Here is a 112,665-nt window from a genome sequence, read left to right on the forward strand (position 1 = left end):
CGCAAAACGCGGTGTATCAGCAGTTCGCTGATACACCGCGTTTTTTATTTTCCGCGCCGGCCGCCCTTCTCCCGCCTCGTTACAGATTCGTTTCCGGCACCCAGACGATGGTGGCCTGCACCGCTTCGCCCGGCGCCAGCACGCATCCGCCGCGCGCCGCTGCCGGCACATCGAGATTGATCCAGTCGGTCGTATTGCTGACCGGTTCGGCACAGAACACCGGCTCGCCCGGCGGCGAGTACAGCACGAAGCAGTCGAGCGGCGCCTCGGCGCGCATCGTCAGGCGACGACGCTCGTCCGGCCAGTCGATCACGGCCTCGTGTCCCCATCCCGTGAAATTGTTGTCGAGCGCGAGCGCGTCGACGGCCACGCCCTGCGCGAGCGCCCCGACGGCCGGATGCGCGTCGAGCGACACCGGCAGCAGGTCGCCATCGCTTTGCCACATCGCGGCCACCCATGTGCGCAACCGCGTATGTGCGCTGCGCGGGTAATACGGGTGGTGACCGAAGCCGAACGGCATCGGCCGGCTGTCGAGATTGCGCGCGGCGATCCGCAGCGACAGCGCGCCATCCGCGCGCAATTCGATCCGCTGCGTGGCCGCATAACGGAACGGCCAGCCCGGGTTGGCGGCCGTGCCCGCGTCGGCGGCCGGTTCGTAATCAAGCTGCAACTCGACCGACGCCTCGCCGCGTGCCACGACCTGCCACGGCAGGCGCCACGCATGGCCGTGCAGCGCATGGCGCAGCGCGCCCTCGCCCATCGGCAATTGCCAGTCGCGGCCCTCGAAGCGGAACCGCCCGTCGCGAATTCGGTTGCAATACGGCATCAACGGGAAGCTCGCCAGCAGCAGCGGATCGGCGGCATCGAGCGCGTCGCGCCCGGCCGGGCGCAGCCAATGCACCGGCCCGTGCGGCGTGGCATCGTAGAACGCCGCCAGCGATCCGCCCAATTCGGGCGCGATCACCACGCGGCGCACGCCATCGTGCAGCACAACGAGCGCGGGATCGTCGAGGATCGTGCGATCGAGGTCGAACGCCACCGGCTCGGCGGCGTGCTCGGGGCCTGGGGCCTGCGATTGGCGGGAGGAAGGGGGCGTGGCGGGACGGCAGTTCAAGACAATCGCTCCCATGACGATGGCGGCGGGTTCGCGGGTAATTTCCGCCAGCGTCGCATAGCCATTGCATTTTCGTCAATTTATTACTAATAATTCATTCATCGCCGATGCGACCGCCGCATCGCGCACCGTTCCCGGTTTCCGCATTCGAATGAAAAAATCCACGCAGCGCCGTCCTACCATGACGGACATCGCCAAGATCACCGGCGTCTCGCAATCGACCGTCTCGCTCGTGCTGAACGGCGCGGTCGGCGCGAAGTTCTCCGACGACACGCGCCAGCGCGTGCTGAAAACGGCCGAGGAGCTCGGCTACCAGTTGCCGACCCGCGCCAGCGCGCCGGCCGCGCCCGGAGAACGCAACCAGATCGTCTATATCGCCGACGAAATCTCCACCAGCCCGCACCCGGTCGTCAGCATCGACGGCGCGCGCGACGCCGCCTGGAACAACGGCTGCCTGCTGGCCGTGTACTCCACGCACGGCAACGCCGAGATCGAGCAGCGCGTGCTGCAGCAGGCGCTGTCGAGCGAATCGGTGCTCGGCGTGATCTACGCGACCGTCTACACCCGCAAGGTGACGGTGCCGGCCGCGCTGCTGAAGGTGCCCACGGTGCTGCTGAACTGCTATTGCAACGAGCGGCCGCTGTCGTCGGTGGTGCCGTCGGAAGTCACGGGCGGCCACACCGCCACCGAATTCCTGACCGCCTCGGGCCATCGCCGGATCGGCTTCATCAACGGCGAAACCTGGCAGGACGCGGCCAAGGACCGGCTCAAGGGCTATCGCCAGGCGCTCGCCACCGCCGATCTGCCGTTCGACACGAACCTGGTGCGCGACGGCGACTGGAGCTCGGGCAAGGGCTTCGAGCACACGCTCTCGCTGATGCGCGAGCCGAACCCGCCCACCGCGATCTTCTGCGCCAACGACCTGACCGCGATCGGCGCGATCGAGGCGCTCAAGCAGCTTGGCCTGCGCGTGCCGGAGGATGTCTCGGTGATGGGTTACGACGACCAGGAAATCGCCCGGCACACGCATCCGCCACTCACCACGGTGCTGCTGCCGAACCACGAGCTGGGCCGCTGGGCCGTGGAAACGCTGCTGCAGGAACACGAGAACCGCGATGCCGGCGCGCCGTTCCGGCACCGCACGATCAAGCTCGACGGCCCGTTGATCGAGCGCGGTTCGGTATGCCCGCCGGCCGGCGCATCGGCTGAAGCATCGGACGAAAAAAACGGCGATGCAGCCGGTCATGAACCCGTCGCCGTATCCGGGGATACCCGAGGTAATATTTTTAATTCATGACTGTTAATATTAATTGAATCCCCTGCGCTCGGGGTTCGTGCCGGACCGGTTCCGGCCATCAGGCGCGTCAGCAGCAACTCGTCGTGAAACGTGTAGGGTCAACAATAAACGGAGACAAGCATGGCAACAGCATCGCTGCATCGCAACCTCGTCACGATCGCCCTGTGCGTGGCCGGTGCCTGGTCGGGCGTCGCGCTCGCGCAGGACACCGCCGCGCAGAAGGTCGGCAACGCCTCGAACGAAACCTGTACCAATCCGAAGCCGGGCAGCCTCAAGCTCAACGACCTGGTGGTCGGCTTCTCGCAATCGGAAAACGAACAGAACCCGTTCCGGGCGACCGAAACCGCCTCGGTGCGCGCCGCCGCCAAGGCTGCCGGCGTCAAGCGCCTGCTTTACACGAACGCGAACAACAATCCGGCCAAGCAGGTGTCGGACATCGAAAGCATGATCAACCAGGGCGCGCAGGCCCTGATCGTCGCGCCGAACAACTCCACGGGCCTCCAGCCGGCGTTCGCGCAGGCCAAGGCCAAGGGCATCCCGGTGGTCACGATCGACCGCCAGACGGCCGGCACCAATTGCGAGGACTTCATCACGTTCCTCGGCTCCGACTTCTTCGATCAGGGCAAGCGCGCCGCGCAGGCGCTCGCCGCCGCCACCGGCGGCAAGGCCGTGATCGCCGAAATCCAGGGCGGCTACGGCAACACGGTCGAAAGCCAGCGCACCGACGGCTTCGCCGAAGGCCTCAAGGCCTACCCGAACATGAAGATCGCGGCGGCGCAAACCGCCAACTGGTCGACCACCGAGGCGCAGAAGGTCATGGAGCAGATCCTGCTCTCGCACGCCGACGTCAACGCCGTCTACACCCACGCCGACGTGATGACGCTCGGCGCGATCACGGCGCTGCGCCAGGCCGGCAAGCTCAAGGGCGTGACCATCGTGTCGATCGACGGCACCAAGGACGTGGTGCGCGACATCTCGGCCGGCATCGTGACCGCCGACGTCGAGACCAACCCGCGCTTCGGCCCGCTCGCGATGCAGTCGCTCGCCGACTGGTTCGCCGGCAAGCCGGTCGCGCAGAAGCAGATCATGAAGGACGCGCTCTACGACAAGAGCAACGCGAAGAAGTCGCTCGACGCCGGCTCGGTGTACTGAGCCAGCCTTCCGCACCCCGCCCCGGAGCCAGCACGATGAACGATTCGGCAGCACGCGATGCGAACCGCGACGGGCGCGATGCGCCCGGCCGGATCGTGCTCGAGACGCGTCACGCGTCGAAAACCTTCGGCGTGGTGCGCGCGCTGCGCGACGTCTCGCTGACCTTGCGCGCCGGCGAGGTACACGGCCTGATCGGCGAGAACGGCGCCGGCAAATCGACGCTGATCAAGATCCTGACCGGCTTCCATCCGCTCGACGAAGGCGCCGTGCATCTCGACGGCGAGCCGGTTGCGTTCACCTCGCCGCGCGACGCGCAGCGCCTCGGCGTGAGTGCCGTCTATCAGGAGATCAACCTGATTCCCGAGCGCAGCGTGGCCGAGAACATCTTCATCGGTCACGAGCCGCGTCGCTTCGGGTTCCTGATCGACCGGCGCCGCATGAACGCGATGGCCGGCGAGATCCTGCGGCGTTACGGCCTCGCCGTCGATCCGGCGGCGCGGCTCAGTGCGCTCGGCCTCGGCGAGCAGCAGATGGTGTCGATCGCGCGCGGCGTGTCGCTCGGCGCGCGCGTGCTGATTCTCGACGAGCCGACCTCGGCGCTGTCGGGCGCGGAAGTCGAGGTGCTGTTCCGCGTGGTGGATCGCCTGCGCGCCGACGGCATTGCACTGCTGTTCGTGAGCCATCGGCTGTCCGAGTGCTACCGGCTCTGCGATCGCTTCACGGTGATGCGCGACGGCGCCGTCGTGAAGACCGGCACGCCCGACGAGCTGCCGCGCGCGGCGCTGATCGCCGCGATGCTCGGTCGCGACAACAAGGGCCACGGCGGGCGCGTCGAACGCCCCTCGTCGGCCTCCGCCACCGCCGAACCGGCGCTGACGGTCGACAAGCTGCGCTGGCGCACCCGGGTGCGCGACGTGTCGATGCGGATCGCGCCGAAGGAAATCGTCGGGCTGGCCGGCCTGCTCGGCTCGGGCCGCACCGAAACCTTCAAGGCCGTGTTCGGCGCGCAGAAGGCCGAGGGCGGCGACGTGCAGATCGACGGCGGCGCGCTGCGCAACACCGCGCCGGCGCGCTCGATCGAGCGCGGCCTCGCGTTTCTGTCGGAAGACCGCCGCTCGGAAGGCATCTTTCCGCGGCTGTCGGTGCGCGACAACCTGGTGGCCTCGGTGCTGCCGCGCATCTCGCGCTTCGGCTTCATCTCCACCCGCAAGCAGGACGAACTGGTGGCGCGCTACATCGAGGAACTCGGCATCAAGACCGCCGGCCCCGGCGCGCCGATTTCCACGCTGTCGGGCGGCAACCAGCAGAAGGTGCTGATCGCGCGCTGCCTGTCGACCCACCCCACCGTGCTGCTGCTCGACGATCCGACGCGCGGCATCGACGTCGGCGCGAAAGAGGAAGTGCACCGCGTGGTGCGCGGCCTGGCCGACGACGGGCTGGCGGTGGTCGTGACCTCGTCCGAAATGGAAGAACTGCTGGAACTGACCGACCGCCTCGTGGTGCTCAACGAAGGCGTGACCACCGGCACGCTCGCGACGCAGGGCGCCAGCTCCGACGATGTGCTGGCGATCCTCGCCCAGGGCGGCCAGGACCCCGGCGGCGATGCCGCGCCGGACGCCACCGCGACGCCGGCCCCGGCGGCCGACCGATAGATCGCCCGCACAACCGCCAGGCCGCGCGCGCTTCGCGCCGCGCCCGGCCGCTCCACCGAACCGACGAGGACAGCTTGAGCCTTTCCAACCCTTCCGCGCAGCGCCCGCCCCGCGCGCTGCCCGCTCACGCCGCGCTGGTGTGGGCACGCGAGAACAGCGTCTACGTGGCGCTGGCGATCCTGGTGCTGATCAATCTCGCGATCACGCCCGGCTTCTCGAATCCGCTGGCCGCCCGCAGCCTGCTGTTCGAAGCCGCGCCGGTGGTGCTGATCGCGCTCGGCCAGAACCTCGCGATCGCCACGCGCGGCATCGATCTGTCGGTCGGCTCGGTGATGGCGCTGGCCAGCGCGACGGTGGCCGTCTGCCTCGATTTCGGCACCGGCACCGCGATCGCGGCCGGGATCGCGGCCGGCCTGGTGGTGGGCATCTTCAACGGCGCGCTGGTGTCGATCGTGCGCATCGATCCGCTGATCTCGGGCCTCGCGCTGCTGGTCGCCGCGCGCGGCCTCGCGCAAGCGCTGGTCGGCGGCTCGCGCGTGAGCCTGCCGCCCGCCGACGCGTTCGACCTGCTCGGCACCGGCGCGATCGGCCCGCTGCCGGTGGTGATGCTGATCGCGCTGGCGCTCGGCCTGCTGGTCATGCTGCTGGTGCGCCGCACCACCTTCGGCCGCTACACGATCCTGATCGGCGCGAGCCGCGGCGCGGCGTTCCTGGCCGGCATTCCGGTGCGCCGCACGCTGTTCCTCGTGTATGCGGCGAGCGGTGCGCTGGCAGGCCTGGCCGGCGTGTTCGCGTCGGCGCGGCTCGGCGCGTCGGACCCGAACTACGTGGGCGTCAATTTCGAACTCGATGCGATCGCCGCATCGGTGATCGGCGGCACGCCGCTGTCGGGCGGCCGCATCTCGATCGTCGGCACGGTGTTCGGCGTGCTGCTGCTGCAGGTGCTCGATGCGAGCTTCATCATGAACAACGTCAGCTTCACCTATGCGCAGATCCTGAAGGCCGTGTTCATCGTCGTCGCGCTGTATCTGCAGCGGCAAGGGGGCTGATATGAACGCACGTCCGAACCTCGAATCCGGCACGGGCCGCCTCGACGCCGACGCGAACCTGCGCCCCGCGCCCTCGGCCGCCCCGCTGCTCGCCCGCAAGGCGCGCCGCGCCCGCCTGGTCGGGCTGATCCAGTCGCGCGGCGCGATCGGCATCCTGATTCTCGTGTGCGCCGTGGCCGGCGCGGTGTTTCCCGCTTTCCTGCGTCCCGCCAATCTGGCGGACATCGTCTCCGCAGGTTCTTTCCTCGGCCTGATCGCGATCGGCCAGAGCCTCGTGATCATCATGGGCGGCTTCGACCTGTCGGTCGGCTCGATGGTGGGCCTCGGCACCGTGGTGGCCGCCTACGCGGCGCCCTACGGCTGGGGCGCGGCGATGCTCGCGCCGATCGCCGTCGGCCTGCTGGTGGGCCTCGTCAACGGCGTGCTGATCGCGCGCGCGCGGATGGCGCCGTTCATCGTCACGCTGGCCGCGCTGCTCGGCCTCAAGGGGCTGGCGCTGGTGCTGGCCAGCCAGGACTTGCTGATCGAGAACCCGGGCTTCTTCACGCAGATCGCCAACGGCTCGATCTTCGGCGTCAACACGCTGATCTGGCTGCTCGTGATTGCCTATGCGGTGGGCGCGCTGGTGCTGAACACTACGCCGTACGGCGCGGCGATCTTCGCGATCGGCGGCAACGAGGAAGCGGCGCGCATGCTCGGCGTGCGCGTCGAGCGCATCAAGATCCTGACCTACGGCCTGAGCGGCGCGCTGGCGGGGCTGGCGGGCGCGCTGCTGGCGTCGCATCTCGATTCGGGGCTGTCGGGCGCGGGCTCGGGCTACGAGCTGCAATCGATCGCGGCGGCCGTGATCGGCGGGGTACTGCTGACGGGCGGTGTGGGCACCATGACCGGGCCGCTGGCCGGCGTGCTGCTGCTCGGAGTGATCCAGAACGTCATCAACCAGGTCGGCACGCTCAGCCCCTATTACCAGAACCTCGCCAGCGGCGTGTTCCTGTTGCTCGCGGTGATCGTGCAGACGGTGCTGACCAGCTCGCGCAAGAGCTAGACAAACAGGCGCGGCGCGCCCCGCGAGGCCCGGCATGGCGGGTAGAGACAAGCGCGGGGAGATCGGTTAGAATCCGCGCTCGCGCTTTTCGGCGGCCGTCCGATTCCACATTGGCGGCGTGTTCGCGGGACGCTCCAGCCGCTACGCGGCGGTGTTCCCGATCATCGATGTGCGTGAGTGGCGAAATTGGTAGACGCACCAGGTTTAGGTCCTGACGCCCGCAAGGGTGTGCCGGTTCGAGTCCGGCCTCACGCACCATCCCCCTATTGCCCCCCTGTTGCCCCCTTTCCGGTTCCCGAGGTGTCACGGCTGTCAGATCCGCGGGCCCATGCCGCGATCCGGTGCGTCGGTGCTAGAATCGCCGCGCATTTGCCCGGCCCTGCGCGGTATCCCCCTGCGCCCTGTCCGGCCGCCCGCTTACGTCCATCCGTTGCCCCGCCCGTGAATTTCGACGAATACTGCCAGCAGAAGGCCGCACCGGCCGGCTCCAGCGCCTATTACGCGCTCCGTCAGGCGCCGTTCGCCCGACAGGGCGCGCTGACCGCGCTGTTCGCGCTGCGCCGCGAGCTGGACGAAACCACGCGCGAAACCAGCGATCCGACCATCGGCCATACCAAGCTCGCCTGGTGGCGCAACGAACTCGCCGCGCTCGCGCAAGGCCACGCCTCGCACCCGGTCACGCAGGCCATCGCCCATCACGCGCCGACGCTCGCGCCCGACGGCGCGGCGTGGCAGGCGCTCGCCGACGGCTTCGCAATGGATCTCGAACAGGCACGCTATCTGGATTTTGCGAACCTGCGCCGCTATATCGGCGGCGTGGGCGGCGGGTTCGCGGCGCTGGTCGCGCGCGCCAGCGCGGGCGCGGGCGATGGCGCAAGTGCCCGTTCGAGTGCCGGCGATGGCGCCGACGATCGTGCCGGGACAACGCCCGACTGGGCGTTCGCGCTCGGCAACGCGCTGGTGCTCGCGCAAATCGTCGAGGACGTGGGGCACGACGCGCGCCACGGCCGCGTGTATCTGCCGATCGACGAATTGCAGCGCTACGAGGTGACGGCGGCCGACCTCATGCATCGACGCTACAGCCAGGCGTTCAGCGAGCTGATGTTTTTCCAGGCCGAGCGGGCACGCAAGGCGCTGAACGAAGCACTCGACGCGATTCCCGCTGCCGAGCGGCGCACCCAGCGCACGCTGCGCGCGCTCGGTGCGTTAGCGCTGGCGACGCTCGACGAAATCGATCGCGAACAGTATCAGGTGCTGCATCAACGCATCGCGCTGACGCCGATCCGCAAGCTGTGGGTGGCGTGGCGCGCCGCGCGCCGCCGCTGACAAGTCATCCGCTCACGCGCGCAACAACGGCAGCGGCGCGAAACGCCCGCGCAGCACGGCAGACGAATCGATCCCCCACCACGGCCCGAGCACCGTCGCATACAGTTGCCGGAAATCGACCGCCACCGCCAGGTTGCCGTTGCCGTCGAGTCGCGCGAGCGCCGGCGTCTCGCCGTACAGGCCACCGCGCACCCGCCCACCCATCACGAAGTGCGGCGCCGACGTGCCGTGATCGGTACCGCCGCTCTGGTTCTCGCGCACGCGCCGGCCAAACTCGGCATAGGTCATCACGAGCGTGTCGTCCCAGCGCCCCAGCTCGACGAGCGCCGAGCGCATCGCCGCCAGCCCTTCCGACAATTGCTTGAACAGCGCCGCCTGCTGGCCGGCCTGGTTCTGATGCGTGTCAAAGCCGTTCAGCGTGAGCCGCAGCACGGCCACGCCCTGCCCCGCCAGCGGCTGCCGCTGCGGCGATTCGGAGGCGGCCAGCACCTGCATCGCCGTCTTCACCGAGGTGCCGAACGGCCCGGCCGGAAATGCCGTGCCGAACGCGAACGCGCCGTCGCGCGGCCGCAGCCGCGCCGCCGCGTTGACGATGTCGTTCTCCACGTCGATCAGATGCGCGAGCGCCGGGTTCTGCTCGCGCAGCGCCACCGGATGCGCGAGTTTCGCCGCGCCGATGAACTGCGCCGGATTGACGAGCACGATCGCGCGCGCGCCGTTCGCGAGCGGCCCCATCTCGGCGCTGCCGAACACCACGCCGTCGGCCGCGAAACCCGGCGGCACCGGTGCGCGCGCGAACGCGCGAGACAGCCAGCCATCGCCGAGATATTCATCCGAGCGCGAGGCCGTATCCCAGATCTCGATCGAGCGGAAATGCGAGAGATTCGGCTGCGGATAACCGACGCCCTGCACCACCGCCAGCTCGTGCGCCTGCCAGGCCGGCAACAACGGTGCGAGCGACGGATGCAGCGCCGCGCGTTCGTCGAGCGGCAGCAGCGTCTCGCGGCGCAGCGCGAGCGTCGGGCGCAGCGTGCGATAGAGCGGATCGGCATAGGGCACCAGCATGTTCAGCCCGTCGTTGCCGCCCTTCAGTTCGACGAGAATCAGCAGGCGCCGGTAATGCCCGGCTTCGTGCGCTGTGCCCGCCGGGCTCGCAAGGTTCGCGCCGGCCAGCGCCTCGGCCGCCTGCGCGCCCGGCGTCCAGATCGTCACGCCGGCCGCGCCCGCCATGCCGGCCAGCCTCAGGAAATCGCGTCGTTTCATGCTTGCGTCCTCGTCGCCGTTGCCGGCTTCAGCACAGTTGATAGACCGGATCCATCAGCAGCGCACGCAAATACGCCGCGCCGCTCGCACCGGCATCGATCGCCGCGACCGGCGACAGCGGCAGCACCGCGTGCTGCAATTGCAATTCGACCGACACCGACGGTTTGCCCTGCGGCGCCGCCCCGAACCGCGCGAGCCAGTCGTCGAGATCGAAGCGCATCGCCGCGCCACGCGGAGGCTGCGCCATCGCGGCGGTCTGCATTGCGGAGGCTGCCGCGGGCCGCACTGCCTTCGCCGATTTGCCCGACGCGGTGGTCGACCGGAACATGCGCTCGACGAACTGCTTGCGCGCGAGCAGCGTCGCACTATTGATCCACATCGCACCGCCCGGCCAGCCCTTGACGTTCGGCGGCGCGAACAGGTTCTCGCCGAGGCCGCGCACGACCGGCACGAATTGCGCCGCATCGCCGTAATTGATCGCGAACAACCGCACGTTGCCGACCACGAACTCCACCGGCGATTTCACATGCACGCCGCGCACGCGATCGCTCCAGAACGCGTCGCTCGACAGCAGCGCCACGAGCGCCGCGCGGATCTCGTAGCCGCTGTCGCGAAAGCGCGCGGCGATCGCATCCAGTTCGACGGGATCGGGCGTATCGGAAACGAACTCGCGCCACAGCTTCGCGCACACGAAGCGCGCCGTTTCGGGCTGCGCGAGCAGGATGTCGAGCACGCCGTCGGTGTCGAGCCGGCCGCTCTGCCCGAGCACGGTCTTCATGCCGTCGTCGTGAAGGTTCGGATGCCAAACCGTTTCGATCGTATCGGGATCGAGGCCCCAACCGGTCAGCGCGCGCGCCGCCTCGGTCACGTCGTGCTGTGTATAGTGCCCTTCGCCGAGCGTGAACAACTCCATCACCTCGCGCGCGAAATTCTCGTTGGGCCGGCCCTTGCGATTGCTCGCGCCGTCGAGGTATTGCAGCATCGCCGGGTCCTTCGCCACGGCGTGCAGCATCGTGCCGAAATTGCCGAGCGCCTCGCTGCGCAGCAGGCGGTGCTGCATCGCCATGGTGCGCGCATACGGCGACTTGTCCTGCCCCGAGGTGAAATGCCGATGCCAGAACAGCGTCATGCGTTCGGCCAGCGGCGAAGGCGTGCTCAGCATCGCGTCGAGCCACCAGGCGCGCAATGCGTCGTAGCGTTGCGATTGCAGACGTTGGTCGTCGCGCCGCTGATCGGGCGTCCAGGCGTTGCGCACGGCGCGCGGCGGCAGCGGTTCGTCGGTCCAGGTCGGCATCGCCGTGAACGTGTCGTGGCGGGCGCCATCGAGCAACGCATCGACGGCCACCGCGCGGGTCGTGCCGACATGGCGCGCGACCTCGTCGGGCGAGGCAGCAAAACCCGTGCGCGTCAGCAGGAAACGAACATCGTCGGCGTCGAGCAGCGCCTGCATCGAAGGCGGCCAGGTGGCCGCAGCACGGGTGACGCCATGGGCGCCATGCGTACCCGGACGAGACACTTCGGTATCGATTCGACGCATGCGACGCCGCTCCCTGATGGCCTGGATTGCGCGCAGGCCGGCGACCCACGGCAAGCGGGCGCGGCAAGCGCATCACTTCAGATAAACGGACGGCGCGGGTAGGGCGTTGACGTGGCGCAGGCCGATGCACACGCACGCAAACGGTGCGTCGCACGACGTCCTGACATCAGGATCGGGGAGAATGAAACGCAGTGCTTAGCGCTTGTAGAGCTCGCGCACGGCATCTTCGATATGCTGGCGCAGCAGGTGGCGTTCCTCGGGCGTCATGTGCCCGTCGCGGCGGCGCTGGTCGAGATCGGGGGACACGGCGGAACGGCCTGACGACTCGTCGAAACGATCGAATTGATCACGCGCCGGTTGCGGCGCGGCGCGGCCGCGCGACACCTTCTGCAACGGCCCGCCCCGCTCCTGGCGCTGCGCGCAAGCGAAGTTCGATGCAAAGAGACCGGCAAACACGATCGTCAGTGCGCATGCAATCCGGTGAGATCGCATCACTGTGCTCGCTTCTGTGGTCGATTTGTTCCCTTCGTCACGCGGCAACCGTTTAACCTCTGGTACTTGAACAAACCCGGCGAATATCGGGCAAACGAACTACGAAATATCGAGTGGGTGGAGTATCCACTGAATTTCCGCGCCAAGTAAAGGAGTGTCTAACGACTGTCTTTACTCAGCATCGCAGCACGGGTAAATTTTGTAACCGACTGTTACTCGTAAAATCCCGCGCCCGTGCGCACCTCCGTAATCGCGATAAGATGCCGCCCATGGAAACGAAAAACCCCTCGAAAATCCTCGTCGTCGACGACGATCCCCGCTTGCGCGATTTGCTGCGTCGTTATCTCGGCGAACAAGGCTTCAACGTGTATGTCGCCGAAAATGCGACGGCCATGAACAAGCTTTGGGTCCGCGAACGTTTCGATCTGCTCGTGCTCGACCTGATGCTGCCCGGTGAAGACGGCCTGTCGATCTGTCGCCGCCTGCGCGGCAGCAACGACCGCACGCCGATCATCATGCTGACGGCGAAGGGCGAGGACGTCGATCGCATCGTCGGCCTCGAAATGGGTGCCGACGATTACCTGCCGAAGCCGTTCAATCCGCGCGAGCTGGTGGCGCGGATTCACGCGGTATTGCGTCGCCAGGCGCCGGCCGAATTGCCGGGCGCGCCGTCGGAAACCACCGAGGTATTCGAATTCGGCGAGTTCTCGCTGAATCTCGCCACGCGCACGCTGACCAAATCCGGCCAGGAGATTCCGCTGACCACCGGCGAATTCTCGGTGCTGAAAGTGTTCGCGCGTCATCCGCGCCAGCCGCTGTCGCGCGAGAAACTCATGGAACTGGCCCGCGGCCGCGAATATGAAGTATTCGACCGCAGCCTCGACGTGCAGATCTCGCGCCTGCGCAAGCTGATCGAACCCGATCCGGGCAGCCCGCGTTTCATCCAGACCGTCTGGGGCCTCGGCTACGTTTTCATCCCCGACGGCGCGGCCTGATCGCCCGACCTGCTCGGCGCGCGTTCGCGCGCGCCGGCCTTCCACGCCACGCCAGCCTAGACAGTCCGCCCTATGCGTATTGACCGGCGCCTTCTGACGCTCGTTTTCGGCGGGTTGTTCTGGCGCACCTTCCTGCTGATCGCCCTGCTGATCGCGGTCAGCCTCGCCGCGTGGTTTCAGAGCTTTCGCGTGATCGAGCGCGAGCCGCGCGCGCAGCGCGTGGCCTTGCAGCTCGTCGCGGTCGTCAAGCTCACGCGCACCGCCCTGCTCTATTCCGATCCCGACCTGCGCCGCGCGCTGCTGCAGGATCTCGAGAGCAACGAGGGCGTGCGCGTCTACCCGCGCGAAACATCCGACAAATTCAAGCTCCAGCCCGACGAATCGCTGAATCGCCTGATCGAGCACGACATCCGCAGCCGGCTCGGCGACGACACCGTGATCGCGCAATCGGTCAACGAGATTCCCGGCGTGTGGATCAGCTTCAAGATCGACGACGACGATTACTGGGTCGCGCTCGACCGCGACCAGCTCGACACCGTCACGGGCCTGCAATGGGCCGGGTGGGGCCTGTTCGCGCTGGCGCTCTCGCTGCTCGGCTCGGCGTTCATCACGAGCCTCGTGAACCAGCCGTTCTCGCGGCTCGCGCTTGCCGCGCGCAAGGTGGGCGCGGGGCAGATGCCCGAGCCGCTGCCCGAGCGCGGCATGGGCGTGGCCGCCGACACCAACCGCAGCTTCAACCAGATGGTGCGCGACCTCGAACAGCTCGACGCCGATCGCGCGCTGATGCTGGCCGGCATCTCGCACGACCTGCGCACGCCGCTCGCGCGGCTGCGGCTCGAAACCGAGATGAGCCCGTCGGATCAGGCCACCAAGGATGCGATGGTCGACGACATCGAGCAGATGGACCGCATCATCGCGGCCTTCATCGATTACGCGCGGCCCACGCCGCAACGCGCGCTCGAACCGGTGGATCTGTCGATGATCGCGCACGACGTGGCCGCGCGCCTCGCCAACGAGGACGGCGTGCAGATCACCATGAAGCTGGCACCGGCCGCCGTGGTCGAGGCCGACGAAACCGACATGCGGCGCGTGGTCGGCAACCTGGTCGAGAACGCGCGCAAGTACGGCCTGAGCGCCAACGACGGCATCGCGCGGATCGTCGTCGAAACGCGCAGCTCGCCCACTCGCGTCGAGCTGATCGTGCGCGACGAAGGCCCCGGCATCCCCGACGATCAATTGCCGCTCGTGATGCGCCCGTTCTATCGCGTCGACGCGGCGCGCAGCAAGGCGGACGGCACCGGCCTCGGCATGGCGATCGTGCTGCGCATCGTCGGCCGCTATCGCGGCACGCTGAAGCTGCGCAACCGCGCGCCCGAGCCGGGCCTCGAGGTGTCGCTCGACTTCCCGACCGGCAAGGCCGCCCGCACGGCAGCCTGAACCGCGCTCCATTTCCTCCGTTTCCGTCATTTCGCAGGCAGCGGCCATGATTGGCCCGCTGCTCGCATCGCACGCACATCAATAGCCAATTTCTACTGGAACGCACTCGCGATAGACCTATAGTCGATGCGTGACACTCACGCACCGCAAGGAGCCCGTGCATGAAAACCGTCGGCGACACGCTCGAAGCATTCACCGTGATGACCGCCCGCCCCGGCTTCCTGCTGCCCGAGGAAAACGGCCATTCGGCGTACGAAACCATCACGCAGGCCTCGTTCCCCGATCACTGGAAGGTGATCTATTTCTATCCACGCGATTTCGACCCCGCCTGCGCCGACCAGATCGCCGGCTTCGCGCGGCTGCAGCCGGCGTTCGCCGAACGCGGCGCGGTGCTGCTTGGCGGCAGCGCCGACAACGAATGCGTCAAGCTCGCCTGGCGGCGCGAGAATGCCGCACTCGAGCGGCTCAACCATCATGCGTTCGGCGACGTGAAGGGCGAGCTGATCGACCAGCTCGGCGTGCGCGACCGCGACACCGGCGCCGCGCTGCTCGCCACGTTCATCGTCGACGCCGACAACACCATCCAGCACGTCTCGGCCGGCCGGCTCGAAGCCGGCTGCCGGCCGCAGGAGATCCTGCGCGTGCTCACTGCATTGCAGGACGCGGCGCAGGCGGCACGATAGCGGCCGGCGCGCGAAAACGACAACGCCCCGCGCGAGGCGGGGCGTTGTCGACATCGACCGGCTGACGCCGGATACCTAAACTCAGGCGCCTTCGCGCACCAGCAGCGCGGCCGCCTGTGCCTCGATCCCTTCGCCGCGGCCCAGATAGCCGAGCTTCTCGTTGGTCTTCGCCTTGACGTTGACGCGGTCGAGCGGCAGGCCGAGATCGTCGGCGATGTTGGCGCGCATCGCGTCGATGTGCGGCGCGAGCTTCGGCGCCTGCGCGATCACGGTGGTATCGACGTTGCGGATCGTGAAGCCCGCGGCCGTCACGCGCTTCACGCATTCGCGCAGCAGCACGCGGCTGTCGGCGCCCTTGAACTGCGCATCGGTGTCCGAGAAATGACGGCCGATGTCGCCAAGCGCGGCCGCGCCGAACAGCGCGTCGGTCAACGCGTGCAGCAGCACGTCGGCGTCCGAGTGGCCGAGCAGGCCGCGCTCGTAGGGGATCGTCACACCGCCGATGATGAGCGGCCGGCCGGGAACCAGTTGGTGTACGTCGTAGCCTTGTCCGATTCTGAAATCCATGCTGGGTCGGTTCCTGGTTGAGTGGATCAGGAGGCGTTCGACGGCCGGGACAGGAATGCCTCGGCCAGGTCGAAATCCTCGGGGTACGTGACCTTGAAGTTGCGCAGATTGCCCTGCACCACGCGCGGCGCGTGGCCGGCCCATTCGATCGCGCTGGCCTCGTCGGTCAGGTCGTGGCCATCGTGTTGCGCGGCGAGGATCGCGTCGCGCAGCATGCCGATACGGAACATCTGCGGCGTTTGCGCCTGCCAGAGCCCGTCGCGCGATTCGGTGCGGGCGATCTCGTCGCCACCGGCCGGCACGCGCTTGAGCGTATCGGCCACCGGCAGCGCGACGATGCCGCCTACCGGGTCGTCCTTCAGCGTGGTGATCAGCGTGCGAATCAGCGCGGGCGTGATGCCGGGGCGCGCGGCGTCATGCACCAGCACCCAATCGGCATCGGTCGCGCCGAATTCCGCGCAGAGCTGGAGCAGGCCGTTCAGCACCGACGCCTGGCGCGATGCGCCGCCGCAACGGCCGACCGCGAAGCGTAGGCCGGCGAAGCGGCGCGCGTCGAAATGCGTGTCGTCCGGCGAAATCACCACCAGCGTTTGCGAGAATTCGCTGAGCGCGTCGAAGGCGGCCAGCGTGTAGTGCAGCAGCACCCGACCGGCCAGCGTGCGGTACTGCTTGGGCAGCGCCGAGCCGGAACGGCTGCCGGTGCCGGCACAGGGAATCAGGGCAAAAAGTCGGGGAGTCACGTGAGCGAACGCCGGTAATAGGGAAATCGAAGGCAGGATTTTATAATAGGTCTTTCGACTCGACCGTCGTGCCGCTCGCGGCGCCCCGGCGCTCGCCATTCCAGCCTCGTCCATGCCAGAAAACGCCAGCACTCCGTCGTCCCCCGTCGCACTCGTGAAACCGGGCCAGCGCTTCGCCTTCGACGGCGCGCTCGGCTCCGCCGATGGCCTCGTCATCGCCCGCTATCTCGCCGCCCACAAGGCGCAGGTGCCGTTGCTCGCGGTGGTCTGCGCGAACGCGACGGACGCGCAGCGGCTCTCGCTGGAGCTGGCGTACTTCGCGCCCGACGCACGCGTGCGGCTGCTGCCCGACTGGGAAACCCTGCCTTACGATACGTTTTCGCCGCACCAGGATCTGGTCTCGGAACGGCTCGCCACGCTGCACGATCTCGGCGAGGGGCGTTGCGACATCCTGCTGGTGCCGGCCACCACGGCGCTGTACCGCATGCCGCCGGCCTCGTTCCTGGCCGCCTACACGTTCGCGTTCAAGCAGGGCGAGCGGCTCGACGAGGCCAGGCTCAAGGCGCAGCTGACGCTGGCCGGCTACGAGCACGTGAGCCAGGTGGTGCGCCCGGGCGAATACTGCGTGCGCGGCTCGCTGATCGACCTGTTCCCGATGGGCTCGCCGCTGCCCTACCGGCTCGACCTGTTCGACGATCAGGTCGATTCGATCCGCGCGTTCGATCCGGACACGCAGCGCAGCCTGTACCCGGTGCGCGACGTGCGCATGCTGCCGGGCCGCGAATTCCCGTTCGACGACGCCGCGCGCACCGCGTTCCGCAGCCGCTGGCGCGAAACCTTCGAGGGCGATCCGAGCCGCGCCACGATCTACCGCGACATCGGCAACGGCGTGCCGTCGGCCGGCATCGAATACTACCTGCCGCTGTTCTTCGACGAAACGGCCACGCTGTTCCACTATCTGCCGCACAACGCGCATCTGGTGTTCACCGGCGATCTCGACAACGCGATCCGCCGCTTCACGGCCGACACCCGGCAGCGCTACACGTTCCTGTCGCACGATCGCGAGCGGCCGATTCTCGAACCGCTGCGCCTGTTCCTCAGCGACGAGGATTTCTACACGCTCGCCAAGCCGTTCGCGCGCCTCGTGCTGCCCGCGCAGCCGGCCGGCGGCTGGGCCACGGCGCTGCCGCCGCTCGCGCTCGAACGGCAGGCCGACGATCCGGTCGCCACGCTGCGCCGCTACCTCGATACCACGCCGAACCGCGTGCTGTTTACGGTCGACTCGGCCGGCCGCCGCGAAACCATCGCGCAACTGCTGGCCGAGAACGGCCTGCGCCCGGCCGGCAACGACAGCTTCGGCGCCTGGCTCGAAAGCGACGAGCGTTTCGCGCTCGGCGTCGCGCCGCTCTCGAGCGGCTTCGCGGTGCCCGGCGAAGGCTACGCGATCGTCACCGAAACCGAACTGTACGGCGTCACCGGCCGCCGCACCGGGCGCCGCCGCCAGGAGCAGGCCAGCAACGTCGACGCGATGGTGCGCGACCTGTCGGAGCTGAAGGTGGGCGACCCGGTGGTGCACACGCAGCATGGCATCGGCCGCTACATGGGGCTGGTGTCGATGGATCTCGGCGAGGGCGACACCGAATTCCTGCATCTCGAATACGCGGGCGAAAGCAAGCTCTACGTGCCGGTGTCGCAACTGCACGTGATCTCGCGCTACAGCGGCGCCGACCCCGACAGCGCGCCGCTGCACGCGCTCGGCTCGGGCCAGTGGGAGCGCGCCAAGCGCAAGGCGGCGCAACAGATCCGCGACACCGCCGCCGAGCTGCTGAACCTGTACGCACGCCGCGCCGCGCGCGAGGGCCATGCGTTCGCGCTCGATCCGCGCGACTACGTGAAGTTCGCCGAGAGCTTCGGCTTCGAGGAAACGCCCGACCAGGCCGCCGCGATCGCCGCCGTGATCGGCGACATGACGAGCGGCAAGCCGATGGATCGCCTGGTGTGCGGCGATGTGGGCTTCGGCAAGACCGAGGTGGCGCTGCGCGCGGCGTTCATCGCCGTGCTCGGCGGCAAGCAGGTCGCGCTGCTGTCGCCCACCACGCTGCTGGCCGAACAGCATACGCAAACCTTCATCGACCGTTTCGCCGACTGGCCCGTGCGCGTGGCCGAACTGTCGCGTTTCAAGTCGACCAAGGAAATCTCGGCGGCGATCCAGCAGATCAACGAAGGCAGCGTCGATATCGTGATCGGCACGCACAAGCTGCTGTCCTCGGATGTGCAGTTCAAGCGGCTCGGGCTGGTCATCATCGACGAGGAACACCGCTTCGGCGTGCGCCAGAAGGAAGCGCTGAAGGCGCTGCGCGCCGAGGTCGACGTGCTGACGCTGACCGCCACGCCCATTCCACGCACGCTCGGCATGGCGCTCGAAGGCCTGCGCGATTTCTCGGTGATCGCTACCGCGCCGCAGAAGCGGCTCGCGATCAAGACCTTCGTGCGGCGCGAGGACGACAGCGTGATCCGCGAGGCGATGCTGCGCGAACTGAAGCGCGGCGGGCAGGTGTACTTCCTGCACAACGAGGTCGAAACCATCGAGAACCGCCGGGCGATGCTGGAAGCGCTGGTGCCGGAAGCGCGCATCGCGATCGCGCACGGCCAGATGCACGAGCGCGAGCTGGAACGCGTGATGCGCGATTTCGTGGGCCTGCGCAGCAACGTGCTGCTCTGCACGACCATCATCGAAACCGGCATCGACGTGCCGAGCGCGAACACGATCATCATGCATCGCGCCGACAAGTTCGGGCTGGCGCAGTTGCACCAGTTGCGCGGCCGCGTGGGCCGTTCGCACCACCAGGCCTATGCGTACCTGCTGGTGCACGATCCGCAGTCGCTGACCAAGCAGGCGCAGCGGCGGCTCGAAGCGATCCAGCAGATGGAGGAGCTCGGCTCGGGCTTCTATCTGGCGATGCACGACCTGGAGATCCGCGGCACCGGCGAAGTGCTCGGCGACAAGCAATCGGGCGAGATCCACGAGATCGGCTTCCAGCTCTACACGGACATGCTCAACGATGCCGTGAAGGCGCTCAAGAACGGCCGCGAGCCGGACTTGCTCGCACCGCTGGCCGCCACCACCGAGATCAACCTGCACACGCCGGCGATCCTGCCGGCCGATTACTGCGCCGACGTGCAGGAGCGGCTGTCCTTGTACAAGCGCCTCGCCAACTGCGAGGAAGGCGAATCGATCGATGCGATCCACGAGGAACTGGTCGATCGCTTCGGCAAGCTGCCGCCGCAGGCCACCGCGCTGGTCGAGACGCACCGGCTGCGGCTGCTGGCCCGGCCGCTCGGCATCAGCAAGATCGATGCGAGCGAGGTGGCGATCGGCCTGCAGTTCGTGCCCGATCCGCCCATCGATCCGATGCGCATCATCGAGATGGTGCAGAAGCATCGTCACGTGAAGCTCGCCGGCCAGGACAAGCTGCGCATCGAAACGCGCACGCCCGACCCGGCGATCCGCGTGTCGACCGTCAAGGAAACGCTGCGCGCGCTCGGCCAGCCCAGCGGCGGCAAGAAGGTGCCGGCGCGCTGAGCGCGGCTGCCGCAGCGCGGGCATCGCCGCCAACGCTGCGGATTGCGCTGCCCGGGCCGGATCTGCCCCGGCCGAGCGGAAGCCCCATGTTCTTCATGCTGCATTGCAAGGCGGCCCGCGAGCGCGGGCCGCCTTGTTTTTGAGTATGATTTTCGTATTGCCATCCGGAGTTTCACCATGCGTTCCGCCGTCGACGCCACTACCCCGCCCGCTTCCTCCGCCTCTGCTTCCGCCACCTCCCCCGCCAGCCTCGATTGGATCAACCGCCTGGTGGCGATGGACACCACCAGCCGCGTGCCGAACCTCGGCCTGATCGAAACCGTGCGCGACGCGCTGGCCGAACGCGGCATCCGCTCCGAGCTGACGTACGACAAGCGCGAAGGCTGGGCCAATTTATTCGCGACGATCCCCGCGCACGACGGCGCGACCGACGGCGGCGTGGTGCTGTCGGGCCACACCGATGTGGTGCCGGTCGACGGCCAGAACTGGGACAGCGATCCGTTCGCGCCGCAGATCCGCGACGGCCGCCTCTACGGGCGCGGCACCTGCGACATGAAGGGCTTCATCGGCGCGGCGCTCGCGCTGGTGCCCAAGATGCAATCGGCGCGGCTCGTCAAGCCGATCCATTTCGCGCTGTCCTACGACGAGGAAATCGGCTGTGCCGGCGCGCCGCTGCTGCTCGCCGACCTGAAGGAGCGCGGGCTGCATCCGAGCGGCTGCATCGTCGGCGAGCCGACCAGCATGCGCCCGATCATCGCCCACAAGGGCATCAACACCTATCGCTGCTGCGTGCGTGGCCACGCGGCGCATTCCTCGCTGACGCCGAAGGGGCTCAATGCGATCGAATACGCGGCGCGCCTGATCTGCCATATCCGCGACATCGCCGACGAATTCCGCGCCAACGGCCCGTTCGACGAGCTTTACGACGTGCCGTTCACCACCGCGCAAACCAGCCTGATCGAAGGCGGCAACGCGATCAACACGGTGCCGGCCGAGTGCCGCTTCTCGTTCGAATTCCGCAACCTGCCGACGCTCGACCCCGACGCGATCTTCGCGAAGATCGACACCTACGCACGCGACACGCTGCTGCCGAAAATGCGCCGCGAGCATCCCGACGCGGCCATCGAGATTTCGCGGATCGCCGCCGCGCCGGGCCTCGACGCCGACGAGCAAGCCGCCATCACGCAACTGGTGCGCGCGCTGACGGCCGACCGCTCGCAACGCAAGGTCGCCTACGGCACCGAGGCCGGGCTGTTCGCCAATGCGGGCATCCCGAGCATCGTGTGCGGCCCCGGCAACATCGAGCAGGCGCACAAGCCGAACGAATATGTCGAGCTGGCCCAGCTCGATGCCTGCGACCAGTTCCTGCGCAAGTTCATCCACAGCATGACGCTGGCCTGACTCCCGATAACCTGCCGCGGCGCCCGCCGTTCGCGGCGGGGGCCGCGCCCCCCGCCGCCATGTCGACTCTCGCTCCTCCGCCCGCCCCCGCCGCCCAGCCCGCCATCAACGGCAAGCCGGTTCCCACGCTCGACGACATCGCCGCCGAACACTTCGCACTGACGCCGTGGGTGTCGCGCACGCCGGTGTTCGAGCGCGCCGACCTGCCCGATCTCGAAGCCACCCACGTCAACCTGAAGTTCGAGCTGCTGCAGGCCAGCGGCAGCTTCAAGGTGCGCAGCGCGTTCGCCAACCTGCTCTCGCTCGGCGAGCGGCAGCGGCGCCTCGGCGTGACCTGCGTGTCGTCGGGCAATCACGCGGCGGCGGTGGCCTATGCGGCGATGCGGCTGGGCATCGGCGCCAAGGTGGTGATGCTCGACAGCGCCTGCGGCGCGCATCGCGCGCTGTGCCGCCAGTACGGCGCCGAAATCGTCATGGCCGCCGACCGCGCCGATGCGTTCGAGCGCGTGCGGCGCATCGAGACCGAGGAAGGCCGCCATTTCGTGCATGCGTTCAACGGCTATCGCACCATCCTCGGCACGGCCACGCTCGGCTACGAATGGGCCACCCAGGCACCCGACCTCGACGCCGTGATCGTGCCGGTGGGCGGCGGCGGCCTCGCGGCCGGCGTGTCGACCGCGCTGCGGCTCGCCAATCCGCAGGTTCGCGTGTATGGCGTGGAACCGGCCGGCGCCGATGTGATGCGCCGCAGCTTCGCGGCCAACCGGCCCGTGGAGGTCAGCGAGGTCCACACCATCGCCGATGCGCTCGCGCTCACGCACACCGAGGAATACGACTACGAGCTGTGCCGCCGCCATCTCGAGCGGCTCGTGACGGTGGACGACGACGCATTGCGCACCGCCATGCACTATCTGTTCACGCAATTGAAGACGGTGGCCGAGCCGGCCTGCGCGGCGCCGATCGCGGCCTTGCTCGGGCCGTTGCGCGAAACCCTGCAGGGCAAGCGCGTGGGCGTGTTGCTGGCCGGCTCCAACATAGACGCGGCGCGCTTCGCCGCGCACCTGGCCGCACGCCGCGCGTGACCGGCCGCGCCGGCCCCGACATATCCCCAGATTGTGTTGAGTAGCCTGTGGACAAGCGCCTGACAAGCGAGGCAAGTGCTTGATTGGGCGGACATTCGTGGCGCTGACCCGAATCGGTCGCCCGACGGGCGCGCACGCCGCGCTGCCCGTTTTCGCACCCGCGCTGCCCAAAGCGCGGCCGTCGACAAAAAACCGAACGCGCTCAACGGTTTGCGCCGTCTGCCCGACAGTTATCAACAAGGATCTCAACACAAACTGTGGACAACCCGGCGCGGGCCTCAGGCCGAGTCGAGCGACTTGATCAGGTCGACCAGCGCACGCAGCCCCGGCGGCATATGCCGGTTGGCCGGGAAGTACAGAAACAGGCCCGGGACCGGCGGGCACCAGTCCTCCAGCACCGTGCGCAGCCGCCCCGATGCGAGCCCCGGCTCGGCATACATCTCCGGCACATAGGCGATGCCGAGCCCGTCGGCGGCGGCCTCCACCATCAGCGGATTGTGATCGAGCGTCAGCGTGCCGGGCACGTCGATCGCCAGCTCCTGATCGTGCCTACGGAATTCCCAGCGATAGCGCCTGCCGCTCGGCAACCGCTGCCGGATGCAGCGATGCGCGAGCAGATCGTCGGGCGTGCGCAGCGCCGGCGCGCCATCCAGATACGCGGGCGCGGCCACCGCCACGAAGCGCAGGTCCGGCGCGAGCCGCACCGCCACCATGTCCTTCGGCACCGCTTCGCCCAGCCGGATGCCGGCGTCGAAGCCCTGCTCGACGATGTCGACCAATTGCCCCTGCGCCACCAGATCGAGCTCGACTTGCGGATAGCGGTGCTGGAACACCGGCACGACGCGCGCCAACAGCACGCGAATCGCCCCCTCGCTGCCGTTGATGCGCACCGTGCCGCCCGGCCGGCCGCTCGCGGCGGCGGCATCGTCGAGCACGGCCGACAACTCGCCGAGCACCGGCGCGAGCCGCGCGAGCAGGCGCTCGCCCTCCTGCGTGGGCGACACGCTGCGCGTGGTGCGGTTCAGCAGCCGCACGCCGAGTTGACGCTCCAGCGCGCGCATCGCGTGACTGAGCGCTGAGTGCGAGACACCCAGCGCATCGGCCGCGCGCCGGAAGCTGCGATGCGTGGCGACCGCGATGAAGGCGTGCAGATCGGTGATCGATGGCGATTTCATTGGTCGATATTACTCACCGACACATGCAAGATCCAGGGGATTCCCGAACCAATCCGCGCTCTCTAGGATGGGCGTATCTCATCCCCATCCCCTATCGAAGGAGAACGTCATGCAGAAAACCTGGCTCATCACCGGCACCTCGGCCGGGCTCGGCAGGTTGCTGACCGAGAAGGCGCTGCAACGCGGCGATCGCGTCGCGGCCACCGTGCGCCGCGACGGCGCGCTCGACGCCTTGCAGGCGCAGTACGGCGAGCGCCTGCTGACGCTGCGTGCCGACGTGACCGACACGCCCGCGCTGCGCGCCGCCGTCGATCGCGCGTTCGCGGCGTTCGGGCGGATCGACGTGGTGGTCAGCAACGCCGCCTATGGCCTGTTCGGCGCGGCCGAGGAAGCGAGCGACGCGCAGATCGACCGCCAGATCGCCACCAACCTGACCGGCTCGATCCAGCTCGTGCGCGCGGTGCTGCCGCATCTGCGGCGACAGGGCGGCGGCCGGATCGTGCAGGTCTCGTCCGAAGGCGGCCAGATCGCCTACCCCGGCTTCAGCCTCTATCACGCGACCAAGTGGGGCATCGAGGGCTTTCTCGAATCGGTCGCGCAGGAGGTCGAGCCGTTCGGCATCGACGTGCTGATCGTCGAGCCCGGGCCGACGCGCACGCAGTTCGGCGCGAGCCTCGATCGCACCGAGCCGATGCCGTGCTACGACGCCACACCGGCCGGCGAAATCCGCCGCGCGATCGCGAGCGGCGCGTTCAACGAATACGGCGACGCCGAGCGCACCGTCGACGCGATGCTGCCCGTCATCGATGCGCCCGAGCCGCCGCTGCGGCTCGCGCTCGGCAGCTCGACCTACCGCTCGGTGTCGGCTGCGCTGCGGCAGCGGCTGGACCTGCTCGAATCGCAGCGCGAAGTGGCGTTATCGGTCATGCCGGTGGGCTGAAACACTCGCCTCCGAGCCGTAAACGCAAGAACGTCGCGGCCAGCGGCACCGCGACGTTCTTCGTCAGCTCAAGTCGCGCGCCCGCCTTCGAGCGGGCGCGCGGCCGATCAGGGCTTGTCGAACATGTCCATGATCTGCTGCTTCTCCTGCGCCGTGACGGGTGGCGGCGTCAGGCCCGCGGCGCCGGCCGAGCCGAGCGCATCGTTGGCGTTGATGCCGTTGCCGGCCTGGCTGATGTCGACGCTCGGCACGAACCCGTTGCCCGGCGTGTGATCGGCGAAATACAGCTCGCCGTCGATGGTGGTCACGCCGTCGGGCATCGCCATCTGCTGCTCGGGCACGCCGTGCAGCGCCGTGCGCATGTAGCTGATCCAGATCGGCAGCGCCAGTTGTGCGCCGAATTCGCGGCTGCCGAGGCTCTTGGGCTGGTCGTAGCCCATCCAGGCCACCGCCACCAGCGACTGCTGATAGCCGGCGAACCAGCCGTCCTTCGCATCGTTGGTGGTACCCGTCTTGCCTTGCAGGTCGCTGCGGCCCAGCACGTTCGAACCGGAGCCCGTACCGGCCGTCGCGACCGTATGCAGGAGACTGTTCATGATGTAGGCGTTGCGCGAATCGACGGTGTGCTGCGCGTTGCTGCCCGCGAGCGCCGGCTGCGCCTTCTGCAGCGGCTGGCCGTGCGCGTCGTCCACTTCGGCGATCAAGTACGGATCGACGCGATAGCCGCCGTTGGCGAACACCGAATACGCACCGGCCAATTGCAGCGGCGTGACGAGGCCCGCACCGAGCGCCATCGGCAGGTACGGCGGCGTCTTGGCCGGATCGAAACCGAAGCGCTGCGTGACGTAATCCTGCGCGTACTTGGTGCCGATCGACGCGAGAATCCGGATCGACACGAGGTTCTTCGAACGGCGCAGCGCTTCGCGCATCGTCATCGGGCCGTCGGGCTGATCGTCGTCCTTCGGTTCCCAGGCGGCGCCGCCCGGCGTGCTCGACGGGAACGACAGCGGCGCATCGTCGATGATGGTCGCCGGCCCGAGGCCCTTGTCGAGCGAGGCCGAATAGATGAACGGCTTGAAGCTCGAACCCGGCTGGCGCCAGGCCTGCGTGACGTGGTTGAACTTGCTCTTGTTGAAGTCGAAGCCGCCGACCAGCGAGCGGATCGCGCCATCCTGCGGCGCCAGCGCCACCAGCGCGCCTTCCACTTGCGGCAGTTGCGACAGTTGCCACGCGCCCTTCGCGTCCTGGGTCACGCGCACGATCGAGCCGGGCTTGATGCGCAGTGCATCCGAGGCGCGCGGGCTCAGCGCCGCCGCCGCGAAGCGCACCCCGGCCGCACCGATGCTGGCCTTCTCGCCGCCCACGAACTGCACCTGCACGCCCGAGGGCGCCGCCGAGGTGACCACCGCCGATTGCAGATCGCCGTTGTCGGGGTGATCGGCGAGCGCGTCGTCGACCGCCTCGTCGCGCGCGTCGCCTTCGGCCGGCAACGCGACGAAGCCTTCGGGGCCGCGATAGCCGTGACGGCGCTCGTAATCGAGAATGCCGCGACGCACCGCCTGATAGGCTGCTTCCTGATCGCTCGAATTGATCGTGGTGGTGACCGTCAAACCGCGCGTATAGGTTTCGTCCTTGTACTGCGCGTACATCATCTGGCGGACCATCTCCGAGATGTATTCCGCATGCACCGCGTACTGGTTGCCCGGCGTGCGCGTGTGGATCTCTTCCTTCACGGCTTCATCGTATTGCTGCGGCGTGATGTAGCCGAGCTCGCGCATGCGCTGGAGGATGTATTGCTGACGGATCTTGGCGCGCTTCGGATTGACCACCGGGTTGTAGGCCGACGGCGCCTTCGGCAGCCCGGCCAGCATCGCGGCCTCGGCCAGCGTGATGTCCTTCAGGTCCTTGCCGAAATACACGCGCGCGGCGGCGGCGAAGCCGTAGGCGCGCTGGCCCAGGTAGATCTGGTTCATGTACAGCTCGAGGATCTGGTCTTTCGACAGCGTCTTCTCGATCTTGTACGCGAGCAGCATTTCGTAGATCTTGCGCGTGTAGGTCTTCTCGCTCGACAGGAAGAAATTGCGCGCCACCTGCATGGTGATCGTGCTCGCGCCCTGGCGTGCGCCGCCGTGCATCAGATCGGCCACGCCGGCCCGCATGATGCCGAGAAAATCCACGCCGCCGTGTTCGTAGAAGCGGTAATCCTCGATCGCGAGCACCGCCTTCTTCATGACGTCGGGGATGTCCTGGAAGCGCACCAGGCTGCGGCGCTCCTCGCCGAATTCGCCGATCAGCACGTGATCGGCCGTGTACACGCGCAGCGGCACCTTCGGTTGATAGTTGGTCAGCGCATCGAGCGACGGCAGTTGCGGCGCCATCACCACCAGCGCGTAGCCGACGATCAGCGCGCCGATCACCCCGGCGACGACCGCCAGCCCGGCGAACCAGATCGCGATGCGGGCGCCGAACGAGCGGCGGCCCGAACCGCCGTCGTCGCGGTCGCGACGGTCACCGCCGCCGTGGCGGTCGGAGTCGTCCGCGTAGAACGCGCCGGAAGGCGAGCGGCGCAACTTGTAATTGGGTTCGGAATCGGACGGTCGTTTGATGATCGGCATGTCGGAATAGCAGGCGCGGCAGCGGCACCGTAAGCGCGCGCGAGATGCGCGCGGGTGGATCGATACGTCAGGCTAGACGCGATGCGGATGGAGCGTAGCACGTCGACAGACCCAGGCACGTGTGGATCCGTTCCCGCGACGTGACAGCGCATTCTAATGACATCACCCCGGCCCTCTCGCGATTTTTTGTAAAAAATTCCTGCACCCGCCCCATCGCAGGGCGTCGTGCCAGGCGGCGCCGGCGCACCCGTTTGCGGGCCGGCCGACGCGCTTCGCCGGCACGAATCGGCGCCGGCTTCGCGCGCAATTATGCACGTATTGAATTCGCGTTTCCGCCTTTCACGGCTTTCAATGGCGAAAGCATTGTATCCATCTGTATTTTTCACTGGAAATCCACGCGGTTCGCCCGCATTTTCCGTTGGCGGATCAGCATGCCGACGCCGACGCCGAACGCCGTGTTTAAGCGGTGTTTAAGCGATCCGGTGGTGTAATATCCGCCGGCACATCGGGCGCGCAGCGCCGTGCCGCCGACGCGGTCGCCGACCGCGTCGTCATCATCATCACGGAGGGTTTCATGTCGCTTTTCGACTCTATTTCGCGCACGCTCAAAGGCCTGTTGAATGATGCGGCCGATTCGGTGCAGGACCCGTCGCGCGACGCACGCCAGATCGTGCGGGAGCTCGACGACAGCATCGGCCGCGCCGAGAACTCGTTGATCGAGATCGAAGCGCAGGTGGCCACGCAGCGCAGCAAGTGCGATGCGGCCAACGACAAGGTGCGCAAGTACGAAGACGGCGCGAAGCGCGCGCTGCAATCGGGCGACGAATCGCTCGCTCGCGAGGCGCTGACCGCGCAAACCAACGCCGAAGTCGAACGCGATGCGCTCGCGCACGAACTCGACACGCTGGAGCCGTCGGTCGCCAAGCTCAAATCGCAGATCGCCGACATGCGTCAGCGCCGCAACGACCTGAACACGCGCTCGAACATCCTGCAAGCCAAGCAGGAAATCGCGCAGGCCAAGGACGTGGCGGCCACGGCGCTGGGCGGCATCGGCGGCAAGGATCTGTCGGGCGATTTCCAGAAGCTGGAAGACAAGGTCACGCTGTCGAACGCCCGCTCGGACGCCCGCCTGAACTCGGCCGACACCAACAGCGGCAAGGCGCTCGACGACAAGCTCGCGGCGCTCAATCGCGGCCCGTCGGTCGACGATCGTCTCGAAGCGCTGAAGAAGCAACTGAACACGCCGGCGCAGTAACACACGCACCGGCCGCCGCGCGCGAGGCCCGGTTCACCCCGGGCCTCGCGTGGCTCCGCCCGCAAGGAGGCAGGCTCGCCGCCTGGTCAATCATGAAGAAATTCGTCGCCGCCGCAGGCATCGCGCTGCTGGTCGCCTCGGCCAGCGTGTTCGCGGCCGTGCCCTCGCTGTCGCAGGTCACCCAGTCGATCGAGCAGCACAACTGGCAACGCGCCGACAGCCAGCTCTCGCAAGTCATCGCGGCTCACCCCGACAACGCGCGCGCGCATTATCTGTACGGTCAAGTGCTCGACCGCGAAGGCCGCTCGGCCGACGCGCTCGCCGAGATCGAACGCGCGAAGTCGCTCGACCCCACGCTCCATTTCACGAACCCGCAAGCCTTCGCGCAAACCGAATCGAAGGTGCGCGCCGACGTGCAACGCGCCTCGGGCGAACGCCGCTCGGCCACTTCGGGCGGCGCGCTGGTGCCGACCGATTCGCAACTGACGCAGCAGGCGCAACAGGCGCAGTTCGCGCCGGCCAAGCCCGCACATCACGGCCCCTCGGCCGGCATGTGGATCGGCCTGATCCTGCTGGTGGTGGTGATCGCGCTGGTGCTGCGCTGGACGTTGCGCCGTTCGCGCTCGACCGAAAACCAGGCCGCCGACGACGAACGCCGCGCGCAACTGAAGCGCGCCACGGACCTGCTCAACGAAGCGCGCCCGCTCAAGCTCGACGCGCGCATTTCGACCGCACCCGGCGTGTCCGCGCTGACGGGCGAGATCGAAGCCGTGGAAAGCGAGGCGCGCAACCTCGTCGAAACGCTGTCGAACGGCAAGAACCCGGTGCCGCCGTATCAGCTGGAAGATCTCGAACACCGCTTCGCGAGCCTGAAGGCGCGCGTCGAAGGCCGCCCCGATCCGAACGCGGCACCCGCGAATGCACCGGGCGCACCCGGCGGTTCGGGTTCGGTGTTTGCTCAGGAAGCGGATCGCATGACGCAGCAGCAGCCGTATCCGCCCTACCCGCCGCAAGCACCGTATCCGTATCCGCAGCAACCGCCGGTGGTGATCCAGCAGGGCGGCGGCATCGGCAGCGGCGTGGGCGGCTTGCTGACCGGCGTGCTGCTCGGCGAAGCGCTGTCGGGCAACCGCGAGCGCGTGGTCGAGCGCGACGTGATCGTCGACGACCAGCGCCAGCGCGGCTCGGGCTCGGTCGGCAATCCGTTCGACAACGGCAATGGCGGGAACGACGGTAGCTTCGATCTGGGCCAGGGCGACAACTGGGACAGCGGCAACGACAGCGGCGGCGTCGATCTCGGCAGCACCGACGACGACTGGGACAATAGCTGAGCGCGCAACCGTGCTCCGCGCATGGCGCGATGCATCCGACGCACACCTCGACGGGCCGGCAACGGCCCGTTTTTCATGGCACGCCGAACGCGGCGGACTTTGTTAACATTGCTCAGACGAACTTTCGGTGTCCGATCGAGTTCGTTATCATGACCGCGTTCGCGTGCGGGCAGGTCCGGCCGCACATCCCCTTCCCCTTCCCTGGAGAAACCTGCATATGAGCATCGTCAAGGAATTCAAGGAGTTCGCCGTCAAGGGCAACGTGATGGATCTGGCTGTCGGCGTGATCATCGGCGGCGCGTTTTCGAAGATCGTCGATTCCATCGTCAAGGACCTGATCATGCCGGTGATCGGCGTGATTACCGGTGGCCTCGATTTTTCGAACAAGTTCATCCAGCTCGGACAGATTCCCGCGACCTTCAAGGGCAATCCGGATTCCTACAAGGATCTGCAGGCGGCAGGCGTCGCGCTGTTCGGCTATGGCTCGTTCATCACCGTGCTGATCAACTTCATCATCCTCGCGTTCATCATCTTCATGATGGTGCGCTTCATCAACCGCCTGCGCCGCCCGGAAGAAGCGCCGGCCACCCCGGCCGCGCCGCCGCCGACGCCGGAAGACGTGATGCTGCTGCGCGAGATCCGCGATTCGCTGAAGAACCGCTGACCGCCCGCCGCGCCCTGCGCGCGTCACGCCCCGAAAAGCCCGCCGTGCGCGGGCTTTTTTGCGCCGGCTTTGGTGCAGCGCAATTCGTGCGCGCCGCGCGTACGCGGGAAAACACTCAGCGTTTTCTCCGCCAAAAACCGCGCTTTTTTACGAATCGGCCTGCACATGCCGCGCTGGCCGCACTATCATGAAACAGCAATGACATTACACAAGGCGCACAATGCGCCTACATGACGATCACGGGTTGGGACGCATCGGCAATGCTCGGCATCACTGAACATCGTGAAGCCGGCTTTTTCGTATGCTATAAAAGATCGACATGCGGGCGCGCTAGCCGGTTTGGGGGTGGGTCGCATGACAAAGCCACAAATCTTGCAATCGTTTTTGACGCGAGTGTTTATGTCCTTTCCGAAAAAACGCCGACGCGTGCAGGAAGACGGCCAGGAATCGTTTCTGGCCGTCCTGCATCATGCGAAGCCGTTCGCCCAGCTCGATACGAAGATCTCCCGCGCCCGCGCCCAGGACGAACCGGTGCTGTACGCCCACGTGCTGCCCGGCCTCGACGTGCTGCTGTGCACCGTGCGCGGCGCGCAGCCGCCGTATCCGGCCATCGCCGACCTGCGCAAGCGCTGCATCGAATCGATCAGCAATGCGCTCGAACAGCCGATCGAAGGGCTGGAAAACGGCGGTTACTGGTACGAGGCGAGCGGCTTCGGCTTTCTCGTGTTCGCGAGCCGCGCGCGCGCCCGCATCCTGCCGGAGTTCGCGGCGGGGGCGAGTGTCGGCGAACGCAGCACGGGCCGGCAGAATGCCGGCGACACGACACCCCGGTCGCTCTGACCGGATTCAATCGAACGGGCCGCGACATTGCGGCCCGATTCGTTTGGGCACACCGCCGCGCGCATGCCGTGGCGGCGGTTCGTCCGATACGGCAGCGAATGCGTCAGCCGCGCGCGTGCGGACGGACGATATCGATGAACGCCGAAAAATCCGCGCCGGCCAATCCCATCGCCGAACCCAGACGCAGCACTTGCTGCACCGCGCCCGCCACCGGCATCGCCGCGCCCACTTCGCGCGCGGCATCGGCAACCGCTTCGGCATCCTTCTTGAACGTGCTCAACGCGCCGAGCGGTGCGTGGCCGCTGGCCGTCATGCGCGGCACGAAGGTTTGCAGCAGCACCGAATCGGCCCAGCCACCCGCGAGCGCTTCGGCCAGGCGTGCCGCATCGATGCCGCTGGCTTGCGCGAGCCCCACCGCTTCGGCGATCGCCGCCACCGTGGCCGTCACGATCGCCTGATTGCAAAGCTTGGCCGTCTGCCCCGCGCCGGCGTCGCCAAGATGCGTGAGCCGCGACGCATAGGCGCCGATCAAGTCGCGCACGGCTTCGATGTCCTCGCGCGGGCCGCCGGCCATCACCGCGAGCGTGCCGGCCTCGGCGCCGGGCACGCCGCCCGACACGGGCGCATCGATCCACGCCACCTGCTGCGCCGCCGCGCGCGCCGCATAGTCGCGGGTGGCCGCCGGCGGAATCGACGAATGGTCGACGATGCGGCGCAAGCGCCGCGTGCCCGGCTCGCCCGACAGCAGGCCACCCGGGCCGAACACCACATCGCCCACCGCGGCCGCGTCGAGTACGCACAGCATCACGGTGTCGACGCGCTCCGCCATCTCGCGCGGCGTATCGACCACCTGCGCGCCCTCGCCCGCCAGCGCCTCGGCTTTGGCCCGCGAGCGGTTCCAGACCTGCACGGCATGCCCCGCGCGCAGCCAGTGCCGAATCATCGGCGCCCCCATCAGGCCCGGTCCGCAAAATCCTGCTTCCACGTGGTTTCTCGCAATCGGATTGAACTCGGTGCCCATCATACCGATCACTCAAGAATGCGCGGCCGGGTGCATCGCCGCACGGCACGCATGAACCCAACTTTTCAGGAGGCACCATGACCGACCACGTTTACAAGACGATCGAACTGACCGGCTCGTCGCAGAAGTCGAGCGACGACGCAATCCGCAACGCCATCGCCAAGGCCGCCAAGACGCTGCACGGCCTGAACTGGTTCGAGGTGGTCGAGACGCGCGGCCACATCGACGGCGACCAGGTCCAGCACTGGCAGGTCACGCTGAAGGTGGGCGTGCGTCTCGACGATTGACCGAAACCGACCGGCCCCGTTAGTCAAGCCCGTCATCGCGGCACGCTTCAATATGCCGCGATGGCGGTTTACGCCGTCTTGACGCTCTTTTCTATCCATATTAAAAATCGTATGCCACAACGATCCATCGATCTGCCCGGACATATATAACTTGGAGAGAAAATGAGCCAACAACGCGAGGCGATCGACACCTACCTGCTGCGCGTCATGCATACGCTGCTGATGGAACGCAGCGTCACACGCACGGCGGTCAAGCTGAACCAGTCACAGCCCGCGATCAGCGCCGCACTGCGCCGCCTGCGCGACATCACCGGCGACCCGCTGCTGGTGCGCGGCAAGTCGGGGATGGTCCCGACCGAATACGGCCTGCGCCTGCTCGAACCGGTACAGAACGCGCTGCGCGAAATCGACCGCATCAAGTTCCAGCAACACAACTTCGATCCCGCCACCTCGATCCGCTGCTACCGGATCGGCTGCCCCGATTACCTGAACGTGCTGTTCGTGCCGACCGTGGTCGAGCGCTTCCGGCAGGCCGCGCCGCACGCGACGCTCGAATTCCATTCGCTCGGCCCCGCGTTCGACTACGAGCTGGCGCTGGAAGACGGCAAGCTCGACATCGTGGTCGGCAACTGGCCCGAGCCGCCCGAGCAACTGCACCTGTCGAACCTGTTCGTCGACCAGATCGTCTGCCTGACGAGCAATGCGCACCCGTTCGCCAAGCGCGGCGGGCTGACGCTCGATCAGTACCTCAATGCGCCGCACCTCGCACCAACGCCCTACTCGGTTGGCCAGCGCGGTGCGATCGACGTGCACCTGGCGCGCGAGCGGCTCAAGCGCCATGTGGTCGTGACGTTGCCGTACTTCAATCTCGCGCCGTACGTGCTCGTGAAATCGGATCTGATCTTCACCACCACACGCCTGTTCGCCGATCACTACGCGAAATTCCTGCCGCTGTCGGTGATACCCGCGCCGCTCGATTTCCCGCCGATGCAGTATTACCAGCTCTGGCACGAACGCTGCCATTACTCGGACGAAGTGCGCTGGCTGCGTGGCCTCGTGGCCGAGGCAACCCGCACGCTGATCGGCGCCTGACCGGCCGCGCGGGCGCCAAGGCGACGTTGCGCTCGAGCTTCAGTGCGCCGCTTCCATCAAGTTGCGCGCGAGCGCGTTGTGGCGCTCGATCACCGGCCCGAGATCGAGCGTCGCCAGCCGCCCTTCGCGCACCACCACCCGCCCGTTGACCACGCTCCACGCCACCTGCGACGGCGCGCAGAACACCAGCGCCGCAACCGGGTCGTGGAGCGCACCGGCGAACGACGGCTGATTCAGGTCGAACGCGACGAAGTCGGCCGCCATGCCCGGCGCGAGCGCGCCGATGTCGTCGCGGCCGAGCACCTTGGCGCCACCCAGCGTGGCGATTTCGAGTGCCTCGCGCGCCGTCATCGCATCGGGGCCGAAGCCGACGCGCTGCAACAGCAACGCCTGGCGCGCCTCGGCCACCATCTGCGCGCCATCGTTCGACGCCGAGCCGTCCACGCCCAAGCCCACCGGCACGCCCGCGAGCCGCATGCGCCGCACCGGCGCGATGCCCGACGCGAGCCGCATGTTCGAGCACGGGCAATGCGCGACGCCCGTGCCCGTGCGCCCGAACAGCGCGATGCCGGCCTCGTCGAGCTGCACGCAGTGCGCATGCCAGACATCGGGGCCGACCCAGCCGAGATCCTCGGCGTATTCGGCCGGCGTCATGCCGAACTTCTCGCGGCTGTAGGCGACATCGTTGAGGTTTTCCGCGAGGTGCGTATGCAGCGACACGCCGTGCGCGCGCGCCAGCTTCGCCGATTCGCGCATCAGGTCGCGGCTCACCGAGAACGGCGAGCACGGCGCCACCACCACGCGCAGCATCGCGTAGCGGCCCGCGTCGTGATAGGTCTCGATCAGGCGTTGCGTGTCGGCGAGGATCGCGTCCTCGCGCTCCACCACCGAATCGGGCGGCAGGCCGCCGTCGCGCTGCCCGACGCTCATGCTGCCGCGGCTCGCGTGAAAGCGCAGGCCGATGCGCTGCGCGGCCGCAATGCTGTCGTCGAGCCGCGCGCCGTTCGGGTAGAGATACAAATGGTCGCTCGACGTGGTGCAGCCCGACAGCAGCAACTCGGCCATCGCCGTCAGCGTCGAGATTTCGATCATCTCGGGCGTCAGATGCGCCCAGATCCGGTAAAGATTCGTGAGCCAGCCGAACAGCTCGGCATTCTGCGCGGCCGGTACGGCGCGCGTCAGGCTCTGATACATGTGGTGATGCGTATTGACGAGGCCCGGCATCAGCAGATGGCCGCGCAGGTCGAGCACCTCGTCGGCCGTGTCAGGCAAGGTGTCGGTCGGGCCGGCCATGACAATGCGGTTGCCTTCGATATAGAGCCCGCCGTCGCGGATCTCGCGGCGCTGGTCGTCCATCGTCACCAGCACGTCGGCGTGGCGCACCAGCAACGTGCGGCCGCGCGGGGTGGCACCGGCCGGTGCGGAGGGGTCGGTTCGGGATGAGGTCATGGAGGATCTCCGTTCGGTTGCGCCGCCCGTGCCGCGCTGCAATGCGTCGCATGAGGCTGGCGTGTGGCTGAACGGCGCCCGGACGGATGCGGCGGCACCGACCGTGCCGCTGCGTCCTGTCGAACGCCCGTGGCCCGGTTACCCGGCGTGCTCGCCGTCTTCGGGGTGCGCGCGGCCGGAGGATTCCTGGGATCGAGCCCATGCGGCCACGCGCGAACCGGCCGAGCATCGCCTGCCACGACACGCGACGCAAGCCGCCACCTCAAATACTTCACTTCACGCCAGCAATATGATCGGCTAAGTTGGATCTCGGACAACCGGCTGCGTGCCTGCCTGCACCGGCAATCCGGACAAACCCGGCGCGTGACGCGGCCGCTCATGCACCCTGGCTTATCTTCTATATCGCGCGGCGAATCGTGACGCGAGCATTCTTAAAATGGCCACTCGGCGCGCGCTTCGATCCGCCGACGGGTATGTAGCCACGAACGTGGAGCCTCGATCCGCCATCCCTTGGATCGACGCCGCGTTTACTCATCGCATTCACACAAGGACACTGGCGAATGGGCAAGCTCACCACCCACGTACTCGATACCGCGCACGGCCGCCCCGGCGCCGGCATCCGGATCGAACTGCATGCGATCGACGGCGCCGCGCGCCGCGCACTCGTCACCGCCACCACCAATGACGACGGCCGCTGCGACAGTCCGCTGCTCGAAGGCGCGGCGCTCGTCGCCGGCGAATACGAACTGACCTTCCATGCCGGCGATTACTTCGCCGCGATCGGCGTCAAGGTGCCCGAGCCGCGCTTCGTCGATCGCGTCGTGCTGCGCTTCGGCGTGGCCGATGCCGGCGCGCACTACCACGTGCCGCTGCTCGTCTCGCCGTGGTCGTACAGCACCTATCGCGGCAGTTGACACCCCGGCGCACGATCCCCACCCGATCACACCGATAACAAGAACTTGAGTCTGTCCGGAGGAGTTTCATGGAAGGTTTCATCACCGACTGGCTGAACCTCGCACTGCGCTGGTTGCACGTCATCGTCGCAATTGCCTGGATCGGCGAATCGTTTTATTTCGTTGCCCTCGACAACAGCCTGAAGCCGCCCAAGGATCCGAACCAGCGCCAGCGCGGCGTGTTCGGCGAGCTGTGGCACGTGCACGGCGGCGGCTTCTACAACATGCAGAAGTACACCGTTGCACCGCCCGAAATGCCGGAAGACCTGCACTGGTCGAAATGGCCGTCGTACACCACGTGGATGTCCGGCTTCGGCCTGTTCTTCGTGCTCTACCTGCTTGCGCCGAACACCTACCTGATCGACCGCAACGTGCTCGACATGGGGCCGGTGGTGGCCGTGGCCTCGGCGCTCGGCTTCCTGATGGCGGGCTGGATCGTCTACGACTGCGCGTGCCGCCTGCTCGGCAACCGCGACCGCCTGCTCGGCGTGTTCGTCGGGCTGTACGTGGTGGCGGCCGCCTGGCTCGCGTGCCACATCTTCTCGGGGCGCGCGGCGTATCTGATCGTGGGCGCGATGCTGGCAACGATCATGACGGCCAACGTGTTCTTCGTGATCATCCCTGGCCAGCGCAAGATGGTCGACAAGATGCTCAAGGGCGAAACGCCGAACCCGATCTACGGCAAGCGCGGCAAGCAGCGCTCGGTGCACAACACGTATTTCACGCTGCCGGTGGTGTTCGCGATGCTGTCGAACCACTACGCGATGACCTACACGAACCGCTACAACTGGATCGTGCTGGTGCTGATCATGCTGGCGGGCGCGCTGATCCGGCAGTTCTTCGTGATGCGCCATCGCGGCCAGCAGCTCTGGTATCTGCCGCTCGGCGGCTTGACACTGATGTTCGTCGCACTGATCTGGACCATGCCGCGCCCGGTCGCGCCGCAAGCCGAAGCGGCCAACCTGCCGAAGCTGACGGTGAAGGACATCGAGCCGGTCATGCAGCAGCGCTGCGTGGCATGCCACTCGGCCAAGCCGACGATGATGGGCAGCGCCCCGGCCGGCGTGATGTTCGATACGCCCGACGAAATCGCGCAGAATGGGCAGCGTATTTATCAGCAGGCCGTGCAGTTGAAGGCGATGCCGATCGGGAACGTCACGCACATGACCGACGACGAGCGGACCAAGATCGCGGCCTGGTTCGAGGGAGGTGCGGCGAAATAAGCGCCGCGTGGGTCTGCAACCGGAACGGGTTCGCCGATGGCGAACCCGTTTTGCTTTCGGGGTGGGCCGATCGTCCCAGGCAGAAATCTTCAGGTCCGTTGCGGGCCCGCGACGACGATCGGCATCGATGCCGGCTCGCGTCTCGCTTCAGTGGAACGGACATCGACCGGAGGAGATACACCGCCCACACCGAATTCGGGCAGCGTTACGCTTGCCGCTTACTCGAATCCCGTAATCGCATGCGGCACGTAGGCGGCTTCGAGCACCTCGATCTCCTCGGCACTCAGTTTGACGCCGAGCGCGGCGACCGCATCATCGAGATGACGCGTCTTGGACGCGCCCACGATCGGCGCCGACACTCCGGCCTTGGCGAGCACCCAGGCAAGCGCCACCTGGGCCATCGGCACACCGCGCACCAGTGCGATTTTCTCGACCTCGCGAATCACCACGTTGTTCAGAAGTTGGATGACGCTGCAAAACGGCGTCCGAAAGCAGGAAGGCCCTGCGAACCGAGGTTCGCAGGGCCTTCCTGGCCATTACCATATGCCGCTCAGGCGAGCCGGCAACTCACGCTCAAGCCGCCACTCGATGCATCGCCTCATCCGTCAACCAAAGCGACTCTCCAAGCACCTGCTCATTGAGATTGAGCCCCTCTCCGCCGCGATCGACCACGACGAAATCGCTGACTTCCTCCAGCGCGATCAGCGGGTGATGCCAAACCCCTTTCGCGTAATTGACGCCCTGCCAGCCGCTCGACACGAACGCACGGATCTTCGTGGCATCGAGCTCGCCGGCGGGCGCCACGACGACGAGATAAGGCTGCGTCGACAGCGGCAGAAACGCCTGGCTGCCAAGAGGATGCCGTTCGAGCATCGTGACCTCAAACGGCAGCGCGCGCGGCTGCCCGCGAAACAGGTTGACGAGCGTACGGCCGCCCTCATCGTTCACGTCGACGTGGGCGAGATCGTGAAAGCGGATCGTCGTGCCGAGATTGATCGGGATCTGCTTCGCGCCCTCGGTCTCGATCACGTCGCCGAACGGCGCGAATGCCTCACGCGTCAGCGCCTCGATGGTCAGCGTCTTCATTGGCCGAGCGTGCCCCACAAACGCAGACGCGATACGCCGCCGTCCGGAATGATGTTCAGGCGCACGTGCGTGACCGGGCCGAGCGCGGCCAGCTCCGATTCGAAGATGTGCTGCTTGTCCATCTGCAACTTCTGCTCGCCGAGCAGCACCGGCCAGAACATCGCCTGCGTGACGAGCGAGCTGTCGGTGCCGCCCGTCACCTGAGCGGCCTGGATCGAGCAGCGATCGGGATAGTTGCCCTTGAAGTGCGCGGTATCGACTTCGATCTTGCGGATCACGCCCGGCCGCGCCAGCGCGATGATCGCCCAGTCGTTGCCCGGCTCGCGGCGGCGACGCGTTTCCCAACCATCGCCCATGTTCACGCCACGGCCCGGCAGCAGGATGGTCGACGCCGGCCCGAAGTGCTGGTTGTTCGCGGCAACCACATAGCCGCCGTTCTCCATCGCGGCCAGATCGAACAACTCGCTGCGGCTCGCGCCTTCCCAATCGAGCTGCGGTTGGCCGTAGACGCGCAATCGCGCGATGCCGCCATCGGGATAGATGTTGACGCGCAAGTGCGTGTACGGCGCGGCGTCGTTCACGTCGACGTAATGGTGGTGGTTGCCCTGCAACGTGGTGGACGGCACGATCTCGACCCAGCGAGTCGACTGGTTCGGTGCGCCGTCCGCACGGCAGGCTTCGACCGACGCAGCCGGCGGGAAGTTGCCGGTGAAGTGGCTGGTATCGATGTCGAGGCCCTTGATCACGCCGGGGCGCGCGAGCTTCACGATGCACCAGTCGTAGCCGGACACACGCTTGCGGCGCGTTTCCCAACCGTCCATCCACTTGCCGTGATCGTCGTACTTGCCCGGAATGAACACGGCCGGTTCCGGATTCAGCATGCGATCCTTCGGTGCGAAGAAATCGTCGCTCGCCTCGAGTGCCTGTGCCCCGAGACGCGGATCGGCGAGGTTCACGTAGCGACGCGTGAATTCGGGAGCATTGGGATCGAGCAGCGGCATGGCCATGATGATGTCCTTATTCGAAGTGCGTGAAGAGCGCGGCGCCCGCCTTGACGGGCGCCACGTGTGCGTCGCGTCGCGCGGCAAACCCCGCGCGGCGCATGGCGAAACTCAGGCGTCGATCAGATCGTCGAGCCGCAGACGCGCGATCCGGTAGATCTGGTCGAGGCTGGCGCGCAACTCCTGCTCGCGCGTGTTGGCCACGCGCGCTTCGAAGTTGGCGATGATGCCGTGGCGGTCGTAGCCGCGCACGGCAAGAATGAACGGGAATCCGAACTTCTCGCGATAGATCCGATTGAGCTGCTGCAGGCGATCGAACTCGGCCTGCGTGCATTGATCGAGGCCGGCCCCGCTCTGCTCGCGCGTCGATTCGGCGGTCAGCTCGCCGCGCACGGCGGCCTTGCCGGCCAGCTCCGGGTGGGCATTGATCAGCGCAAGCTGCGGCTCCACGCCGGCCCGCTCGACCACACCGGACATCGTCGCGTGCAGCGCATCGATGCTTGCGTAAGGGCGCGCACCGGCCGCCGCCGCGGCCACCCAGGGCGAATGCTCGAAAATGCCCGACAGCGTGGCGACGAACCCGTCGGTCGTCATGGTGTTCAGTTTTGCCAACGTGTATTGCATCGCCTTCATGCCGTCCCTTCGCGTCGGTTGGTGGAATACGGATGGTGTTCGCGCCAGTGGCGCGCGATGTCGACGCGGCGCGTCACCCACACGCGATCGTGCCGCTCGATGTGATCGAGGAACCGCTGCAAGGCACGGAAGCGGCCGGGCCGGCCGAGCAGCCGGCAATGCATGCCGATCGACAGCATCTTCGGCGCTTCGTCGCCCTCTTCGTACAGCACGTCGAACGCATCGCGCAGGTACTGGAAGAAATGGTCGGCCGTGTTGAAACCTTGCGGCGTCGCGAAGCGCATGTCGTTGGTGTCGAGCGTGTACGGCACGATCAGTTGCGGCACGCTTGCGCCGCCCGTGACGGGCACCTCGGCCCAGAACGGCAGGTCGTCGCCGTAGTAATCGGAGTCGTACAGGAACCCGCCGTGCTCGGCCACCAGCCGGCGCGTATTGGGGCTGTCGCGGCCGGTATACCAGCCGAGCGGCCGCACGCCGGTCACGCGCTCGATCGCTTCCATGCCGAGCCGCATGTGCTCGGCCTCGCGTTCGGGCGTCATGTCCTGATAGTGGATCCAGCGCCAGCCGTGACACGCGATCTCGTGGCCCAGCTCGACGAACGCGCGCGACAGCTCGGGGTGCCGCTCCATCGCCATGCCCACGCCGAATACCGTCAGCGGCAGGCCGCGCTTCTCGAACTCGCGCAGGATTCGCCACACGCCCGCCCGCGAGCCGTATTCGTAGATCGATTCCATGCTCATGTGACGAGACGGATAGGCCGCCGCGCCGACGATCTCGGACAGGAATTGTTCGGAGCCCGGATCACCGTGCAGCACGCAGTTCTCGCCGCCTTCCTCGTAATTGAGCACGAACTGCACGGCGACGCGTGCGCGCCCCGGCCAGTTCGCCTGCACCGGATACCGGCCGTAGCCGATCAGATCGCGCGGATAGTGGGAATCGTGTGACATGGTGGAGTACGAATGAAATCCCGTGGAGAGGGGTTCGCAACGGCGCGCGGAGACGGGATTCGGCGGGCAATCCGTAACGGATCGGGCGTCTTCGTGCACCGTTGCGAGGGATGGGCCAGTGTAGCGAAAAGGCCTCGCAACGCGCATACAGCCAAACCGATAGTGCGTGTCACACGGGGTGTATGTGCGCTTGCGGCATGCGCGCCGACGCGGCTTCGGCGGTGGCATCGGAGGCCACCACCGAGACCGCCCTGCCGCTGCCGGCGATGCCGGCCGGCAGGCCGTCGGCATCGGGGCCGAATCGCGCGAACTCGCCGTCGTAGCGCTTCGCGAGCGGGCGCGCATAGTCGCCGCGCTTGGCCGTCGACAGGCGCAGCGCAATCAGCATCTCGACCCATTTCACGGCGGCCGTCACGCCCTCCACCACCGGCGCGCCGATCGCCTGCTCCACCTCGCGCGCGAACTCGGCCATGCCGGCGCAGCCGAGCACGATCGCACCAGCGCCGTCCTCGTCGAGCGCGCGACGGCATTCGTCCACGATCAACTGGCGCGCCGGCGAACCGGGCCGGTCGAGTTCGAGCACGGCCACGTCGGTGGCGCGCACGTTGCGGCAGAAGCGCTGCATGCCGTAGCGTTCGGCCAGATGCCAGGCCAGGCCACAGGTGCGCGACAGCGTGGTCACCACCGAGAAGCCGGGCGCGAGCACGCTGGCCGCGTGCATCGCGGCCTCGGCGATGCCGACCACCGGGCCGCGCGAGATCTCGCGCGCCGCGTACAGGCCCGGATCGCCGAAGCAGGCGATCACGTAGCCGTCGAAGCCGTCGCGCTCGCCGGCCGCGATTTCGGCCAGCAGGCCCGGCACCGCGAGCGCGTCGTCGTAGTGGCTCTCGATCGACGGCGGCCCCATGGTCGGGCTGACCGCCACCACGGCGGTGCCGGCGTTGACGACCTCGCGCGCACAGCGCCCCATCGCGTCGGTCATGCGCTGCGTGGTGTTCGGATTGATGAGCTTGATTTTCATTGTCGTCTCCTGAATTTCCATCTCGGCCACGTTCGGGCCGGCATGCCGCTCACTTCGCGATGGCGCGATACACGAGCCCGGCCAGGATCGCGCCGACGAACCACGAGAAGTTGGCGAGCGCGCCCAGCGACGGCACCATCACGCAGGCGATCGCGATCGCCGCGGCCGGCAGCAGCGCGAACACCGCACGCCGGTTCACGCCGCCGCGATACCAGTACGCGCCCGTTTCCGACAGCGTGTACAGATCGTCGCGATCGAGCTTGCCGCGCTTGATCAGATAGAAGTCGACGATCAGGACACCGTACAGTGGCCCGATGAAGCTGCCGAGCACATCGAGCGTGTAATGGATCACGGCCGGGTTGTTGAACAGGTTCCAGGGCGTGATGAAGATCGACGCCACGGCGGCCAGCATCCCGCCCGCGCGCCAGCTGATCAGGCGCGGCGCGACGTTCGAGAAGTCGAACGCGGGCGACACGAAGTTCGCGACGATGTTGATGCCGATGGTGGCGATCGTGAAGGTCAGCGCACCGAGGATCACCGCGGTCGGATGATCGATGCGGCCGACGGTTGCAACCGGGTCGGTAATCAGTTCTCCGAACACCGGCAGCGTGGCGGCCGTGGTGATCACGGTGACCAGCGAGAACGCCAGGAAGTTGACCGGCAGGCCCCAGAAATTGCCGCGCTTCACGGCGCGATAGCTGTTGCAGTAGCGCGAGAAATCGCCGAAGTTCAGCATCGGCCCCGAGAAATACGACACCACCAGCGCGATCGCCGTGATCATCACCGGAATCGCATCGGCGCCGTGATAGCGCACGCCGCCCAGGTTCAGGCCGATGTTGCGCCAGCCCGCGCGCCACACCATGTAGCCGGCCAGCACGAACATCACCACGTACACGGCCGGCCCGGCGAAGTCGATGAACTTCTTGATGGTTTCCATGCCGTTCCAGAACACCAGCGCCTGCAGCACCCAGAGCAGCATGAAGCCGGCCCAGCCGAGCGCCGACAGCCCGAGGAAGCCGTAGCGGTGCACGTCCGCATAGGGCATCCACTGCGGCACGAACTTGAGCACCACGATCACCAGCGCACTGGAAGCGAGAAAGGTCTGGATGCCGTACCAGGCCACCGCGATCAGGCCGCGGATCACGGCCGGCACGTTGGCGCCGAGCACGCCGAAGGTGGCGCGGCAGGCGACCGGATACGGCACGCCGAGCTGCTGGCTCGGCCGGGCGATCAGGTTGCAGAGCGCGTTGACGATCGCGATGCCGACGATCAGCGACACCAGCACCTGCCAGCTCGTCAGGCCCAGCGCGAACAGGCTGCCGGCGAACACGTAGCCGCCCACCGAATGCACGTCCGACATCCAGAACGCGAAGATGTTGTAGGCGCCCCAGCCTTGTTTTTCGAGCGGTGCGAGGTCGTCGTTGCAGAGCCGCTCGCTGTAGGCGGCGGGCCGCAACGCCTCGCCGTCCGGAGGGGTGCCCGCGTGATACGGGGGGTTGGCCTGCGCGATACCGAACTGAGCCATGACATCTCCTTGCCTGCCGCGGTCGAGCCGCGCGATCGTCATTGAAATCGCGGCCCGACATCGAGGTCAGGCCACGCCCGCGTGCGGCAGCGAGGCTGCCGCCAGCATTCCGTCAGCTCGTCGGCGCGGGCGTGGCGCGCGGGCCGTCAGCCCGCGCCGCCGAACACGTCGCGCAAATCGACCGCACCCTGCGCGGGGCGGTCCAGCATCCTCAGTTCCACGTGCTGCAGGTGATGCGCCATCAGCTTCGCCGCCCGCGCGGCATCGCCGGCTTCGAGCGCCGCGACGATCTCGGCGTGATCGTCGAACGAGCACGCGTTGCGACCGTGCGCCTCGTAGAGCGCCGACATCAGCGTCGAACGCGCCACCAGCCCGTTCAGGCAATCGCACAGCGTGCCGTTGCCGGTCAACGCGGCGAGCGCCGTGTGGAACTCGCCCGACAACCGGATCCACGCGGCGAAATCGCGCCGCTCGAACGCATCGCGCTCGCGCTCGATACCGCTCGCGATGCCCTTCAGGCGCTTCGCGCCCGGTCCCGTCGCCAGCCGTTCGACCACCGCCAGCTCGATGATCCGCCGCAGTTCGAACACCTCGTGCACCTCTTGCAGCGACGGGCTGGCGACGAACGCACCGCGGTTCGGCTCGAGATCGACGAGCCGGTCCGTCGCCAGCAGCGCGAGCGCCTGCCGGATCGGGCCGCGCTTCACGCCGAACACGTCGCACAACTGCGCCTCGGTCAGCTTCGCGCCCGGCGCGAGCCGATGCTCGAGGATCGCAGTGCGGATCCGTTCGGCAATCGCTTCCGGCGTCAGCGCCGGCGCTGCGGTTTCCTGCTTGGTCATGTTTGCTATCTCGTTATGTTCGTCATGCTAGGGCGGACATAAATATTGTCAACAATTTATCCCGCCGATTTTGCACGATTGTCGACCATTGAAACGCGCCCAAACGGTGCGAGTGCGTCAAAATCGTGCACCCACAAGGATCTCATGCAAACCAGTCAAGACTTCCGCTCTCGACCGATCGAATATTTTGTCAACAATCCATGCGCAACGATGGAGCATGCCGCTCTCGAAGTCGCCTCGAATGCTGGACCGTTAGTTGCGATTTTGGATATAAAAAAAGGCGGATCCCCGCCTTTTGCCGCGCGCTGTCGCGTCGATTCCTATCGGGCCAGCACCGGATAGTCGGATATCGACAGCCGGAACCCATGTTCGTTGGCAACGAGCTGCGCCTGCCCGCCTACCGGCAGCGTGACCATGTCGGGCACGTGGCCGAACTGCAAGCCCGTCACGATCGGGATGCCGATCGTCTCGCGCACCTGGTCGATCATCGCCTGCATGTCGTAGCCGTTGTCGTAGTCGAACGCGCGCGCGCCGGTGAACTGCCCGAGCACGAGCGCCTGCTGGCGCGCCAGGATGCCGGCGTAATGGAGCGTGTAGATCATCCGTTCGATGCGAAACGGCTGCTCGTTCACATCCTCGATGAACAGGATGCCGCCCTCGATTTGCGGCATGTACGGTGTGCCGACCAGCGAGGCCAGGATCGCGAGATTGCCGCCCCACAACGTGCCCGCCACGTTGACCGCCTGCTGTTGCGGGGCATCGCCGAGGATCGTGGTGGTGGGTTGCGAAAGCGTCGACCAGAACTGCGTCATGGTGAATTCGCTCGGCCTCACGGCGCCGAAATCGGCCGACAGCATCGGGCCGCCGAAGCTTTTGACGCCCGATTTGGCCAGCAGCGCGAGCTGGATCGCCGTGAAATCGCTGTGGCCGCATAGCGCGACAGGCTGGTCGCGCAGGCGTTCGAGCGCGCGGTAGTCGAGGCGTTCGAGGATGCGCGCCGCGCCCGAGCCGCCGCGCACCGCCAGGCCGATGTCGGGCAGCGGCTGCGACCGGTCGCCGAGGCGGTTCAGATCGTCGGCGCGCTCGGCGTCAGTGCCGGCGAAGCGCTGGTGGCGCCGCTGCGTGGCGGCCAGGTTCTGCACCACGTGATGCTGATCGCCGAAACGTTCGATCGCGCGCTGGATTGCAGCCGGATCGTGCGGGTAACCGGACGGCCCGAGCAGTCGGATGGTGCGCGGCGAGAGAGAGGTGGAAGCCATCGGTCGCGTATCGAAAAAGGGGACAGCCCGGTTAGAGCCGGGCGATGACGACTGGTTCAGTCGGCCGTGGAGGCGCTGTCGTGGTCGTGATCGTAGCCGCAACCGCAGGCCTTGCCGTCCGGCTGCGCCGCCACGTCGGCATTGGCCGCCTGTCGCGCCTCGCGCGCCGCCCGGCGGCGTTCGGCAAAGAACGTGCGCAGCGCATCGCCGCACGCGTCGGCGAGCACGCCGCCCGTCACGGTCGCGTGATGGTTCAGTTGCGGATTGGCGAACGCGTCGATCACGCTGCCGCACGCGCCCGTTTTCGGATCGGCCGCGCCGAACACCACGCGGGCGATCCGCGCATGCATGATCGCGCCCGAGCACATCAGGCACGGTTCGAGCGTCACGTAGAGTTCGCAGCCCGGCAGGCGATAGTTGCCGAGCGCTTGCGCAGCCGCGCGCAAGGCGGCCATTTCGGCGTGAGCCGACGGATCATGGCCGCCGATCGGATGATTGAAGCCGCGTGCGATCACCTCGTCGCCGCGCACGATCACCGCGCCCACCGGCACCTCGCCCGCAGCACGCGCCTGTTCGGCCGCTTCCAGCGCCATGCGCATGTAGTAGCGGTCGCGTTCCGCGGCCGGGTCGACAGCGACAGCGACAGCGACAGCGGGAGCGGGAGCGGGAGCGGAAAGATCCGTGGAATCGGGCACAACGGGAAGATCGTCGGAGGTGGCGCGCGCGTCGCGCGCCGGAGGGAATGCGCTGCTCACGCGGCCCCCGCTTCGCCGGCGCCATCGTCGAGCACGCGCTCGGACAGGCGTTCGGCAATGCGGCGGCAGTATTCGCGCGGCACGACCAGCGGGCCGCCGCGCAACGATTCGAGAGCCATGTCGAGGGCCAGCATCTTGGCCTGCAGGCGGCACCGCGTGGCGCGATCGCTGACCGCGCGCATTTCGTCCTGCAGGTGGCACAAGGCGCGAAGCTGCTCGAGCGCGGGCGGGGCAAAGCCCGCGTGCTTCAGGATCCGATTGGCCATCTGCACCTCGGCCGGGACGAGCAGACCGTCATCCAGTTCCGTCGGCGCACCGGTTCCCGGCAGGTCGTTGAACTCCCCACGCGCAGCGGCAGCGGCAATACGTTGTTCGACCAGGGCGTCAAGCAGTCTCATTCGAGCAATTCAAGGCAATGCGGCCTGGCGATTCTAACAGGGGATCGGGCAACTGCCAGCCCTCTGGAGCAAATGCTCGATTGCCGCACTCGCCCATTGACGAAAGCCGTTATGCTGGCCCGGATTGTCACGGCGTGGCCGGCAGATCCGGCCGGCCGCGCCGCCGGACCGTATTGAGGAGGAAATTGCCGTGCGCAGTGCAATTCGAACAGGGCTTGTCCTGGCCGCCGCCGTGCTTCTGCTGGGCTTGAGCGGCTGCGGCGTGTTTTGCAGCGGGGCCGGCACCAACGGCTGGGCCGGGGGGCATGCGGAACGACGATGCGTTTCTGACCCCATGACGGAGGCCGCGGCAGCAGCGGGCGCCTCGGGCTTGGGGCGCGACCAAAATCGCGACAATGCGCCGCAGTTCATGCATCACCTCATGCCGTCGTCCCCGCCCTCATCCAGCCGGGCATGCGCCCCGCTCCCGCCGCCCGGCCTCAGCGATTGACCAGCGCCAACCCGGCCGGCAGATAACGGTCGCCCGCCACGCCGATCTCGGCCAGCACCGCGTCGAGCTTCGCGACATCGTCGTCGCCCAGCACCAGATCGGCCGCGCCGAGGTTGTCTTCCAGATACCGCCGGCGCTTGGTGCCCGGAATCGGCACGATGTCGTCGCCTGCGCGCAACACCCACGCCAACGCCACCTGGGCCGCCGTCACGCCGCGCGCCGCCGCGATCGCCTGCACGGCCTGGGCGATCCGCAGGTTTGCGTCGAAATTCTCGCGCTGGAAACGCGGGTCGTTGGTCACGCGATAGTCGCGCTCGCCGATCTCGTCGAGCGATTTCACTTGGCCCGTCAGGAACCCGCGCCCGAGCGGGCTGAACGGCACGAGGCCGATGCCCAGTTCGCGCAGCACCGGCAGCACGTTCGCCTCGAGATTGCGCTCCCAGATCGAATACTCGCTTTGCAGCGCCGATACCGGCTGCACCGCGTGCGCGCGGCGGATCGCGTCCTCGCCCGCTTCCGACATGCCGAAAAATCGCACCTTGCCTTCCGCGATCAGGTCGCGCACCGCGCCGGCCATGTCTTCCACCGGCACGGCCGGATCGACACGATGCTGGTACAGCAGATCGATATGGTCGGTGCGCAGCCGCTTGAGCGAGCCGTGCACCGCCTCGCGGATATGTTCGGGCCGGCTGTCGGTACCGCTCTGCTTGCCTTCCGGCGAGATGCGGAAGCCGAACTTGGTCGCGATCGTCACCTCGTGACGGCGCCCTTCGAGCGCGCGGCCGAGCAGTTCCTCGTTGGTGAACGGCCCATACACCTCCGCCGTATCGAGAAACGTGCAGCCGAGCTCGATCGCGCGATGCAGCGTGGCGATCGATTCGGCGTCGTCGGGCGTGCCGTAGGACTGGCTCATGCCCATGCAGCCCAGCCCGATCGTCGACACTTCAAGGCCTTGTCGGCCCAGCTTGCGTTGTTTCATTGCGGATTCCTCGTGGGTTGAGCAGTGTCGTGCCGGCCGGCAATGGCGCGCAATCGCTCAACGCAGGCCCAGGTAATCCATCTTGCCGAGCGGCACGCCGTTGTGACGCAGGATGTCGTAGGCCGTCGTCACGTGGAAATAGAAGTTCGGCAGCACGAACGTCGACACGTAGCTCAGGCCCGTGAATTCGAGCGCACCGCTGCGCAGCGGCAGCGTGACGGCGCGCGTGGCCGCATCGGCGAACTGCGCGGCGTCGACCGATTCCGCGAACGCGATGGTCTTGGCGATGCGCTCGCGCAGCTCGGCGAAGCTTTGTTCGGTATCGGGAAACGACGGCACGTCGATGCCGGCCAGGCGCGCCACGCAGCCTTTCACGGCGTCGGTGGCCACCTGCACCTGGGCCGACAGCGGCAGCATGTCCTCGAACAGGCGGGCCGTGGTCAGCGTGGCGGGATCGATGCCCTTCTCGCGCGCGTGCGCCTCGCCCTTGTCGAGGATCTTCGACAGGTTGCGCAGGCCGCGCACCAGCGCGGAAATGGAAACGTCGTACAGGGAAACGGACATGGGAGCTCCTGACTGGGTGGGGTGCATCGATGCGCCGGCTTCGCGGCGTTCGATCGCAAGCTTAATGCGATTCGCCGATCGCCGCAGACATCGGGCGATCGGCGCACCAAGCGGGAACGAATCTGCACGCTTTTCGTAACGACGGCGCAAGCCGGGCGCCGATTGTTCGCGATCGGCGCACGCAGGACGCCGCGGCGCTCAGGGCGACGGCCAGTTCACGCCCGTCAACGCCTCCGATACCGTCCAGAGCCTGGCGGCCACGGCCTCGTCGCGCGCCTCGGCGCCCACCTTTGCCGGGCCGACCGGCCCGAGCAGCTCGAAGCGGTGTTGAGGCCCGTAGTAGCCCGCGCGGTCCGCATCGGGCGAGGTCGCCGCGAACAGCGTCGGCAGCGCGCCGTCCGCCGCCGATTGCGAGATCCACGGATACGACTGCGCCATCAGCCAGCGCAACAGCGCGCTGCGCCCCGTCGCGCCGAGGTTCGGGCCGGCGCTCTGCAAACCGGTGCGCGCGAAGCCCGGATGCGCCGCCGTCACATGCAGCCCCCAGCCGGCCGCATCGCTGCGCCGCTGCAACTCGAACGCGAACATCAGGATCGCGAGCTTCGACTGCGCATAGGCCTGCCACGGCGCATAGCGGCGAACCCATTGCAGGTCGTCGAAATGAATCGCGGCGCGCAAGCGGTGTGCCCCGCTGCTGACGATCACCACGCGCGGCGCCGGAGCCGCGCGCAGCATCGGCAGCAGCAGGCCGGTCAGCGCGAAATGCGACAGGTAGTTGGTGCCGAACTGCAGCTCGAAGCCGTCCGCCGTGGCGTGACGCACGGGCGGCGTCATGACCCCGGCGTTGTCGATCAGCAGATCGAGCGCCGGATGCCGCGCCGTCAATTCGGCCGCGAAGCCGCGCACCGCATCGAGGCTGGCCAGATCGACGCGCCGGTATTCGACCTCGGCGCGCAGATGCGCCGCGCGAATCGCCCGCAACGCGGCCGCGCCCTTCGCATCGTCGCGGCCGGCCAGCAGCACGCGCGCGCCCGCGCCGGCCAGCGCGAGCGCCGTCTCGTAGCCGATGCCGCCGGTCGCGCCGGTCACCACCGCGAATCTGCCTTGCTGGCTCGGGATGTCGCGCACGCTCCAGTTCATGACGAGGCCTTCAGGGAGTCGAGTCCGTCGGGCAGATCAGCATCGGCGAAGTGCGTCGACAGCGACGTGTCGCGCCAGCGCGCGGCTTGTTCGGCGCGCAGCGTCTCGGCCTGCTCGCAGACGAACAGCGCATCGCCGCCGAGCAGCAGCCGCATCGGCACGTCGTCGCGGCGCGACAGCTCGACGATCAACGCCGCGATCCGGGCCGGGTCGCCCATTTCACGGCCCGCGTAACCGTTGAGCAGGTTCAGGATCTTGCCGACCGACGCCTCGTAGTCGGGCAGCATCGCCGGTGTCGCCTGCTTGGCCCGGTCGGCCCACTCGGTGCGCATGCCGCCCGGCTCCAGCGTGCAGACGCGCACGCCGAACGGCGCGGCCTCGTGGCCGACCACGTCGCTGAAGCCCCCCACCGCCCATTTCGCGGCCTGATACGCCGACATCCCCGGCGCCGCGCTGCGCCCGCCCACCGACGACACCTGGAAGATATGGCCCGCGCGCTGCGCGCGCATCACCGGCAAGGCCGCGCGCGTCAGGTTGACCACGCCGAACAGGTTGGTTTCCACCTGCGCGCGGAAATCGTCCGCGCCCATCTGCTCGAACGGCACCATGTGACCGTAACCGGCGTTGTTGACGAGCACGTCGAGCCGGCCGAACGATTCGCCTGCGACGGCCACGGCGCGCTGCGCGGCCGCCTCGTCCGTCACGTCGAGTTCGACCACGCGCAGACGATCGCCGTGGCGCTCGGCGAGATCCGCCAGGCGCGACGGCTCGCGCACCCCGGCCACCAGCCGATCCCCCGCCGCCAACACGGCTTCCGAAATCGCACGACCCAGGCCGCGCGCCGCTCCCGTTACCAACCAGACCTTCGACATGATTTGCTCCTCGATAAAAATGAATGATTACTCACTCATTAAATAACGCGATGCGACGACCGAAATCGGTCGCGCCGCCGTCGCGCGTGATGGCGATCAGTGCGCCTGCAAGGCCGCCCAGATCGCCCGAAAACCGGCTTCGCGGTACGCCTCCTGCTGTTCGGGCTCGCGCGCGATGCTGTCCATCGTGACCTCGGCCATCGACGAAAACAGCGCGCCGCAAAAATTCATGACCTGCTCGTCCGACAGCCCGCTCATGCCCGACAGGCATTCGCGAAACATGTCGCGCACCGCGCCGAACCCGCTCGCGCCGGCCACGCGGTTCGCTTCCTCGATGTTCGCGCCCACCTCGAGCTGGCGCAGCGCGCGCCGCCCGTCGGGATGCGTCACGCCCCACCCTACAAAGGCATTCCAGGCATGGCGAGCACGCCGCTCGACGCTGTCCCCATGCGGAAATGCGCCCATCATCGCCGAGCGCAGGCCGTCCTTCAGATGCAGGTACAGCGCGTTCAGCAGCGCATCCTTGGTGTCGAAATAGGTGAACACCGTGCCTTCGGCCACCCCGGCCAGCCGCGCGATGCGCGCCGTGGTGGCAGCCGCGCCGTGCTCGGCCAGCGCGCGCGCGGCGGCATCGAGAATCGCTTCCTGTTTGTCGGCACTGCGAGGACGGGCCAAAACCGTGCACCTATAAATGAGTGATTGCTCAATCATAGATAAACACGCAGCCACGCACAAGAGAAATTTCCCTTTGATGCATCGCAATGCGTCCCTTTAACCGGTTTCGGCCGGTCGAGCGTGTTTAGCGCGTCGCCGCGCAACACACGACGCGACGGGCCTTCGCGGCTCGCCCGGGCCACCCACGTGAAATTCGTGCAGCATGCCGGTGCGCGAAGTCGCGCAAAACCGGGCACACTTAGCGTTTTCCGCAGCACCGCGGCGCAACATGCGCCGTCCGTTCAACGCTCATCGACTTGACCCGCGAACCCACCACCCATGACCCACCCCACCTCCCAAGCCGCAAAAGAATCGCCCGTCGACATGATCATCTTCGGCGGCGGCGGCGACCTCGCCGCCCGCAAGCTGCTGCCCGCGCTCTTCATGGCGCACCTGCACGGCAATCTGCCGGCCGAAACGCGCATCATCGCGGTCGGCCGCCGTGACTGGGGCATCGACGGTTACCGCAAGTTCATGGAAGAGCAGTCGCGTCCGTTCATCGACGAAAAAGCCTTCGACGCGCAAGCGTGGAGCCGCTTCCTCGACCTGTTCCAGTACGTGCTGATCGACGTGAACGCCGCCGCCGACTACCAGCGCCTGGCCGAAGCCTCGCGCGACGAGGCGATCCGCGTGTTCTACCTGTCGACCTCGCCGGAGCTGTTCACGACGATCTGCGACAACCTCGACACCGCGAAGCTGCTGAACGCCGCCTCGCGCGTGGTGCTCGAAAAGCCGCTCGGCCACGATCTCGCCTCGGCGCAGGCGATCAACAACGACGTCGGCCGCCATTTCGCGGAATCGCAGATCTACCGGATCGACCACTACCTCGGCAAGGAAACGGTGCAGAACCTGATGGTGCTGCGCTTCGGCAACCCGATCTTCGGGCCGCTCTGGCAGGCGCCGTATATCCGCAGCGTGCAGATCACGGTGGCGGAAACGGTGGGCGTGGGCAGCCGCGCCGGCTTCTACGACCACACCGGCGCGCTGCGCGACATGGTGCAGAACCACCTGCTGCAACTGCTCTGCATCGTCGCGATGGAGCCGCCCGTGTCGCTCGACCCCGATGCCGTGCGCGACGAGAAGCTCAAGGTGCTGCGCTCACTGCGTCCGATGACGCCGGCCGACATCGCGCGCGACACGGTGCGCGGCCAGTACGCGGCCGGCGCGGTGGACGGCAAGCCGGTCAAGGGCTATCTCGAGGAAGACAACGTGCCGCCGAACAGCCGCAACGAAACCTTCGTCGCGCTGCGCGCCCACATCAACAACTGGCGCTGGGCCAACGTGCCGTTCTTCCTGCGCACCGGCAAGCGGCTGCAAAAGCGGCAATCGGAGATCGTCATCGAGTTCGCCGACCTGCCGTTCTCGATCATCCCCGACGGCCCGCGCCACTACAGCAACCGCCTAGTGATCCAGTTGCAGCCCGAGGAATCGATCCAGTTGCAGATGCTCGCGAAGGAGCCGGGCAGCGGCATGAACATGGTGCCGGTGAGCCTCAACCTCGATTTGCAGCAGGCGATTCCGGAGCGCCGCGCCGAAGCGTACGAGCGCCTGCTGATCGACGTGATCCGCGGCCGCCTCACGCACTTCATGCGCCGCGACGAACTCGAAGCGGCCTGGACCTGGGTCGAGCCGATCCTCGAAGGCTGGCAGCAGCCGGGCGATCGGCCGCGCCTCTATACGGCGGGCACGTTCGGGCCGGCCGCGTCGTCGGCGCTGCTCGCGCGCGACAACATGTCGTGGGCCGAGGAGGCCTGAGCACGCGGGGTCACACGCGGCTTCGTCACGCATGAAAAAGCCGGCTGCGAATGGGCAGCCGGCTTTTTTTCGTCCTGGGGTTTTTGAACGCACATCAGGCGATCACTTCGCGCCGCGTGCGCCCTCGCCCGGCAGGATCAGGCGCTCGGGAATGCTGCGCGACGACGCCCGCGCACCGATGTAGTACAGCAGCGCCGGCACCGCGAGGCCGAGTATCCAGGAGATGTCGGTGCCACCCAGCGCATCGACGAGCGGGCCGGTGTAGAAGCCCGTCGAGATGAACGGCATCTGCACGAGAATGCCGACCGCGTAGACGCTGATCGCCATGCCGTTCCAGCGGCCATAGCGGCCGTCGGGGTTCGACAGCGCCGGCACGTCGTAGCGCGAGCGCGTGAAGACGTAATAATCGACCAGGTTGATCGCGCTCCACGGCGTGAAGAACGCCAGCAGGAACAGGATGAACGACGTGAATTCCTTCAGGAACGCGTGGCGGCCGGCGATCGCGAGCGCCGTCGACACGGCCACCATCGCAAGGATGTAGGCGAGCCGCCGGCCGTGCGACAGCGTGCGCTGGCCGCGAAAGCCGCTGACGATGGTCGCCATCGACATGAAGCTGCCGTAGGCATTGAGCGTGGTGACGGTGACCTTGCCGAACGCGATGCTGAAGTACAGCAGCCCGGCCACGGCGCCCGTCGAACCGAGCCCGACGATGAACGCCACCTCGTGATGCGCGAACTGCGCCCCGGCCAGCGCCGCCGCGAACACGCCGAACACCATCGCGGCCTGCGCGCCGATCACCGAGCCGAGGCCCACCGCGAGAAACGTGGCCGGCGAGGATGTCGAGCGCGGCAGGTAGCGCGAATAGTCGGCCACGTACGGGCCGAACGCGATCTGCCACGACGCCGACAAGGACATCGACAACAGGAAGCTGGCGATCGAGAAATGCCGGTTCGCCAGCAGCAGCCCGATGTCGTGCTGCGCGAACAGGCGCGCGAACATGAACACGAACGCCACCACGCCGATCACGCCGGCGATGCGGCCGATCAGGTGGATCGTGCGATAGCCGAGGATCGTCAGGATCACGATGCAGATCGCGAACAGCACGATGCCGGCCACGTCGCCCACGCCCAGCAGTTGCGCGACGGCCGCCCCGGCCAGCACCGAACCGCTGGCCGAAAAGCCGACGTACATCAGGCAGACCAGCACCAGCGGAATCGTCGCGCCGTACACGCCGAACTGCACGCGGCTCGAGATCATCTGCGGCAGCCCCAGTTGCGGCCCCTGCGCGCCGTGCAGCGCCATCACCGCGCCGCCCACCAACTGGCCGAGCAGCAGCGCGATCAGCGACCAGAACACGTCGCCGCCCAGCACCACGGCCAGCGCGCCAGTGACGATCGCCGTGATCTGCAGGTTCGCCGACAGCCACAGCGTGAACTGGCTCGCGAGGCTGCCGTGACGCTCCGCGTCGGGAATGAAATCGATCGATCGCGTTTCGATCAACGCGCCGTTGCCACGGCCCTCTCTCTGGTTCGCCACGTATTGCGCTCCGGTTGGTATCGCCGACGACGCGCGGCGGCGGATGGGCTCGATGGCCCATGCTCGCATCTTCTTGTATAGACATCCTGGCAGACATCGGGAATTACCCCGCATCGCCTTTGGGCTGCTTCATGCACGCATCTCAACCAGCCAAATTTGAATAGTCAACCTGGGCAATGAAAATCATCGTGCGCCGCCACTGTAACCACGGCGGCCCGCGCAGCGAATTGACGGCGTCGAACACCACCACAACCCCCGATCATGTCCGTCCACTTTTCCTGCACGATGTGCGGCCGCTGCTGCCATGACCTGCGCCTGCCGCTCGCCGTTGACGAAGCGATCACCTGGCTGTCGCGCGGCGGCGAGGTGCAGCTGTTCTGCGACGCCGTGCCCTGGCCCGAGGAGCCGCCCGCCGACAACCTGCTCGCGCAGCACCGGCGGCGGCGTTCGTTCGCGGCGCACTGCGGCACGCTGCCGGTGCGCGTGGCGGTCACGCTGGTGGCCGCGTTCGCCGGGCCGTGCCCGCACCTGCGCGCCGACATGGCCTGCGGCGCCTACGAGCAGCGTCCGCGCGTGTGCCGGATCTATCCGGCCGAATCGCACCCGGCGCTGGCGCTCGACCCGGCCTCGAAGGCCTGCCCGCCCGAGGCGTGGTCGGCCGACCGGCCGGTGCTGATGACCGAGGGCCGGTTGGTCGATGCCGCCACCGCCGAGCTGATCGCGCAATCGCGCGAGGCCGACCAGCGCGACCGCCTCGCCAAGGCCTACCTGTGCGCGCAACTCGGCTACGACACGGCCGCGCTCGCCAACGAGGGCTTCGCCGTGTATTCGCCGGCGCGCGAGGCCTTGCGCGCCGCGCTCGAAGCCGCGCAACTGGCGGCCTCGCACAGCGACGGCAGCGCCGAGCCGCATTCGCCGTATCCGTGGCGCTACGTGACGAACCGCGCCTCGACGCTCGCAACGCTGCTGTCGATCGACGCGCCGGCGCGCCTGACCGATACGGCGCCGGCCGGTGACGCCCCCGCCTATCTGGGATTCTTCGATGCCGAACCGCCCGAACCGTCCGAACCGTCCGAACTGTCCGAACCGCCGCGGGCCTGATCGAGCAGCCGGCGTCAGGTGTTCAGCACCGCCAGCGCCGGCTGCTTCGCGACGCTCGGCCGCGCCAGCATCCGTGCGAGCCAGCCGCGCAGCGCGATGCACGCTTCCGGCACCGGCAGCTTCACGATCGCCGCGAACACGAGGCCGCCGATCACGGTGATGTCGGCCATCGAGAACGCGTCGCCGGCCACGAACGGCCGATCCCGCAGCACTTGGTCGAAGTAATGCATGCCGCGCACGGCCTTGTCGCGCTGCCGGAAGCCCCATTCGGCGTTCTGATACAGCTCGACATCCGGCCCCAGGCCCGGCGTGCCGTGGTGGAAATACACGCTGACCGCGTCGAGCAGCTCGATCTCCGCGCGCTTGCTCATCATGTGGATCACGCCCTTCTCCAGCGGCGTGGTGCCCGTCAGCGCGGGCTCGCCGTCGAGCGCGTCGAGGTATTCGGTGATCGCCGTGCATTCGGCGATGCAGGTGCCGTCAGCCAGTTCGAGCACCGGCAGCGTGCCCGAATAGTTCTTGTCCGCGATGAACGCCGGACGTTTGTGCTCGCCCTGATAAAGATCGACTCGCTCGAAGCGCACCTGCGCTTCGAGCTGCTTTTCGGCGACCGCGATGCGTACGCGGGCCGGATACGGCCCGGTCGCGAAATCGTGGATCGTCATGACGGCGCGGGTGTCCGCAGCGGCGTGAATGGGTTCGATGCTCATGGATTGCCTTTCGATGGAGGGGTTTCGACACGCAATCGGCGAACGGATGATGCTTCGATCGTCGACCACTACCTAACGTTCGTTAGGTTAATGGCAAAGCGTGCGATACGCAACCTCAATCACTTCGGTGTGCGAAGGTAGCCGGCACGGATCTTGGCGCTTGCTCCATCGGCAAGGCGCGAGCCGCGCCTTGCCGATGGCCAGTCAAGGCTTGAGCAGGCCGAGCCGGATCAGGCTGTCGGCCGTGGCGATGATCGCGTCCTCGCTCGACCGCGGCCGCCAGCCGAGCAGCCGGATCGCCTTGGCGCTCGTGGCATTCATGTCGCGGCCGAGCAGCGTCGCGATACCGCGCATGGCCGGGTTCCGCCGTGCCGCCAGGCGCACCACCCAATTCGGCAGCTCGCGCGCCGACACTTTGCCGGCCGCCGCGCCCATCCGGCGGCGCAGCACCTCGGCCACCTCGCGCATCCACAGGCTGTGGCCCGCGATCGCGAGAAAGCGCTCGCCGTTGGCGGCCGGATGGAGCATCGCGAGCACGTGCAGGTCCGCCACGTCGCGCACGTCGACAAAGCCGCAATTGATCTTCGGGCAGGCGCGCTGGCCGTCCAGCATGTTGGTGATGGTGCGGATCGAGTGCGAGTAGTCGGGGCCGAGCACCGGCCCCATCACCGCCGTCGGATTGACCGCCGACAGTTCCATCCCGCCGCCCTCTTTCGCGATGAAATCCCAGGCCGCGCGCTCGGACAGCGTCTTCGACTTCTGATACGGCCAGACCTTGCCCGACAGGTTGCTCCAGTCGCGCTCGTCGAACGGGCGGCTCAGTTGCGCATGCCCCGCGCAGATCGCGCCGAACGCCGACGTCAGCACCACCCGCTTGACGCCCGCGTCGCGCGCGGCGCGCAACACGCGCAGGTTGCCGTCCACGGCAGGCCGGATCCAGTCGTCCTCGGTGGCATGGTTGCCCGATGGCGTGGGCGACGCGCCGTGCAGCACGTAGTTGCAGCCGGCCGCTGCCTCGGCCCAGCCGCGGTCGTCGCCAAGGTCGGCCATGGCGAAGCTCAGGCGCTCGCCCGGCTGCGCGCCGCCTTGCTCGAGGTTGCCGAGCACTTCCGCCTCGCGCCCCGGCGAGCGGATCGTGGTGCGCACGCGATAGCCTTCGCGCAACAGCGCGAGGATGCAATGCTGCGCGATAAACCCGGTGCCGCCGGTGACGAGTACCGTTGTGTCGTTCATGCCGATGTCCTGATTGAGCAAAGCCTCAGCTTAGACAGCGGCACTCGGACCGTGAATAATTGAAAGTGCGATTTACTTGCGCGATAGTACGAGAATGAGCACCGATCCCTTTTCCGACATCCTCAAGTTCACCAGCGCCGAATCGATCGTGACCGGCGGTTTCACGGCGGGCGGCCCGTGGGCGCTGCGCTTTCCCGCGCCCGACAAGATCAAGTTCTTCGCGGTCGTGAAGGGCCGCTGCTGGGTCCGCATCGACGGCGAACCGGCACCGGTGCGGTTCGACACCGGCGACGTCGGCCTGCTGTCGGCCAGGCGCGCGTTCGTGCTCGCGAGCGACCCCGATCTCGAACCGCTCGATGCGATGAGCGTGTTTTCCGGCGCGGGCCGCAACAGTCTGCAATTGGGCGACGGCGCCGATTTCGCGCATCTCGGCGGCCACGTGCTGCTCGATCCGGCCAGCGGGCGCTTGCTGGCCGACGTGCTGCCGCCGTGGATTCATGTGCCGGCCGCGTCGCCGCAGGCCAGCGCGTTTCGCTGGCTGCTCGATCAACTGGTGGAAGAACGCACGGCCGAGCAGCCTGGCGGCCAACTGGCGACCGCGCAACTCGCGCAGTTGTTGTTCATCCAGATCCTGCGCGCACACCTGAAAACGTCGGACGCGATGCCGGCCGGATGGCTGCGGGCGCTGGGCGACCCGCGCATCGCCCCGGCGCTGCGCCTGATGCACGGCGAGCCGGCGCGCGCGTGGCATCTCGACGAACTGGCCAAGGCGTGTGCGATGTCGCGCACGAGCTTCGCGTTTCACTTCAAGGCGGTGGTCGGCACCGCGCCGCTGACCTATCTGACCGAATGGCGCATGCGTCTGGCGGAGCGGGCGTTGCGGGAGGAGAACCGGCCGGTGGCGGTGCTGGCGGAATCGCTCGGGTATGCGTCGGAGAGTGCGTTCAGCAACGCGTTCAAGCGCGTGACCGGGAGTTCGCCGCGAGCGTATCGGTTGGGGGTTCGGGGGTGATCGGCGCTTGCCGGGCGGTGCAAGCCAACGCGCCGCATCGAGGTGGGCCCGATGCGGCGCGTTGGCTGGATACGCCATGAGGGGCCCCATCGCTCGACGCGCTGCCCCAACAACATCAATCGATGCGCACGCCGGTAAGCTGTTCGCTCAATTGCCAAAGCCGCCCTGCCGCTACCGCGTCCATCGCCCGAGGACGCACGCCATTCAGCGCCTCCGAGTCGTCGGACGGGAGCGCACGAGCAATGTCGCAGTCTGCGCAGTAAACCCCGCCCATGCCGTCGAGCCTCGCGCTCGTCGCGCACCAGACGCTCGTCGCAGCACCTTGCTGCGGCGTCTTCTTGTTGTTTTCCGGATCGATGATCGGCCGGCCTTCCTTGTCGATGTAGTCCTGGGCTTCAAGCGCTTCCCTCGGCATGTGACGAACCAGGTCCGTGATGATGCCGCCCGGATGAACGGAAAACGCGCGCACCCCCGAGTGCTTGCCGATCGCGTCCAGCGCCACGGAGAACAGTGCATTGGCCGTCTTGGCCTGGCCGTAGGCCACCCACGGGTCGTAGTCTCGGCGTTCGAAGTTCACGTCGTGGAAATCGATGCCGGCCCGACGATGGCCATAGGAACTCAGTGCAATCACGCGCGCCTGCCCGGCGCGGACCAGCGCCGGCCACAGGCGGCAGGTCAGTTGAAAGTGGCCGAGGTGGTTCGCCGAAAACTGGGATTCATATCCGCGCGCGTCGCGTGCGAGCGGCGGCCCCATGACGCCGGCATTGTTCACGAGGATATCGACGGCATCCGTCGAATCGAGGACATGTTCGGCGAAACGGTCGATGGATGCCGGATCGAGCAGATCCATCGGCTGCAACACCACATCGGGCATGCCGTTCAAGGCGGCCCGCGCCTTCACGAGATCGCGCGCCGGCACGAACACCTTGGCGCCGGCGGCCCGGAACGCCTTGACGGTTTCGATACCGATGCCGGAATAGCCGCCGGTGACGACGGCGCATTTGCCGGTCAGGTCGATGCCGCGGATGACCTCCTCGGCGGTGGAAGCGGCTCTGAAGCCCGAGCCAATGGGCGATTGCGGGGTAGACATGCTGGATCTCCAAGAGTGACATCCGCATGCTAATGTTCTGAAACAGTACTTATAAGCCGCATTCGTTCATTTTTTATACGCAATCGTTCAAACCTGATGATCGACCCGCTATCCGATCTGCTGGATTTTCTCCAAGCCCGCTGCGACCTGTCCGGACGATTGGTGGCGGGCGGCACTTGGGCGCGACGCTTCGGCACGATGGGCTCGATCAAGTTCTGCGCCATCACGGAAGGCCGTTGCTGGTGTTTCATGGAAGGCCTGCCCGACGAACCTCGCCAGCTTGCGGCGGGCGACATCCTGGTCATGAGCGGCACGCATACCTTGGTGCTGGCCAGCGCCCCGGCACGGATCTCCGGCGCGACGGCCATGCCGCTCGCCCGGGACGACGACGGCGCCTATCGCCTTGGCCACGGAAGCGACTTCACCATGTTGAGCGGCCTGGTGCAGATCGACGCCGACCGGCAAGCGCTGCTCCTGAGCGGCCTGCCGCCGCTGATCCACGTGAGCCGGGCCACGGAGGCGGCCGCGCCGATTTCATGGCTGATCGCGCAATTGGTTGCGGAAACGCAGCCCGGCAGCCGGCCTGGCCAGGCCACCGTGATCTCCGGGCTGGCGCAACTGCTGTTCGTGCAGACGTTGCGGGCCTATCTAGCGCACGCACCGCATGACGACCGGGGCTGGTTGAAGGGTTTCGGCGACGCTCGCCTGTCCGTCGCGCTGCGCTGCATCCACGGCGATCCGGCTCGAAACTGGAACCTGGAGGCGCTGGCGAAAGAGGCCGGGATGTCGCGAACGTCGTTCGCGGTTCGGTTCCGCGAGATGATGGGCGTGCCGCCCCTGACCTACCTGACCCAGTGGCGCATGCACCTGGCGCGGCGCGCGATTCGGGCGGGCGTGTCGACAGCGGAGGCGGCGGCGGCCGTGGGATATTCGTCCGAAAGCGCGTTCAGGAGCGCGTTCAAACGTGTGATGGATGTGGCGCCGGGGCAGTATCGGCGAACGGCGGAGGTGGGAGACGCTTGAGCGGATGGCGGGTCAGCCGTTTGAACTCGCCGTCCGCCGTCATTGCGCGTGGTCGATAAAAACGCGTCGATCAAAGGCAACGCATTCCGTCACGGCACGATCGCAAAAACACGCGCCGGAAAGCCGGAACCATGCTTCGGCTTCGGCCACGTTGCGACGATGAGCGCCCCCGCTTCAGGCACCGCATCGAGATTCGCCAACAGTTCGATCTGCCAATGATCCTGGTCGAGCACATAGCGTTCGAGCGAACCGTCACCGCGGCTGATCGCGAGGCCGCCATCGGTGTCCAGCGTCTCATGCCCGCAGGCCGTGGCGCCGCGCGCCTCGAAGATATGGCGCAGCGCTGCGAGGGTCCAGCCGGGGAAATGCGCCACGCCCTGCGCGTCGCGATTCGAGAACTTCTCGCGATCCGGCCAGCGCGACGACCAGCCGCTGTGCTTGGCAACGAATGCCCCGCGCGGCATCACACCGTGACGCGTTTCCCAACGCAGCACGTCGTCGATCGACAGGCAATAATCCGCGTCGGCGGCAACCTGCTCGCGAATGTCGATGACGACCAGCGGCAGGATCATCTCGCGCACCGGAATCTCGTCGAGAAACCGGCGGCCCGCCACGAAGTGCGCGCCCGGATCGACGTGCGTGCCCCACTGGCCGACAAAACTGTAGCGATGCGCAAGAAACCCCTGCCCCATCGAACCCCGCGCGGGCGCGTGGTCGTACAGCACCGTGCGCGTCTCGGGCTCGAAGAACGGCGAATGCGGAATCGATGCGTCGAACGCGTGGGTCAGGTCCACGAACCGGCACGCGTGCAACTGCCCCAGCAGTGCCCAGAGGTCGAGCGCCATGCGTTTCAGATGCGCTCGAGGTTGGTGCGCGTGCGCGCGTTGACGACATTGCCGGTATTGATGGTCGTCTTCGGCTCGAGCAGCAGGCAATGCACTTCGTCCGTCACGGCTTCCGGGCAGTGCTCGGTGCCCTTCGGCACGATCAGGTATTCACCCGCTTCGATCACGATATCGCCGCCGTTTTCGGCGTGCAGCTTCATGCGCAGCGTGCCCTTCACCACGAAGAACAGTTCGTCCTCGTGATCGTGATGATGCCAGTTGAACGTACCGCTGAATTTGGCGAACTTGATCTGCGACTCGTTGATGTCGCCACCGATCCTGGGCGACCAGTATTCGCTGAAAGCCGAGAATGCGGCCGCGACATTGACCTTGTTCAGTTTCATGCCGTCACTCCTTCGATCTGGAAAATGGTGTCGATCTGCGCCGGCAGCAGGCGCTTGACGAACGTACCCTGAAACAATGCGCTGCCCACCGTGAAACCCCAAGTTTTCGCATCGATCATGGCCTTGACGCGCATTTCGCCGTCGATGCTGCCGGCCGCAATGACGGGAACCGTCACGGCTTGCGTGACGCGCCGCGTCAACTCGGCCGGGTCGCCTTTGCCCGTGAAGCGGTAAGCGAGCAGATCGAGCCCGTGTACACCGGGCATGGCCGCAATGCGACGCGCGTCCTCGACGATCTCGTCCATCGTACCCTCGAGCACGGTCGGGTGCCCGACCGTGCGGCCGGCAAACGGAAAGTACCGGATCGACGAGCCGCGCAGCATGGCCAGCGCATCCTCGACGTGACGACCGCCGAGCAGATAGTCGACGCCGATATCGAGCGCAGCCTGGATCGATTCGCGTTCGCTGTCACGGCTCGTCGCAACGACTTCGAGCATGACCTTGCGGCCATCGGCCCGGATCCGTTGCGCCAGTTGCTTGAGCGAGGCGACCGGCAGGCCGATATCCTTGAAACCGACAAAGTGAACGGGGCTGTCGCGCAGGCTGTCGTAGACCGCCAGCGCATCGGGAACGGTGGCATCGTTCTCCGTGAGCATCAGAATGAAATGGGAGGACATGTCGGACTCCTTGATAAATGACTCACACCCGCGAACGAGCGAATTGATGGGCGGTTTGAAGTGCGACCTGCAAACTTGCGGGGTCGGCGACCCCCTTGCCGGCGATGTCGAACGCCGTGCCGTGATCCGGGCTCGTCCGCACGAACGGCAGGCCGACGGTAATGTTCACGCCGTCTTCGACGCCCGCCAGCTTGACCGGGATCAGCCCCTGGTCGTGGTACTGCGCCACCACGATGTCGAAGCGGCCACGGCGTGCGTTCATGAACACCGTGTCGCCCGGCCAGGGGCCGCTGGCATCGATGCCTTCCGCCAGGGCACGCTGGATGGCCGGCGCGATGATGTCGAGGTCCTCGCGGCCGAACAGCCCTCCCTCGCCGGCATGAGGGTTCAGGCCCGCCACGGCAACCCGCGGGCGTTCGATGCCGAGCTCCGTCATCGCACGATGCGCGAGCCGGATGATGCGCAATTCGCTCTCGACGGACAGCCTTGAAATCGCGTCGCGCATCGAGCAGTGAACCGTCACGAGAATCGTGCGCAACGTGGGATTCACGAGCATCATCGCGTAGTCGCGCGTGCCGGAAAGATCCGCGAGCATCTCCGTGTGCCCCGGATAAGGAACGCGAGCCGCGGCAAGCGCTTCCTTGTGAATCGGCGCGGTACAGATGCCCGCGATCTCGTGCTTCATCGCCAGATCGATCGCTGCGCGGATCGCGCCGAATGCGGCTTCGCCGGCCAGCGCACTGATCGCGCCCAGCGGCAGGTCGGCAGGCAGCGGTTCGGCGCCCGGCACGCGCAGCACGTCGAGCGTGCCCGGGCGCGGTGCGATGCCCGACACCGAATCCGTCTCGCGGATTTCGAGCGGCAACCCGAGCGCGGCCGCCGCGCGCCGCAGCACGCCCGCATCGCCGACGGCAAACGACGGATAGTCGGCGATAAACGCGCTGTTCGAGAATGTCTTGACGACAATTTCAGGCCCAATGCCGGCCGCGTCGCCCATCGTCACGGCGATCAGTTTCTGTTTCATGCTCTTGCTCCAGTCAATGCGTCGATGCAGGCGAGCAGTGCGTCGTCGTCGCCAAAACCACCGGCCTTCGTAATCATCGGGAAGCGGCCTTTCGAGGTGCGAACCTCGACCAGCGGCACGCCCGGCAGGATTTCGCGATGGACACGCAGCGACACGGCAGGCAGGGCATCGACAATGCGTCTGGCCGTTTCACCGCCCGTGACGACCAGGCCATCGCACGCGCCATCGGAAATGAGGTGGGTGACCTGCTTCACCAGGTCGCACAGTGCCGCTTCGGTCAACGCGGCGTCGAACAGGCGATCACTGCCGGTAGCCAGCACGTTGATCGGGCGGCGTTCGCGCGCCACGATCAGTTGGCGACGCGAACGCGGATTGAGGCTGCCGACAACCAGCCAGGGCGCATCGCAGGGCAAGGCCGCAGGTCGAGGAATCGGCTCGGGCTGCGGCAGCGCACGGGCGAGCGCGCGCAGCAATCCCGTGGAACCGGCGAGCAACACGTCTCGTGCGCCGGCGAACATGCCGACCAAGGCGTCGAGATCATTCTCGACACGCGCATCCATCACGACGGCGTCGTGCTCTTCGAGCAGGGCTTTCGCTTGCGCGGCGTCGCGTGCGATGACAACCGGCAAACCCTGCGCGAGAAACAGCGCAGGCACGTTGGACTCCCGAACCGGCAAGGTCGGGTCTCTCCCGAATGCGGTTTCATGGACGGGAATGCCGTCGACAAGTACCCGGCCAGCCTCCGTCGTGCGTCCTGCCGACGGGAACGCCGGCGCGATCAGCAACTTGCGGCGGCCCGATGCGGCGCGGGCGCTCAGGCAGTCTTCGGCGACACGCCCGCGCAACGTCGAATCGAACTGCAGCACCAGCACGTCCGCATCGCGCCAGGCACGCGCCGCATCGGCTACCGGGTCGCCGGCCGCGACGTGTTCGCGCGTATCCGTGTCGAGGCTGACGACCGCGGTCGCCCCCACCGCTCCGGCCTGTTCCGGCCGCAGCAGCGCGGCCGTATCCCAGCCTCGTTCGGCAAAACAGGCCGTGCCGTCGAGCGCGCTCGTGAAGTCGTCAGTGATGATGCGAATCCGCATGGAAATTCCGCGTTGTCTTTGGTTCTTGAATTTTGACGTTTTTCATGTATTTTTTAAGAACCAAAAAAATGGAATTTCAGGGTGTCTATGGTTCGCTCCACCGTGTCGAAACAATCCCATCCTGCCTTGGTCGACCTCGAGATCGATCGGCATGCAAGCGGCCCGGTGTTCCGCCAAATCATCAGGCAATTACGCGAGCGAATCGACAACGGGGTCCTGCCATGCGGAACCCGCCTGCCACCGACACGCGATCTGGCGCAGCAACTGGGGATCGCGCGCAATGGCGTCGTGGAGGCCTATGACGAACTGATTGCCGATGGCGTGCTGGAGGGGCGCGGCCGAAGCGGGACCTTCGTGGCCGCGAGCCGGGGCATTGCCACGCCTCGTCGACAGACCATCGTCCGGCAATCGTCGGTTTTGGGACGGATCGATAACGAGAACGGCAAGGCGGTGCCGCAACCGGCCGCCGCATTCGACTGGCGACTTGGGCAGGTCAATGTGCGGGCACTGCCGCTGGAGGCATGGCGCAACGCATGCCGTGAAGCCGGGCGGCATCTTCCGCCGGCAGGATATGGCGACTCGCGCGGAGAATCGGGATTGCGCCATGCGATTGCGCACTGGCTGCACGAACATCGTTCGGTGTCGGTCGATCCCGATCAGATTGTCGTGACCCACGGAACCGGGCAGGCACTGCATCTCGTCGCGCGCACGTTCTTGCGCGATGGCGACCTGTGTGCGGTCGAAGACCCTGGATATCCGGGGGCCAACTGGGCATTCGCGCGCTCGGGCGCGACGCTGCGCCATGTGCCCGTGGACGACGAAGGCGTGTTGGTGGAACGGATCATGGATTCGCCGGGAATGCCGGCGTTGGTACACGTGACGCCGGCGCACCAATACCCGCTGGGCGGCCGTCTGTCCGGGCCGCGGCGTCGTTCGCTCATCGACCTCGCTCGCATGCACGGGACCGTGATTGTCGAGAACGAGTACGACTGCGAATTCCACTACGCAGGCACGCGCTATCCGCCGTTATTTGCGAGCGCGCCGGACAATACGTTGCTGCTGAGCACGTTTGCGAAAGCCGTCAGCCCCTCGCTGAGGCTTGGTTTTATCGCGGCGCCCAAGGCGGCGGCAACGGCGCTGGCGGCGCACATCGAACGCGAGCGTGTGCATGTGTCGTGGCCTGTTCAGAAGATTGTCGAGACGCTGTTGGTTTCAGGAGAACTCGACAAGCATCTGCGCAGAGTGCGACGCCACTATGGCGCGATGCGCGATCTGGTTCGCGCACGCCTGGCCGATTACGTCGGCGAAATCGACTTGAGCGGCGATGAAGGGGGCTTGCACGTTGTGGTGGCCGGTCGCGAGCGAGCATTCGATCTCGAATTGCGAAAGGCTCTGAATTCACGCGGCATCGTGTTCAACGAAGTGCGGGAGTTTGCCGGCTCGACTCCGGAAGCGTCGAATGGCTTTTTGCTTGGGTATGCGCATATGGATCTGGACGATCTGGCGGCTGCGCTGGATGAGTTGATCGCTTGTATCGGGCGGTGTCGTTCGCGTTTGAGCGCGTGAGCTGTGTGAATCGGCCCGGCGGGTCCTGTCAGTAATTTCCTGTTCGAGGCATATTCTTGTCGCAAGGAAGACCTATGCCTCGCAAACCGCAAGCCAACCCGGCCGAGGCATTGGCTTTAGCCGCTTAACCTGTGCAGATTTGGCTTGGTCATTACCTGGCGCCGGGGAGCTACCCGCGCGCGGTGGAGGGCACCCGCCGTTAGCATCGCCGCACTCATCGTCTTCTCATCCGCCTGGCACCGACTGACGCTGATCCGTGCCGGGGAACAAATTCGAAGCCTCGCTGCCGACGAGCTGCGGACGGCTCACTTCGACGCCGATTTCGCTGTCTTTCGCGAAGCTCGCTTCACCGCGGCCGGCGTTTTTTGGCCGCCGCCGCAACGGGGCGGGGCGAAGGCTCCGACATGACGATGCGCAGCTTGGCAGAAGACGATCGAGCGGCGCCGTCAGCCGCGCACAACAACGTGCAGAGCATGCGTGTCTTAAAATCCGCGGGGTCTGCGTCCATGGCCTTCCTGAATTCTTCCAGATCTTGATGGGGTTGCACGACGATCACATGGACGTGGGCACGTCGTCCGTCGAACACCTTGACGACGTCGCGCACACGCGCATTCTCGGCGAGCTCGGCGCCACGCTTCAGAATCGGGTTGAAACCGGTTCCCGCCCATTCCCACAGCATCGCGTGACCGTCTGTGAGCCGCTCAAGCAAATAATCCTTGGTATCGGGAAACTGAATTCGCCCGAGGTTCTTCGTGGCTTGCCCGAGTACCTCCTCATATCGCTTCGGTGCCATCTCCCTCACTTTGGCGCTGGATGCCGCCTTCACATGAAACAGGACAATGGCGAGGTCGGACGGATTCGTGACCGTCGCGAACGTCTTGTCCTTCGCGAGCACGATGAAGTCACCGAGTTCGTTCGACCCGTCGTCGCAGATCGCGTAGGCGAAACTGTTTGGATCGGCGCTGTTCATGAACGTTGGGAAAGATGCCTGCATGCCCTCGAGAATGCACCACGAGAACAGCGTCTTGTCCGTTCCGATATCGTTCCAGAGAACTGTCGCACCGCTCTGCGGCTTCTCCTCGTGCACGCGCCAGGCATCTGTCTCGAAGTCGACGCCGACGAGCTCTCCCTCGAAACTCGATGCGCGGACATCCAGAAGTGTCCACTTGCCGCCGCTGAAGCAGTGTCCCGTCTCGAACCAGACCGCCCACAGCGAGCGTTTCAGCAGCAGCGTCCTGAAATCCTGCCATCTGGGCCAGGCCTTGGAGTGGCCAGAGACCGTCGGCGTAACCTTACCGTTGGCAAGATCGATGCTCAAGTTGACCTGCCATTCGCTGCTGCCGCCCGTCCCGGGATGGTCGAGATCGCTGACATACAGAATGAAGTTCTGATCGGTCGTGTTCCCTTTCGTCCTGATGCCGAGCCGCTGCTCGACCCCGTCCAGCAGCGATCTGAGCGCATCGCTCAGATCGAGCGCGGTGGCCGCGGAAACGAAATCGAAATCGAAGGCATCTCTTGCTTCACCAGGACTCGGTGCCGCGGAGAGCTCTCGGGTCAGGATGGGTAATGCCACGTATGACTTGGCATTCCTGGCCTTGATGTAGTCGATCAGTTGCTTGAAGTGGGTGTAAAAATCGCCCAGGCTCTTCGTCGGCCCGAGCCACACATATGCCTTGTCCGGCGTCACGCCGAGCCTGGACAGCTTGTCTCCGGCAGTCGCATCGGTGTCCGCGCGGGCCGACGACGGCAGGAAGGTTCGATCGTCCAGGGGGTTCAGTGCGGTCAGCACCTGCGGCCCGTACAAAACTTTCGAGCTCGCCTTGAATGGCGATTTCCGATGAACGCCGCGCATCCACAGTGTGCCGAGACTGCGTTCGCGCAGGAGTGCGTTCTCCAGGCTGGACGCCGCGACCGGCTTCAAGCCTGCGACGGTGGCCAGAATAGCCCGTGCCGTGTCCCGCAGCCCGGCGTCCGACACGGCGACGCCCAACATGCCGTCATGAAAGACCAGCGTGACCAGATGGTGTTCGATGTTTTTCAGCTGATCGTCGTCGGTCCACGATGCCCGGTACGTGACTTCGAAGTGTAGCGTCCAGGCCTCCACGCCCTTCGACTTGGCCGCGTTGCTCGCTTTCAGCGCCACTTCATCGGTCTTCATCTCTTTTGCCAGAACCTGGGCCAGGTCCTTCAACGCGATCGCCCCTGAGCCGTCCCGATCCTTCTCGAAAAGCAGAAATGCGGCGTAGGGGTGCAACTTGGTTTCGTCAATGGTCTGTGCCATCTGCTTCGGTCTCTCTTAACCCGTTGATTGTGTCCCCGGTGGCCCGGATAGCGACATTCGAGGTTCTTCGCGGCAGTGGCTTTCTTGCCGCCGCCTGAATTCTGAAGCGTCGAACGATAAAAAAAAAGCCCGCGAATTCGCGAGCTTTTCCATTTCACTACCCTATCGCCCCAGCCGTAGCCGGGCTCACATCACTCCCACTCGATCATCAACGAGTCACGCAAGTCCGCGTGATTAAAGGGATTGGCTTTGATCGACATGGGCCTTTACCGTCGCTTTTACCGTCAGAAAAACACGCCCTTTGCTGGCGCGGGTTTGCGCGGCATCGGCTCATCATCAATCAACTTCAGGATACCGGAGAAATTCCCAACCGTCAGCCAACGTAAGCGCACGCAGGCGAGCACTATCCGGTAGCTGAGACTTGGAACGTGTCTAGGGATGCTCCCCCGACTGCTCGGCGTCCCAAAAGCGCTGCATCGCTTCGAAGGCTTTTCGCTCAAGGTCCTGCATTCGTGTCAAAGCATCAGGCTCGGGTACGGGCCGGAAGCTCGACGACAACTGTTCAACGTCACGTCGCGCGGCCAGCCAAGCCTGCAGCAAAGGCTGCCACTGACGATCCCAATGACTGAAGGGCCGCGAATCAGGCGATGACACTTTACGCAGCACCTGATGCATGACGGCTCCGGCGGTCCGCGTCGGGTCGTCCCATTTGACCGGAACACTCCAGCCGGCGTCGCGGACGCCACTAGCGCTCCGGAGGTCAGGCCCCACCATGGGAACAGGTGCGCCCACGACAGTTCCGAATCCGAAGAGCTTGTGATCAATGCGATCGCCTTCCTCAAGTGGGCAGTTCGAACTACTCATTTTGGTATCCTCTCTTCATGCAATTTCATCGGCTTTGTATGGGCACTGCTCAAACCATAAACGCCGGTTGAGCGATAACGACCGGGCTGACCACATCGCGAATCTCACAGAGTCCCGCAATAAGCAGGTCGTATTGCTCGGTGCGTCGTCCTTGGTCCCAGATGATCGGGAGCACTTTGCGATAGGGGCTGCCGCGCTTCAGGTAAAGGCTGACGTCTTCACCAATCTGCGAAATCAGGTCCTGCGGCGTGCTGCTCTTTCGCCAATACTTGACCTCGATCACCAGGTGCAGCGACGGGACTACCAAGTCTGCCCGCGGCTTCTTTTGCCCCACCGACGCAAGCCACTCTTCATCACGCAGATCGGGCAACACTGGCGCAAGCACCGCGCACAGAAGATTCTGAAAGTGGTATTCGTTTTCAACCGCCCACTTTTGCGCTGTCGAGTTCGGCGTCTTCTTCTGTTCGTCCCAAGTCCACCGACGCAACCCGGATGGGAGCCGGCGAAGCAGCAATCCGACATCGTCTAGGCTCGGTGCGCGCAGATCGATCTGCGCCGCGCCCTGGGCGAGATAGTGAAACGCCGCCAGATCCAAGGCCGCCTGTTCAGGGTCGTCATAAACAACCGACTTGATGCGGCTGAGCAACTGCGACGCAAAGTCGTTATCGACCGCCGGCGAAGCATCCGCCAAGCGACGTGCGACGTAGATAGCCGCGCCCGCAGTGGCGGGCACCACTGCCAGTTCGCCGTTCAATCCCACCTCGGACCGCGTCTTGATCATGGACAGCAGTTCATGGCGCCAGCCGACTTCCGCCGGCAACAGCGGCTGCAGCTTTGCATAGAGCGACGCGAACCATGCGCCGAATTTCGGCCAACGCACATCATCGGATGTGGCCAACAAACCCACCAGAACGCCGGTATGCGCTAACGGCTGCATAAGACTGACGAGAGCCGTTTGGGAATCGCCTCTACGCCCCACCAACCAGTCCACGCCCTGCGCAAATGAGTCGCGGCATGCATCACTCAACGTCGGATCGATGCTCAGCAGGAACCCCAAAGCCGCCACGGCGTGAATCGACCGGCCACCGCCGGCAATCTCTTCGCACAGGTCCCGCGCCATTGCGGCGCTCTGCTGGGAGGACAACCCTTCGGCGAGCACCCAGTGATAAAAGGCAATCGACAGCGGACCCGCAGTCGTCAGTGTCTCAGCCTGCCCCGCCACTGCGCGCAGCGCTTCGTGCAGCATCGGGTTGCCGGCGCTCATAGAAACCACCGCGTTGTGCCGATCTTGCCGAGCATCACACTCGGGCTCCACCGGCTACCCAACCGGTCAAGCCGCCCTAAGAGACCCGCGACAAGGTCGGAGTAGTAGATGGTGACCGGCATCGCCGCCGGCAGGAAGCTGCGCCAGGAATGGTTCGAAAACCAATAGACCTGTTTGGTGAGATAGATGATGTCCGTGAACGTCGAATCGCGATGCAGGCTTAGCAGTAGCGGTTTGGGTAGGCCATCCGTCGGGCGCTTGAGCTGCTGCGGCCCCGTCAACGTCAACAACGTCTCGTTGTGTCCTACTTCCGCAAAAAGGCCTCGAACCGGCGTCTTCTCTCCCCGGCCCTTGGTCCCGATGGAATCATCGTCAAACAGCAGATACGGATGGTCCTGTTTGACGTGCAGGAAGGCGAACTGCAGATCGAATTCAGAGAACTCCTTCAACGCCGCCTTGACCGATTCCACCTCAGTATTGCGCATCGGCTTGAACGCATGAACGATCACGCGTACCGAATCGCCCTTGATCCAGTTCATCTCGTTGCGCACACGCTGAAGGGTCGCCTGCAATGATTCCGTCAGGGCCTCGCCATACTTCGACATGGGGACGGCGTTCGACAGATTCGATAGCAGATAGCCGCCGTCGCCGCGAAAGACGCTGGTAATGCCGACGATTCTTTCTTTCCTGGAAAAGCGGGATTCGCCAATCGCCGCGCTGCCTAGGCCAATGACCACTTCGTGCGCGATACCCTTGTCCGACTTGATCAACCAGGGAATGCCGCCGAGCTTGGCATAGACCGCAAGGGCGAGATTGCTGAGGGTGTAGGCGAGATTGAGCGGCGCCATCGAGAACGTCTCGAACGCGACGAACTGAGTGGGGATCTGATTGGAGAGAAACGCCGCCTTGGCCACCAGATACGGATTCTTCTGCGGCGCCAATTGGCGCGAGTCTCGCTCGGTCTGCACCAAGGCCAGATGCCAGGGCGCGCCCTCGGCGCCCATCCGGACCGCTTTGGAAGCAGCCGCGTGGTAGGCGTCGGCCGTGAAGGCGTCGGCCTCCACGAACGTCAGGTTGATGTCCTGCAGTCCGTAGATGCCTAGAAATCCTCGGCCGAATGGCAATGACTTGCCGTCGACCGACAGGCCGTCCCGAAACTTCCGAAGGAACAGCTCAAATTGACCCCGCCGCGCACGGTCGCAGATCACGCAGACATTCGGCCGCGTGGGCGTGAAGACGTGTCGGCTGTAGGGGCCAAACTTGCTCAGACCGACCGCTGCCCGCGACTCCGACTTGAGCGTACCGGCGTCAAACACATAGGTCGGCGTCGTGCCCTCGGTGAAACGGGGGAAGTTCTGCGCATCTTTCTCGCTCAGCAGATTGCCGATGCCAACGCTAAGACCTTCCTGCAGTTCGATCTCGCCGAGACCGCGGAGCCAGTCCGAAATCCGGGCAATGTGGTCCATGCGCGCACGCCCTCTGCTGTTCTCGAACACGATCTCATCGATCTTGCCCTGCACCCTGCCCGACGTATTCCGCGTGAAGTGCTGCAGCAGGTGCCGAAGATTCTCAGGTGAGGCCTCCAGGTACAACTCGTCGAGTGGAAGCAACTCCTCTACATTCTGAAACCGCTCGGACAGGCGCGCGTGGCCGTCCGTGATCGCGCCGACTCGACCCACCAGCCGGCGATAAGGCAGCATGCGCACATCTTCGACCGGCACCAGGCGCTCGACCGTCAACCCATCCAACCGAACGCCTTGCGCATGCAACACGGCAAGGCTGGTTGCGCAGGTCTTCTGAATCTCGATGTCCCACAAAAGACCCAGTGGTTCTGCGTCAGGCAGCTTGAGCGAGCGGATCGCGATCAAGACGCGCGACTGCAGATGAAGATGCCGGTCGGCTTCGATGAAGCCCGTCGGCAAGGTGCGCCCTATGGTGGTAATCGGGTTATAGCGCGCCACCGGTCGCCGATTGGAACTGAGCAAGGTCACGAGACGTTGCTCAAGCAGCGGCCGGATGAGCGAAGCATGCTCAACCACCGAAACAAACTTTTCTTCGCCGATGGGCGACGCATCCAAAGTAAGCGGTAGCGCCACGATGTGATCTGATCGACGGGTCACGGCGTAGTGCGCGCGGTGCTCGTCGCGCAGATTCCGGAACTGCTGCGCGTCCTCAAAGGGCAACGTCTGCAGCCGAATGGCATCGCCGCGCACTCGCAGCGGCGTGAAATTGAGCTGCAGCTGTCGTCCCATAGGCCCTCACATCCTCTTGTGTCGCCGGATCGGCATCCGAATTTTTAGAATTGATTTCTCGATGAACCACATCCCGCGCATCCACCAGGACGCCTTCCCGAAGCCGTTGTCGATACCACCAATAAGCGCTTCGATGATCTGGCGGTTCTTACCGGGATAGATGCCGTTGTCGTGCAACATGACCAGCAGCGGCTCGATCGAGATGGCACTCGCATAGCCGGTCTCCGCGTCCTTGCCATCCATCACGAGCGATTCGACAAGCACCCCCAGCAAAAAGCCATATTCACTCAATACGGGGCCACCGCTAAAACCACCCCTCGCAGGACACGAGATGATGAAATGCGGGTGCGGCCCACTGTATTTGTCCACCACCGCGTTGACCTCTCCTTCCGACGCCAGGAGCACAGCGTGCTGCGAAAACGGAATCGGCGGATAGCCCATGAGCAGCACTTTCGAGAGCACCAACTCGTCGCCGATCCAGTCATCCAGATGCCCACCGATCTCGATATGGTCCGTTTGTACAAAGCCTTTCGGTGAGCCATGAATCGTCGTCATGTGCAGGTAGTGCGACAGATCCAGATCGGTCTTCATCAAGGCCAGATCGATGCGATCGTCCTTGTTGAAGATCACCGACTGCACGGTCAATGGCACTGACGCGTACTCAGACACCACTTCCTGCACGACACCATCCCGCAGCACATGGGCCGCCGTGACCAGCCAGCCGTCACCAATGTGGAAGGCGGTACCGGTACTCAAATCGCCCATCGGCGTCTGCACCGTGATGCGCACCAAGGCTGGCCTGTAGCTTTGGCATAGCGCCCGCAGGTCCATAACCGTCAGCCTGGTTACGGGATCAAGGTCAGCAGAACCTGCTGAGCGACGCCACTGGTGGCGCCGGGGAACCACCCCGGCGCGGCCACGTTGAAGCCGCCGGCCACGACCGGCTGAAACGGATCGGTCTTGATGTCGATCTCGTAGTAACGCAACTGATTGCCAAACTTCCCCAGCGCGACGCCCGTCACGGAGGCGGCACCGGCTTTGCGCAAGAAGGCCGCGGCAACGCCAAACGACACCCCGTAGGTCGTGCAATCATCCACGACGATCACGTGCTTTCCGACCAATCGTCCGCTCTGTTTGTAGAACGGATTCAGGTGAATGGTCAGAATTTGGCCGGTCGGATCGGTTCGATCACCACCGCCACCCGCCGAGCGCTTCGGAGAAGGGGTGTGCCGAATGAATAGCGGCTCTCCCCGCTTGGAGAAGCGAACGCGGGAAACCGTCGTCCGCAAGCGATGCGTGAAATCGCTGAGGATCTCGTCATCGTCGTTCGCACTCTTTGACGACGGATAGACGCCCCATACCAGTCCATCCAGTTCGTTCACTTTTTCCATGAGCAGCGAACGCGAGGTGACGGCCAGCAAGGCATTTAGTCGCCCGCCGCCACCTTTGACGGTGGCGGTCAGCCGCTGCGCAAACAGTTGCTGCGTGACGTCCTTGCCAAGGCCGGACAAGTCGCTGAGCGCACGCACGCGATAGCGGCCAGCGTCGCCCGCATACCACCACTGCCCCGACCAGCCGGCCGTCAGGTTGATGATCTCCTGCAACTGCGCGGCGTTGTCCACGCGAATGCCCAGTGAGGCAACCTGCTGCGCCGCCGACCATCCGGCAGCCACTAGGATTGCGCCGCCGTTCTTCCCCATCTGGACGTCTTCGTCCTTTGCTGCGAGAACCAGCGCATCGAAAGGATTGAGCGCAAACTTCTTGGCGTTCTGCGACACGATTTCGCCGGACTGCCGCCCTCGACTCTGCAGGAACTGCACGCCGCTGGTGCCAAACGTCCCGTTGAACCAGGCTGGTTCCGCATGATTGGAAATCAAGCCAACGGGATTACCCGCCGCCTTGGCGTTGATCAGCACCTGGGCGAGTTGCGGGTCGGGTTGGCCATTACGCAGGACGGCGTCCGGAGAGGTCATGACGATCAGCATGTGGCGTGTGCCTTGTCCTGTTCTTAGATGCTGTCAAAATCCAAGTCCACCGACTTGGGCGCTCGCCGCGCGAGGAACAGCCCGACGATGCGTGCCTCGGGAAATCGCCGCTCCAGCACTTGCTTCACCGCCTTGAAATGGCAGCCTGTGGTGAGCACGTCGTCCACGACAAAAATGGTCTGGGGGGCCGGCTCGGCCAAGCTCTCGTCGAGTTGATAGTTGGCGACCAGTTCGTCCGGCGTCGGGCGTGTGTCCGACAGATGGGCCGCTGCCGACGATTCGCGCTGGACGACCAGTTCACGGATGTCGGTGTGACGCCCCCTGCAGACGGCCTGCAGCAATTGCAGCATGCGATCGTCGTATAGCGGATCGCTCTTCGCCTTCGACGGCGGAATCGGGACGAAGGTGATTTCGGCGTCAGCCTTGATCGCGGCACGAAAGATTGCCGCTGCCTGCAGGATCGCGCGCTCTTTATATTGCCACTGCGCGGTTCCACGCTTGTCCACGGACTTCTTGAAGTTGAGGATCAGCTGGTTGGTCTCGCTGTAGGCATGCCCTTCGCCCGCAGTGTATTCACCTGCGTAGTAGCAAATGTCCTGCGCGTCCAGATAGTGATGATCCGGAAGTGTCAGGGCATCGATCTTGAGTACGCGCTTAGCCAAGAGCTGCCCTGATGTCGTCGATGCCGGTGACGCGAATGGCCCCTTGATCTTGGAACTTGGCCGGCCATGTCAGCTTTGGATTGCGAAAGCAGTTGTCCAGAATGAACAACTTGCGGCCCTGCTGCAGCGCCGCGCGTGCCTGCGCCAGGGTGCCCGACGTATCGCTGGCTTCGACGATGACCGTTGCCTGCGCGAGCGCCGACATCGTGGCATTGCGTTCCGGGAAGAACAGGCGATTGCTACGGTAGTCCTGGGTCGAGTAGCGCCAGATCGGCACCTGGCTCACCAGCAAGAATTTCTCGGCAATCAGGTCTTGCAGGGCCCGGTTCTCGGGCGGGTAATACTCGGTAATCGGTGTGCCGATCACGGCGATCGTGCTGCCGCCGTTGTCAATGGCCGTCGTGTGTGCCGCAGTGTCCACGCCTTTGGCCAAACCGGAGACGATGGTATAGCCATCCTGGACCAGCAGCTTCACCAATCTGCGGGTTCGGCGCAGGCCGTCTTCGGAGACGCTGCGCGAGCCAACGATGGCGATCCGCTTGGGCGAGTCGATCAGATCCCACCAGCCTCGGTAGTACAGGAGTTCGACGGGATGCGCAGCATCGCGTAACCGATCGGGATAGTCTTCCGCTCCATGCAGACGCACACCAAAATCGTGAATCTTCGCGTGCGCAATCTGGTCTCGCACCCGCCGTAGCGCCGTGTCAATTTCCTCTTCCGAGACCAGCTCGGAGGGCATCGCATTCGGACTATCGCGGAAGCAGTCAGCGATCGTCTTGAACGTCGCTTTTTGGTGCGCCCACAACGCCTCGTACGCCGCCATCTCCCGAGACGGTGAAATCGGTTTGTTGCTCAGTATTGCGTCAATGTCATTCATCGCCTGACTGATCTCCATAGACGCGCCGATCAACGCTTCGGCGAAAATCGAAACGGCACGACGTTGCTGTCCGTGGCAACCGGTGCGTCCGCGCTGTTGGGCACTGAACGCAACCGAGCCAGCTGCACAACCTTGGGCTTGCCCTGGAAGTACCCTTCCGATAAACCAGCCAGCATCTCGATGTCATGGGCCGCAAGGCCAATGTGCCTGGGGATCGAATCGAGCGGCATCACGTTTTCCTCGACGAGCAGATCGATCGTTCGACGCAGCAGGCGCGGCCGCTCGGGCGGCCTATCGCCGTCGCCCGGCTCGGACTTCGCGCCCCAACGGGCGGACCGACGTTTGAACAGCGACTGCGCCGCTTCTTCATCCAGAATCTTCAGCGCACGCAAACGCATCACGATCGCAGCGACGGACACACCCCATCTGCGTTTGAGCAAGAGAAGATCGTCCAGCGTCACCGGCGTGCGGACTTCGTTTGCAAACGTTTCGGCCGGCAGCAGGAATGCGCCCGCGAAGCGATGGGCTTGCTGTTCCAGTTGCTTATGACGGTCACGCTCGGTCGGCCGGGGAATGAACCGATGCAGGATCAGGTGGCCAAGTTCGTGCGCCAAGTCGAAACGGCTTCGATAGCCGTTATCCTTGTCGGCCGAGAGCAAGACCAGCGGGCGCCCCAGCGCATCGCTCCATGCCGACAGGCCCTCGATCTGCGAAATGCCCGTTTCCTCGCGGATCAGGACCACCCCAGCGCCTTCAATGGCCAGCGCCAGGTCGGGCACCGCCGTACGACCGATACGCCAAAGATCGCGGCATTCGCTCGCCGCCAGTTCAATCTCGTCAGGCGTGATCTCATCGGGCTCCTTGAACTGCCGGGTCGGCAAATTCAGCGCCGGGTAGTCCACGAACTCGGACAACGCGAGCGCGACGTCCTGCGCCCACTCCATGCGCGCTTCCAGCATCGCGCGTGCCGCCACGTGGGCGGACGCGTTACTGCGAAACAGCGGCAGCGACACCTTGGCCGAGGGCGCGCGCGTGAACCATTCGGGCGTGACGTTGACCACGCCGGCAAGGCGCTCCAGCGTTTCCCGCTCGGGTGCCTGATTGCCCGACCGCCATTTGCTGACCGTCGCGGGCGACACGCCGACCAACGAGGCAAGTTGCGCCTGGCTCAAGCGCCTCGCGGCAAGAATCTGACTGAGGCGCTCACTTTCAAAGCCTTGAATACCACCGCGGCTCATGACGCGCTGCCATCGTTGCCCTGCTTCTTGATCTTCTTGAGCTTGGGCTTGGCCAGGTCGTCCTGCGCCGCCGGCTTTTGTTCGTATCGTTGCAGGAACGCATTCAGTGGTTCCTTGAACAGCCAGCCGCGCATCTCGCGGTCCGGCACTGCAATCTGGATCGACACGGGCGACTCTGGCTGGATATGCAGCGAGCCCGAGAAGCACGCCACGAAAAACGCGACCGCATCGGCAGGCGCGGAGTATTGATCGAACAATTCCGGTTGCACCAACGGCTCGATGGCCTTGTTCGCATAGGACATCTGGCGGCGCGTGTGGCTACGTCGGCCGTTGATCCAGAAGCCGTCCGGGATGTTGAATCGGGCCAGGGTGAACACCCCGGCCCGGCCGCTGACGATGCCGTTACCGCGAATAGCGGTTGGCGAAGCCTCGCCCATTTCCAGCGCCCGATGAAACGCCTCGTTCATGTGGAAATGCCGCAGCTGACCCACGACGTGGGGCAAGTGGCCTTCGTCCATGCCTTTGGATGCGGCGTGCGCGCGCTGGGCACCGACGGTCAAGGCTTCCTCGACGGCCATCACCAGCTCGCGCGGCAGGCTGCGCTGCAACAGGTCAGGAATTGTGTCTACGGGCGGCTGGGCCATTCGTCCTCCAAAGGTCTGATTTCGCTTTTCGGCATTTTACCACGAAAAAGTTTCGCTTAGAACGGAAAACTACGGGAATGCTTGCCTCGATGGCAAGTACGGAAGCTCTCATCTCTTGAAAAGTGTCAGAAATTCCTCCATACTTCTACCAGTTAGGAGATTCCCACCATGCAAACCCTCGCCAAGCAGGTTCTAGAGCACGCCGCCGGATTGCCGGAGGGCACCCCCTTGGTCGCCAAGGAACTGCTCCATTTGGGAAGCCGGGCGGCGGTAGACCAGGTGCTGTCTCGACTCGTGCAGCGCGGCACCCTGCTGCGCGCCGGCCGCGGCATCTATGTCCTGCCGGTGGAGAGCCGTTTCGGTTCGCGTGCCCCCTCGGCCTCCAAAATGGTCGAGGGGCTGGCCCACCAGCGCGGCGAAACCATCGTGTCGCATGGTGCGGCGGCGGCCAACGCGCTGGGCCTCACCACGCAAGTGCCCGTGCGCTCCGTCTACCTGACCTCCGGCCCTAGCCGCCGTTTGAAGCTGGGGGCCCAAACCGTCGAATTCCGGCACGCGCCGGTGTGGCAGTTGATCTTTCCTGGCCGCGCTGCCGGTGATGTCGTGCGGGCGCTGGCCTGGCTGGGGCCCGAGCGCGCCGGTGAAGCGCTGCGCACACTGCGCACCAAACTGCCGGCGGCCGAGATGAAGGAAGTCGCATCAGCACGTGCGCGCCTGCCGACATGGATGGCAAAGGAAGTGAGCGCGCTGGTGTCGCATGGCTAAGTTCTTCGATCTGTCTGTCGACGAGCGTCTAGAAGCGCTGGCCCAGGCGGCCGACGCTTCCGGCCGCCCTCCCCACCTGTTGGAGAAGGATGTCTGGGTGGTATGGGCTCTGCGCCATCTCTTCGCCGCACCCTACGCGTCGCATCTCATCTTCAAGGGCGGCACCTCGCTGTCGAAGGCCTACGGCGTCATCCAGCGTTTTTCCGAGGACGTGGATCTCACCTATGACATCCGCGCCATCGCCGGCGATCTGATCGGCGAGGCAGGCACACCCCTTCCCGCCAGCAAGAGCCAGGAAAAGAAATGGAGCAAGGAGATTCGCGCCCGGCTGGCTGAATGGGTGACGGCCGAGGTCGTCCCGCAGCTTCAGCAGGACCTGCAGCAGCAGGGTCTACCGGCCCAGGCCCGAGCCGAAGGCGACAAGGTGTTCATCGACTACACGCCGCTGGCTTCAGGAACGGGCTATGTGCCGCCGGCGGTCATGCTCGAATTCGGCGCGCGCTCCACCGGGGAGCCTTGCGAACCGCGCCTTGTCCGTTGCGACGCCGCCGCGCACCTTCAAGGCGTGGAATTTCCCGAAGCGACGCCGCAGGTGATGCGTGCCGAGCGGACCTTCTGGGAGAAGGCCACCGCGATCCACGTGTTTTGTGCGCAAGGTGTCTTTCGCGGTGGTGAGCGCTTTGCACGTCACTGGCACGACGTAACGCGTTTGGACGCCGCCGGCTTCGCTGATGCGGCGATCGCCGACAGGGCGCTCGCGAAGGCAGTGGCCGATCACAAGAGCATCTTCTTCGCGGAAAAAAGCCCGGACGGCACATCGATCGATTACCACGCCGCCGTCTCCGGCGGACTGTGCCTGGTGCCCAACGACGGGGCCTTGGCCACGTTGGCCGCCGACTACCAGCACATGGTCGACGACGGGCTGTTCCTCGACGAGGTCGAATCGTTCGACGCTCTCCTCCAGCAATGCCAAGCCATCCAGCAGAAGGCGAATGCGATTCGAGACCGATCCGATCCTGGGCCTAGCGCTGACAGTGTTCTAATTTGATCATGGTTGCTGCGGAGCGAATTTGCCGCCCCTCTTCCGTTTGAACTCGCGATCCCCGGCAATGAACGCCTCCAACATGTGAGGAATCAATGTCGTCGCATCGATCGCTTCGCCGTAAGTCTGCGCATGAAGCGCGGCGTAGTGGTCCAGATCAGCCTTCAGGGCGGTCGGGCACACAAAGGTCAGCTTGACGTTCTCAGTTTTCGGTAGCGGCCCCAGCCGCAACTTGCGCGTCGTGCTCATTGCATTGGTCCTCGCTGCACAAAGAGCGGTTGATACGGCCTCAGCACCAGATCCTTGTTCACCATCACGTTGACCTGAAATCCCGGCCGCACGGTCAGAGTCGGCTGGATACTGAGGTCGCGGCGCGTGATTTCCTGACCGACCTGATTGGCCGTATCCTGCGAGCTGTCACGCAACGCGATGACCGTATTGCCGTTGACGTTCCCCTGATTCGAGACAGCCAGCTCCGAGCCAACGCCGAGCATCGTGGACAGCACGGCACCCGTCAGAATGCGGCCCCAATGCCAGTCCACGCCATCCTTGAGGCCCGCATAACCAGCCGGGTCGATACCGGGCAGCTTGTCGAGCGCGATCGACGAGGTATCGGGCAACACCAGACGCAGCCATACCAGCAGCACTCGCTGCTGCCCGAACGCAACCTGGCTGTCGTAACGGCCGATCAGACGCGAACCTTGTGGGATCAGCAGATAGTGGCCTGTTGCCGTGTCGTACACGGGCTGCGTGACCTCGGCGATGATCTCTCCCGGCAAGTCGGAATTGATGCCCGTCACCAGCGCGGCCGGAATGACCGTGCCCGCCATGACCGTGTACGGCGAGGCCGGCGACTGCAAGCTGCCCGTGTTGCTGGTCGCAGCATCACCACCCTTGGCCATGAACGCTTCCTTCTGGTCCTGCCGGTTCTGGATAGCTGTCGGATCATTGGGCTGCGCGGCTGTGGACGCTGGCCCAGCCCCCATCGGATTGAATGCGCCGGCTCCGGCATTCGCCGTCGGCGTAGCGCCAGCCGATGCGGAAATCGCATCGGGCTTACCGGTATCGCTGCCGGTTCTAAAGAACACCCCCGAGCGTGCAATCTCGTCGGCCGAGCGCTGCCGGTCGATGTTCTCGGCCGATGGCCCCGGATTGACGTTGCCGCCCGGTAGCGGCGGCATGGCCGACGCCGCGCCCCAGTCGCCGGGCAACGGCGGACCGAGCTGCGGCACGCTGGCCGGTGCCGCCGGTGCGGGTTTCGCTGGCAGCTTCGAGTAGTCGGCCGGCAACTGGTCGAGGTCGTCGGCCTTGGCGATCCGATCGACGTTGTAGAGGTTCGTCTGATCGCCCGAACCGCGCCGCCCCTTCGATTGCAGCGCCCACATCGACGCGCCGGCCACGGCGACCGCGAGCAGCGCGGCCGAGACGGCCAGTGTGCGGCGATTGAGCCGCATGACCGCGCGCGGTGTTGCCCGCAGAGCAACGTCTTCCGGGGCGACCTTCGGCGCAGACTGGGCTTCGTGGTCAGTCGTGCCCATGACCGGCTCCCGCAGCGATGCCATCGGTACGCTCGATGCGTACCACGGCCGCCTTGTCACCGCCCAGGCGCAGCTCGGCCGCACCGAACAAGCGATCCACGATGTCGTAAGGCGCATGGAAGCGGTAGTTCACCAGCTCGCCCTTGCCATCCGGCCCGACCACGAACAGCGGCGGCAATTCACCCTGTGCGATGCCGGCGGGAAACTGGATATAGACATGCTGCCCGTCGTCGAACGCACGCACAGGTTTCCACGGCGGGCTGTCGCCCGTGATCGCATAACGGAAATGCAACTGGTCGAGCGACAGGCCATCGGCCGCAGGCGCGACCGCATCGGCGGCCTGTGCCTGAGCCCGTAAGGCCAGCATCTGGTCCTTCGGATACTCCCACGATACCGACGCCATCCATGCCTTCTCGGTGGACGTGAGTTCGAGCAGGTAGGTGCGCCGGTTTGTGGTGATGACGAGGTTTGTTTTGATGCTCGAGCGCACAGGCTTGACCATGACGGCCACGCGCCGACTCGTGCCGCTGCCGCTCGCGGTATCGCCCACGATCCACTGCACGGTATCGCCGGCGGCGACCGTCACCAGTTCTTCGGCCGGCTGCAAGCTGATGACCGTCACGCGGCCAGGACTGGTATAGACCTGATACAGCGCGCCATCTGAGAACGGCCAGACCTGGATCGCGTTGATGTAGCCCTCGCGTGTCGGCACCACACTGGCCTCGGCATTGGCCCGTTCGACACGGGCCTTCGCGTCCGCCGGCTCCGATGCCGCCTTTGCATCAGCGGCACCCGACAACGGCTTCATCTGGTCCGGCAACGGCATAGGTTTCGGCACTTCCACAACCGTGACTGGTTTGGGTGGCTCGGGCAGCGGCTGTGCCTTGACCGATTCGTCCAGCGAGATCGCCGGTGGCGGCTTGCCTTGTGTGGCGCAGCCGGCAAGGCTGCCCAGGAGGCAGAGGAAGGCAATCGTGGTGATCGACGGTTTCATGGCTTCTTCGCTCCTTCCGGCGCGTCCAGGTCACGGCTCCAGGACAGCCCGTTGATGTAGATACCAAGAGGGTTACGACGCACCTGCTGTTCGGTGCGCGGGGTTTGCATGACCAGCGTGAGCATCGCCGTCCACTGCTCGGTGCCTGTGGGCGTGCCGTCGTTGAAGTGCTGTTCGGTCCAGCGCACCTGGAACGAGGTATCGCTAACGCGCACCACGCTGGTTACGTCTACCGAGGCGGAGTTCTGCCCGACATGAGCGAATGGATCGTGCGCACGGGCGTAGTCGTTCAACGTCGCCGCGCCCCGATCCGTGGTGTAGCCATAGGCTTCGAGCCAGTTCTGGCGGACCACTACCGGATCGATCGATAACGAACGCACGTCGGTAATAAAGCGCGCCAGGTGGTACGCGATCTGTGCATCGGTCGGCCGGTACGGCGTGACGGCGGCGCCGACCGCGCGAACCTGCCCAGCGTGATCGACCTCGACCACGTAGGGCGTGACGCGCGACTGACTGGATTGCCAGACGAGCCCCGCCGCCATCAGCAACGCAAGGCCCAGGCAACCGAAGGCCATCAATCGCCAGTTCTTCGCCTGCACGCGCGCGCTGCCAAGGCGTTCATCCCATACCTGTGCGGCGGCCTGATAAGGCGTGGCTGGCACGGGGGTATTGCTGTAGCGCACGCCGGGTCGCGTAAAGCGCATGGCTCGCCTCCCTTATTCGTTCGAGGAATCGTTGATGTCCGGCGCGGCCCCGCCGCCGCCGTGATCGCCAGAGCGCACGACATGCGCGGCCGTCGAAGCGCCATGCGCGATGTGCTGGCGACGTTGCAGCCGTTGCGCCCAGTCGGGCGACTTGTCGGTGGATGCTGGAGATGCGTTATCGGCAGTTGCCGACGACGTAGATGTCTGGCTTGCAGCTTCGGGAGAAGTGGCCGATGCGCCTGTGCTTGTGCCGGCAGCAGGCGCTACGCGGTCACGCACAGCACGGGCACCAGCCGCAACACGCTCGCCAGCGGCCTGCGCTCCGCTGCGCGCGACGTTGGCCATGCCTGCGCCGAAAGCACGCGCGCCTGTCGCACCGGATGCGGTTGCACCGGCGCGATAGGCCGATGCGGCACCCCCGGCTGCGCGTGCCGTGCCGACTGCGCCGCGCGCGGCAATGCGTGCGCCGGCCGCGACTGCCGCACCGCCGGTCGTTACGGCGGCACCACCGGCGACGGCAAGACCCGCGACGCCCAACGCCGTACCCGCAGCAGCACCCGCACCGAGCTGCGGCGCACCGGACACCAGGCCCGTCGCAATGCCCGGCCCGAAGATGCCGAGACCCAGCATCGTGAGCGAGGCGAGCATGATGGCGAGCGCGTGATTCAGCGAGGGATCGGCGCCGGCTGGCGTCTGGAACTGCCCGAAGATTGTCGAGCCGATGCCGACGATCACGGCGAGCACCAGCACCTTGATGCCCGACGACACCACATTGCCGAGCACCTTCTCGGCGAGGAAGGCGGTCTTGTTCCAGAGCGCGAACGGCACCAGCACGAAGCCCGCGAGCGTGGTCAGCTTGAACTCAATCAGCGTCACGAAAAGCTGCACGGCCAGGATGAAGAAGCTGATGACCACGATCACCCAGGCAAGCAGCAGGATCACGATCATGTCGATGTTGCTGAAGACCGCGGTAATCCCGTTGGACATCGTGCCGACCTGTTGCAGAATCGGCTGACCAGCCTGAACACCGACGGCAGCCAGGCGTCCCGGTTGCAGGAAGTTGCCGATACTCAGCGACGAACCCGTGGCGAGCAGGCCGAGGCCCACGAACGAGCGAAACACGATGCCCGCGAGCGTGTTGAAGTTGCCGATGATGTAGGCGAAGGCACCGACGTAGAGCGTCTTGCGGATCAGCTTCGCCAGCACTTCCTCGCCGCCCATCGCCCAGAACAGGCCCGCGAGCGTCATGTCGATGACGATCAGCGTGGCTGAGAGGTACGCGACTTCGCCGTGCAGTAGGCCGAAACCAGAGTCGATGTATTGCGAGAAGACGGCCAGGAACTGATCGATGACGGAAAGATCGTTCATGGCCGATCTCCTTGCGACGCCTCGAAGCTCGCTGGAATCGGCGGCAGCTCGGCAAGCGTCTGGTACTCGCCGGCATCGCCCAGCCCGAGGAAGAAACGCCGTGCATACGCGGCATTCACCAGGCGGCATGTGGCGTTGTCCGTGTCAGGATGTGTAACGGCACAGCGATGGCGCAGCGCGTAAAGCTGCTGCGGATCGTGCGCAAGAGCATCGACCGTCAACGCTGGCTCACGCCGACCGCAAGCGGTCAGCACGGCGATCATGGACAGGACCAGTGCGCGGCGCATGGCCGTCAGTTCCCGTAGAAGCTCACCGACTGCGGCGTGTATTGCGGGCCGCTGCCGATGAAGCGAGTACGGACCTGCTGGGCCTGCGCCTCGTCGGCCGCGGCACGCGCCTGGTCCAGTGCGGTGGCGCGCTGCTGCGACACGGTGAGCTGCTGCGACTGCATCGCCTGACGTGCTATCAGCGCGAGCAACTGATTGGTCGCCTGGCTCGCCTGCAAGGCACCGACCGCGCCCTGACTCTGCGTTACCAGGCTGCTCAGTACGCCCTGGTCGGACAGCAGGTTTTGCGCGGCCTGCGACTGCATCTGGGTCGAGGTCTGCAATGCCTGCACTGAGGTCTGCCAGCGCGTTTGCGCGTCCTGTACCATCTGCGCGCTGCTCGTGCTCGCGCCATAGGACGACGGATACAGACGATTGAACGTCGCCTGCGACTGCGCGACGTTGAATGTCAGCCCCTGCGCCTGCGAAATCAACTGGTTCGTCGTCGCCAGTGTGGACAGCAACTGCGATAGCGAGTTGAAGTTCAGGCTCGTGAGATTGCGGCCCTGGTTGACCAGCATCGTCGCTTCGTTCTGCAACTGCTGGATCTGGTTGTCGATCTGTTGCAGCTCACGCGCGGCGGTCAGCAGGTTCTGCGAATAGTTGGCCGCGTCGAACACCGCCCACTGTGCGAAGCTCGTGGATGACACCGACAGCAACAAAGCCGTGACGACGGCCAGCCCGGTCTTCTTCATGGCTGAATCTCCGATGGCGTGAGGAACGAAGGCATGAGGTCGGCGGCCCAATCGAGTCCGCTATGACGCAGCCAGGCCCCCGCGAAGCCAGGCGTGCCGGCGTTCAGCAGCACGCGGTCGATGTCGCGCTGGTCTTGCGGGGTGGACGCGCCAACGAATGCCAGCGTGGCGGGCCCGAGGTCGAGGTCGAACAGGCGATTGCCTAGACGCGACTGGTAGTAGTAGTCGCGCTTGGGTTCGGCGGTGGCGACGATCTCGATCTGCCGGCTGTTGAGGCCGAAACCTTCGTAGATCATGCGAATCTGAGGCTCGGTCGCCTGTGGGTTCGGCAGGAAGATGCGGCTCGCGCAACTCTCGATGATCGCGGGCGCGATGCTCGAATCCTTGATGTCGGCGAGCGACTGCGTGGCAAAAATCACGCTGACGTTCTTCTTGCGCAGCGTCTTGAGCCACTGGCGGATGCGCGCGGCGAACACCGGGTCATCGAGGAACAGCCAGGACTCGTCGAGGATCAGCAGCGTCGGCGCACCGTCGAACCGCTCATCGAGGCGTGCGAACAGGTAACCGAGCACGGCGAGCACGGCCGCCTTGCTCGGCATCAGCTCCTCCATCTCGAAGCCCTGCACGTCGGCGCTGCCGAGCCGATCATGGTCGGCATCGAGCAGCCGGCCGTGTGCGCCACCGAGCACGTAAGGCGCGAGTGCCTGGCGCAGCGCATTGGACTGGAGCAGTACCGACAGGCCCGTGAGCGTGCGTTGTTCGATGGGCGCACCGGCGAGGCTGCCGAGTGCCGACCATACGGCCGCCTTCTCGTCGGGGCCGACTGCGATGCCTTCGTGCATCAGGCGGCCTTCGACCCATTCGGCGGCCCAAGTGCGGTAGCTTTCGCGGTCGATGCGTGCGAGCGGCTGGAACGCGATCGCGCCATCGGAGCCGAGGTCGTAGTGCTCGCCGCCAAGGCCGTGGATCGTGGCGCGCATCGAGCGCCCCATGTCGAAGGCAAAGATGCGCGAGCCGCGATAGCGGCGGAACTGCATCGCCAGCGTGGCAAGCAGGACCGATTTACCCATGCCGGTCGGGCCGACCACGAGCGTATGGCCCACGTCGCCGATGTGCGTGATCAGCCGGAATGGCGTATCGCCATCGGTGCGAGTGACGATCAGCGGCGGACCGTCGAGATGCCTGTTCTTCTCCGGCCCGGCCCATACCGCGGAGAGCGGCATCAGATGCGCAAGGTTCAGCGTGGAAATGCTCGGCTGGCGCACGTTGGCGTAGGCGTGCCCGGGAATCGACGACAGCCACGCTTCAACCGCATTGAGGGTTTCGGGGATCGTGATGAAGCCCCGGCTCTGGATCGTGCGTTCCACCCGCCGCAGCTTTTCGTCGGCGGCCGCCGCGTCCGTATCCATAACCGTAACGGTCGCCGTCACGTAACCAAACGCCACCTGATCGCTGCCGAGTTCCTGCAAGGCGGCATCGGCATCCATCGCCTTGTTGCTGGCGTCGGTATCGACGAGCGGCGATTCCTGCTGAAAGATCGTTTCGCGCAGCAGTGCGATGACGTTCTTGCGCTTGGCGAACCATTGCCGGCGCAGCCGCGTCAGTTCTTTCTCGGCTTCGGCCTTGTCCAGACAGAGGAAGCGCGTGGACCAGCGATAGGCGAAAGCCAGGCGGTTGAGGTCATCGAGCAGGCCCGGCCAGGTCGAAGTCGGAAAACCACGCACCGTCACGACCCGCAGGTGCTGGTTGCCGAGCATGGGCGCAAGACCGCCGATCAATGCCGAGTCGGCCAGTAGCGCATCGAGATGAAACGGCACCTCGGGCACACTGATGCGGTAATGCCGCGTCGAGATGGTCGCGTGCAGGTACGTGAGCGTTTCGCTGTCGTCCAGCCAGGCGATCTCCGGCATCACTCCATCGAGCAGGTCGAACACGCGGTCGGTTTCGGCGACGAAAGCCGCGAGCCGTTCGCGCCAATCCACGCCAGAAGTGGGCGTGTTTTCGTACAGGAGCTTCGCGGCGCGTGCGCGCGATTCCTCCGGCGGCAGGTACACCAGTGTCAGGTGATAGCCACTCTCGTAGTGGCTACCGGCCTGCTCGAATGCAGCGCGACGTTCTTCGTCCACGAGCCACGACAACGCCTCGGGAAACTCCGAGCGCGGATAGTCGGCCGCCGGCCGGCGCTCGGCGTCGATAAACAAGGCCCAGCCCGATCCCAGGCGGCGCAGCGCATTATTCAGGCGCGCGGTCGTGGCGATCAGTTCGCCCTGCGTGGCGCTATCGAGATCCGGCCCGCGAAAGCGCGCCGTGCGCTGGAAACTCCCGTCCTTGTTCAGAACCACACCGGGCGCGATGAGTCCGGCCCACGGCAGCCAGTCGGCAAGCATGGCGGGACGCTGGCGATATTCGGCGAGGTACAACATGGCATCGTCCTCACACGTCCAGCAACGATTTGTGCTTCAGGTGCCGTGCGAAGACCTGCATGAACTGCGGATCGACTTTCGCGCCCCACACGGCGAGCGAATGGCTGATCAGCCACAGCGCGATGCCAGGAATCCACAGTTGCAGGCCCAGCCCGACGGCAGCGGCAAGCGTGCCGTTGGCGATTGCCACGGTGCGCGGCGCACCGCCCATCAGGATTGGTTCGGTGAGCGACCGATGCAGCGGCACCTCGAAACCGAGGGTGATGGTGGCTGGCTCGTTCATGCCACCACCGCGCCGCCGGAGAAGCTGAAGAACGACAGGAAGAAGCTCGATGCCGCGAAGGCGATCGACAGCCCGAACACGATCTGGATCAGACGACGGAAACCGCCGCTGGTGTCGCCGAACGCGAGTGTGAGGCCGGTCACGATGATGATGATGACGGCGACGATCTTGGCGACCGGCCCCTGGATTGAGTCGAGAATGGATTGCAGCGGCGCTTCCCACGGCATGTTCGAGCCGCTGGCCTTCGCGGTGCCGGTCAGCGCCAGCATTACGACGGCGAGCATGAGTCCCAGTCGTGCGGGCACGACCAGGCCGCGAAGACGTGCAAGCGGATTTACGGAAAAACGCAGAACATGCGCGTAGCTCATGAGGGTTCTCCAGAGGGAAGCACGGATGGGGATGGCGACGGCAAGGCGTCGCAAAGCAGGTAGCCGGTGGCATCGAAGCCGGTCACGCGGGCGATGCGCTCGATGCGACGACGCCGGCCACGGCCGGCGATGTGGATGACGACGTTGACCGCCTCGGCAATTAGCGCGCGCGGCGGATTCACGGCAACTTCGAGGATCAGTTGTTCGAGACGCAGCAGCGCGCCCAAAGCGGAGCCGGCATGGATCGTGGCAATGCCGCCGGGGTGGCCGGTGCCCCAGACCTTGATGAGATCCAGCGCTTCGCCGCCGCGCACCTCGCCGACGATCACGCGGTCGGGCCGCAGGCGCATCGTGGCGCGCACCAGTTCGGTCATCGACACGACGCCCGCGCGTGTGCGCAGCGGTACGTGGTCGTGCGCCGTGCATTGCAGTTCGATGGTGTCTTCGAGTACCAGCACGCGATCGCCGGTGGTGGCGATCTCTGCGAGCAAGGCATTGGCAAGCGTGGTCTTCCCTGTGCTGGTGCCGCCGGCGACTAGGATATTCAGGCGCTCGCGCACCGCATCACGCAGGAATTCAGCCTGTTCGGTGGTCATCATGCCGTCGGCGACGTAGCGATCCAGCGGGATCACACCGACCGCGCGCTTCCGCAATGCGAAGGCTGGGCCGGGAGCCGCTGGCGGCAGGATGCCCTCGAAGCGTTCGCCGGTTTCCGGTAATTCGGCGGTCAGCAGTGGCTGGCCGCGATGTACCTCCGCTCCGACATGCGCGGCGACCAGGCGGATGATGCGTTCGCCGTCTTCCTCGGACAGCTCTGCGCCCATCGGCGCGCGGCCGGACGAGAGGCGATCAATCCAGAGCGTACGGTCTGGATTGAGCATGATTTCCACCACGTCCGGGTCATCGAGCGCTGCGGCGATGAGCGGCCCCATCGCCGTGCGCAACATGCGGATGCGCCGATCGAGCGACGTGGTGGCGAACGACTGCGGCTGCGCGCTCATGAGGCACGCTCCTGCGCTTCGACCTGGGCCGCTGCATCGTCCAGCCGTTCGGCGTCGGGGTTTAGCTCTTCCACCACCTCACGCACCAGACTGCGCCCGCGCATCAGGTGGCGGCCGAGTTGTTCGACAAACTGCTCGAACCGCACTTTGCCTTGCGCGCGAGCGGCATCCTGATGTGCTTCGGGAACCGGCGTGCTGACCGTGAGGAAGTAGCGGACGAACAGCGCCAGCGTCTCGATCTCGATGTTCTGGTCTCGCTCCAGTTTCTCGAACTGGCGCGAGAGTCGGTCGAGCCGTTTGGCAATCGCCGCTTCGCGCTGGTCGCCCGCGTCGGGCGAAAGCCAGGACGCGAGTGCCGCTGCGACGATCGACGACTTCGACACGCCTTTCTTCGTCGCCAGTTCATCGAGGCGTCGGGCATGCTCGGGCGGGATGAACAGATTGAGGCGGTACTGGCTCATACCTGGAGTCCGTCATCGTGATCGAGGGACGCCAGCCGGGCCGTGCGTTGCATGGCTGGGTCAAACTGGCGAGGGAGCGGCAGCGGTAAGTCGTCGTCATCGAGCAGCGCGAGGTCGCTGTCGGCGGGCTGCCGTTCGGGGCTGTATTCGGAGACTTCCGACAGCTCCGGCTGTCGGCGCGGGCCGCCATCGTCGGCCGTGCCCGTGTCGTCACCGACCAGGCCAGCGGCAACCGACGCGGCAGGTACGGTGGGAATCGCCAGACCGCTCCAGTCGTCGGGGCGAACGGGCGGCGCGTCGGTGTAGTGCCCAGCCGCAAGTAGGGGGGCGGCAATACGCGGCGCCGGAAATTGGCGTCGGTGTAATAGCGCAGCTTCTTCGCGCGGATCGGTGCCAGGCTGGAAACCATCATCACGGCGTCATCGGTCGGGAGCTGCATCACCTCACCCGGCGTCAGCAGCGGCCGTGCGGTTTCCTGCCGTGAGACCATCAGATGCCCGAGCCACGGTGCGAGCCGGTGGCCGGCGTAATTGCGCTGTGCGCGCAACTCGGTGGCGGTGCCAAGCGTTTCGGAAATACGCTTGGCCGTGCGTTCGTCGTTGGTGGCGAACGTCACACGTACATGGCAGTTGTCGAGAATTGAATGGTTCTGGCCATAGGCTTTGTCGATCTGGTTGAGCGACTGCGCGATCAGGAAGCTGCGGATGCCATAGCCGGCCATGAACGCCAGCGCTGTCTCGAAGAAGTCGAGCCGACCCAACGCGGGGAATTCGTCGAGCATCAGCAGCAGCTTGTGGCGACGCGCGATACCGTCGCTGCCGTCGAGCGATTCGGTCAGGCGTCGGCCGATCTGGTTGAGGATCAGGCGCACCAGCGGCTTCGTGCGGCTGATGTCCGACGGCGGCACGACGAGGTACAGCGAGACGGGATGCTCGGATGCGATCAGGTCAGCAATGCGCCAGTCGCAGCGTGAGGTGGCTTCGGCCACCGTGGGATCGCGGTACAGGCCGAGGAACGACATGGCCGTGGACAGCACACCCGACCGCTCGTTGTCGCTCTTGTTGAGCACTTCGCGCGCGGCGGATGCGACGACGGGATGCGGTGCATCGCCCTGGTGCTTCGTCGTCATCATCCGGTGCAGCGTCAGCTCGAACGGACAAGCGGGATCGGACAGGAAGTTGGCGACGCCGCGCAGCGTCTTGTCCTCACCCGCATAGAGCACATGCAGGATCGCGCCGACCAGCAGCGCATGCGAGGTCTTCTCCCAATGGTTGCGACGTTCGAGCGCGCCCTCGGGATCGACCAGGATGTCCGCGATGTTCTGTACGTCGCGCACCTCATGCGCGCCGCGCCGGACTTCGAGCAGCGGGTTGTACGCGGCCGACTTCGCATCGGTCGGGTTGAACAGCAGGCAGTGTGAGAAACGTGCGCGCCAGCCGGCGGTGATCGCCCAGTTCTCACCCTTGATGTCGTGGATGACGGCCGAGGCCGGCCAAGTGAGCAATGTGGGGATCACCAGGCCCACGCCCTTACCGGAGCGCGTGGGAGCGAAGGTCAGAACGTGTTCCGGGCCTTCGTGGCGCAGGTACTGGCCATCATGTAGGCCGAGAAAGACGCCCGCTGGTTGCGTCAGGCCGGCCTTGCGAATATCGCGGGCGTCGGCCCAACGTGCCGAGCCGTAAGTGGTAACCAGGCGCGATTGCCGCGCACGCCATACCGACATGCCGATGGCGACGCCCGCAGCCGTGACGCCGCTCGCGGCGGCAATGGCACCGCCCTTGAGAAACAGACGCGGCGCATAGGCGTCGTACCAGTACCACCACTCGAACAGCCGCCACGGGTGATAGAACGGAATGCCAAGGCAGTCGAACCAGGGCGAGCCAAGGCGTAGCTGGTAGCCCAGGTGTGCGGCGGTCCATTGGGTAGCACCCCAAGTTCCCGCGACCACGATGCCGAATACCGCCAGCATCTGGCCGAACAGCACACTGGTCCCGTTCATGCCAGCCTCCGATTTCCTTCTGCTTCATGCGGCGAGTACGTGCCGCACAGCCAGGAGCATCGGTACCAGGTCAGTGCCGGTCAAAGACCGTTATCGGAAGAACTATCGAGAAAACAGCAAGATTTCTAGTTGGATATATGTATCGCGCATCGCAGCGCATTCGCGCGTGCAGCAGCATAAGTAGCAACGACGCCAGAAAATTTGTCGTGTGCCAACGATTCAGAACTTCGGCGCGTCCTTCGGCGGTGTGTACTGCGGACCATTACCTATGAACAGCCGATGCCGAGCTTCAGATGCGGCATTGCATTCGGCCACCGGCATTTTTTCGTTGTCGTTTGCGCATTGCTTCTCCACGTCATGGAGTTGATCTGGATGGGAAGCTAGCGATTCCGCTGTATCAGTTGGGGCGGATTTACTGCACGCGCCCAGGACCAAGGCAAGCACAACCAATATGATCTTGTTCATGGCTCGACTTCCTTCGAAGCATTGGCGCCTGGCGGTACGGCAGACTCCTTCGTAGCAGTAGATTGGATAGTGCAGACTCTCTCGATGAATCTTATCAACGTCTCTGAGGGCTCGTTGTCTAAGCGAAGCAGATAGGTCGTGAGCATAGGCGTTTGTCCAGCTAGTGGGCGTGCCACCACGCCCGACTCGGAGCTAGTGTGAATCTGCGAGGCACCTACCAGACCCAAAGCGAAACCTGCCGCTACCAATGCCATCATGAGGTTCACAGATGACACGGTTTCTGCGATCAGTGGTTCTTTATCGACTCGCCGCAGCACACGTTCGATCTGCCTTGCATAGCCTTCGCAAGCGTGGGGATCTCCAAGCACCAATGGATAGCGCAGCAATTCTTCCAGCGGGATTTGCTTATACGTCAGCAGTGGATGCCGAGCTGGAACCGCCACCATTAAAGGATCGTTCCAGACGGGTTCAGCGATGATTCCGTCGCCGACCTCATCTGACCGAGCGAACCCCACGTCGTACAGGTCGTCGTGCAACCCTTTGATCTGATTTTCCAGCAGAACTTCGGACAGACGTATCTCGATCTCTGGTTCTTCTTGACGGCATAACGCGAGAAAAGTAGAGAAGCGCGATGGCGGTATGCCGTCCGAAAGTGCAACTCTCAATTGACCGCGAAATCCGTTGGCGGCGGCTTTCACGCTGTCGCGCGCCTGCTGCAAAGCTGTGAAGACGCGCGGCACATGCTCTAAGAAAAAAATTCCTGCTCGGGTTAGTCGGGTGCTTCGTGTGGTGCGTACAAAAAGCTGAACGCCCAAATCTTCTTCTAGCTCCTTGATTGCCCTTGACAGAGGAGACTGTTCAATGTGAAGCCGCTCCGCCGCACGAGCAAAGTGCAGTTCCTCGGCGACAGCGATAAAACAGCGCAGATGGCGCAGCTCCATAGTTGAGCCTCCGTGCAACTATTGGTGATCTGAATAGACAAATGCCTCCATGTGCTGCTCGCATCCTTGAAACCGCGTTCCACGTCATCGACCAGAAAACGCAGCGCGGCGCACTGTTCAATTCGCCGACGACGGTGAAAACGTAGGCGGCTATGCTGCGCAACGACAAGGCACAACGTATCTCTCACAGCGCGACACCCACCTTTCACTCATGTATCGTCACGTCGTCCAGTCGACGTGGCAATTGGACCGCAGCGAGAAAGGCAGAGGCGTGAATGCCACAGAGGATTAGAAACGCCCACCCGTATGCACTTGAGACCGCATGGCCCACACCGAAGGACTTTAGCTTCCACGCCAGGAATGTCGCGCAAAGAGTAGTCATCGTCGGTCCACCGAGGCGCTGAACGATGTTGAGCGAAGTCGTCGCCATCGGCATTCGCGCTCTGCGTACCGAAGCATAGGCGGCCGTCAGCGACGGCAGCCCCACGCCGCTCATCCCCATTCCTCGTAAAAGCAGAGCGGGTATGAGCACCAAGAGGTTCAGCCCTTGGGCAGCGAGGTACAGCATGGGCAATGTGGCGACGAGCGTCAGAAGAGCGCCTCCCGCAGATACGAGCCGAATGCCGAATCTATCTGTCAGCGCGCCCATGAAGGGGTTGGTCAGCATCATGCCGATGCCAAGCGGCGCGAGCATCCAGCCCATTTCAGTGGGCGTCCGGCCGCACGCTTGGATGAGAAAGGCCGGGATAAGCATCTGTCCGGCGAACATGCCGCCGTTCGACAGGAATTGCGTGATGGCAGCAGTGGAAAAGACCTTGCCCTTGAACAGCCGCAGATCAATCAGCGCATCGTCCCCCTTTCGCCGCGCTGTCCACAGGAAAGACACCATCATCGCGACGCTGCCTGCCAAAATAATGCGCCCCGCCGTGTCGTCTAGGCGCTCGGAGCCATACAGAAACATCACCAGTCCGGGCGAAAGCAGCGCGAGACCGAGCCAGTCCAGAGTCCGTCGCGTCGTCTCGTTTCGGTCGTTCGGAAGGAACAAGACCACCAGTAGAAGGGCGACCACCCCGACCGGCAGATTGACCAGAAATAGCCAGCGCCACGACGTATATTGCAGGATGACGCCCGCAATGACGGGACCAAGGACGGGGGCCAGCAGGACGGGAAGCGCCATATAGCCCGCCACCCGCGCCATCTGCTTACCTGCCGCCCGCGCGATCATCATCTGGGTCATGGGCGCCAACAGGCCGCCGCTAATGCCCTGCAATACGCGGAACCCAATCAATGAGGGCGCCGACCAGGCAAGGCCGCACAGCGCCGAGGACAAGGTGAACGCCGAGAAGCACCAGAGATAGAGCGCCTTGGCGCCGATGCGGTCGACCAGCCATCCATTCAACGGCAGAACCAGGGTGAGCGCCAACAAATAGCCGCTCGTAACCCACTGGATCGTCGAAAGGCTACTTTTCAGCTCCACCGCGAGGTTTGACAGGGAGACGTTGACGATGGTCGCGTCAAGCTGTGCGAGCAGAGCCCCGAACAGCGCGACACCGGCAATTTTCCAAACTGAGGGATCAAGCCGGTCCGTCGTAGGCGCATCCGCAACCTCGACGGCTTTAGGAGAGTTTTGTGGCATGGCCGCCATTGAACCGGCCGAAATGCCGGGCCGAAAACAGTGAGATCAGGAATGCGCCTGCGCCGAAGGCAACGATGTCGGCTGTATCCCTCAATTGGAAATCACCGACACGGCAGACCAGCAGGTAGCCGATAATGATATTGAAGAAACTCCAGAGCACATTTATGGTCGACGAAGACAGCCCTTCTCCCGGCGGCTTGGCGAACGGGCTCTGGAATGGCCGCCCCATCATGCCGCTCACGGCATGCGGCACCGCGTTCGCCAGGAAGAAGCCACCGAAGAAATAAGCAAGCAGGAGAAGCCAGGACATCTCAGGCGCTCCTTGTCGAAAGGAGATTGGCAATCTCTTTACTTGTGGCCGCCTCGCCAAGCTGCGGAAAGATCCGTTCAAGGCTGTTGGCATGTGCTTCCGCGCTCGTGTCTGTCATAGCGTCCACAGCGAGGGTGACGTTGAAGCCAAGTTCATGGGCGTGTCGCGCAGTCGACTCGACACCCACGCTCGTCGCGACGCCGCAGACCACCACCTGGGTGATATCGGCGGATTTGAGGTACGCCTCAAGGTCAGTGCCTGTGAACGCGCCCCAAGTTTTCTTGGACACAAGATGATCCTGCGGCTGCTGATTCAGCTTCGGCAGCAGCTCTGACCAGTCCGGCGGGAACGCGCCGCCGACGTGGGGCTGGCCCGTCCGGCCCGGCGCCATCCCGACGACGTTCACCAGAACGACAGGAAGGCCACGTTGCCGGAAGGTTGCCGCCAGATGACTGGCGTTCTCTAACACGTCTGCAAAGGGATGGGCGGTAGGAATCGATGCAACGATCTTCTGCAGATCGATGACGATCAGCGCGGTTTTCGAATCAAGTTGAGTTGCAGCCATGTAGGTCTCCTACGGGTTTGAAGTTGATGTTCCTGCGCACTGCCCCCATTGACGCTGCGAACGAACGTCAGGAATCGCCGACCTGTCGGATGATCGGGATCGCGGCGACAAGCGCCTCCAAGTCAGCCGGATCGAGTTGGCCGAGGGCTCCGACCAACCAGTTTCGCTTCATGGCGCGGTGGCTGGTTCTCACCGCCACACCAGCCGCAGTCAGCACAAAAAGGATCTGACGACGATTCGTCGGGTGGGGTCGGCGCTCGATCAGTCCTTCCTGCTCAAGGCTCCCCAGGATGACGCCCATCGACTGCGGCTTCATCAGTTCTGCGCGCGCTAGATCCGCGGTCGTCATGGGTCCGCTTTGTTCGAGGCGAGCCAGGGCGCCCATCTGCGAGAGGGCCAACTCAGTCGGATTGGCTTCAGTGCGTAGTCGGCGCAACACGCGACTGATCGCGGCCGTGAGGTCCTTCGCAACAATGTCCAAGGCGGGATCAGTTGTCATAACTGCACTATATTATATAGAAGATAAACTTGCAAGTTTATCTTTTACTTAACGCCTTTGATCTGCTCTTAGGGACATCAAAATAGTTCCTGTGAGAATTTACAGGTTACGGCCGATATGCTTTTTCCAGCACCACTTAGGAGACGTTCGTGCGTGCTCCAAGCAGCGCAACAAGCCTAGGACAATCGGCACTTACCGACCTCGTTGATACCCGAGCATCCAAGTCGTGCCTGTCCTGTTGACCGTTGCTGTAAGTTGCTGTCCCAGCCTTTGTTCGATCACCGGCTTCCACGGCACCAGCGAGAACCTCGCGCCGTCATCAAGCATTGCGTAGCGCCCGCTGGCGAGCATGACGCTGCGTCGGTAGATGCCAGCGACGCGCTGCCCGTCGGCAACCGGCCGATGCTCCAGGCCAGTTTCGGCAGCAATGTCCTTTGTGGTCTGCGCCAGTTCTCTCCCCCGCAACGTCGCCAGCAGGTTGCGGGCGAGCACAACGCGCTGCCCGCGCTGCACGGCCAAGCCCCGTTCGACCAGGAAATCGGCTCGCTCGCGCAGCGCGTCCTTCACGTCGGCACCAAAGCCCATGTCGCCCAGACCTTTGCCGCCGCCGATCAATTGTTGGTCAAGCCAGGTGGCACCGATTACGCGGGCCTGCCTTTCGATGGGCAGGTGCGATTTCAATTCCACCGCCACGCCGCCGCCGAGCCGCTGCGCGTCGTACTGGCGGCCTCGCTCGGGCAGGTCGTCGGAGATGCGCCAGACGCCTTCGGCCTCGCGCTCTACGATGCCGGCCCGGCGCAGGGCTTCGAGCCGGCGCACATGGGCGGCTACCACTTCGCGCGGGTCGCGGTCGGGCGTGGCCTGACTTTGGACGACGGCCAGGTGATGATCGGTGCGGTACACGCCATCGACGGCCAGCGCGGCGAGGTTGCGGTCAGCAGCGCGCATGTCGGCGGCGCCTTTCACCTCCACCACGGCGCCGGTCGGGTACTGCTCCAACTCCGACCGCGGTGGCAGTGCGACGTAGTGCGCCTTGCCGTCCGTGCCATCGACGATCAGATAGCCCTTGTCGTACAGCTCGTCGGCCAGCCCCTTGCCGGTCACGCGACCGATGAGAGTGCGACCATCGCTGCCCGGCTCGAACACGGCCAGCTCGCGCTGTTGGCCGCTCATGGCGCGCTGCATGGTGCGGATGATGTCGCCGCGCGCGCCCATTGCCCGCAAGGTCGGTTCGGCGTCGGCGTGGACGGCCCACGTACCGGGCGGCTGCTCGGTCGCCAGTCCCATGCGCTGCAAGTGTTGCAGGCGACCGATCAGCACTTGCCGCTGGCGTTGCAGCCGGGGGTCGGCGAAGCGTTCGACGCGCACCAGGCCGTCGTCGCCGGCCTCGCGCTGCAAGCTGCGATCCAGCCCCGTCCACCGCTCCCGTTCCACCTCGCGCAGCATGGCGCGCTGCATCTCCAGTTCGGTGCGCGGCCCAAGCCATTCCGTCGCCAGCTCCGACGCCCGACGGCGCATCCCCTCGGCGATGTAGTCGCGGGAAATGATGAGGTCTTTGCCGGTGTCGTCCTTGCCGCGCAGGACGACGTGCGTGTGCGGGTTATCCGTATTCCAGTGATCGACAGCAACCCACTCCAGCCGCGTGCCCAGGTCGGCTTCCATGCGTGCCATCAGGTGCCGCGTGTAGGTGCGCAGGTCGTCGAGCTGTTCGGCATCCTCCGGCGAGACGATGAACCGGAACTGGTGCCGGTCGCCTTCGCCGCGCTCCTTGAACGCTTCGAGGTCGGCATCGTCGGTCGTCGGTCCGTAGGCGTGCCCTGCCCCACCCTGTCGATCGACGCCTTCGCGCTCGATGTAGCGCAGGTGCGCGGCGGTCGAACGCGGCCCGGCCTGCGTCAGATTGACCAGCCGCATCTTGATCGTGACACGCCGGGCGTTTGCACCCAGCCCGCGACCCGCGAAGCGCGCCGCAACGTGGCCGCGCCCCAACCGGGAACCGGGGCGCTGGCCGACCTTGCCGGCTGTCTTGCCGAGCTTCGCGCCGGCCTTGTTCGCCTGCCGCAGCACCTTGTTGACGTAGGCATCGCCGCGCTGTTTCGGCGCACCAGGGCGGACGCGGAAGTGGTCGTCGTCGCGCTGGCTCATGGAGCGGTTCCATCCAAGACCATCGCACTCCGGCGCGCAAAGCACGCGCTTTCGCCAATGCCGAGGCGGCGTTGTGCACCTTCGCGGCACGCTGCCGCCCCTTGGCGCGTGCCGCGCCAACCCCACGTGCAGACGAGGCTTTCAAGCGGCCATGTGCCGCGACCTTTTATCTTGCCTTCCGCCTTTGCCCTGCGCTGTCGCTCCGGGCATCGGCGGCCCGGCGGCGCTGCGCTGCATGCAGCCAGCGCGCCCGGGAACGCGGCCACGGCCCCCGGCCGGGCGCGTTCAAGACAAGATGCCTGCACGTGAGAAAGCGTCGGCGGACGTTGGGCGGCGTCCGGCGCCTGATACGCAAGATCGGCGCTCGCACGACACGAGCGACGACACGGCGACGGCCAGCAGGACGACACGCCGGATGGCACGATCGAATGCACAACGCCATGCAATGGATCGACGGGCATCATCGGCGTGTCTCCAGCCAGACCGGATGCGCAACACCGATCACGGTGGATGCAGCAATCGGCCCAAAATACCGGCTGTCGAAGGATGCCGGACTGGTCGCGCTCAACAGGAACAGCTCGCCTGATTCGAGGCGGCGGCACTGCGGCCAGGATCGCAGCGGACGCCCCATGCGGTCGGCAGGTAGCGCGGCGGCCACCGGCACGCCGTCGATATGCACACTGTGGCCGACGATACACACCCGTTGCGGTGCGACCGCGCCCACGCGCTTGAGCAGCGGAATGCCCGGCGGTAAGTAGCCGCGCCGCGCGGCCAGCGCAGCAGCGTCGGCTGGCAAATGGGTCAGGACTATGCTGCCGACCGGTAGCGAGTCAGCATGGCCATCGAACGCATCGACGCGATACCAGCCGACCGCCACGCTGTCGGACGGGTTGTAGGTCAGGCGCGGCAGCGGCGACACGAACGACGCCCAGGCCAGCGCAGCGAGGCCGCTGGCGGAGAGTGTCGCCAGCGCAAGGCGAGCGCGCAAGCGCGAACGAGGATGTGACGTGGTGCCGATGGTAGATGCAGCCGTCATGACAGAACCCTCCCGGCAAGCCAGGCCGCGTGCCGCTCGGCGGTGTACGCTGGCAGCGACAGGCGTGCGGCGAGTCGGTTGGCGAGCGTGCGCCAGTACGCGGGCGACACGGCGGCCGGTGCGATGCCTTGTGCCTCGATGGCGTCGAGTTGCGCCAGCACGGCGCGCACGGCGGGTTCGCGCTCGGCGTGCAGCAACAGTCGAGCGCCCGGCAGCACGCCGGGGATGCGCTGCGCCGCGTCCAGCGGCGTGCAAGCCTGCATCACCATGAGCTGCCAGCGCACCGTGCCGTAGTCGTTGGCGTGCCAGCGGATGCGGCAGAACATGGCGCCGGGCAGGAACACCGCGACCCGGCGCCAGCGGTCGAGCCGGATGATGCGCGCCGGCTCGCCGAAGCGCAGATACATGTCAATGCGCTGCTCGATGTAGGCGAGCGAAACGCGAGTCAGCGGTGCAATGTTGGCGTGACCGGCAGACACCGCTAGCAATGGCGGGCGTGCAGCCGTGGCCACGTTTGCGACTAACGAAACGGATGCGTTCATGGAAGATTGTCCGGGTGGTTCGCGGGAAACTCGCGTTCCAGCAGCGCGCGCAGCAGCTCGGCCACCGTCACACCTTGCGTGAAGGCCGACACCTTGATGCGCGCCCGCATGGCGGGCGTGATGTCGAGCGTCAGGCGCGCGGTGTACAGGTCGCCCTTGTTGAGCGCATCGGCGTCGCGCTGCCGAATCCACGCCTCGGCGTGCGGATTCGCAGGCGGACGTGCGCCGATGCCGATGCGTTTGCGACGCGCAGTCGTCATGTCAGCCACCGCAACAACTCGTCGGTGAGCGCGGCGATCTCGCGTGCAGCGGCGCTGTCGGGCGCCGTCTCGCATGCCAGCCGGCCAGCGGCCACGCTGTCGGCAAACACGATGCGCTGATGCACTTCCGCACGGAGCGCCGGCAGCGGCTGTTCGGCGAGCGCGCCGCGTGCTTCACGACCGATGATCGTCGTGCTGACGCGCCGGTTGATGACGAAGGCCGCGCGCAGCGCCGGCCGGAACACCTGCGCTTCGCGGATCAGCGCGACCATCTCGGCCGACGCCCACAAGTCGTAGGGGCTGGGCTGCACCGGGATCAGCACGCGCTCGGCTGCCAGCAACGCCGAGCGCGCCAGTGCGGCGATGCGCGGCGGCCCGTCGATGACGATGTGATCGGCACGGCGGGCCAGCTCCGGCGCTTCCTGGTGCAGGGTCTCGCGGGCCAGGCCCACGGCGCTGAACAGGCGCGGCAAGCCTTGTTGGGCGCGCCGCTGCGTCCAGTCCAGTGCCGAGCCCTGCGGGTCGGCATCGAGCAGGACGACATGCTGGCCGCGTAGCGCCAGCTCGCCAGCGATGTGCGTGGCGAGCGTGGTCTTGCCAACGCCGCCTTTCTGGTTGAGCAACGCGACGATCATGGCGCGGCCCTCCGTGTGGGAAAGCCAGGCTTTCGCGGTTGCATGTGGTGCCGTTTGGCGGTTGTCCACCGAAACGGCATGCTCTTACCAAAAGTTAGAGCTTTTAAGTTAGGTAAGTTAGAGAGCGCGGAAACCCGTGCCGTTATTGGCTTTCCGGCGATTTCGCACGCCTGATAGCACGATAGGGACACGCCTGATAGCACGATGCCCGGCACGCCTGATAGCACGAGGCCGTCCACACGTTTTCCCCGAGTTATCCCCGTGCCGTGAACGGCACGGGCCGGAAGGTCAGCAATTCGGTTCCGTCGTCCGGCATCTGCTCGATGCCGAGCACGTAGCCGGGCAGCGACTGCCGCGCGACCAGCGCGCGCAGATCGCAGGCGAAGTCGTAGGGCTTCGCCGTGCTGCCCGACTTGCGGTGCAGGTGTCGGAAGTCGAATTGCCAGCCATGCGGCTGTTTGCCGCCGTGCTTGCGCACCAGCCGGTACAGCCACCGCTCGATGCCGCCCGTCAGCCGGAAATACGCCGGATCGATTGTCAGCACCAACGCGGCATCGAGCACGCCTGCATAGAACCAGTCTGGCAGAATCAGCTCGATGCCCAGCGGCGTGCCGCGGGCGTCGGCCAGTTCCTTCCACTCGTTGATCCACGAGAAGCGATGCAGCCGGCGCCCGGTCGTCTCGCGGATGGACGTCGCCACGGTGGTCGATTGCAGCCGGTCGAGCGCGGCTTTCAGGCGCTGGTAGTCGCGCAGCGACACGCCGCGCCCGATGAAGCGCAGGATCTCGTAGGGTGTGGCGTGCATCAGCCGCGACGGCCGCAGGCCCGCGTCGCGCGCTTCCACGATCTGCGAGGCCGCCCAGATAAGCACGTCCGCGTCCCAGATGGTCGCTATGCCATGCTCCTGCGTGCCTTCCACGCGGATCGTGACGTTCCCGCTGCGAAAGTCGATCGGCGCGGTGCGCCGCGACTTCGCCAGCGAGAAGAACGGGTACGCCATCAAGTCCTGGGCGTCGCGCGGCACCATGTCGCCCGGCAAGGCGCGGAACAGGTCGAGCTGTTCCCGCTCCTGCGATGGGCTGGGTATGGCGATGGCCACCGGCGCGTCGCCCGTCAGCGCGCACGGCTATCAGCCGAGTGATGCTCGGCATATTCGGGATCGGACGTGGTTTCGTAGCTGCGCTGGTCAGCCCAGGCATCGAGGTCGGCCGCTGCGTACATGACGCGGCGGCCGAACTTGCGAAACTTCGGCCCGTTGCCGATCACGCGCTGTTTTTCGAGCGTGCGCGGCGACAGCCGCAGGTACTCGGCAGCTTCGTCGTTCGTCAGGTAGCGTTGGGGTTGTGCAGGCGTGGCAACGGGTGCAGCGGCAGGCTGCAAGGGAGCGGGACGCATCGGATAAACCTCCATCGGTCAGAAACGCCGGCAGCACCAGCGCAGCCGGATGGAGGCAGTCTCGAAAAAGCGATGCGTTGCGCGGAGGGTCGTTTTGCAGTGCAGGCAAAACGACCCTGTGCAGGTCAATCGAACTGTGCAAGGCGGCGGTAGCCGCCGCGCATCAACGATTGGCCGCGCCGTACCAGGCGGCGCACGCGCGAGCGCAGGCCACCGTCGGCGTACCAGCCGGCGACCACGGCCTCGGTGCCGAATAGCCCGGCTGCCGTTTCGCGCAAGGACGCGCCCGCCAGGGTCGCGTCGAGCGCCTGCAAGGTGTGAAGTTCCAGCAACGCGGCAGGCGTGGGCCGCGAGCACGCCGCTGCCGCAGGCACGGCCGCCGCGTCCACCGTCGCCAGCTTGTCCAGCTCGGTCGTGATCGCGCGATAGCTCGCGCGCGGCGCGGCGCGGGCATGGACGGCATAAAGATAGGCCATGCCATTGGCCAAGCCCGGCGCGAGTGCGAGCCGCACGCAGCAGCCAGGCCAGCGTGCGGTCAGCACCAGGCGCTTGCCGTCGTGGATCAGGTACTTGTGACCGGGGATGCACCAGAATTCGAAGGCGTGTGCCTCCGGCGGCGGGTCGGCATCTGGGTAGAGCTGTAGTCCGCCGCTGTGTTCATGAAACCAGGCTGGATGCGCGTCACGCGCATCCAATGCCGGGTCTTCCAGCAAGCGCAATCCCCAAGCATGCGCCGCTTCCAGCTTGCGACGGCACAGCCAGTCGCGCCGGTAGTCGGGATGACGGCGCAGGTACTCCCAGGCCAGCGCGGGGCCATCCAGATGCAGCACGTACAGGTATGCGGCGGTCGGATACCAAGCGTCGGAGTTTTGATCAGCCATGACGTTACCTCCTGTCGGGCAGGCACGTCGCCACGGGCGTCGAACATGGGAGCTACGGCAGCGGCAACATCAGTGCCGTCCAGTAGACAATCAACTCAAGCCGTAATAAGGACTGGTTCGCTCCGAAGCCTTGCACGGATCGTCCGAGTGCGGCGGCTACGCCGCACGGAAATGACGCGCGGCACCGGACACGCTGCCGCAAGCTGGACCGCGCATCATGTCTCTTTCAGTCAGATCGTACCCGTCTGGCGCAAGAGTACCGATCGAGACCGTATTCGTCTGATATTAGATCGAAAAAGACACAGTACACCTCGGTCAATCAGGAATAGAGCCATCGCGTTGTGCGAGCTGAGCGTACCCAGATAGCGGCCTCACCGCATGGAAATGCAGGTCGCGCAGGACGGGCCGTTGCTGTGGCCCGACAATACCGGCTAGGTCGGACAACTTGACCGTACCCAGCGCCGGCATCCCGATGCCGAGATCGATCAATCCCCAGGCGGTATCGCCATCGGTCGGGTCGAGCGCGGCCAGCAGCCAGATCGTGTGCGCGTCTGGGGTGAACAGCCGCACTACTGGCATCAGGTCGATACCGTGATCGGCGGCGCGTGCTGCGCCGTTGGCGAGCAATTGCACGCGCTCGGCAGTAGTGGTCAACGGCTGAGTCATAGTCAGGAATCCTGCAAAGCCGAGGATGCACGGGCACGCTTTTGCGTAGAAGCACCGAACCGCGAAACCGGGCTTGTGCATTCATGCGCAAGCACGAATGCACAAGCCATCGAATCCGTACATGCACGAAAACGCAGATGCAGAATTGTGCTGGTCAGGAAAGACGTGGATGTGACTCCCTAGTTCGGCTGGAATCCGCCGATGCGGATTCCACCAAAAACATGGAAGCAGATTAAATTGCCACCAATGAGTTAAAGATAACGTGGTTTTAATTGTGCCGCGATTGGACGCTTCTGTCCATGCAGAAGCGTCCCGTCCAACCCGGCCGACCGGCCGGCGCCACCACCTTCGATGCCGAACTGGCCCAAGCGTTCGGTGCGGCGGTGCGCGCGTTGCGCACGGAGCGCGGCATTGCCCAGGAATTGCTGGCGCACCAGGCCGGGATCGAGCGTTCCCATCTGGGCAAGATCGAGCGTGGCGAGCACATGCCCACGCTGGCGATCATCTTCAAGATCGCCGGCGCGTTGGAGTGCAGCACGGCGGCACTAATGACCGCGACGGAAAGCCAGCTTGCGGCGTCCGGCGCGTAGTTTTTGCCCTGCTGTCTCGGACAGCACCGCGCCCCGCCGCAAGGGGCGGGGCGCGGTGGGCGGCGGTTAATCCGCCTGCTGTGGCTTGCTGCGCGACCAGATCAGGTCGTGCGTGCCGTCTTCATTCTCGATCAGGCGGGCGTAGACCGTGGCCGGGAACGAAGGATCGTCCAGGGTCACGGACACGTAGGGCCGTTCGGCCTTGCTGACTTTCTTCCACGCCGCGCCGATGTCGTGACCTGCCGCCTGCACGCGGAAGTTGGGGGCGCTCTCGCTATCGCCCTTGTCGTTGGGAACCAGCTTGACCTTGACGTTGAGCGTCAGGGTGCGAAGCGTGCCAGTGAAGCCGTCTTTCTCTGCTGTGAAGGTGCCGATGTTAGCCATGATGTTTCTCCTTTCGGTGAACCAAGGTCGCGCAAGTGCGTCCTTGTTGTGATCCGGCCGGCGGGGGATGGGCGGGTCGCACCGCGCAGCGGTCGCAGCAACGCGGAGAACCTGGAAGCGCAAAGAATTTGTCCCGCGAGGAAGCCGCGCAGCGGCGGGGAAATTGTTTTCGCTGGAAGGTTGCGGCCATGAAGCCCGAGGCGCAGCCGCGCCCCCGCCAGGATTCACGACAAGCCAAGGACGCACAGGCCGCCTGATCCGAATGGAGACGTGACCGACTCGGCATCCCTGCATGACGGCTGCACCGGTTTGTGCCCTGAGGCGGACAAGGCCAATACTCCAACGGCAAGCGAGAACGCTCCTTGCCGCAGATTGCGGCAACGTGCTTGAGGCGTGGCGTGGAAGCTCCATAAGCGCGGCCGGGCGGCGTGTCGGTGAGCCGTCCTTCGTGACGTACCGGGGGCGAATCGCCAGCGTCGAGGACGACACGTTTTCGCACAACCTGCCGCAGCAAGCCGGGGCGTAGCCCCGCACGCCCTGGCCTTCGTGGCGGGGCGCCATCGAAACCTTGCCCGCGCCAGCGGGCACCGATTGCCGTGCCGCGCGCAAAGCCGTTGCGCGCTCGCCCCGTCGCCGCCTGGTCAAAGGTGGCGACGGGGCGGTTTTGTTGGGACGTAGAAACCGGGCGCGGCAGACCTGCCGCGCCCGGTTCAAGGAAAGCCCCGGCGCAAACCGCGCCGAGGCCATGCTGCACCGTCATGCGGCCAGCGCGTTCGCGTGCGCCTCGTCGGCCGCATCTTCCGGCGCGTCCGTATCACTGGCCGCACCCGGTACGCCCTCCGGCTCCGTGTGGTGCTCGGTCTGGAACACGGCGGGCATCCAGCCGGTGTCCTTAGCCAACCGCTCGGCTTCGCTGGCAATGTCGGCCTTCTTGAGTTTCGACAGGCGGGTGACGTGCGACGGCGCAAACTGATCCACTGCCGCCAGAATCACCGCCTTGGAAACGTGGCGGAAATAGCCCTCGGCGGTCGGCTTCCACCATGCGGCCATGTCCAGCCCCACGGCCTGCGCCAGTTCCGCGCCGGGCTGACGCTGCGAGGCGCGCGGCGTCACGACGTCCACCGTGGACGCGATGCACGCGGCCAGCAGCCGCACCAGCTCGTCTTGCGACTTCGCCAGCAACACGACGAACAGTTCGCCGCTGTCCTGCGGCAACGCTCCGCCCGCGACTTCCTGCAACGTATGCAAGGCCACGGCAGCACGCGAATCCGGCCAATCCGGGGCCATGCTTTCCAGCCGGTTTTGCACGTTCACGCGCACGCCGAGCGGCAGGCCATCGCCGTAGGCGTCGGGCTGCAAGACGGTCTGCACCATGCCATGCACCAGCGCGGCCAGCGCAACGTGCGGATGCTGCGCCACTTCGATTTGCAGCGCCGCCGTGCGGTGGGCGCTTAACCGCTGCACCAGCCGGTCGGAGACGTTCGCGGTCTTGGGCGCTTCGTCGTCGGTGTCGCCTTCGTCCTCGTTCGGGTTTCCGCCCTCCGCGAAACCCTGCCGCAGTCGGTGCAACGTGCGCAGCGCCTTGGCCTCCGCCTCGCGCAGCAGCCCACGATGGATGACGGCTTCGCCTTCGCGGTCGAGCGTGACGATGGCACCGGCCACCACGCGCACGTCGGGGGCATAGTCCTGCAAGGCGTCCTCGATGGCTTGCAGTTCCTCGGCCACCTGCTCGCGCCGTTCTTCCAGCGTGGCCACCTTATCCTCGTCCTCGGCGTCGTAGGCTTCCTCTAACGTCGCGTCGATCTTGTCGAGACGGCCTTGCAGCGAAGCGATGCGGCGGGCCTCGCGGGCGGTCGGCTCGCGCCGCTGGCGCAGTGCATTCTGGAACGTCTGCCGGTCGGCATGGCTCATGTGCGGTACGGCTTCCACCCACGCCCAACCCTCGCCGCGCACGTCCTCGGCCATCGCATCCAGCTTGCCGCGCACCAGCGTTTCCAGCAGCGCGGCATCGGTTAGATAGGTGCCGCTGTCGTCGTCCGCGAACAGGTCGCGGCGAAGGCCACCGCCCGCCTTCGTGTAGGTGCTGAGGCCAACGAAGCGCACCAGTGAATGCGTCGCATCGATTTCGCGCTCGGTCAGGCGCTCGCGCAGTGCCGATGCACCGCGCTGCCATTCCGGCGCGCTGTAGTACGCGGCTTCCTGCGCGGCGTGATCGTCGGTGATGGTGAGGGCCATCAACTGCTCCAACGTCACGGCCCCGGCGCGGTAGTCGGCCATCAGGCGCGGCGACACGTCGGCCAGTTTCAGGCGGCGTTGCACCGTCAATGGGGACACGCCGAAATCGGCGGCAATGTCCTCGATGGGTCGGCCTTCCTTGACCAGCGCGGCGAATGCCTCGAACTGGTCGGCGGGGTGCATCTGCTCGCGCAACAGGTTTTCGGCAAGGCTGACGGTACGCGCCGACGCATCGGGCACCAGCAGGCACGGCACGTCATGGTCGGCGGTGATGCGCTTTTTCTTCGCCAGCAGCTTCAAGGCGGTCAGGCGACGGTCGCCCGCCACCACTTCGTATTGCTCACCATCGGCGGCAAGAATGACGATCAGGTTTTGCAGCAGGCCGACGCGGGAAATGCTCGCAGCGAGTTCGGGGATAGACAGGCGCGGGGTCGTGCGCGCGTTGCGCTTGGAGCGGCGCGGCAGCAACTGCGAGAGCGGAACCAAAATGAGGTTCTTGGTCGGATCGGCCACTTCCAGCGCGGTGGCGGTTTCGAGGGCAATGGCTTCGGCTTGGGTGACGGCGTTCATGGTGATAACTCCTAGCGGTTGGGATGCAGCAGCGAGAGAAGCGGCAAGGGCTGCTGCCTGCCCCTGCCGCGTGGGGATTCAGGCTTTCAACTGGCGCAGGCCATCGGCCAGCAGCCACAAGGCGCGATTCAGGCGGATGCCGTTGTCGATGCCCTGCACCGGGCGCGTGGTCTGGCGGCGACCGTTCGCGGCGCGGGCGGACAGGCCGCCTTTGATGAGGTTTTCTTGCGCGCGGTTGAACACGCTCCAGAGGTCGCGACGGCTGTCGTCGTGACGGCGCGGCATCAGGATTTGCGATTCCGTGATGGGCGCGGGCTTGTCTTCGTCGTACTTCAACGCGAGCGCCGCGCGAGCAAACACTTCCGATTCCCTGGCGTCCAGCGTGATCGCCTGCATCGCATCGCGGGATTCCTGCGCCCGGTCGAAGCCGTGCAGGACTTCGTAAGCGCCTTCGATGACCTGCGCGGCCACATCGCCCTTGTGGGGTACGCGCACGTCCGCCACGGTGTCGCCGCAAACGAGGCCGTTCTGGCACACGAAGCGGAACATGCCGGCGAGCATCTGATAGCTGCTCGTACCGTCGTGCGAGTTCAGCAGGATGATTTCGTTAGCCTCGCGGCCGTTGATCTGGCTGGCGTGGCGTAGCCGGATCATGTGCTTGGTATAGTCGCGGCGGTCGTCAGCCCGCACGCGGGTCTGGCACACCATGAAAGGCTCGAAGCCTTCGCCGCGCAGTTCCTGCAGCACGGTCGCGGTCGGGATGTAGCTGTACCGTTGCGAGCGGCTTTCGTGCGGGGCGTCCGCGAAGATGGACGGGACCACGGCGCGGATTTGGTCATCCGACAAGGGATGTTCCGAACGCAATACCGGGGAGCGCGAAGCGAAACGGGAAGCGAGTTGCATGGTCTTTCTCCTGACAAGGGTTGGCTGTTGAAAACCCCACCGGATTCCTAGATTCGGAGCCCGCTTTGGACTTCCGGTGGGGTCGGCGCAGAGACCTGGGCCGGCCTCGTTGCCACCGTCTTTCCTGAGTTCATCGCCCGCGACGGTCAGGAGCGCGCAGACGGGTGCCGTCAAGGAGGAAAGCGCCGGGTGGGTGCGGCCCGCAGGCGCAGCCGAGGACACGGCCCGGCGCGCCTTGACGGCGCACGGCCGCGGGCTACAGTCGCGGACAAGGGGATGAAGTCAGGAAAGACGGCTGGACAGGCAACCGGCCGCAAGGGGCGCTGATCCCACGCAAGCGCAAGCGCGCAGGCCCGGATCGAAGAGCCGGGCCGGAGACGTCAGCGATGGAAGCCGAAGGGGCGAGACGCCATCGGCGGCTCGATGCGCAGCACAAGAGCGCGGCCGGCCTTTTGGCCGGGGACGCCATCGGTCAGTCGTGATCGAGCGGGTGGCTCAATTCTTCAGGCGCGATGAGGTGTGGCAATGCATCTGCGCTGGTTCCGGACGAAGTTACTGTCAACGTTGGCAGGCTGGGCCACGTTGTCGATTGGCGCTAGTCACCTAACTTGGGTATGCACAGGGGCCGTCAGGTAATCGCCTGGCTCGAACGCTCTCCGCATTCGCTGGGTGGCGAAATCGACAAATGCACGAAGTTTGGGCAGGGACTGACTGCGGCTTGGGTAATAAAGGGAAAAACCGGGAACCTCTTCACAATACGGTTCGAGCACGGTCTGCAGGTCACCCCTTTCAAGATGCGACATCACGACCGAACGCGGCACCTGGAAGAGTCCGGCACCTCTAAGCGCTGAGTGAATGCAAGCCTCGACGTCGTTGATCACAAGGGGCCCCGCAACGCCCACCGTCATGTGCTGACCATCGACGACAAATTGCCAATGATCGAGGGGCCGCACTGACTGACGGAGCAGGATGCAACGGAAATTCTGCAGATCATACGGAGACGCCGGACGGCCATGCGCCCGAAATAACGCCGGAGCGCCAACGACAACAAAGCGCTCGGGTGGCGTCAGCCACACCGCGACCATATCAATCTGGACAAAGTTTCCGAGACGGATTCCCGCATCGAAACCTTCCTCGACGATATCAATCGGACGATCCTCGCCCACCAGTTCGAGTTCGATGTTTGGGTGAGCGTCGAGAAAGTCGGGCAGCAAGCGATTTACCAGCAGCGGCAAGGTTGGCCTGGGCACATTGATGCGCAGTCGGCCGGTGATCTCGTCACCCAGGTCACTCGCGGCGTCCAGCCCCGCCGTGAGCATGTCGACGGCCGGCCGTGCGTGGGCCAGCAGACGTTCGCCCGCTTCAGTGAGCCTGACGCTTCGGGTCGTCCGGGAAAAGAGGGGGGCGCCAACCCTCTCCTCCAAGCTACGTATCCCCTGACTGACCGCGGACGGCGTGATGCCGAGGTGCCGTGCCGCAGCGCGGAAGCCTTGGCACTCCGCCACGGTCAGAAACATGACAAGTCCATCCAAATGAGTGCGCGCGATTGTTAAGTTCATCTATACAGCCCGTTCCGAATGTACCTAGTATTCAAATAATAGCGCGGGAACTACCATGGGCCGTCGAACTAATTAAAGGTGAACACTCATGTTTTTGGTCATGGGCATTACGGGAAAAGTAGGTGGCGCGACGGCAGCGCATTTGCTGGCACAGGGCAAAAAGGTACGCGCGCTGGTCCGAGATCGCGCAAAGGCGGCGCGTTGGGCTGACCAAGGCGTCGAACTGGTGGATGGCGACTGGAATGATGCGGCCTCCATCGGGCCGGCGCTCAAGGGCGTCGATGGCGCGTTTGTCATGTTGCCGCCGATCTGGGCTCCTTCGCCGGATTTCAGGGAAGCGAAGGGTGTCGTCGCGAACTATGTAGAGGCGTTCAACAAAGCGCCGGTGCCGCGAGTCGTCGCACTTTCGTCGATGGGCGCGAACAAAACCAGCGGAATGGGCCTGATCACGGCGCTGACGCTACTGGAACAGGGTTTTCGCGACCTGACGGTGCCGATCGCCTATGTGCGAGCCGGCGGGTTCTTCGAAAACTTCCTCTACGGCTTTCACGTCGCCCAGGGCGGCACGCTGCCCGTCTTCTACAACCCGACAAATCGAAAATCGACCATGGTCGCAACTGATGACATCGGCGCCGAGATCGCAATGCTGCTGAACGGACCGGCCTGGCGGGGGCGCCGGGTCATCGAACTCGGTTCCATGGTGAGCGCAGATGAAGTCGCGGCGCAATTGGGCGAAGTGATGAAGCTCGAGGTCAAGGCCGTTGCCGTCCCGCGAGCCGAGTGGTCGGATGCATTCGAACAGTTCGGCATCCCGAAGGGTTGGTCTGGCCCTGCCGAAATCATGTATGACGCCGTCAACGCCGGAGGGATGGACGTCGGGGTGGAGGGTACGGAGCACGTACCGGGCGCCACGTCTGCTCGCGATGTTTTTGCGGCGGCCCAGAAGGCCGCTACGGCGTAGGTCTGCGGATCAGCGGTGGGATCAGAATTTTGGAGTCTGCTCTGGAAATTCGCATCCCATCGCGGTCTTGGCAGAGTAGCCAAAGCAGCCCTTTTCCTTGTGAAGCGCGGCGGTCGTTCCAATAAAAATCGAGGTTGACAATGAAGGTTCTTGTTTTGGGTGCAACGGGTGGCACCGGGCGGCTGATCGTTCACGACGCCCTGGAGAAAGGTCATTCGGTCGTGGCACTGGTTCGCTCGAAGGCACGCGCACCCGATCTCCCGGGAGCAGACATCATCGAGGGGGACGCTCGCGATGAAGGCGCTCTCATGCGCGCCTTGGACGGCTGTGATGCGGTCATCAGCTCGCTGGGTACCGGCATTAGCCCATTCAACGAGGTCAGCCTGCTGACCGAAGCGACAAATGCGCTGCTCCTGGCGATGGCCCGCAGCGGCGTACGCCGTCTGGTCTGCATCTCGGCCTTGGGGGTGGCAGATAGCCGCGGCCACGGCGGCTTCGTGTTCGACCGACTATTTCAGCCATTGCTACTTCGCCATGCCTACAAAGACAAGGGGCGTCAGGAAGCCGCGATCCGCGCCAGCTCACTCGATTGGGTCATCGTCCGTCCCGGCAGACTCACCAACGACTCAGCTCGCGGAAGCGTCAGGGCCATCGTTGACCTCGCCGGCGTCAACGGCGGCAAGGTCGCACGCGCTGATGTAGCTCGGTTCGTGGTGGAGCAACTGGCGACCAGCACCTGGTTGAAACAGACACCCTTACTCCTGTGGTGAGGACTGGTCTCGTGGGTCACCTTATTTCTTCGGCAGAAAATTCATCATCCAAGGTTGGACCAATGTCCAAAATCTCGTGGCGCCAAGTCTTGCCCTTGGCTCTTGCCGCCTTCTTCGTCGTGGGTTCACTCAGCAACATCTTCGCCTCTGGATC

107 protein-coding genes, 1 tRNA gene and 2 pseudogenes (1 of these 110 cut by a window edge) are annotated in these 112,665 nt (G+C 65.6%); 33 read left to right on the top strand and 77 right to left on the bottom strand.

The features are described 5' to 3' along the window. Positions 1–79: 79 nt before the first annotated feature. Entirely contained in the window at positions 80–1,114 is a 1,035-nt protein-coding gene (locus AB4850_RS24355; RefSeq protein ID WP_414442059.1) for an aldose 1-epimerase, read from the bottom strand. 151 nt (positions 1,115–1,265) lie between these two features. Here AB4850_RS24355 and AB4850_RS24360 point away from each other — a divergent pair, with 151 nt between their 5' ends. The 7 genes from AB4850_RS24360 to AB4850_RS24390 all read left to right on the top strand — a co-directional run bounded on the left by AB4850_RS24360 (position 1,266) and on the right by AB4850_RS24390 (position 8,635). Continuing rightward, on the top strand, positions 1,266–2,411 hold the full coding sequence (locus AB4850_RS24360) for a LacI family DNA-binding transcriptional regulator (RefSeq protein WP_414442060.1): 1,146 nt from the start codon (positions 1,266–1,268) through the stop codon (positions 2,409–2,411). A 120-nt stretch (positions 2,412–2,531) separates the two neighbouring features. After that, on the top strand, positions 2,532–3,563 hold the full coding sequence (locus AB4850_RS24365; protein WP_414442061.1) for an ABC transporter substrate-binding protein: 1,032 nt from the start codon (positions 2,532–2,534) through the stop codon (positions 3,561–3,563). A gap of 35 nt (positions 3,564–3,598) precedes the next feature. Further along, a complete protein-coding gene (locus AB4850_RS24370; RefSeq protein ID WP_414442062.1) occupies positions 3,599–5,215 on the top strand; it encodes a sugar ABC transporter ATP-binding protein in 1,617 nt (538 codons plus the stop codon). A gap of 74 nt (positions 5,216–5,289) precedes the next feature. Beyond that, on the top strand, positions 5,290–6,264 hold the full coding sequence (locus tag AB4850_RS24375; RefSeq protein ID WP_414442063.1) for an ABC transporter permease: 975 nt from the start codon (positions 5,290–5,292) through the stop codon (positions 6,262–6,264). Position 6,265: 1 nt separating this feature from the next. Then, the gene (locus AB4850_RS24380; RefSeq protein ID WP_414442064.1) at positions 6,266–7,309 is read left to right on the top strand and encodes an ABC transporter permease; all 1,044 of its coding nucleotides are present in this window, start codon (positions 6,266–6,268) and stop codon (positions 7,307–7,309) included. 171 nt (positions 7,310–7,480) lie between these two features. Then, positions 7,481–7,567 (top strand) — tRNA-Leu (locus tag AB4850_RS24385). 183 nt (positions 7,568–7,750) lie between these two features. Further along, positions 7,751–8,635 (top strand): squalene/phytoene synthase family protein, encoded by an 885-nt coding sequence (locus AB4850_RS24390; protein WP_414442065.1) that lies wholly within the window; start codon positions 7,751–7,753, stop codon positions 8,633–8,635. Positions 8,636–8,647: 12 nt separating this feature from the next. Here AB4850_RS24390 and AB4850_RS24395 read toward each other — a convergent pair whose 3' ends face one another. The 3 genes from AB4850_RS24395 to AB4850_RS24405 form a co-directional block, all read right to left on the bottom strand. After that, on the bottom strand, positions 8,648–9,898 hold the full coding sequence (locus tag AB4850_RS24395; RefSeq protein WP_414442066.1) for a DUF1501 domain-containing protein: 1,251 nt from the start codon (positions 9,896–9,898) through the stop codon (positions 8,648–8,650). 28 nt (positions 9,899–9,926) lie between these two features. Further along, positions 9,927–11,348, bottom strand: a complete 1,422-nt coding sequence (locus AB4850_RS24400; RefSeq protein WP_414445601.1) for a DUF1800 domain-containing protein — start codon at positions 11,346–11,348, stop codon at positions 9,927–9,929. A gap of 282 nt (positions 11,349–11,630) precedes the next feature. Continuing rightward, positions 11,631–11,927: a hypothetical protein gene (locus tag AB4850_RS24405; protein WP_414445602.1), complete on the bottom strand. Its 297-nt coding sequence runs from the start codon at positions 11,925–11,927 to the stop codon at positions 11,631–11,633. Positions 11,928–12,187: 260 nt separating this feature from the next. On the opposite strand from AB4850_RS24405, the gene ompR reads away from it, so the two are divergent. The 3 genes from ompR to AB4850_RS24420 all read left to right on the top strand — a co-directional run bounded on the left by ompR (position 12,188) and on the right by AB4850_RS24420 (position 15,042). Continuing rightward, on the top strand, positions 12,188–12,922 hold the full coding sequence (gene ompR / locus AB4850_RS24410; RefSeq protein ID WP_015875381.1) for a two-component system response regulator OmpR: 735 nt from the start codon (positions 12,188–12,190) through the stop codon (positions 12,920–12,922). 72 nt (positions 12,923–12,994) lie between these two features. Further along, the gene (locus AB4850_RS24415) at positions 12,995–14,359 is read left to right on the top strand and encodes an ATP-binding protein (protein WP_414442067.1); all 1,365 of its coding nucleotides are present in this window, start codon (positions 12,995–12,997) and stop codon (positions 14,357–14,359) included. 161 nt (positions 14,360–14,520) lie between these two features. Continuing rightward, complete coding sequence (locus tag AB4850_RS24420; protein ID WP_414442068.1) at positions 14,521–15,042, top strand: redoxin domain-containing protein; 522 nt, start codon at positions 14,521–14,523, stop codon at positions 15,040–15,042. Between the two features lie 81 nt (positions 15,043–15,123). Here AB4850_RS24420 and ispF read toward each other — a convergent pair whose 3' ends face one another. Next, positions 15,124–15,609 (bottom strand): 2-C-methyl-D-erythritol 2,4-cyclodiphosphate synthase, encoded by a 486-nt coding sequence (gene ispF, locus AB4850_RS24425; protein ID WP_414442069.1) that lies wholly within the window; start codon positions 15,607–15,609, stop codon positions 15,124–15,126. Between the two features lie 26 nt (positions 15,610–15,635). Beyond that, entirely contained in the window at positions 15,636–16,349 is a 714-nt protein-coding gene (ispD, locus tag AB4850_RS24430) for a 2-C-methyl-D-erythritol 4-phosphate cytidylyltransferase (RefSeq protein ID WP_414442070.1), read from the bottom strand. Between the two features lie 112 nt (positions 16,350–16,461). On the opposite strand from ispD, the gene mfd reads away from it, so the two are divergent. The 3 genes from mfd (at position 16,462) to AB4850_RS24445 (ending at position 22,415) form a co-directional block, all read left to right on the top strand. Continuing rightward, the gene (gene mfd, locus AB4850_RS24435; protein ID WP_414442071.1) at positions 16,462–19,932 is read left to right on the top strand and encodes a transcription-repair coupling factor; all 3,471 of its coding nucleotides are present in this window, start codon (positions 16,462–16,464) and stop codon (positions 19,930–19,932) included. A gap of 177 nt (positions 19,933–20,109) precedes the next feature. Further along, the gene (gene argE, locus AB4850_RS24440) at positions 20,110–21,333 is read left to right on the top strand and encodes an acetylornithine deacetylase (protein WP_414442072.1); all 1,224 of its coding nucleotides are present in this window, start codon (positions 20,110–20,112) and stop codon (positions 21,331–21,333) included. Between the two features lie 59 nt (positions 21,334–21,392). Next, positions 21,393–22,415: a threonine/serine dehydratase gene (locus tag AB4850_RS24445; protein WP_414442073.1), complete on the top strand. Its 1,023-nt coding sequence runs from the start codon at positions 21,393–21,395 to the stop codon at positions 22,413–22,415. Positions 22,416–22,693: 278 nt separating this feature from the next. Here AB4850_RS24445 and AB4850_RS24450 read toward each other — a convergent pair whose 3' ends face one another. Beyond that, entirely contained in the window at positions 22,694–23,590 is an 897-nt protein-coding gene (locus tag AB4850_RS24450) for a LysR family transcriptional regulator (RefSeq protein WP_414442074.1), read from the bottom strand. A 109-nt stretch (positions 23,591–23,699) separates the two neighbouring features. On the opposite strand from AB4850_RS24450, the gene AB4850_RS24455 reads away from it, so the two are divergent. Then, positions 23,700–24,530, top strand: coding sequence for an SDR family oxidoreductase (locus AB4850_RS24455; protein ID WP_414442075.1), 831 nt, complete (start codon positions 23,700–23,702; stop codon positions 24,528–24,530). Between the two features lie 107 nt (positions 24,531–24,637). Here the strand turns inward: AB4850_RS24455 and AB4850_RS24460 are convergent, their stop codons facing one another. Further along, positions 24,638–27,145 carry a penicillin-binding protein 1A gene (locus tag AB4850_RS24460; protein ID WP_414442076.1) on the bottom strand — a complete coding sequence of 836 codons (2,508 nt, stop codon included), beginning with the start codon at positions 27,143–27,145 and terminating at the stop codon, positions 24,638–24,640. A gap of 574 nt (positions 27,146–27,719) precedes the next feature. Between AB4850_RS24460 and AB4850_RS24465 the strand changes: the two genes are divergently transcribed. The 4 genes from AB4850_RS24465 (at position 27,720) to AB4850_RS24480 (ending at position 31,235) form a co-directional block, all read left to right on the top strand. Further along, a complete protein-coding gene (locus AB4850_RS24465) occupies positions 27,720–28,400 on the top strand; it encodes a PspA/IM30 family protein (RefSeq protein WP_414442077.1) in 681 nt (226 codons plus the stop codon). A gap of 92 nt (positions 28,401–28,492) precedes the next feature. Next, complete coding sequence (locus tag AB4850_RS24470) at positions 28,493–29,731, top strand: tetratricopeptide repeat protein (protein WP_414442078.1); 1,239 nt, start codon at positions 28,493–28,495, stop codon at positions 29,729–29,731. 217 nt (positions 29,732–29,948) lie between these two features. Next, a complete protein-coding gene (mscL, locus tag AB4850_RS24475) occupies positions 29,949–30,395 on the top strand; it encodes a large conductance mechanosensitive channel protein MscL (RefSeq protein WP_414442079.1) in 447 nt (148 codons plus the stop codon). Between the two features lie 399 nt (positions 30,396–30,794). Then, positions 30,795–31,235 carry a hypothetical protein gene (locus AB4850_RS24480; RefSeq protein ID WP_414442080.1) on the top strand — a complete coding sequence of 147 codons (441 nt, stop codon included), beginning with the start codon at positions 30,795–30,797 and terminating at the stop codon, positions 31,233–31,235. 103 nt (positions 31,236–31,338) lie between these two features. Here the strand turns inward: AB4850_RS24480 and AB4850_RS24485 are convergent, their stop codons facing one another. Then, complete coding sequence (locus tag AB4850_RS24485; protein ID WP_414442081.1) at positions 31,339–32,259, bottom strand: NAD(P)-dependent oxidoreductase; 921 nt, start codon at positions 32,257–32,259, stop codon at positions 31,339–31,341. 74 nt (positions 32,260–32,333) lie between these two features. On the opposite strand from AB4850_RS24485, the gene AB4850_RS24490 reads away from it, so the two are divergent. Both AB4850_RS24490 and AB4850_RS24495 read left to right on the top strand, forming a co-directional pair. Further along, the gene (locus tag AB4850_RS24490; protein ID WP_414442082.1) at positions 32,334–32,543 is read left to right on the top strand and encodes a dodecin; all 210 of its coding nucleotides are present in this window, start codon (positions 32,334–32,336) and stop codon (positions 32,541–32,543) included. Between the two features lie 162 nt (positions 32,544–32,705). Further along, complete coding sequence (locus AB4850_RS24495) at positions 32,706–33,635, top strand: LysR substrate-binding domain-containing protein (protein WP_414442083.1); 930 nt, start codon at positions 32,706–32,708, stop codon at positions 33,633–33,635. A 39-nt stretch (positions 33,636–33,674) separates the two neighbouring features. Here AB4850_RS24495 and AB4850_RS24500 read toward each other — a convergent pair whose 3' ends face one another. Then, positions 33,675–35,084, bottom strand: coding sequence for an 8-oxoguanine deaminase (locus AB4850_RS24500; RefSeq protein WP_414442084.1), 1,410 nt, complete (start codon positions 35,082–35,084; stop codon positions 33,675–33,677). Between the two features lie 560 nt (positions 35,085–35,644). On the opposite strand from AB4850_RS24500, the gene uraH reads away from it, so the two are divergent. Both uraH and AB4850_RS24510 read left to right on the top strand, forming a co-directional pair. Further along, positions 35,645–35,998 carry a hydroxyisourate hydrolase gene (gene uraH / locus AB4850_RS24505; RefSeq protein WP_414442085.1) on the top strand — a complete coding sequence of 118 codons (354 nt, stop codon included), beginning with the start codon at positions 35,645–35,647 and terminating at the stop codon, positions 35,996–35,998. Positions 35,999–36,066: 68 nt separating this feature from the next. Continuing rightward, positions 36,067–37,260, top strand: a complete 1,194-nt coding sequence (locus AB4850_RS24510) for a urate hydroxylase PuuD (RefSeq protein WP_414442086.1) — start codon at positions 36,067–36,069, stop codon at positions 37,258–37,260. Between the two features lie 218 nt (positions 37,261–37,478). Here AB4850_RS24510 and AB4850_RS24515 read toward each other — a convergent pair. The 16 genes and pseudogenes from AB4850_RS24515 to AB4850_RS24590 all read right to left on the bottom strand — a co-directional run. Further along, a pseudogene (locus tag AB4850_RS24515) lies at positions 37,479–37,694 on the bottom strand (aldo/keto reductase); the annotation flags it as partial. 139 nt (positions 37,695–37,833) lie between these two features. Continuing rightward, the gene (locus AB4850_RS24520; protein ID WP_414442087.1) at positions 37,834–38,346 is read right to left on the bottom strand and encodes an ureidoglycolate lyase; all 513 of its coding nucleotides are present in this window, start codon (positions 38,344–38,346) and stop codon (positions 37,834–37,836) included. After that, the gene (gene alc / locus AB4850_RS24525; protein ID WP_414442088.1) at positions 38,343–39,353 is read right to left on the bottom strand and encodes an allantoicase; all 1,011 of its coding nucleotides are present in this window, start codon (positions 39,351–39,353) and stop codon (positions 38,343–38,345) included. The genes AB4850_RS24520 and alc overlap by 4 nt, the downstream gene beginning before the upstream one ends. A 105-nt stretch (positions 39,354–39,458) precedes the next feature. Then, positions 39,459–39,980 carry a 2-oxo-4-hydroxy-4-carboxy-5-ureidoimidazoline decarboxylase gene (uraD, locus tag AB4850_RS24530; protein ID WP_414442089.1) on the bottom strand — a complete coding sequence of 174 codons (522 nt, stop codon included), beginning with the start codon at positions 39,978–39,980 and terminating at the stop codon, positions 39,459–39,461. After that, entirely contained in the window at positions 39,977–40,927 is a 951-nt protein-coding gene (gene puuE / locus AB4850_RS24535) for an allantoinase PuuE (protein ID WP_414442090.1), read from the bottom strand. The genes uraD and puuE overlap by 4 nt, the downstream gene beginning before the upstream one ends. A gap of 169 nt (positions 40,928–41,096) precedes the next feature. Continuing rightward, the gene (locus tag AB4850_RS24540) at positions 41,097–41,948 is read right to left on the bottom strand and encodes an aspartate/glutamate racemase family protein (protein ID WP_414442091.1); all 852 of its coding nucleotides are present in this window, start codon (positions 41,946–41,948) and stop codon (positions 41,097–41,099) included. Between the two features lie 49 nt (positions 41,949–41,997). After that, the gene (locus AB4850_RS24545; protein ID WP_414442092.1) at positions 41,998–43,473 is read right to left on the bottom strand and encodes an NCS1 family nucleobase:cation symporter-1; all 1,476 of its coding nucleotides are present in this window, start codon (positions 43,471–43,473) and stop codon (positions 41,998–42,000) included. A gap of 146 nt (positions 43,474–43,619) precedes the next feature. Next, positions 43,620–44,315: a GntR family transcriptional regulator gene (locus AB4850_RS24550; protein WP_414442093.1), complete on the bottom strand. Its 696-nt coding sequence runs from the start codon at positions 44,313–44,315 to the stop codon at positions 43,620–43,622. Between the two features lie 320 nt (positions 44,316–44,635). After that, positions 44,636–45,574, bottom strand: a complete 939-nt coding sequence (ldcA, locus tag AB4850_RS24555; RefSeq protein ID WP_414442094.1) for a muramoyltetrapeptide carboxypeptidase — start codon at positions 45,572–45,574, stop codon at positions 44,636–44,638. A gap of 56 nt (positions 45,575–45,630) precedes the next feature. Next, positions 45,631–46,329 (bottom strand): tRNA adenosine(34) deaminase TadA, encoded by a 699-nt coding sequence (gene tadA / locus AB4850_RS24560; protein WP_414442095.1) that lies wholly within the window; start codon positions 46,327–46,329, stop codon positions 45,631–45,633. Next, entirely contained in the window at positions 46,326–46,727 is a 402-nt protein-coding gene (locus AB4850_RS24565) for a DnaJ family domain-containing protein (RefSeq protein WP_414442096.1), read from the bottom strand. The genes tadA and AB4850_RS24565 overlap by 4 nt, the downstream gene beginning before the upstream one ends. A 479-nt stretch (positions 46,728–47,206) precedes the next feature. Beyond that, positions 47,207–48,196, bottom strand: a complete 990-nt coding sequence (locus AB4850_RS24570) for an aldo/keto reductase (protein ID WP_414442097.1) — start codon at positions 48,194–48,196, stop codon at positions 47,207–47,209. A gap of 57 nt (positions 48,197–48,253) precedes the next feature. Next, positions 48,254–48,760 carry a DUF1993 domain-containing protein gene (locus tag AB4850_RS24575; protein WP_414442098.1) on the bottom strand — a complete coding sequence of 169 codons (507 nt, stop codon included), beginning with the start codon at positions 48,758–48,760 and terminating at the stop codon, positions 48,254–48,256. Positions 48,761–48,958: 198 nt separating this feature from the next. Further along, positions 48,959–49,900, bottom strand: coding sequence for an oxidoreductase (locus AB4850_RS24580; RefSeq protein ID WP_414442099.1), 942 nt, complete (start codon positions 49,898–49,900; stop codon positions 48,959–48,961). Continuing rightward, a complete protein-coding gene (locus tag AB4850_RS24585; protein WP_414442100.1) occupies positions 49,897–50,772 on the bottom strand; it encodes an SDR family NAD(P)-dependent oxidoreductase in 876 nt (291 codons plus the stop codon). Before AB4850_RS24585 ends, AB4850_RS24580 begins: the two co-directional genes overlap by 4 nt. A gap of 96 nt (positions 50,773–50,868) precedes the next feature. Further along, positions 50,869–51,447, bottom strand: a complete 579-nt coding sequence (locus AB4850_RS24590) for a TetR/AcrR family transcriptional regulator (RefSeq protein WP_414442101.1) — start codon at positions 51,445–51,447, stop codon at positions 50,869–50,871. Between the two features lie 318 nt (positions 51,448–51,765). Here AB4850_RS24590 and zwf point away from each other — a divergent pair, with 318 nt between their 5' ends. After that, positions 51,766–53,241 (top strand): glucose-6-phosphate dehydrogenase, encoded by a 1,476-nt coding sequence (zwf, locus tag AB4850_RS24595; protein ID WP_414442102.1) that lies wholly within the window; start codon positions 51,766–51,768, stop codon positions 53,239–53,241. A gap of 102 nt (positions 53,242–53,343) precedes the next feature. On the opposite strand, the gene AB4850_RS24600 is transcribed toward zwf, so the two are convergent. Next, positions 53,344–54,741, bottom strand: a complete 1,398-nt coding sequence (locus AB4850_RS24600) for a purine-cytosine permease family protein (protein ID WP_414445603.1) — start codon at positions 54,739–54,741, stop codon at positions 53,344–53,346. 297 nt (positions 54,742–55,038) lie between these two features. Here AB4850_RS24600 and AB4850_RS24605 point away from each other — a divergent pair, with 297 nt between their 5' ends. Then, positions 55,039–55,878 (top strand): YkgJ family cysteine cluster protein, encoded by an 840-nt coding sequence (locus AB4850_RS24605; protein WP_414442103.1) that lies wholly within the window; start codon positions 55,039–55,041, stop codon positions 55,876–55,878. 14 nt (positions 55,879–55,892) lie between these two features. Here AB4850_RS24605 and AB4850_RS24610 read toward each other — a convergent pair whose 3' ends face one another. Further along, on the bottom strand, positions 55,893–56,588 hold the full coding sequence (locus tag AB4850_RS24610; protein ID WP_414442104.1) for a glutathione S-transferase: 696 nt from the start codon (positions 56,586–56,588) through the stop codon (positions 55,893–55,895). 204 nt (positions 56,589–56,792) lie between these two features. Beyond that, complete coding sequence (locus tag AB4850_RS24615) at positions 56,793–57,821, bottom strand: SDR family oxidoreductase (RefSeq protein ID WP_414442105.1); 1,029 nt, start codon at positions 57,819–57,821, stop codon at positions 56,793–56,795. A 55-nt stretch (positions 57,822–57,876) separates the two neighbouring features. On the opposite strand from AB4850_RS24615, the gene AB4850_RS24620 reads away from it, so the two are divergent. Next, positions 57,877–58,833 (top strand): AraC family transcriptional regulator, encoded by a 957-nt coding sequence (locus AB4850_RS24620; RefSeq protein ID WP_414445604.1) that lies wholly within the window; start codon positions 57,877–57,879, stop codon positions 58,831–58,833. A gap of 115 nt (positions 58,834–58,948) precedes the next feature. Here AB4850_RS24620 and AB4850_RS24625 read toward each other — a convergent pair whose 3' ends face one another. Further along, a complete protein-coding gene (locus tag AB4850_RS24625; RefSeq protein ID WP_414442106.1) occupies positions 58,949–59,923 on the bottom strand; it encodes an oxidoreductase in 975 nt (324 codons plus the stop codon). A gap of 96 nt (positions 59,924–60,019) precedes the next feature. Between AB4850_RS24625 and AB4850_RS24630 the strand changes: the two genes are divergently transcribed. Beyond that, positions 60,020–60,946, top strand: a complete 927-nt coding sequence (locus tag AB4850_RS24630) for an AraC family transcriptional regulator (RefSeq protein WP_414442107.1) — start codon at positions 60,020–60,022, stop codon at positions 60,944–60,946. Positions 60,947–61,035: 89 nt separating this feature from the next. On the opposite strand, the gene AB4850_RS24635 is transcribed toward AB4850_RS24630, so the two are convergent. The 5 genes from AB4850_RS24635 to AB4850_RS24655 are packed head-to-tail and all read right to left on the bottom strand — an operon-like array spanning position 61,036 to position 64,963. After that, positions 61,036–61,791: a cyclase family protein gene (locus tag AB4850_RS24635; RefSeq protein WP_414442108.1), complete on the bottom strand. Its 756-nt coding sequence runs from the start codon at positions 61,789–61,791 to the stop codon at positions 61,036–61,038. A 5-nt stretch (positions 61,792–61,796) separates the two neighbouring features. Then, positions 61,797–62,174 (bottom strand): cupin domain-containing protein, encoded by a 378-nt coding sequence (locus AB4850_RS24640; RefSeq protein WP_414442109.1) that lies wholly within the window; start codon positions 62,172–62,174, stop codon positions 61,797–61,799. Further along, positions 62,171–62,851 (bottom strand): 4-hydroxythreonine-4-phosphate dehydrogenase, encoded by a 681-nt coding sequence (locus AB4850_RS24645; protein WP_414442110.1) that lies wholly within the window; start codon positions 62,849–62,851, stop codon positions 62,171–62,173. Before AB4850_RS24645 ends, AB4850_RS24640 begins: the two co-directional genes overlap by 4 nt. A 22-nt stretch (positions 62,852–62,873) precedes the next feature. Next, positions 62,874–63,875, bottom strand: coding sequence for a 4-hydroxythreonine-4-phosphate dehydrogenase PdxA (pdxA, locus tag AB4850_RS24650; RefSeq protein WP_414442111.1), 1,002 nt, complete (start codon positions 63,873–63,875; stop codon positions 62,874–62,876). After that, positions 63,872–64,963, bottom strand: a complete 1,092-nt coding sequence (locus AB4850_RS24655; RefSeq protein WP_414442112.1) for a four-carbon acid sugar kinase family protein — start codon at positions 64,961–64,963, stop codon at positions 63,872–63,874. Before AB4850_RS24655 ends, pdxA begins: the two co-directional genes overlap by 4 nt. 87 nt (positions 64,964–65,050) lie before the next feature. Between AB4850_RS24655 and AB4850_RS24660 the strand changes: the two genes are divergently transcribed. Beyond that, a complete protein-coding gene (locus AB4850_RS24660) occupies positions 65,051–66,529 on the top strand; it encodes a PLP-dependent aminotransferase family protein (protein ID WP_414442113.1) in 1,479 nt (492 codons plus the stop codon). 346 nt (positions 66,530–66,875) lie between these two features. Here the strand turns inward: AB4850_RS24660 and AB4850_RS24665 are convergent, their stop codons facing one another. The 10 genes from AB4850_RS24665 to AB4850_RS24710 all read right to left on the bottom strand — a co-directional run bounded on the left by AB4850_RS24665 (position 66,876) and on the right by AB4850_RS24710 (position 78,596). Further along, on the bottom strand, positions 66,876–68,810 hold the full coding sequence (locus AB4850_RS24665; protein WP_414442114.1) for a hypothetical protein: 1,935 nt from the start codon (positions 68,808–68,810) through the stop codon (positions 66,876–66,878). Positions 68,811–69,242: 432 nt separating this feature from the next. Next, complete coding sequence (locus AB4850_RS24670; protein WP_131727000.1) at positions 69,243–69,485, bottom strand: hypothetical protein; 243 nt, start codon at positions 69,483–69,485, stop codon at positions 69,243–69,245. A gap of 238 nt (positions 69,486–69,723) precedes the next feature. Further along, a complete protein-coding gene (locus AB4850_RS24675) occupies positions 69,724–70,938 on the bottom strand; it encodes a hypothetical protein (RefSeq protein WP_414442115.1) in 1,215 nt (404 codons plus the stop codon). Further along, positions 70,935–73,190: an argonaute/piwi family protein gene (locus tag AB4850_RS24680; protein WP_186159416.1), complete on the bottom strand. Its 2,256-nt coding sequence runs from the start codon at positions 73,188–73,190 to the stop codon at positions 70,935–70,937. Before AB4850_RS24680 ends, AB4850_RS24675 begins: the two co-directional genes overlap by 4 nt. A gap of 6 nt (positions 73,191–73,196) precedes the next feature. After that, positions 73,197–73,979 carry a S1 family peptidase gene (locus AB4850_RS24685; protein ID WP_175425914.1) on the bottom strand — a complete coding sequence of 261 codons (783 nt, stop codon included), beginning with the start codon at positions 73,977–73,979 and terminating at the stop codon, positions 73,197–73,199. Between the two features lie 56 nt (positions 73,980–74,035). After that, a complete protein-coding gene (locus tag AB4850_RS24690; RefSeq protein WP_186119527.1) occupies positions 74,036–75,175 on the bottom strand; it encodes a phosphoribosyltransferase in 1,140 nt (379 codons plus the stop codon). Between the two features lie 23 nt (positions 75,176–75,198). After that, positions 75,199–75,837: a hypothetical protein gene (locus AB4850_RS24695; protein WP_186119526.1), complete on the bottom strand. Its 639-nt coding sequence runs from the start codon at positions 75,835–75,837 to the stop codon at positions 75,199–75,201. Beyond that, positions 75,830–76,732, bottom strand: a complete 903-nt coding sequence (locus AB4850_RS24700) for a DNA-processing protein DprA (protein ID WP_414442116.1) — start codon at positions 76,730–76,732, stop codon at positions 75,830–75,832. The genes AB4850_RS24695 and AB4850_RS24700 overlap by 8 nt, the downstream gene beginning before the upstream one ends. 11 nt (positions 76,733–76,743) lie before the next feature. Then, the gene (locus tag AB4850_RS24705; protein WP_414442117.1) at positions 76,744–77,952 is read right to left on the bottom strand and encodes an XRE family transcriptional regulator; all 1,209 of its coding nucleotides are present in this window, start codon (positions 77,950–77,952) and stop codon (positions 76,744–76,746) included. Then, the gene (locus AB4850_RS24710) at positions 77,949–78,596 is read right to left on the bottom strand and encodes an alpha/beta hydrolase (protein WP_414442118.1); all 648 of its coding nucleotides are present in this window, start codon (positions 78,594–78,596) and stop codon (positions 77,949–77,951) included. Before AB4850_RS24710 ends, AB4850_RS24705 begins: the two co-directional genes overlap by 4 nt. 168 nt (positions 78,597–78,764) lie before the next feature. Here AB4850_RS24710 and AB4850_RS24715 point away from each other — a divergent pair, with 168 nt between their 5' ends. Together AB4850_RS24715 and AB4850_RS24720 are read left to right on the top strand one after the other, a co-directional pair. Beyond that, positions 78,765–79,361 carry a DUF6088 family protein gene (locus tag AB4850_RS24715; protein ID WP_186119522.1) on the top strand — a complete coding sequence of 199 codons (597 nt, stop codon included), beginning with the start codon at positions 78,765–78,767 and terminating at the stop codon, positions 79,359–79,361. Next, positions 79,354–80,409, top strand: a complete 1,056-nt coding sequence (locus tag AB4850_RS24720) for a nucleotidyl transferase AbiEii/AbiGii toxin family protein (RefSeq protein WP_186119521.1) — start codon at positions 79,354–79,356, stop codon at positions 80,407–80,409. Before AB4850_RS24715 ends, AB4850_RS24720 begins: the two co-directional genes overlap by 8 nt. Here AB4850_RS24720 and AB4850_RS24725 read toward each other — a convergent pair whose 3' ends face one another. The 28 genes and pseudogenes from AB4850_RS24725 to AB4850_RS24860 form a co-directional block, all read right to left on the bottom strand. Further along, positions 80,410–80,652: a DUF2274 domain-containing protein gene (locus AB4850_RS24725; protein WP_186119520.1), complete on the bottom strand. Its 243-nt coding sequence runs from the start codon at positions 80,650–80,652 to the stop codon at positions 80,410–80,412. Beyond that, positions 80,649–81,941 carry a TrbI/VirB10 family protein gene (locus AB4850_RS24730; protein WP_414442119.1) on the bottom strand — a complete coding sequence of 431 codons (1,293 nt, stop codon included), beginning with the start codon at positions 81,939–81,941 and terminating at the stop codon, positions 80,649–80,651. Before AB4850_RS24730 ends, AB4850_RS24725 begins: the two co-directional genes overlap by 4 nt. After that, complete coding sequence (gene trbG / locus AB4850_RS24735; protein WP_414442120.1) at positions 81,928–82,935, bottom strand: P-type conjugative transfer protein TrbG; 1,008 nt, start codon at positions 82,933–82,935, stop codon at positions 81,928–81,930. The genes AB4850_RS24730 and trbG overlap by 14 nt, the downstream gene beginning before the upstream one ends. Continuing rightward, positions 82,932–83,639, bottom strand: coding sequence for a conjugal transfer protein TrbF (gene trbF / locus AB4850_RS24740; RefSeq protein ID WP_414442121.1), 708 nt, complete (start codon positions 83,637–83,639; stop codon positions 82,932–82,934). The genes trbG and trbF overlap by 4 nt, the downstream gene beginning before the upstream one ends. Positions 83,640–83,651: 12 nt before the next feature. Next, positions 83,652–85,007, bottom strand: a complete 1,356-nt coding sequence (trbL, locus tag AB4850_RS24745) for a P-type conjugative transfer protein TrbL (RefSeq protein WP_414442122.1) — start codon at positions 85,005–85,007, stop codon at positions 83,652–83,654. Further along, positions 85,004–85,294 carry a hypothetical protein gene (locus AB4850_RS24750; protein ID WP_414442123.1) on the bottom strand — a complete coding sequence of 97 codons (291 nt, stop codon included), beginning with the start codon at positions 85,292–85,294 and terminating at the stop codon, positions 85,004–85,006. Before AB4850_RS24750 ends, trbL begins: the two co-directional genes overlap by 4 nt. Positions 85,295–85,299: 5 nt before the next feature. After that, positions 85,300–86,028: a P-type conjugative transfer protein TrbJ gene (gene trbJ, locus AB4850_RS24755; RefSeq protein WP_414442124.1), complete on the bottom strand. Its 729-nt coding sequence runs from the start codon at positions 86,026–86,028 to the stop codon at positions 85,300–85,302. After that, positions 86,025–88,451, bottom strand: a complete 2,427-nt coding sequence (gene trbE, locus AB4850_RS24760) for a conjugal transfer protein TrbE (protein WP_414442125.1) — start codon at positions 88,449–88,451, stop codon at positions 86,025–86,027. The genes trbJ and trbE overlap by 4 nt, the downstream gene beginning before the upstream one ends. A gap of 10 nt (positions 88,452–88,461) precedes the next feature. After that, complete coding sequence (locus AB4850_RS24765; protein ID WP_414442126.1) at positions 88,462–88,734, bottom strand: VirB3 family type IV secretion system protein; 273 nt, start codon at positions 88,732–88,734, stop codon at positions 88,462–88,464. Beyond that, a complete protein-coding gene (locus AB4850_RS24770; protein ID WP_414442127.1) occupies positions 88,731–89,102 on the bottom strand; it encodes a TrbC/VirB2 family protein in 372 nt (123 codons plus the stop codon). Before AB4850_RS24770 ends, AB4850_RS24765 begins: the two co-directional genes overlap by 4 nt. Next, entirely contained in the window at positions 89,099–90,103 is a 1,005-nt protein-coding gene (gene trbB / locus AB4850_RS24775; RefSeq protein WP_414442128.1) for a P-type conjugative transfer ATPase TrbB, read from the bottom strand. Before trbB ends, AB4850_RS24770 begins: the two co-directional genes overlap by 4 nt. Next, the gene (locus tag AB4850_RS24780; protein ID WP_414442129.1) at positions 90,100–90,564 is read right to left on the bottom strand and encodes a CopG family transcriptional regulator; all 465 of its coding nucleotides are present in this window, start codon (positions 90,562–90,564) and stop codon (positions 90,100–90,102) included. Before AB4850_RS24780 ends, trbB begins: the two co-directional genes overlap by 4 nt. Further along, positions 90,561–92,563 (bottom strand): annotated as a pseudogene (locus AB4850_RS24785) (conjugal transfer protein TraG). Before AB4850_RS24785 ends, AB4850_RS24780 begins: the two are co-directional and overlap by 4 nt. Positions 92,564–92,782: 219 nt before the next feature. Next, positions 92,783–93,028 (bottom strand): EexN family lipoprotein, encoded by a 246-nt coding sequence (locus AB4850_RS24790; protein WP_414442130.1) that lies wholly within the window; start codon positions 93,026–93,028, stop codon positions 92,783–92,785. Then, positions 93,025–93,969: a LysR family transcriptional regulator gene (locus tag AB4850_RS24795; protein ID WP_414442131.1), complete on the bottom strand. Its 945-nt coding sequence runs from the start codon at positions 93,967–93,969 to the stop codon at positions 93,025–93,027. Before AB4850_RS24795 ends, AB4850_RS24790 begins: the two co-directional genes overlap by 4 nt. Before the next feature lie 205 nt (positions 93,970–94,174). Continuing rightward, on the bottom strand, positions 94,175–95,605 hold the full coding sequence (locus AB4850_RS24800; RefSeq protein WP_414442132.1) for a DHA2 family efflux MFS transporter permease subunit: 1,431 nt from the start codon (positions 95,603–95,605) through the stop codon (positions 94,175–94,177). Further along, a complete protein-coding gene (locus AB4850_RS24805) occupies positions 95,586–95,915 on the bottom strand; it encodes a hypothetical protein (protein WP_414442133.1) in 330 nt (109 codons plus the stop codon). Before AB4850_RS24805 ends, AB4850_RS24800 begins: the two co-directional genes overlap by 20 nt. Position 95,916: 1 nt before the next feature. Next, positions 95,917–96,480 carry an isochorismatase family protein gene (locus AB4850_RS24810; protein WP_414442134.1) on the bottom strand — a complete coding sequence of 188 codons (564 nt, stop codon included), beginning with the start codon at positions 96,478–96,480 and terminating at the stop codon, positions 95,917–95,919. A 67-nt stretch (positions 96,481–96,547) separates the two neighbouring features. Continuing rightward, a complete protein-coding gene (locus AB4850_RS24815) occupies positions 96,548–96,979 on the bottom strand; it encodes a MarR family winged helix-turn-helix transcriptional regulator (protein WP_414442135.1) in 432 nt (143 codons plus the stop codon). 192 nt (positions 96,980–97,171) lie between these two features. After that, a complete protein-coding gene (locus AB4850_RS24820) occupies positions 97,172–99,124 on the bottom strand; it encodes a relaxase/mobilization nuclease domain-containing protein (protein ID WP_414442136.1) in 1,953 nt (650 codons plus the stop codon). Positions 99,125–99,584: 460 nt separating this feature from the next. After that, entirely contained in the window at positions 99,585–100,160 is a 576-nt protein-coding gene (locus AB4850_RS24825; protein ID WP_414442137.1) for a S26 family signal peptidase, read from the bottom strand. After that, positions 100,157–100,702, bottom strand: a complete 546-nt coding sequence (locus tag AB4850_RS24830) for a DUF2840 domain-containing protein (protein WP_414442138.1) — start codon at positions 100,700–100,702, stop codon at positions 100,157–100,159. The genes AB4850_RS24825 and AB4850_RS24830 overlap by 4 nt, the downstream gene beginning before the upstream one ends. Further along, the gene (locus AB4850_RS24835; protein ID WP_414442139.1) at positions 100,699–100,962 is read right to left on the bottom strand and encodes a chromosome partitioning protein ParB; all 264 of its coding nucleotides are present in this window, start codon (positions 100,960–100,962) and stop codon (positions 100,699–100,701) included. The genes AB4850_RS24830 and AB4850_RS24835 overlap by 4 nt, the downstream gene beginning before the upstream one ends. Further along, the gene (gene parA, locus AB4850_RS24840; RefSeq protein ID WP_414442140.1) at positions 100,959–101,597 is read right to left on the bottom strand and encodes a ParA family partition ATPase; all 639 of its coding nucleotides are present in this window, start codon (positions 101,595–101,597) and stop codon (positions 100,959–100,961) included. The genes AB4850_RS24835 and parA overlap by 4 nt, the downstream gene beginning before the upstream one ends. 253 nt (positions 101,598–101,850) lie before the next feature. Next, positions 101,851–102,624, bottom strand: a complete 774-nt coding sequence (locus AB4850_RS24845) for a replication initiator protein A (protein ID WP_414445605.1) — start codon at positions 102,622–102,624, stop codon at positions 101,851–101,853. Positions 102,625–102,710: 86 nt separating this feature from the next. Next, a complete protein-coding gene (locus AB4850_RS24850) occupies positions 102,711–102,992 on the bottom strand; it encodes a helix-turn-helix domain-containing protein (RefSeq protein WP_414442141.1) in 282 nt (93 codons plus the stop codon). 125 nt (positions 102,993–103,117) lie between these two features. Further along, complete coding sequence (locus AB4850_RS24855; protein ID WP_414442142.1) at positions 103,118–103,873, bottom strand: DUF7011 domain-containing protein; 756 nt, start codon at positions 103,871–103,873, stop codon at positions 103,118–103,120. A gap of 315 nt (positions 103,874–104,188) precedes the next feature. Next, positions 104,189–104,539, bottom strand: coding sequence for a DUF2958 domain-containing protein (locus AB4850_RS24860; RefSeq protein WP_414442143.1), 351 nt, complete (start codon positions 104,537–104,539; stop codon positions 104,189–104,191). Positions 104,540–104,838: 299 nt separating this feature from the next. Between AB4850_RS24860 and AB4850_RS24865 the strand changes: the two genes are divergently transcribed. Continuing rightward, positions 104,839–105,129 carry a helix-turn-helix domain-containing protein gene (locus AB4850_RS24865; RefSeq protein WP_414442144.1) on the top strand — a complete coding sequence of 97 codons (291 nt, stop codon included), beginning with the start codon at positions 104,839–104,841 and terminating at the stop codon, positions 105,127–105,129. Positions 105,130–105,195: 66 nt separating this feature from the next. Here the strand turns inward: AB4850_RS24865 and AB4850_RS24870 are convergent, their stop codons facing one another. The 4 genes from AB4850_RS24870 to AB4850_RS24885 form a co-directional block, all read right to left on the bottom strand. Continuing rightward, positions 105,196–105,513, bottom strand: coding sequence for a DUF736 domain-containing protein (locus tag AB4850_RS24870; protein WP_414442145.1), 318 nt, complete (start codon positions 105,511–105,513; stop codon positions 105,196–105,198). Positions 105,514–106,269: 756 nt separating this feature from the next. Then, entirely contained in the window at positions 106,270–108,318 is a 2,049-nt protein-coding gene (locus AB4850_RS24875) for a ParB/RepB/Spo0J family partition protein (protein WP_414442146.1), read from the bottom strand. Positions 108,319–108,396: 78 nt separating this feature from the next. After that, positions 108,397–109,221: a DUF932 domain-containing protein gene (locus AB4850_RS24880; RefSeq protein ID WP_414442147.1), complete on the bottom strand. Its 825-nt coding sequence runs from the start codon at positions 109,219–109,221 to the stop codon at positions 108,397–108,399. Between the two features lie 599 nt (positions 109,222–109,820). Then, complete coding sequence (locus AB4850_RS24885; RefSeq protein WP_414442148.1) at positions 109,821–110,738, bottom strand: LysR substrate-binding domain-containing protein; 918 nt, start codon at positions 110,736–110,738, stop codon at positions 109,821–109,823. A gap of 130 nt (positions 110,739–110,868) precedes the next feature. On the opposite strand from AB4850_RS24885, the gene AB4850_RS24890 reads away from it, so the two are divergent. The 3 genes from AB4850_RS24890 to AB4850_RS24900 all read left to right on the top strand — a co-directional run. Then, positions 110,869–111,741, top strand: a complete 873-nt coding sequence (locus AB4850_RS24890; protein WP_414442149.1) for an NmrA family NAD(P)-binding protein — start codon at positions 110,869–110,871, stop codon at positions 111,739–111,741. Between the two features lie 140 nt (positions 111,742–111,881). Next, a complete protein-coding gene (locus tag AB4850_RS24895) occupies positions 111,882–112,511 on the top strand; it encodes an NAD(P)-dependent oxidoreductase (protein WP_414442150.1) in 630 nt (209 codons plus the stop codon). Positions 112,512–112,573: 62 nt separating this feature from the next. Then, on the top strand, positions 112,574–112,665 hold the start of the coding sequence (locus tag AB4850_RS24900; RefSeq protein WP_414442151.1) for a DoxX family protein. It continues 274 nt past the right edge of the window; only the first 92 of its 366 coding nucleotides appear in the window; its start codon is at positions 112,574–112,576; its stop codon lies beyond the right edge, outside the window.

The sequence above is a fragment of the Burkholderia sp. 22PA0106 genome (genome assembly GCF_047497155.1).
Classification (GTDB): domain Bacteria; phylum Pseudomonadota; class Gammaproteobacteria; order Burkholderiales; family Burkholderiaceae; genus Burkholderia.

Coding starts and splice junctions, on each gene's coding strand:
- AB4850_RS24765 (WP_414442126.1), bottom strand. CDS start 88,734: ATGAACGAGCCAGCCACCATCACCCTCGGTTTCGAGGTGCCGCTGCAT.
- AB4850_RS24640 (WP_414442109.1), bottom strand. CDS start 62,174: ATGAAACTGAACAAGGTCAATGTCGCGGCCGCATTCTCGGCTTTCAGC.
- parA (WP_414442140.1), bottom strand. CDS start 101,597: ATGATCGTCGCGTTGCTCAACCAGAAAGGCGGCGTTGGCAAGACCACG.
- AB4850_RS24450 (WP_414442074.1), bottom strand. CDS start 23,590: ATGAAATCGCCATCGATCACCGATCTGCACGCCTTCATCGCGGTCGCC.
- AB4850_RS24490 (WP_414442082.1), top strand. CDS start 32,334: ATGACCGACCACGTTTACAAGACGATCGAACTGACCGGCTCGTCGCAG.
- AB4850_RS24860 (WP_414442143.1), bottom strand. CDS start 104,539: ATGACTCAGCCGTTGACCACTACTGCCGAGCGCGTGCAATTGCTCGCC.
- mscL (WP_414442079.1), top strand. CDS start 29,949: ATGAGCATCGTCAAGGAATTCAAGGAGTTCGCCGTCAAGGGCAACGTG.
- AB4850_RS24870 (WP_414442145.1), bottom strand. CDS start 105,513: ATGGCTAACATCGGCACCTTCACAGCAGAGAAAGACGGCTTCACTGGC.
- AB4850_RS24895 (WP_414442150.1), top strand. CDS start 111,882: ATGAAGGTTCTTGTTTTGGGTGCAACGGGTGGCACCGGGCGGCTGATC.
- puuE (WP_414442090.1), bottom strand. CDS start 40,927: ATGTCACACGATTCCCACTATCCGCGCGATCTGATCGGCTACGGCCGG.
- AB4850_RS24850 (WP_414442141.1), bottom strand. CDS start 102,992: ATGCGTCCCGCTCCCTTGCAGCCTGCCGCTGCACCCGTTGCCACGCCT.
- trbE (WP_414442125.1), bottom strand. CDS start 88,451: ATGTTGTACCTCGCCGAATATCGCCAGCGTCCCGCCATGCTTGCCGAC.
- uraD (WP_414442089.1), bottom strand. CDS start 39,980: ATGAAGGCGATGCAATACACGTTGGCAAAACTGAACACCATGACGACC.
- trbF (WP_414442121.1), bottom strand. CDS start 83,639: ATGCGCTTTACGCGACCCGGCGTGCGCTACAGCAATACCCCCGTGCCA.
- AB4850_RS24815 (WP_414442135.1), bottom strand. CDS start 96,979: ATGACAACTGATCCCGCCTTGGACATTGTTGCGAAGGACCTCACGGCC.
- trbJ (WP_414442124.1), bottom strand. CDS start 86,028: ATGAAGAAGACCGGGCTGGCCGTCGTCACGGCTTTGTTGCTGTCGGTG.
- AB4850_RS24460 (WP_414442076.1), bottom strand. CDS start 27,145: ATGCCGATCATCAAACGACCGTCCGATTCCGAACCCAATTACAAGTTG.
- uraH (WP_414442085.1), top strand. CDS start 35,645: ATGGGCAAGCTCACCACCCACGTACTCGATACCGCGCACGGCCGCCCC.
- AB4850_RS24575 (WP_414442098.1), bottom strand. CDS start 48,760: ATGTCCGTTTCCCTGTACGACGTTTCCATTTCCGCGCTGGTGCGCGGC.
- AB4850_RS24885 (WP_414442148.1), bottom strand. CDS start 110,738: ATGTTTCTGACCGTGGCGGAGTGCCAAGGCTTCCGCGCTGCGGCACGG.
- AB4850_RS24770 (WP_414442127.1), bottom strand. CDS start 89,102: ATGAGCTACGCGCATGTTCTGCGTTTTTCCGTAAATCCGCTTGCACGT.
- AB4850_RS24585 (WP_414442100.1), bottom strand. CDS start 50,772: ATGTCGAAGGTCTGGTTGGTAACGGGAGCGGCGCGCGGCCTGGGTCGT.
- AB4850_RS24580 (WP_414442099.1), bottom strand. CDS start 49,900: ATGAACTGGAGCGTGCGCGACATCCCGAGCCAGCAAGGCAGATTCGCG.
- ompR (WP_015875381.1), top strand. CDS start 12,188: ATGCCGCCCATGGAAACGAAAAACCCCTCGAAAATCCTCGTCGTCGAC.
- AB4850_RS24610 (WP_414442104.1), bottom strand. CDS start 56,588: ATGAGCATCGAACCCATTCACGCCGCTGCGGACACCCGCGCCGTCATG.
- AB4850_RS24825 (WP_414442137.1), bottom strand. CDS start 100,160: ATGACGGCTGCATCTACCATCGGCACCACGTCACATCCTCGTTCGCGC.
- AB4850_RS24790 (WP_414442130.1), bottom strand. CDS start 93,028: ATGAACAAGATCATATTGGTTGTGCTTGCCTTGGTCCTGGGCGCGTGC.
- AB4850_RS24380 (WP_414442064.1), top strand. CDS start 6,266: ATGAACGCACGTCCGAACCTCGAATCCGGCACGGGCCGCCTCGACGCC.
- AB4850_RS24670 (WP_131727000.1), bottom strand. CDS start 69,485: ATGCATCAGGTGCTGCGTAAAGTGTCATCGCCTGATTCGCGGCCCTTC.
- AB4850_RS24655 (WP_414442112.1), bottom strand. CDS start 64,963: ATGCGGATTCGCATCATCACTGACGACTTCACGAGCGCGCTCGACGGC.
- AB4850_RS24395 (WP_414442066.1), bottom strand. CDS start 9,898: ATGAAACGACGCGATTTCCTGAGGCTGGCCGGCATGGCGGGCGCGGCC.
- AB4850_RS24865 (WP_414442144.1), top strand. CDS start 104,839: ATGCAGAAGCGTCCCGTCCAACCCGGCCGACCGGCCGGCGCCACCACC.
- trbG (WP_414442120.1), bottom strand. CDS start 82,935: ATGAAACCGTCGATCACCACGATTGCCTTCCTCTGCCTCCTGGGCAGC.
- AB4850_RS24635 (WP_414442108.1), bottom strand. CDS start 61,791: ATGGCGCTCGACCTCTGGGCACTGCTGGGGCAGTTGCACGCGTGCCGG.
- AB4850_RS24890 (WP_414442149.1), top strand. CDS start 110,869: ATGTTTTTGGTCATGGGCATTACGGGAAAAGTAGGTGGCGCGACGGCA.
- AB4850_RS24485 (WP_414442081.1), bottom strand. CDS start 32,259: ATGATGGGCACCGAGTTCAATCCGATTGCGAGAAACCACGTGGAAGCA.
- AB4850_RS24715 (WP_186119522.1), top strand. CDS start 78,765: ATGCAAACCCTCGCCAAGCAGGTTCTAGAGCACGCCGCCGGATTGCCG.
- AB4850_RS24520 (WP_414442087.1), bottom strand. CDS start 38,346: ATGAAGACGCTGACCATCGAGGCGCTGACGCGTGAGGCATTCGCGCCG.
- AB4850_RS24875 (WP_414442146.1), bottom strand. CDS start 108,318: ATGAACGCCGTCACCCAAGCCGAAGCCATTGCCCTCGAAACCGCCACC.
- AB4850_RS24720 (WP_186119521.1), top strand. CDS start 79,354: ATGGCTAAGTTCTTCGATCTGTCTGTCGACGAGCGTCTAGAAGCGCTG.
- AB4850_RS24795 (WP_414442131.1), bottom strand. CDS start 93,969: ATGGAGCTGCGCCATCTGCGCTGTTTTATCGCTGTCGCCGAGGAACTG.
- AB4850_RS24630 (WP_414442107.1), top strand. CDS start 60,020: ATGATCGACCCGCTATCCGATCTGCTGGATTTTCTCCAAGCCCGCTGC.
- AB4850_RS24400 (WP_414445601.1), bottom strand. CDS start 11,348: ATGCAGGCGCTGCTCGACGCCGACGATGTTCGTTTCCTGCTGACGCGC.
- AB4850_RS24645 (WP_414442110.1), bottom strand. CDS start 62,851: ATGTCCTCCCATTTCATTCTGATGCTCACGGAGAACGATGCCACCGTT.
- ispF (WP_414442069.1), bottom strand. CDS start 15,609: ATGGATTTCAGAATCGGACAAGGCTACGACGTACACCAACTGGTTCCC.
- mfd (WP_414442071.1), top strand. CDS start 16,462: ATGCCAGAAAACGCCAGCACTCCGTCGTCCCCCGTCGCACTCGTGAAA.
- AB4850_RS24360 (WP_414442060.1), top strand. CDS start 1,266: ATGAAAAAATCCACGCAGCGCCGTCCTACCATGACGGACATCGCCAAG.
- AB4850_RS24780 (WP_414442129.1), bottom strand. CDS start 90,564: ATGAGCCAGTACCGCCTCAATCTGTTCATCCCGCCCGAGCATGCCCGA.
- AB4850_RS24750 (WP_414442123.1), bottom strand. CDS start 85,294: ATGCGCCGCGCACTGGTCCTGTCCATGATCGCCGTGCTGACCGCTTGC.
- alc (WP_414442088.1), bottom strand. CDS start 39,353: ATGGCCATGCCGCTGCTCGATCCCAATGCTCCCGAATTCACGCGTCGC.
- zwf (WP_414442102.1), top strand. CDS start 51,766: ATGACCCACCCCACCTCCCAAGCCGCAAAAGAATCGCCCGTCGACATG.
- AB4850_RS24540 (WP_414442091.1), bottom strand. CDS start 41,948: ATGAAAATCAAGCTCATCAATCCGAACACCACGCAGCGCATGACCGAC.
- AB4850_RS24605 (WP_414442103.1), top strand. CDS start 55,039: ATGTCCGTCCACTTTTCCTGCACGATGTGCGGCCGCTGCTGCCATGAC.
- AB4850_RS24725 (WP_186119520.1), bottom strand. CDS start 80,652: ATGAGCACGACGCGCAAGTTGCGGCTGGGGCCGCTACCGAAAACTGAG.
- AB4850_RS24810 (WP_414442134.1), bottom strand. CDS start 96,480: ATGGCTGCAACTCAACTTGATTCGAAAACCGCGCTGATCGTCATCGAT.
- AB4850_RS24730 (WP_414442119.1), bottom strand. CDS start 81,941: ATGGGCACGACTGACCACGAAGCCCAGTCTGCGCCGAAGGTCGCCCCG.
- argE (WP_414442072.1), top strand. CDS start 20,110: ATGCGTTCCGCCGTCGACGCCACTACCCCGCCCGCTTCCTCCGCCTCT.
- AB4850_RS24415 (WP_414442067.1), top strand. CDS start 12,995: ATGCGTATTGACCGGCGCCTTCTGACGCTCGTTTTCGGCGGGTTGTTC.
- AB4850_RS24835 (WP_414442139.1), bottom strand. CDS start 100,962: ATGACGACTGCGCGTCGCAAACGCATCGGCATCGGCGCACGTCCGCCT.
- AB4850_RS24405 (WP_414445602.1), bottom strand. CDS start 11,927: ATGCGATCTCACCGGATTGCATGCGCACTGACGATCGTGTTTGCCGGT.
- AB4850_RS24845 (WP_414445605.1), bottom strand. CDS start 102,624: ATGGTGCCGCGCGACGCCCAGGACTTGATGGCGTACCCGTTCTTCTCG.
- AB4850_RS24495 (WP_414442083.1), top strand. CDS start 32,706: ATGAGCCAACAACGCGAGGCGATCGACACCTACCTGCTGCGCGTCATG.
- AB4850_RS24480 (WP_414442080.1), top strand. CDS start 30,795: ATGTCCTTTCCGAAAAAACGCCGACGCGTGCAGGAAGACGGCCAGGAA.
- AB4850_RS24625 (WP_414442106.1), bottom strand. CDS start 59,923: ATGTCTACCCCGCAATCGCCCATTGGCTCGGGCTTCAGAGCCGCTTCC.
- AB4850_RS24470 (WP_414442078.1), top strand. CDS start 28,493: ATGAAGAAATTCGTCGCCGCCGCAGGCATCGCGCTGCTGGTCGCCTCG.
- AB4850_RS24570 (WP_414442097.1), bottom strand. CDS start 48,196: ATGAAACAACGCAAGCTGGGCCGACAAGGCCTTGAAGTGTCGACGATC.
- AB4850_RS24710 (WP_414442118.1), bottom strand. CDS start 78,596: ATGGCCCAGCCGCCCGTAGACACAATTCCTGACCTGTTGCAGCGCAGC.
- AB4850_RS24370 (WP_414442062.1), top strand. CDS start 3,599: ATGAACGATTCGGCAGCACGCGATGCGAACCGCGACGGGCGCGATGCG.
- AB4850_RS24465 (WP_414442077.1), top strand. CDS start 27,720: ATGTCGCTTTTCGACTCTATTTCGCGCACGCTCAAAGGCCTGTTGAAT.
- AB4850_RS24445 (WP_414442073.1), top strand. CDS start 21,393: ATGTCGACTCTCGCTCCTCCGCCCGCCCCCGCCGCCCAGCCCGCCATC.
- AB4850_RS24830 (WP_414442138.1), bottom strand. CDS start 100,702: ATGAACGCATCCGTTTCGTTAGTCGCAAACGTGGCCACGGCTGCACGC.
- AB4850_RS24565 (WP_414442096.1), bottom strand. CDS start 46,727: ATGAGACTGCTTGACGCCCTGGTCGAACAACGTATTGCCGCTGCCGCT.
- AB4850_RS24500 (WP_414442084.1), bottom strand. CDS start 35,084: ATGACCTCATCCCGAACCGACCCCTCCGCACCGGCCGGTGCCACCCCG.
- AB4850_RS24880 (WP_414442147.1), bottom strand. CDS start 109,221: ATGCAACTCGCTTCCCGTTTCGCTTCGCGCTCCCCGGTATTGCGTTCG.
- AB4850_RS24705 (WP_414442117.1), bottom strand. CDS start 77,952: ATGAGCCGCGGTGGTATTCAAGGCTTTGAAAGTGAGCGCCTCAGTCAG.
- AB4850_RS24455 (WP_414442075.1), top strand. CDS start 23,700: ATGCAGAAAACCTGGCTCATCACCGGCACCTCGGCCGGGCTCGGCAGG.
- AB4850_RS24550 (WP_414442093.1), bottom strand. CDS start 44,315: ATGACCAAGCAGGAAACCGCAGCGCCGGCGCTGACGCCGGAAGCGATT.
- AB4850_RS24800 (WP_414442132.1), bottom strand. CDS start 95,605: ATGCCACAAAACTCTCCTAAAGCCGTCGAGGTTGCGGATGCGCCTACG.
- ldcA (WP_414442094.1), bottom strand. CDS start 45,574: ATGGCTTCCACCTCTCTCTCGCCGCGCACCATCCGACTGCTCGGGCCG.
- AB4850_RS24365 (WP_414442061.1), top strand. CDS start 2,532: ATGGCAACAGCATCGCTGCATCGCAACCTCGTCACGATCGCCCTGTGC.
- AB4850_RS24615 (WP_414442105.1), bottom strand. CDS start 57,821: ATGAACGACACAACGGTACTCGTCACCGGCGGCACCGGGTTTATCGCG.
- AB4850_RS24855 (WP_414442142.1), bottom strand. CDS start 103,873: ATGGCTGATCAAAACTCCGACGCTTGGTATCCGACCGCCGCATACCTG.
- AB4850_RS24820 (WP_414442136.1), bottom strand. CDS start 99,124: ATGAGCCAGCGCGACGACGACCACTTCCGCGTCCGCCCTGGTGCGCCG.
- AB4850_RS24545 (WP_414442092.1), bottom strand. CDS start 43,473: ATGGCTCAGTTCGGTATCGCGCAGGCCAACCCCCCGTATCACGCGGGC.
- AB4850_RS24805 (WP_414442133.1), bottom strand. CDS start 95,915: ATGTCCTGGCTTCTCCTGCTTGCTTATTTCTTCGGTGGCTTCTTCCTG.
- AB4850_RS24510 (WP_414442086.1), top strand. CDS start 36,067: ATGGAAGGTTTCATCACCGACTGGCTGAACCTCGCACTGCGCTGGTTG.
- trbB (WP_414442128.1), bottom strand. CDS start 90,103: ATGAGCGCGCAGCCGCAGTCGTTCGCCACCACGTCGCTCGATCGGCGC.
- AB4850_RS24660 (WP_414442113.1), top strand. CDS start 65,051: ATGGTTCGCTCCACCGTGTCGAAACAATCCCATCCTGCCTTGGTCGAC.
- AB4850_RS24690 (WP_186119527.1), bottom strand. CDS start 75,175: ATGCTGATCGTCATGACCTCTCCGGACGCCGTCCTGCGTAATGGCCAA.
- AB4850_RS24675 (WP_414442115.1), bottom strand. CDS start 70,938: ATGAGCGCCGGCAACCCGATGCTGCACGAAGCGCTGCGCGCAGTGGCG.
- AB4850_RS24680 (WP_186159416.1), bottom strand. CDS start 73,190: ATGGGACGACAGCTGCAGCTCAATTTCACGCCGCTGCGAGTGCGCGGC.
- AB4850_RS24420 (WP_414442068.1), top strand. CDS start 14,521: ATGAAAACCGTCGGCGACACGCTCGAAGCATTCACCGTGATGACCGCC.
- pdxA (WP_414442111.1), bottom strand. CDS start 63,875: ATGAAACAGAAACTGATCGCCGTGACGATGGGCGACGCGGCCGGCATT.
- AB4850_RS24700 (WP_414442116.1), bottom strand. CDS start 76,732: ATGGAGATCAGTCAGGCGATGAATGACATTGACGCAATACTGAGCAAC.
- trbL (WP_414442122.1), bottom strand. CDS start 85,007: ATGAACGATCTTTCCGTCATCGATCAGTTCCTGGCCGTCTTCTCGCAA.
- AB4850_RS24665 (WP_414442114.1), bottom strand. CDS start 68,810: ATGGCACAGACCATTGACGAAACCAAGTTGCACCCCTACGCCGCATTT.